Source organism: Nocardia sp. NPDC050412 (genome assembly GCF_044458825.1).
GTDB lineage: Bacteria > Actinomycetota > Actinomycetes > Mycobacteriales > Mycobacteriaceae > Nocardia.
Genome location: NZ_JBITIJ010000002.1, coordinates 1 through 97663 on the forward strand (window position 1 = coordinate 1; position 97663 = coordinate 97663).

Here is a 97663-nt window from a genome sequence, read left to right on the forward strand (position 1 = left end):
GATGCCGGGAAACTGGCCCGTCCGGTTCGGGAACGCGGCATGAGGAAACGGACCCGATGAAATACCGGGCACCGCGCCTCATGCCGACGTTCATCACTCGAGTCGACTGAAGCTAGCTTGGGAGCTCGGCATTGCGGGCTCCGCAGCCCTATGAGCAACGGCCCTGATCGTGAGCAAGTGGATTCGGCTCTGGTTCATTCGCCACGATCCAGCGACCGGTTGCCGGGACCGCGCACAGGACGAGAATCAGCAGGCTCGCGATGATCGGAATGAACAAGAAGTCGAAACCTCTGTTGAAAAGCTGTGCAACGCTCACGATCAGTGTCACCCCTGACGCGAGGATCAACAGGAAACGACCCGTTTTCATGTACGCCAGCAGAAGGAATCCGCCGACGAACCACGCCAGCCCGATGACGAGGGCGACGATCCCCATGACGATCAGTTCTGTGTACCCGCCGATCTCGACTGACGATTCGCTGGCTCGATCGAGTGACGATTCGCGGGCTTGATCTTCGATTGAGACGACCATGTAGAGGATCCACATGATTCCGGCGATTCCGGTGAGTAGACCGAGGGTCAGCGCGGTGATGGCTGCGGTGACGGCGGTCGCGCCGTGTGAGGCCGGCGTCGGTAACTCCGGTTGATCGTGCGGATCTTCCACACCCGTTCCCCTCGTCGTTTCACGCGAACCTACCTCGCCGTGCCGGGAGCTGGCGATGCAGTGTTTCAGGTGTCTTGACCAGCATCACGACATGGCCGTTCGTGTCGGTCGAACCGGCGGCGTTCTCGGGATGGCGAACGACGCTGCAGCGCGATTGCGCAGTGTCGGCGGCGGCCCACAACGGAACCCGTTCATCAGCGGGAACCAACCCTGTGGTTTGCCGCCAGGGCGAGCCGAGGCCCAGAGACGGCCTCGGCGAGTTGATCTTCCGCTGCCTGCGTTCGCCACTTCGACCCGCGCGGGTCGCGGCTGCTGGCGCTTACACGGTAAACGTGCAGTCGGTCCTCGCGGCCCTCCGAACAGAGGTCGAGGCAGCGGGCTCGGCCTCAGCTTGCTGCCGCCAGCACCCGCCATACCTTTCTGGAACGCGAGCGGGCCTGCGGAGCCGCGTATTCGATTCGCTGGCGCGCGTCGTGGGCACTGATCCGCAGCAGATCAGTCAATAGTTCCATGGTGTCCCGATAGCCGGTGTCTGCGGCGAGGCCACGACGCTCGGCTTCGGCGACGGCACCCCCGGCCTCGCTCAAAGCGATGGCGCGAGCGGTGCGGTGCAGCAGAACGACTCCGAGGCGCCGTTCGAGCTGCTGGATGGCTCGCGATAGTGGTGGTTGCGCCATCGCGAGCAGTTGTGCCGCCCGCCCGAAGTGCAACTCCTCGGCGACGGCGACGAAGTATCGCATCTCCCGCGTCTCCATCAGCTCATCGTATCCGGCGCTGACCACGATAAATACCCGTGCGGTATCGCCGCCCACCCGACCGGTCTTGGACGCTGTCCCCGGAGCCACAGCATGATCGGCGCTGTGAGTGAACAGACGATCGCGCTGGTGACCGGCGCGAACAAAGGAATCGGATACGAGATCGCCGCGGGCTTGGGCGCCCTTGGCTGGCGAATCGGTGTGGGCGCGCGGGATCAGCAACGCCGCGACACCGCGGTGGAGAAGCTGCGCGCGGCGGGGACCGATGCGTTCGGTGTGCCGCTGGACGTGACCGACGATACGAGTGTGACCGAGGCGGCCGGTTTTATCGCCGACCACGCCGGAGGTCTGGACGTCCTGGTCAATAACGCGGCAATCGTCGGCGATCATCCACAGACACCCACCACGGTAGATCCCGCGACCCTGCGGACCGTCGTGGAAACCAATGTGATCGGTGTCATTCGCGTTACCAACGCGATGTTGCCGATGCTGCGCGACTCCACATCTCCGCGCATCGTCAACATGTCCAGTAGCGTCGGTTCTCTCACCCTGCAAACCACGCCCGGTCTGCCCAGTACCGAGATCGGTTCTTTTGCCATCACCGCATACATGGCATCGAAGACGTTTCTCAACGCCGTCACGATCCAATACGTCAAAGAGCTGAGCGACACCAATATCTTGATCAACAGCGGTTGCCCGGGTTTCACCGCCACCGACCTCAACGGTTTTCGCGGCGTCCGTACACCGCAACAAGGTGCGACCATCGCGATTCGCCTCGCGACCCTGCCCGACAACGGCCCGACCGGCGGATTCTTCGACGACGCCGGAACAGTGCCCTGGTGACGGGCACACCGGCGGCCACCATTCCCGTTCTCGAAGTCAGCCGCGCGTCGCGCGTCGGAGGAGAAGCACGACAATGACAAAGGCAGTCAGATACGACGAGTTCGGCGGAATCGAGGTCTTGCGGGTCGACGAGATCGACCGCCCTGTGCCCGGGGACGAGCAGGTCCTCGTGCGGGTCAAAGCGGCAGGCATCAACCCCGGTGAGGCCGCCATCCGAACCGGCGCGATGGCTGACATCTTTCCCTCGACCTTTCCGTCCGGGCAGGGCAGCGATCTCGCCGGGGTTGTCGCGGAAGTCGGCGCCGGAGTCGACCGATTCTCGGTCGGCGACGAGGTGATCGGGTTCTCCGAGAAGCGAGCCGCCCAGGCCGAGTTGGTCCTGGTCGACGTCGACAACCTCACACCCAAACCGCGCAACGTCTCATGGGAGGTGGCGGGCGGCCTGTTCGTCGCCGGCGTGACGGCATGGGGGGCAGTACATTCCGTGCAACTCGACAAAGCGGAGACCGTTGTCGTCTCCGCCGCAGCCGGAGGAGTCGGCTCGCTCGCTGTTCAGCTCGCGCGACGTGCCGGAGCCACGGTCATCGGCCTGGCGAGCCAGTACAACCACGAGTGGCTGCAAAGCCACGGTGTGATCCCGGTCGTATACGGTGACCGCGTCATCGACCGGATCAAGGCAGCCGCACCGGGCGCCATCGATGCCTTCATCGACACCCACGGCGGCGGGTACGTCGAACTGGCCCTGGCGCTCGGCGTCGCGGTCGAACGGATCGACACCATCGCCGATTTCGCAGCAGCCGCGAAGTACGGAGTCAAAACCGAACCCGCAACCAACGCCCCGCCGGGTGCCGAGGTCCTCGCCGAATTGGCCGCCCTGATCGCCGACGGGCAACTCGAAGTCCCGATCGCGAACGTCTACCCGTTGGCACAGGTCCGCCAGGCATACACCGAACTCGAACGCCGACACACCCACGGCAAAATCGTGCTCGAGCCGTAACCTGCAGCAACACAATGCAACCCGCTCCCAGGTGCACTGCTGAACCGCAGGATGAATCCCGTCGGGACTGTCCGGTCGGCCACCCTGGGGACCGCGACAACCGGACGACACATCCGATATTCGGCTACTTACCGCGCACTTGCCAACAGCGTGTTATTCGCGTCGGTCAGCCTAGGCCGGAACCGGGCGGTTCCGGTCGGTAGCTAGTAGAACGGCGACGACGCCGAGCATTGTGCCGGTGACCCAGCGTTGTGCCCGCATCCACAGGGGGCGGCCGGTCAGGAAAGCTGCGATTGTGGCGGCTCCCAGCACGATCAAGCCGTTGACCGTCAGTGCGATACCGATCTGCACTGCGCCCAGCAGCAGGCTCTGCAACCAGACTCGCCCCTGTTCTGGGGTCACGAACTGCGGGATCAACGCCATGTAGATGATCGCGATCTTGGGATTGAGCAGGTTGGTGACCAGCCCCATGCTGAAGAGCCTGCGCGTGGAGTCGGCGGGCAGATCGGAGGGCGCGAACACAGAGATGCCGCCGCGCAACGTCTTCCACGCCAAGTACGCCAGATACGCTGCGCCGGCCAGCTTCATGCTCAGATACAACCCCGGCACCACCGCGAAGATCGCGGTAATCCCGACGGTGGCGGCCACGAGATACACGATGAATCCGACGGCCACACCCGATAGCGATACCAGACCCGCTCGCCGTCCCTGCGATATGGTGCGCGACACCAGATACATCATGTTCGGGCCCGGCGTCAGCACCATTCCCAACTCGGTCGCGGCCACTCCCAACACCGCCGTGGTTTCGATCATGCTCTCATCCTGGGGTGCAGTTGGCTATTTGTCGCGAGCCAGTTCCGACGCACTGGAACGGTAAACGTTGCTGTCGCGGACCCCGCCGTTGAAACATCGCGGAATCGGCAGATGCGGACGTTCACGACCACACGCCCAGCGGCTATGAGCGGATATCTGGATGACCTGCGACACGCCAGTTGGTTGGGCTGAATCGTTCGAGGTCGACGCCGGCTCGGGTGATGACTACAACTCGAACCAGATCCGGCCCGCTACACTGACATTCGGACGCGCGAAGACACGGCCGGTTATGGGTTAGTCCCGGCGGCGCTGAGCGTTGAACACCGCATCCAGTAGAGGTGTGACCTGAGCGTCCCTTCCTTACACGTGTGTACGAAGGGACCAGTCATGTCGAAGTTCACTATCATCATTGTCGGCGCTGGGTTGGGCGGGTTGGCCTTGGCGCAGGCGCTGCGCCGCCACGGCGTCGCCGTCTCCGTTTATGAACGCGACCTGGCACTGGACTCACGTCGCCAGGGCTACCGGCTGCACTTGGACAGCGTCGCGTGGGACGCGTTGCACCAACTGTTGCCACCGGTGTTGGTCGACCTGCTCACCGCTACCACCGGCACCCCGAGGCCGCGGTTCACGCTCCTCGATCGCGATCTGAACGAATTGTTCGGTCAGGAATCGGCGGAACCGGCCTTCGCGGTCGATCGCCTGACGCTGCGCGCGATACTCCTGACCGGGATCGAGGACTCGGTCGTGTTCGGGACGCCGGTCACCGGCTACCACACCGCAGGTGACGGTCGGATCGCTGTGCACCTTTCCGATGGAAGCACAGTCCACGGCGACGTGCTCGTCGGCGCTGACGGCATCAATTCCGTTGTCCGCCAGCAGTATCTGCCGAATGCCCGGATCGTCGAGACCGGGGTCTGGCAGATCTACGGTGCGATCCCACTCACCGATGACACCCGAAAGCTGTTCGACGACCGCATGTTCGGGGTCTTCACAATGATCACCGGCGCCGATGGTTCCTTCGTCGGTGTCGCGCCGGTCGAATTTCCCGAGAACCCCGCCGCGGCGGCAGCTCGGCTGACTCCTGGATCGATGTTGGCGTCGGTGTCCGATTACATGACCTGCTCATTCGGGGCCCGCAGCGATTGGTTCGGTCCGGCGGAACAGTCGCTGCGGCATGTGGACGGCGACCAGCTGCACGACATCATCGCCACTGCGGTGCTGACCTGGCATCCCCGGGTTCAGGAAATCATCGCCCACTGTGACCCGATGACCCTGTTCGCCTTGCCGCTACGCAGCAGCGTGCCGATCCCGGCATGGAACACCACGCGCGTCACCCTCCTCGGGGATGCGATCCACGCCATGAGTCCCGCCTCGGGGTCGGGGGCCTGCACTGCGCTGCGCGATGCCGCCGGTCTGGCCTCCGCACTCACCCACGCCGTCGACGGCGATCTGCACGCCGCCCTGCGCGACTACGAACAACACATGGTCGACTACGGATTCACTGCAGTGCGGGCCGGTGCGGCCAACGGGGAACGATTCCTCGACCAGAAACCCCTGCCGCTGCAATAACTGCCCGCCAGCCGAGAACTACTCCCGAACATCCCACCAAGACGAGCTCACCCACACGAAACAGGTCCGGTCATCGGCATAGATGTTCGGCCGCGGTCGCCAGGATCAGACCGCGCGGCAAATCTGGAACATGTTCCCGCGGCGGATCACCTGCTTTCGGTGGTCCCATGACTGGCAACACGGTCGTCGCATAGAGGGGGCAAATGACGGATGGATGCTTTGACGGCTGGGGCTATCGTCGTTAGTTTCGTGTTCGTGGCTGGTGCTCCGAGACTTCCCGGGTTGACGTTGGCAGATGCGGATCGGCTGGTGCAAACCGCATCGGCGGTCGGTGCGGAGCGGGGGTTCCCGCCGCTGACTGTCGCGGTTGTCGACCTGGCCGCAGAGGTGATCGTCCTGCGGCGCAGCGATGGCGCTATGCCTATGACCAGTCGAATCGCTGTGGCCAAGGCGCGAACCGCGCTGTACACACTGCGCGCTTCCGGCACGATCGACCTGCCAGGGGAGATCGTCGATAGCATCCAGCATCTTTATGGCGGTGACTTCGTCCCGTGGGCCGGTGGTGTACTGGTCACCGACGGTGATTTGATCCTCGGTGCCGCGGGCGCATCCGGTGCCCATGCCGTCGAAGACGAAGCGGCGGTACAGACGGCAGTGCGGCGGTGGCAGGAGAACCGTTCGGCCGGGTAGCTCCGCGCGATTCCAATGCGCTGTTCGCCGCCGAGCGGCCCATTGATGTAGATCTGTTCCGGAGCGATGAGGAGATAGGCCATGAACGTCAATGTGGGCCGGGTCCGATGAGCGGTGAGCCGCTGGTGCTATTGCACGGTGTAGCGATGTCGGCGCGGGTGTGGGATCCGTTGATTCCGCCGCTGTCTGCCCAGTTCGAGCTGCTGGCGCCGACCGCGCTGGGGCATCGGGGTGGGGCGGCGGTGTCGCGGCGTCCGGCGCGGATCACCGACTTTGTCGACGAGGTCGAACGACTGCTCGATGAAAAAGGTTGGGCGACAGCACATCTGGCCGGAAACTCGCTCGGCGGGTGGACGGCCATCGAGTTGGCGCGCCGGGGTCGTGCTCGTACGGTCTGTGCGCTCTCACCGGCCGGATTCTGGGATGCGGGCGGCAACGGACACGCCGATTCCTCCGCGACCATCGCGCGCAATGTCACCTTCGCACGCCTGACCCGGCCGCTCGCGCCGCTGACACTGCGGTCATCGCTGGTGCGGCGGTTGGCGTTGCGGGTGATCGCCGAACACGGTGACCGCCTCGAATCATCGGCTGCCCATGGGATTGTCGCGGATCTTCTCGGCTGCACGGTCACCGATGATCTGCTCGGTACCAAGGATGCGATCGCGGATTTCGAGCGACTACCTTGCCCGATCACGGTGGCTTGGTCGCAGGCCGACCGGATCTTTCCGGTAGCGGTCAATGGCGAGATCGCCAAGCAGCGCCTACCGGATGCCACGTTCGAGGTGCTGCCCGGTGTCGGGCATGTCCCGATGATCGACGACCCTGAGTTGGTCCTGCGCACCATCCTGACCGGCACCGGTGCTTCGCCAGGTCAGGCCGGGGTTTCCGGCACGAACTGAGCATCCGCTGCACCTCGCCGGGCGCTTTCGCCGCACGGCGGTAGTGACGAGTGCCGGAAAATTCGATCTCGTGAGCTCGAATCTCTCACCGGAAGTTCATGATCGTTCCCCCCGGTGGCAGATGGTCGCTTGTCCAGACATACTCGACGCTTGACATGACAACGTCGGTGAAAGGTGTCCGGGCATGACCATCGGCCCGCTGACTGCACTGGTACTGCTCGCCGCCGGCCTGCTCTTCGTGACGGCGCTCGGCCTCGGAGTGTGGAAATGGTTGGCGATGGTCGGCGCACCCGATGGCCGGGCGCACCCGTACGTCGATATCGCGCACCGCTCGGCCCTGCTCTATTCGTTCGCGACCGCGATGATCGCGATCTTCGTGGAACTATCCGACTGGCCCGCCGCCGTCAACGCGACCGCGGCCACTGTGCTGATCCTGATGTTCGTCATCACCATCGCCAACTACATCAACCACGGTATCCGCCGCGACACCGACAACCAGATGCACAATCCGCCGCCGGCCATGCGCTGGGTACTGGTCGCACTGATCCTCGGCGAAATCGGCGGATTCTGTGTCCTGCTAACAGGATTCGCCGCCGCGCAATTCTTCTAGTCACGCGACCCCGATCGCAGGAAATCGTCGCGGGGTTCGACACACGCTAGGCCATCAGCTTCGCCGCCAGCGACTACCTTTGCCCCAGCGGAACTCTCGGGCGTGTTCTGCATGGACACCACGGTGAGCGCGCCCGCCGCTCGCCGCACCCGATCCTCGTTGTCATCATCGAGCACCACCTTCGCCAGCGCGCCCGCGATGAATCGCGTCCGCCAGGCACCTCTGGTGTCAAGTGGTGCTCGGCGCGTCGAATACTTGTGCCGCAACCAATTTTGCGGCACAAGGCCAACTACTACGTGGTGGTCTGCCGCCTCGGCAGCTTCCAGCCCGGTCGCGGGAAGTGGCAGGTGTAGCCGTCCGGATAGCGCAGCAGGTAGTCCTGGTGCTCGGGCTCGGCCTCCCAGAACTCGCCGGCCGGGGTCACCTCGGTGACCACCTTGCCGGGCCACAGGCCCGAATCCTCGACATCGACGATGGTCTCGAGCGCGACGCTCTTCTGCTCGTCATCGAGATAGAAGATCGCCGAACGGTAGCTGGCACCGATGTCGTTGCCTTGGCGGTCCTTCGTCGTCGGGTCGTGGATCTGGAAGAAGAACTCCAGCAGCGCCCGGTAGTCGGTCTGCGCCGGGTCGTAGATGATCTCGACGGCCTCGGCATGGCCCGGGTGATTGCGATAGGTGGGGTGGTCGTTCTGCCCGCCGGAGTAGCCGACTCGCGTCGAAATCACTCCCGGCTGCTTACGGATCAAATCCTGCATGCCCCAGAAGCAGCCGCCGGCCAGAATCGCCTTTCGCGTGTCGCTCATGACTCCGCCTCGCTGGTGCTCGGCTCCGTCACGACCGACAGGTCGGCTGTGCTGATTGTTCGCTCGCTCATGCGTCCTCCTTAGTGAACAAACTCTTGTACCGACCGTAACCTTCCGCCTCGAGGTCATCGAGGCGGATGAACCGCAGGGCCGCCGAGTTGATGCAATACCGCAGGCCTCCCGCCGCGCGCGGTCCGTCGGTGAACACATGCCCCAGATGGCTGTCACCGTGCGCCGAACGCACCTCGGTGCGGATCATCAGATGACTGAAATCCCGCTTTTCGAGCACGTTCTCGCCCTCGATCGGCTTGGTGAAACTCGGCCATCCCGAACCGCTGTCGAACTTGTCGACCGAGGCGAACAACGGTTCACCGGACACCACGTCCACATAGATACCTGGCTCGTGATTGTCCCAGTATTCGCCCGTGAACGCCCGCTCGGTCCCGTTCTCCTGGGTGACGTGGTACTGCTCGGGCGACAGCGCGTCCACCGCGGCGGGGTTCCGGTTGTATTCCTTTGCCACCTGACCTCCTCATATCGGCCCCACGTACAACCCGCGGTCCGATCCGGAAAGTCCCCGCCGACCAGCGCGTCACACTTCCGTCATTATTGCGTGGCCAGAACTCGTGCAACGTGGGTGCGAAGTCGAAAATTCACCGGTTCGTGCGGAAGGCATCGCGGAGCCAAGGCGCCCGGCGGTGGTGCGGGCGGAACCGGTCGGCCCAGCGCGGGTTCGATTCGTCGCGGCGGTAGGCAGCGAGCTGGCCCGCCATCGCAAAATGTAGGTGGGTGGCCTTGCCGATCACCTCGCCATCGGTGGCCAGGGCCTCCGGCCTGGGCAATTGCACATAGAGTTCGGGTAGGCGGCGCTCGCCGTAGACCTTGCTGTGGCCGATCGCGGCCAGCAGCAGCGCCACCAACGCGCGGGTGCGCGACCAGCGCAGGTCGGCGCGCAGCCAGCGGACATCCAGTAGTCCGGCGTCGAGCCGGTCGCGGAAGGCGGGTACGGCGCCGTGCGGGTGGTAGGGGCCGTTGCCGATGAACAGGAACCACACTCGCTGCCAGCGATCGTCGAGATAGATCTCGATCGGTTCGGACCGGTGCAGGGTGACCAACAGCGCGGCAGCGAAGGCGGGCCATTTGCCCCAGCGCGCCTGCCACTTCTCGCGCAGCCGCACCAGGTCAGGATAGGCGCCGATGCTGGCGGTATTGATCAAATGCCTGGTGTGCGAACCGGTTTCGTCACCGTACTCGACGCGCGCGATATCGACCGCGACCGCCTCACCCGCACCGGTGGCATCGATCACTTCGATCAGGTCGTAGACGCCGAGATCACGGGCGAAATGGTTGAGCGTGCCGGTGGGGATGACGGCTAGTGGCAACTCGTGCCGCAGCGCCACCGCGGCCGCGGCCGCCACGGTGCCGTCGCCACCGGCGATGCCCAACGCCAGCACCCGCCCGGCGCGTTCGGCGAGCGCCCGTTCGAGTTGTTCGGCGGCATCCAGGTCGGGTTCGGTGCGCAGAACGGTGGCGGCGGGCAGGGCCGCGATGATATCGGCGGTGGGATCGTAGTTCGGATCGCCGGAAACCGGATTCACCAACACCAAAAGCCCCTCGCCCGCCTCTAGTGCGGGCGCCTCACGGACCAGCCTGGCTTGTGCCTCGTCCGATTCACGCACGGGCCACCAGCGTCGGGTGGCCAATGCGATACCGGAACCCACGGCCGCTCCGACGAGCACATCCGAGCTCCAGTGCACGCCGGTGTGCACCCGCGAGTACGCGACGGTGGCTGCCAGCGGGGCGACAACGAGTGCGGTGCGCGGACTTTCGAGCGCGACCGCGGTGGCGAATGCCGCCGCGCAGGCGCTGTGCCCGGAGGGGAAGGAGGAGGATTTCGGGGCGGGCGTCAGCCGCCGGTATGCGGGCAATAGTTCGGCGGCCGGTCGGCGTCGCGCAATGAGCGTCTTGAGGCCGAGGTTGACGGCCAGGCTCGCGCCCCCCACCGACACGACTCCGCGCAGCGCGGCCCGCCGCGGTGTGCCTTGGCGGGTGGCGAGCAGCGCGGCGCTGGCCAGCCACAGCGCACTGAAATTGGCACTCTTGGTGAGCCGAAGCAGGCCGCTGTCGACCATCGAGGCCGGCAACTCGGCGACCGCGCTGCCGACCGCCCGATCGAATCGTCCGACCCTGTAGAACTTTCGGCGTACCCAGCTACTCACCCGCTCGACCTTACCGATCGCTGCGGACAACCTGGTGCGGCTCGTGGCCCAGGGCAGTGCGAAGCAGGTCATAGGTCAATAGGGTTGACCTATGACGAGCAACCCGTTCTTCGAGCCAAGTGCGCTGCCGTATGAGCTTCCTCCGTTCGCCGAGATCGGTACGGAGCACTATTTGCCTGCGTTCGAGCGAGGGATGGCGGAGCAATTGGCAGAGGTTGCCGCCATCAGCTCGAGCGGGGAGGAGCCGAGTTTCGCGAATACCATTGCGGCCTTGGAGCGTTCGGGGGCCGTGCTGATCCGGGTCTCGAATGTGTTCTTCAATATCACGGGGTCCGATTCCAGCGAGACCACCGATGCGATCGAGGCCGAGGTATCGCCGAAGCTGGCAGCGCATCGGGACGCGATCTATTTGGATACCCAACTCTTTGCACGGGTCGAGGCGCTCTATGGGCGCGGGGCGGAATTGGGCTTGGATCCCGAGGAAGCGCGGCTGTTGGAGCAATATCACATTCGGTTCGTGCGGGCGGGGGCTCGATTGGATACGGCGGGGCAAGCGCGGTTGCGTGAGTTGAATGCGGAACTCGCTGCGGCGGCTACGGAATTCGGTCAGAACATTTTGGCGCAGACCAATGGTGCGACGGTGGTCGTCGAGTCGGCAGCGGAATTGGCGGGGCTGGGGCCGGCCGCCGTGACCGCGGCCGCGGAGAACGCTCGGGCGATGGGGCGCGAGGGCGCGTGGGCGCTTCGGCTGCAGAATGTTTCGAATCAACCCGTGCTGGCGGAACTTGCCGACCGGGATCTGCGGCAGCGCGTGATGGCGGCTTCACTGGGCCGCGGGTTGGGTGACAACGGTGCGCTCGCCGTGCGGATCGCCGCATTGCGAGCGGAACGGGCCGCGCTGCTCGGCTATTCGGATCATGCGGCCTATACAGTCGAGGATCAGACCGCCAAAACCCCTGCGGCAGTGGAGGAGATGCTAGAGCGATTGGTTGCACCAGCGGTGGCCAATGCGCAGCGGGAGGCGGCCGAGTTGGCGCAAGCCATGGGTGGGCAGGAGCTGCGCTCCTGGGATTGGCAGTTCTGGTCGGAAAAGGTTCGGGCCGAACGGTTTTCGGTGGACGCGGAGGCGTTGCGTCCCTATTTCGAGCTCGAGCGGGTGTTGCGCGACGGGGTGTTCTTCGCTGCAGAGCAGGTGTACGGGATCACCTTCCAGGAGCGCAAGGATCTGGTCGGATACCACCCGGAGGTGCGAATCTTCGAGGTATTCGACGCCGACGGCAGTGCGCTCGGACTGTTCCTCGGTGACTTCTTCGCGCGACCGTCGAAGCGCGGCGGGGCGTGGATGAACGCATTGGTCAGCCAGTCACGGCTTTTGGGGAAGCGGCCGGTGGTGGTCAACAACCTCAATATCGTGAAGCCGCCCGCGGGCGAACCTGCCCTGCTCACCTGGGACAACGTGCGCACCCTCTTCCACGAGTTCGGGCACGCGCTGCACGGACTGTTCTCGGATGTGACGTATCCGTTCTTCTCAGGCACCAAAGTACCGCGGGATTTCGTCGAATTCCCATCCCAGGTGAACGAGATGTGGATGTCGCGACCGCACGTACTCGCCAACTACGCCAGGCATATCGAGACCGGTGAGCCGATGCCCACCGAACTGGTCGAGCGGATGGCCGAGGCCGCGCGTTTCGGTACCGGCTTCAAGACCGTCGAATACCTCGGCGCGACACTGCTGGACTGGGCGTGGCACCGCGTACCCGCACCCGAGGCGCTGGCCGACACCGATGCCGAGGCGTTCGAAGAGGAAGCTTTGCGCAAGGCCGGTCTGGCCATCGACGCGATTCCGCCGCGCTACCGAACCGGCTACTTCGCCCACATCTTCTCCGGCGGTTACGCGGCGGGCTACTACTCCTACATCTGGAGCGAGGTGCTGGACGCGGACACCGTCGAATGGTTCGACGAGGGCGACGGGTCCATCCGCGAGAAGGGCGAGACCTTCCGTCGCGAACTGCTTTCCCGCGGTGGCTCGGTCGACCCGCTCGCGGCCTTCGAATCCTTCCGCGGCCGCGCCCCCGAAATCGAACCGCTGCTGGTCCGGCGGGGTCTGTTGAACTGATCCCGGACACTGGAACCGGCTGTGGCGCAGCCGGTTCCAGCGCGGGATCGCTACCCGAACAAGCCGCCGAGCACGCCGCCGCTTTGTCCGGCCTCCTGACCGCCACCGGTGCCGCCGATGAAACCGCCCGGTGGCAGTTCCGAGGGCTGCACGATGACGAAGCCGCGCCCGGTGAACGACAGCGTCAGGCCCTCTCCGGTGCTGCGGCCGATGAGTCGGCCGAGGCCGAAGGAGTCGTTCCGTTTGATGCCGGTGGACAGGCTCGACGACCAGGCCACCGCGGCCTGCGGATCGGCGTAGGTCGGTTGGTCGACATTGAGGACGACGGGCGAGCCGTGCGTGGTGATGGCGATGCGACCGCGCCCGCTGAACACGCAGTTGAAGAAACCCGCGTTACTGGCGAAACCGGCTGCACCCTGGACCCTTTGGATGTTGTAGGACAGCGATGTATCGAAGGCGAGCACATTCGAGCCGTTGATGGTGAGGCCATCGGTGCCGTCGAGGTCGACGGTGTGCACATCGGCGGCGGAATCGGCGAGGAACAGGTCGCCGCGACCGGACACCTGCATCAGGGGCACCCCCTCGCCGGTCAGCCGCTGCTGGATCGCACGGCCTATTCCGCCCGAACCGAGCGCCTTGAACTGCAGGTCGCCCTGGTAGGCGACCATCGAGCCGGCCCGCGCCATGGTCTCGCCATTGACGGCGACCTTGATCATCTTGCCGCCCTGCTTCTGGATGCCGATGCCGTTGACCTCGGCGTGGCTCGGATTGAACAGTTCGCTCTGCATCGGCAGCGCTCCTTGCTGGGGTGCAATCGGTGGTGGCGGCGGCACGGCGCCGGACGGGGGATAGGCCGGCGGAACCGGAGCCTGATAGTGCGGTTGGGCTGGATATTGCGGCGCCGCCGGGGGCACCGGAGCGTGGTACTGCGGCTGGGCTGGGTATTGCGGCGGTACCGGAGCGGGCGGCACCGGGGCCTGCGGCTGGTACTGCGGCTGAGCCGGAGCGGCTGTCGACGCTGTTTCGGGTTCGTCGTCGATATTCACACCGAATGCCGTCGCGATTCCGGCCAGACCGTTGTCATAACCCTGCCCGACCGCGCGCACCTTCCACGCACCGCCGCGCCGGTAGATCTCCACGCACACAACGGCCGTCTCGGTGCTGAGCCCGGTCATCGGGAAGGTCAGCGTTGCGGCATCGGATCCGATCGTCGCGGTCAGCGAACTCGCGCCCGCGAAGGTCGGCGGCCCACTGCCGTCGAGGCTGGCCGTGACCACGACCTTGTCGACATCGGCGGGCAGCGCGGAGGTCTGCACATCGACCATATCGCCGGTACCGCGGCCGTGCCGATAGGTGACACCGGGTCCGGCCGGTTGATTGAAGAAGACGAAGTCGGCATCGGAGCGGACCCTGCCGTCGGCGCCGAGCAGCAGCGCCGATACATCGACCGGCGCTGCGCAGGTGACGGTCACGATCATCCGGTCGCCGGGCGCGGGGCGATTCTCCCCGCGTGCGAGTGCGGTCACGGCGGACCGCCCCGGTCGATATGTCCGAGTGGCATGCGATTCACGGGATCAAGTGTGTCGCGAGTCCCGTCCGATTGCCACCACCCGCGATAGATCCGGCCACGGCGGCCTGCGCAGCACCGCGAGCGTGGCGATGACCGCGGCCAGCAGACCGATCAATTCACCCATCAGCGCGATCCGCGTCGCATCGACGGCGGGTGTCCAGCTGACCTCGCCTTCATGGACCACGTACGCACCAACCGGACGCGCGCTGTGCAGCAGGCCGCCGGTCCTGGCGACGGTGATGATCGTGGTGCCGTCGGATGTTTCGTACGGTTGCCCGTAGATAAGCGAATCATCCACTGTGCGTAGTGAATTCAATTGGCTTCGAAGCATTGATTCCTCCCCTCGATGCGGAACCGGCGGTGGCGCGGCCCTCTTGGAGTATCGGCGGCACCACCAAATGTGGCAAGGCTGCCCTGCGGCGGGGTGTGGTACGAAGTTGCGGGATTTGGCGGTGAGAGGCGAGTGGGTTGTCGGCGAGGCTTTTGCGGTGGTCGGTGCTGGTTGTGGTCGGTGCGGCGCTGATCACCGTGCCGGGGGCACAGGTCGATCCGGAATACCGGTTCTATCACCAGAGACTGCACTGGCACGCTTGCGGTCTCGAGGATCTGGACAAGGCCGGGGCCGAATGCGCGGATGTGCTGGTGCCGCTCGATTATTTGCGACCCTCCGATCGCACGCTGAAGATCGCGATATCGCGAGTTCGGGCCAGCGGTCCGGATCAGCGTCATGGTGTTCTGCTGGCCAATCCGGGTGGGCCGGGTGCATCGGGACTGGACACCGTGGATCTGCTCGGCGACGTGCTCACCCCGCAGGTGCGGGCCCGTTTCGATTTGATCGGTATGGATCCGCGTGGTGTCGGCGACTCCGGGCGCACGCCGCGCTGCGGATGGCCGGTCGGCGAAATGATCCATTCGGCGGGTGTGGATGCGCAAGGCTTCGCGCGTGAAACCGCACTGGCGGCGGATATGGCAGCGGGCTGTCTGGCCGATGATCCGGTGAAGGTGCGCCAGCTCACCACCCGCAATACCGCTCGCGATATGGATGTCATTCGAGTGGCGCTGGGCGAACCGAAGCTCAGCTATTACGGCGTCTCCTACGGCACATATCTCGGTGCGGTATTCACCCAGATGTTCCCGGACCGCAGCGACAGGATGGTGTTCGACAGCGCGATCGATCCGGATCGATATTGGACCGGCCTCGTTCAGGATTGGGGTGCCTCGGACGAGCAGGCGATCGATGAATGGTCGAATTGGGCTGCGGGACAGGATGATAAGTATCACTTCGGTTCGTCCCCGACCGACGTGCGGGCATGGTTGACAGAGCTGATCGTCGCAGTGGCACGGCAACCGATCGTGATCGAAGACTTCCCGATCAACGATCACTGGCTTCCCTTTCTCCTACACAACCTGGTGACCGACTTCCGGCGCAACCAAGTGCTGGCCGAAACGCTACGAGAGATCGCCGATGCGGCGGGCGGCCCACCCGTGGCCGCGCGGGCGCCACGCTTGCAAATCGTCTTGCAGGCCTTGCGATCCGAGGAGAACTCCGTCCTCGCCCAGATCGCCTGCGGCGATGCCGCGGCACCGACGGATTCGGCATGGTATGCGGGCAATATCGAAGCCAGCCGTGCCACCCAGCCCATATTCGGTCCGCTGGCCAACAACATCCAGCCGTGCGCATTCTGGCCCAGACCCGTCGAACCCGCCACCACCGTCCGGAATTCGGTTCCGGTGCTCATCCTGCAGGCGACCGGTGATGCCCGAACCCCGTACACCCACGGCATCCGACTACATCAGCACCTGTCCGCATCCCGTTTGGTCACACTGCAGGACATCCGCATCCACATGACCTTCCGGCCGGATCTGAGCGCCTGCGTCAACAACGCGATCAATACCTACTACGCCGATGGCACCCTGCCCGCCGCCGACATCACCTGCCACGCGGACCAGTAGGTCAACCGGGAACCACTGCCCATGAGTGATACCGCGACGCCGCATTCCACAGGAAGAAACTGTTCGTCCCCGCCGCGGCCGCGGCATCGATCTGCGCTTTGACCTCGGCATCCCCGTAGTTCACTCCAAGGCTGAAATCCTGCAGCCACGGAATGACTTTCGCGCCGGTGCCTTTGGTCTGTTCGAAGAAGTCGGCCAGCGACCGGAAAATAATGTCGTACGGCTGGGCATTGGGGTTGGTGACGCCATACTCACCCGCATTCCAGTGCGACGGGTACAGCATCGGAGCGACATAGTCGACGTACCGGGCGATCTGTCGTATGTCTTGTGCGATCTCATCCGGCCGCGTCGCAGCGATGCCGAACACCGCGGCACTGAGATTCGCGCCTTTGTCGCGCACCGGATCCCGGCTCTCGTGCAGGAACTCGGCGATGGAATCACTCGGCGTAACGGTCAGCCCCGGAAACTGCATCTGCGACAGCGCACCATCGGGCCGTCGGACATAGTCGTACATGATTCCGTCGAAGCCGAGTTCGGCCGCCTCGGTGGCGAGATCGATGTTGTACTTGCGGATTTCGGGATTGGCGAAATTGGTGAATGCGATCGCACCGTACTTGCTGGCGTACGGCTGACCGGAGGGATTCTGGATGACCCAGTCCGAATGTCCTTCGCGCCAGGCCCATCCGGCCATAGTCGGATCGCGGAAGGCCACGATCCGCCCGACCACCCGCAGATTCATATCGTGCAGTTGTCGCAGTGCGGCGCGCACGTCGTAGATATCGGCGGCCGCGCCCGCCTGCCGTGCCAGCGGCACTTGCGAGTCGTAGCCGATAACCCCGTCCTCATCCTTGATATCGAGTTGAACGGTGTCGATGCGTCCCTCGCGGGCCATATCCAGAATGGGATCGCGTAAGCCCTCGTATGCCCACCCGTACGCCGTGATGTGCACGGCCTTGACCCGGGGCATATCGACCGAGGTCGTAATCGCCTGCGTCGCCCTATTTCCCGCCGCGTCGACCGCGGTCACCTCCTCGCCGACCGGTGTGCGCGGCAGCGTGATCTCGAAGGTGCCGTCCGCGGCGGGGGTGACCGACTGTGTGCCGACGGAGACGTGTACCGCACCGGATTCCTTGCCGCGCAACGTGATCTGCTGACGATACGATCCGGGCCCGCCCGGCTGGGTCACCTCGAGTTTCGGCGCCTCGGTATCGACGGTAAAGGTCGCGGTAACGCCCGGACCGGCGCTGAATAGGCCGACGATTCCCCCGCGTGGGATCTCGGCGGTGAACTTGTGCTTGCCATCGGCGAGCTGACCGGGCCGGTACACCACCGAATCGCCCTCGACCGTGCCGGTCACCGTCTTGCCGTCGAGTTCGAGCCGCATATCGTTCGGGTTGTGGCCTTCGGCGTCGACGCGCAATGCCAGACCGGTCAGCGTGCTTGCCCCGACGACTCCATCCGGTAATCCGGCCAGCGCCAACCCCGCGGGTTCGGACCGATTGGCGCCGATGATCACGGATGCGATGAGGATTGATAAAGCTGCGATAACCGCCATTGCCGCCAGCCGCCACCGCCCGGTGATCCGGACCGATTTGTTCAACGCGCACACCAACTTTCATTTGTAGCTATTGCCTAACTATCTACCTCGGACAGCGCTGCCGGGCGTGGTTATACCGATTCGCAACCGAGATTCCTTGGCGCCGCGTACCGTTCGATCGGTGGTGCGGTGCTCGGCTATCGGAACTCGGGTTGTCCTGTCGGCCTTGATATTCGCGACAGGCACCGCGTGCGGTGCGGCGGCGGATCCGGTCCCGGCGGCCATCGAAAAGGTTCCGGTGGCCACATCGACGCCTGACCCGATTGCAGTGCGAGCCAACGAACTCGGACTCGTCCCCATCCTGATGTACCACCAGGTAACACCGAGTCCGGTGGGCGAATACGACCAGACTCCGGAGAAGTTCCGCGCCGAACTCGAGCGGTTGTACCGCGAGAACTACCGACCGGTGACCGCTGGCGATTACATCTGCGGCCATATCGACATCCCCGCAGGCACCCACCCGGTGGTGCTTACCTTCGACGACTCCACCATCACCCAACTTCGGTTCACCGAGGACGCTGAGGTGTTCCCGGATACCGCGATCGGGATACTCGAGGAGTTCGGAGCGCGCAATCCGGACTTCCGGCCCACCGCGACGTTCTATGTCAATAACGAGCCGTTCGCCGGTGACAGGCGCGCACTGCCCTGGCTGGCCGCGCACGGATACGAAATCGGCGCGCACACCGCGAGCCACGCCAACCTCGGTCGCCTGGATAGCATCGGCGTACAGCGTGAGCTGGTCGAGAACCTGCGCGCGATCGTGACCGCGGCGCCTGGTAATCGTGTGCGCACGATGGCCTTACCGCTCGGCATCTTTCCGGCCGATCGTGTACTCGCCACCGCAGGAAGCTGGGACGGTACGAACTACGCGTTCGAGGCCGTGTTGCTGGTCGGCGCCGAGCCCGCACCCTCCCCATTCGGACAGGTCGATCCCGCTGGTGTGCCGCGCATCCGGTCGGGGAAGCGTGAGGTCGACTTCGCCTCCGCCTACTGGCTCGACCGCCTCGATCGACATCCCGACCAGCGCTACACCTCCGACGGCAATCCGAACAAGATCTCGGCCCCCAAACTGCTTGCCGACGAACTGAATCCGCGCTGGCGTGGCCAGTTCAACCCCTATTGACAAGCAAAGATCCAAGTATGCCAAGAGTTTGCGGCGCCGGACCCGGGAGACAGTGGTCAACTCACGGCCGCTGAGGTGTTGGATGTCGGGATGATCCGACCAGGCCGTTTCGCCCTGAGCGGCCGTATGTATATTAGCGAGCGCAACTAGTTACGGGTGATCGGCGTGTGGGGGCAGATCGCTTGTGGCGCAGTGTGCCAACTGCTCGACCGGCTCGACTCAGGTTTCGAGACACTTCCACCACGGATAGCCGATCAGAACTAGGGCTCAAATTATGACGAATTCGACGACCCAGGCCCCGGCAACGTCGCCGGACCTGGATGCCGGTGAGGGTGCGTCACTGTCACACCGGCAGATCCTCACCATCCTGTCCGGACTGCTGCTCGGCATGTTCCTCGCCGCGCTGGATCAGAACATCGTGAGCGTCGCGATCGTGCGGATCGCCAACAGCCTGGACGGATTCGACGAACAAGCCTGGGCGACCACGGCGTATCTGATCACCGCGACGATCACCACGCCGCTGTACGGCAAGCTCGCCGATATCTACGGCCGAAAGCCGTTCTACCTCACCGCGATCGGACTGTTCGTCATCGGTTCGGTGGCCTGCACCTTCGCCACCTCGATGTACGAACTCGCCGGATTCCGCGCCTTTCAGGGCCTTGGTGCGGGCGGGTTGATGTCGTTGGCGTTCACCATCATCGGCGATATCGTGCCGGCCCGGGAGCGGGTGCGCTACCAGGGCTATTTCATGATGGTCTTCGGTACGGCGACCGTGCTCGGCCCGGTGCTCGGCGGCTTCTTCTCGAATTATGATCAGCTCTGGGGTCTCGAGGGTTGGCGCTGGGTCTTCCTGGTCAATGTGCCGATCGGCGTGCTCGCGCTCGGCGTGGTCGCCAAGGTGCTCAATGCGCCGCATCAGCGCCAGGATCACCGCATCGACTGGTTCGGCGCGGTCGCATTGACGACCTGTGTGGTGCCGCTGCTGATCGTCGCCGAACAGGGCCGGGACTGGGGCTGGAGTTCGCAGCGCGCGCTCATCTGCTATGGGATCGGTGCGGGCGGACTGCTGCTGTTCCTGCTCGTCGAGTTCCTGATGAAGGATGCGGCGCTGATTCCGCTACGACTGTTCAAGAATTCGACCTTCAGCGTGACCATCGCGGGTGGGTTCATTGTCGGTATCGCGATGTTCGGCGCGATCGTCATGGTGCCGCAGTACTTCCAAGTGGTGCGCGGATATTCGCCGACCAAATCGGGTCTGCTGATGCTGCCGCTGGTACTGGGGATCATGTTCGGTTCGCAGCTGGCCGGGCTGACCACCAAATTGACCGGCCGTTACAAGATCCTGCCGGTGATCGGGACATTCATAATCGCCGTCGGCGCGGCGCTCTACGGGCAGGTGCATTACGACAGTCCGCTATGGCAGCCGCTGGTCTACGGCGGCGTCATCGGATTCGGGCTCGGTTGCTGCATGCAGACCCTGATCATCGCGGCACAGAATGCCGGTCCGCGTTCTGATATGGGTGTTTCGACCGCATCGGCGACCTTCTTCCGGCAGATGGGCGGCACGCTCGGTGTCGCGGTGTTCCTCACCATCCTGTTCAACCTCTTGCCGCACCGGATCATCGACGCCTTCGGTGGTGCGCTGCCCGCCGGATTCGACGCCGCTCAGTTGAGCACCATGCAGAGCAATACCAGCGGAATCGCGGCGCTGCCGGATGAGCTCAGGGTGCCGATCCTGATCGGGTTCACCGATGCGATGCACGGCGTCTTCTATGTCGCAGCGGGAGTTGCGCTGCTGGCGTGCTTGGTGCTGATGTTCATGAAAGAGATTCCGCTGCAGGACAATCCGGCTCCCGTCGTGGAGTCGGTGACCCTGGAATCCAGCTGGGAGGAGGCGCAGGTCTGGGAGGGTGCCGCGAAGGTGCTCTCCGAACCCGAACCGGTGCTGGCGGGCGCGGTCAGCCGAGTCTCGGTGAATCACGACGGCAATGGTGTGTATGTGGCCGCCGTTGTGCCGCAGTCGCATTCGGGCCTCGACTACGAAGGCACGTCGATCGGCGGGCGGATCGGACGCGAGGATGGCAGACCGGTGCCCGGCACGGTGCTGACCCTGATCGACCAACGGGGACACCAGGTTTCGCGCGCGACCGGGGATGCCGACGGCGGCTACCGCATCGAGGCACCGGCCGCGGGCAATTATGTCTTGATCGCGTCGGCGACCGGACACCGGCCGGAGGCGGTCAGCGTGGCCATCGGACAGCGACCACAGCTGCTCGACCTGACCCTCACCGGCTCCGGCGAATTGTCCGGAGTGGTCCGCTCGGCCGGTCGCGGCACCCCGCTACCGGGTGCCACCGTCACACTCACCGATATCCACGGCGAGGTCGTCGGTGCCGCCATTACCGCTGGTGACGGCGCGTACATCTGCCACGGCGTCGTCTCCGGCACCTACACCCTGGTGGCCGTCGCCGAACATATGCGCCCCAGCGCCACCACCCTCACCATCCCCGACAGCGGCCTCCTGCATCACGACATCGATATGGCATCGATGGCCGTGCTGGCCGGATCCGCCTGGGCCGACGGCGACCGGGCCGTTTCGGACATCCAGATCACCGTCCTCGACGCAGCCGGCGACCTCACCGCCACCGCCCGCACCGATGCCAACGGCCGCTACCTGGTAACCGACCTCCCGGAAGGCCACTACACGGTGATAGCCCGCGGCTACCCACCCGTCACCACCCGAGTAACAGTCTCCGGCGGCGAAGTAAACCACGACGTCCGGCTCGGCTACGAACCCGCCGAAGCCTCCGACCCCCGATGACGCTGGAACGGTCTATTCGACGTGCGGTAGCACCTCCGCGGCAATGCGCTCCATTTGAGCGCCCTCGTCGAACAACGGGTTGATCAGGATCGTTTCGGCTCCGGCGTCGGCCACTGCGCGCAGGCCCTGGATGCAGTCCTTGGGTGTGCCGTGTACGGCGACGGGCAGCAGGGTTGCGCCGAATTCGCCGTAGAAGTCGATCAGAGCGGTGCCCATGCGCTGTTCGGCCCGCGCCGGATCATCGTCGACCGCTATGTAGACGCGTTTGGCGATGCGGAAATCCGATGGGTCGCCGGAGTTTTCGGCCAAGGTCCCGCGCACGTACCGGACCTGCTGGGCGAATTCGGCCGTCCTACTCGAACCAGCACCGAAGAATCCGTTGCCGTGCCGCACCGCCCGCCGCAATGCCGCGGGTGTGCTGCCACCGAACCACAGTGGCGGATGAGGCTTCTGGAACGGCTTCGGCTCCATGGTGGCGCCGGTCAGCTGCCAGAACTCGCCCTCGATATCGATTCGCGGCTGCGTCCACAGCGCCTTCATGACGCGCAGGCCCTCATTGAAACGGGTCACCAGATTGTCGGCGGGGTCGACATCGAAGGCGGAGAACATCCGGTTGCGTCCGCCGATCCCGACGCCGATCTCCAGTCGGCCACGCGTGAGCTGATCGAGCGTGCTGATGCGTTTGGCGAGGTGCACCGGATTGTGCAGCGGCGTGACGAACACCGCGCATCCGAAGCGCAGCCGCTCATTGCATGCGGCCGCGTAGGTCAACAACTCGATCGGACTCAGATTGGGCGCGGAACCGAGCAGCTGTTCGGTCGTCCAGGCGCTCTCGAAGCCGAGCGCTTCGGCTCGATCCAGGTAGGCCCGCAGATTTTCCGGTTGGAACGATCCGTCGGGAATGAGCTGCGGAACCGAAATGGCGTATCGCATCGTCGGACCTTATCTCGCGGGGTCGATCCAGTCGTTCCGGTGATCTCGAGCCATACCTGAACATGCTGGTAACTCGACTGTAACCGCCCGCCGAGCGGCAGCGCTGCCCGCACGGTTAGATTATCCGAAAGCCGTTATCCCAGAAAGGAAAACAACCCCGTGGGGCCGTTCTGCAGAGCCGTCTTCCTGGACGCCGATCACAAGCTGATCGGGTATCTGGAACCCAAGGTCCGATTCCTGAAACGCGCCTGGATCGGCGACGACTTCGTCCAGGGTGTGGAGCGCCTCCTGACGGTGCCGACACGCGTGGTGTGGGCCGGACCGCAGGTGGGTGAGCAGGCCAGCCTCTACGCCAAGGCCGCCTCCGTCGCCCCTCTGGTCGCGCCCCAGCACGGCTTCATCGGCCGCTACATCCTCAATCACGACAAACGCACCTATGTGGACAAGGCGACGGTCCGGCACGGCGACGACCGCCACCGCATCCACCCGCTGCCGATGCTCACCGCCGAAGGCGCGGATTGCGCCGACGGCCACGTCGCATTGGTCGGCACCTGGTCCGGAGATCGCATCTCGATGAGCGCCACCGTGCCCGCCGGCTTCGAACTACTGAAGTACGACATCGTGCCGAACTAACCCATGCGTATCAGAGTCGCGGATCGAAGACCAGCCGAAATCCGGTGAGCCCGTGCTCATCACCGGTGGCCCAGAACTCCCGTCCCGGCAATTCGTTCTGTGGCAGCCCGGCTTGTTCGGCGATATCGGCCGCCGGTATCCACATTGGCGAATGTGCCGGATGCCATGGTGTCTGCACCTGCGCCCGATCGCCGAACAACAGGATCACCCGCACCCGCACTGGTTCCGGATCCATAGTTACATGATGCGCGCTCGCAACGGCTTTGCCGAAGTCGCGTGCATCAATCGAAACGTACTTCCCACCGTTTGATGCCATTGAGCCATCCGGAGCGCAGATACTCCGGTTCGGCGACCTGACTCAATTCGGGCATGGTGTCGGCAATGGCATTGAACATCAGATCGATCTCGAGTCGGGCCAGGTTCGCGCCGAGGCAGTAGTGCGTGCCCGCGCCGCCGAAGCCGACGTGTGGATTGGGGTCGCGCAGGATATCGAAGGTGAACGGATTCTCGAAGGCGTCCTCGTCGAAATTGGCCGAGCTGTAGAACAATCCGACGCGCTGGCCCTTGCGGATCAACTGTCCGCCGAGCTCGACATCGCGCATCGCCGTCCGCTGAAATACCGATACGGGGGTGGCCCAGCGCACGATCTCATCCGGCGCGGTGCGCGGGCGCTGCTGCTTGTAGAGCTCCCACTGGTCCGGATTGTCGACGAAGGCCTTCATGCCGTGGGTGATCGAATTGCGGGTGGTCTCATTGCCCGCCACCGACAGCAGGATCACGAAGAACGCGAACTCGTCCGAACCCAGATGCTCACCGTCGATATCGGCATTGACCAGCTGCGTCACGATATCGTCGGCCGGGCAGCCGCGCCGCTGCTCGGCCATGGTCCAGGCGTAGCCGCTCAATTCCAGCTGTGCGGTCTGCGCATCGCTGGCGTACTCCGGATCGTCGGCGCCGATCATCTGATTGGACCAGTGGAACAGCTTCTTGCGATCCTGCTGCGGCACCCCGAGTAGTTCGGCAATGGCCTGCAGCGGCAATTCACAGGCGACCTGCTCCACGAAATCACCGCTACCCGACTTCTTGGCCTCGTGCACAATTCGGGCCGCGCGCTCGGTGAGCGCCGCCCGCAGACCCTCCACCGCGCGCGGTGTGAAGCCCTTGGACACGATGCGACGATTCTTCGTGTGGGCCGGCGGATCCATATTGAGCAGAATCAGCCGCTGCATATCGATCTGTTCGCGGGTGATGGTGGACTGAAACCGGATGATCGCGCTGTTCGCGGAGGAGGAGAAGATCTCTGGATGTTTCGAGATCTCCCTGATGTCTTCGAGCTTCGTGACCGCCCAATAGCCGCCGTCATCGAAGCCGCTGGACCGGTCGGACTGGGCACACCACCAGACCGGTGCGGTTCGGCGCAGCTCCGCGAATTCTTCGGTGGGTCTGCGTTTCGCCCACAGGTCCGGGTCGGTGAAATCGAATCCGGCGGGAATCGACGGCGTGGCCATGGCCACCTCCCAGAGATGGAACACGTTCTACAACCGATTGAAGCACAATGTGCCGCTCGGAGATGGTGAAATGCCTATGCGTCGGCGGGTTCGGTGTCAGTGCTCGAGCTTGCGTAAGAGCCGGTGCAGCGTGTGCAGGTCGTCGGGGGGCAGGGCGGCGACAGCGGCCGGTGCGGGGTCGGGGGTTGCCATCGCCTGTGCGAGTACGGCACGGCCGGCGGTGGTGATGGAGACCTGTTTGCGGCGGCGGTTGGTTGGATCGATCTCGCGCACGACGAGGCCGAGTTCATCGAGGTTATTGACCGCGACCGTGGTCGCGGGTGCGTCCATGCCGGTGGCCTGCGCGATCTGGTTGAGTGTGAGCGGGCCGGGGCGCAGGCGGCGTAGAATACGAATTCGACTGAACGGCAAGCCCGTTCGCTCGGCGACCGCCCGCTTCCACGAGTCACGGGTATCCATCACCAGGTGGGTGAGCTGGGCCCACACATCGTCGGCGGTGGGTACGTCATCCGGCATGTGCGGGGACCTTCTCTTCCAGTATCGGGGCGACGCGATCGCGGGACCGCGCGGCCCAGCGGGTGTTCGCGACTATGCCGAGTATGGCGATCCCGGCCGTGAAAACCGCAATCAGCCACCACAGACCGGCGCCGGTCAGCGCGCCGCACAGTGCGACACCCATGCTCACGCCGACCTGTCTGCTTGTCGAGGCGACCGCGGACGCGGCGCCCGCGCGATCCAGCGGCATCCCGCTGACCGCCGCAGTGGTGATCGGCGCATTGACCATGCCGAATCCGATTCCGAAGATCGCGAAGATGATGACAAGTTGCCAGATCGGAGTTGTCGCATCGAGTCGGGTGAGCAGCGCGGCGGCGATGGTCATCGCGATGCCCGCCGCGAGCAGTGAAGGCCTGGTGCCATAGCGACCGACCAGACGCCCCGACAGCGGCGAGAAGATGAGTGTCGCGACCGCCATGGCCAGATACAGCGCCCCGGTGTGCACCGCCGAATAACCGCGCAACTCTTGCAGATACAGCGAGCAGGTGAACAGGAATGCGCCGAGCGCGACGAAGGCGAAGATCGCGGTCACCGTCGCCGAGGCGAACGGCACACTGCGGAAGAAGCGCAGATCGATGAATGGATCCGAGCGCCGCGATTCCTGCCACAGGAAGGCTGCGAGGGCAAGTGCCGACACCGCGAATGCGATCGGCAACCGCTCGATCAACCCGAAGACCGCCGTGAACAGGAACGCGATGGCCAGCAACTGCCCGATCGGGTCGAGTCCGCGCACTATGGCCGACTTCGATTCCGGCACATACAAAGTCGTCAGGACCAGCGCGAGTACACAGATCGGCAGATTGATCCAGAACACCGACTGCCACCCCAGCGCATCGATCAGCACACCGCCGACCATCGGACCCAGCGCCATCGAAATGCCGACCACCGCACCCCAAATGCCCACCGCGCGAGCACGTTCCACTTTTCCGGTGAAAACCTGCGTAATGATCGACATCGCAACCGGATTCAGCATCGACCCACCGATCGCCTGCAAAAACCGTGCCCCGATCAGGGTTTCGATGTTGGGTGCGAGGCTGCATGCCAGCGAGCCGAGTGCGAACACCGTCAATCCGATCCGAAACACCCGCCGCCGCCCGAACCGGTCCGCCGTCGCGCCCGCGAGCATCAGCAGACTCGCCATCGTGAGCGTGTAGATATCAACGATCCACTGCAGCCGAGCCAGCGGCGCACCCAGATCCGCCCGAATCGCGGGCACCGCTACATTCACGATCGTCGAATCCATCGACACGATCAACAGACTCAGGCAACACGTCGCCAACACCACCAACTTCTGCCGTGGCGTCAACTCTTCAACAGTTGTATTCACACAATGATTGTGTAATTACAACTGTTCCGAGTGCAAGGGGTTCCAGGGTGTGAGCCGCGCAACATGCCCGCTTATGCGCGGGACTGACGTTCAGTTGCCAGTGTGGGTCGGGATGCCGAGAACGGCGAGGAAGGCGGTCGCCGCGGGCGTGCTGCCGACGCGGCTCCAGATGACGTACTCGACACGGGCCGGTGCGTCGGTGACCTCAATGGTGACAACGCCGGTGAGCTGCGGCGCGTAGGCGGCGGGAAGCATGGCCACGGCGAGGCCCGGTCCGACGAGTCGGGCGATGTAGTCGGCGCTGGTGACTTCGAAGGCGACGTCACGGTCGAGACCGGCGGCTGCGAAGGCCTGGTCGGATTGGATGCGCCCGGCTGTCCCGGCTGGGAGGTCCACGAAAACCTCGGATGCAAGTCTGTGCAGGTTGACCAGCGTTTCGCTAGCGAGGGGATGATCCGGCGCGACTACGGCGACGAGTCGGTCTCGCGCGAGTTCGTGAACGGCGACGCCCTGGGGTCGTGCCGTGGTCGGCAGGCCGAGGAAGGCCACGTCGATGGCGCCGTCGGTGACCTGGTCGACGAGGTCGTCGCTAGCGCCGACCCGCAGGTCGATGCGCACCTGGGGATACTTCCGACGGAAGTCGCGCAGCGCGCCCGGAATATCGACCGCGGCGACGGTCGGTATCAGGCCGACGGAGAGCCGTCCGCGTATCTCACCGACTGCCGCGGCGACCTCGGCGGCCGCGCGCTCGGCGGCGTCCAGACACTGACGGGCGGCGGGGAGGAAAGCCGCGCCCGCCGGAGTCAGTCGGACTCGGCGACTGGTTCGCTCGAAGAGTCGTGCGCCGAGTTCTCGTTCCAGACGCGCGATCTGGTGACTGAGAGCGGACTGGACGACCAGGCATCGCTCGGCGGCCCGGGTGAAGTTGCTGGTCTCGGCGACCGCGATGACGTAGCGCATCTGCTGGAGCTCCATAGATCAATCTTGAATCGAGATTGATCCGTTGACAAACATGTGTTGGACTCATAGATTGCGGCGAGTGAGACTGCACGTGTGAAAAGTTCAGTAGCACAGGGGGTTTCCGGTGCTTCGAAGGGAAACCTGCCTCGCGCCGCCCTGACGGCGCTCGCGCCTTTGGCGTGGGGCACGACCTATGTCGTCACCACCGAACTTCTCCCGCAAGGACATCCACTGTTCGCGGGACTCTTGCGTGCGCTGCCCGCCGGCCTCATCGCATTCGCGGTCACCCGGACGGTGCCGCGCGGTGCCTGGTGGAGGAAGGCAGCGGTGCTCGGAGTGCTGAATATCGGGCTGTTCTTCCCGCTGCTGTTCGTCGCGGCCGAACGCCTGCCCGGCGGCGTCGCCGCGACGTTGGCGGCAGCTCAGCCGCTCATCGTGGCGATTCTGGCTGTGACTGTTTTGCACGAGAGCCCGTCGGCTTGGCGGATCGGCTGGGGTGCGATGGGGGTCGGCGGCGTCGGCCTGGTGGTGATCGGGCCGAATGCGGCCCTCGATGTCCTGGGGATTGCGGCGGGTCTCGGCTGCGCGGCCACGATGGCGCTGGGCGTGACCCTCACGAAACGGTGGGGACGCCCTGCCGAAGTAAGTCCCACCGCCTTCGCCGGTTGGCAACTCACCGCAGGCGGCCTGTTCCTGGTGCCCGTCACCCTCCTCTTCGAGGGTGCACCTCCCGCGATCGACCCGCCTGCCGTCCTCGGCTACCTCTGGCTGGGACTGATCGGGGGCCTGATCGCCTACATCCTGTGGTTGCGCGGCATCACCGCATTGCCCGTCAACTCGGTCTCGATTCTCTCCCTGTTCTCGCCACTGGTCGCCGCCGTACTCGGTGCGGTCCTGCTGGGCCAGACACTCGGCCCGATCCAGCTCATCGGGTTCGGGCTCTCCCTCGCCGCCATAGTCGCGGGACAACTTCCCGTTCCCACCCGCGCCGTACTGGAAAGGACATATCGATGAAGATCGCCGTTGTCGGAGCCGCAGGCATGGTCGGTTCGCGCGTCGTCAACGAAGCCGCAAGCCGAGGTCACGACCTCATCGCGGTATTTCGGAAAGAGTGGCCGACCACGCTGCCCGCCGGGGTGACCGCCGTCGCGCATGACGCCGACCAGATGAGCAGACTGTTCAGTGGCACCGACGCGATCGTGGTGGCTACTCGTCCGGCTCCGGGGCAGGAAAACACCGTCGCCGCGACCACGAAGCCGCTGCTCGACGCGGCCGTGGCAGTCGATGCGCGCATCCTCGTTGTCGGGGGCGCCGCACCGCTGCAAATCCCGGGACATCCCGATCGGCTCGTCATCGACAGCCCGGAGTACGTTCCGCCCGCAATCCGTCCCATCGCCGCCGCCAGCCTCGCGCAACTGGAAGCCTGCCGAACACACCCGGCCAACTGGATCTATCTCAGTCCACCCGCCCTCCTCGAACCCGGACATCGCACCGGAAAGTACCGACGTGGCACCACCACCCTCGTGACCGATGCCGAAGGCGTAGCCCGAATCTCGGTCGAAGACCTCGCTGTGGCAATCCTCGACGAACTCGAAACCCCATGCGATACCCAACATTTCACCGTCGGGTACTGAGGCGAATCCGCGGCATCTTCGCCGCGCTCGCCTGCCTCGGTGTCGCCGTGCCGCTACCCGCGGATCAGGCGGCGGCAGACGGCGCGTTCCACACCACGATCGTCCTGCCCGCCGGATTTCGACCAGAAGGTATCGCGATCGGGGCACTGCCGGTCGCCTACCTCGGTTCGCAGGTAGACGGCTCGATATACCGCGTCAGCCTGATGACCGGACAGGGCGCCATCCTGAGCCCCGGGCACGGTTCACCGTCGCTCGGGCTCCGGCTCGACCACCGCGGTCGGCTGTTCGTCGCCGGTGGCACCGCTGGCGATGCGCGTGTCGTAGATAACCGGACGGGCGTGGTGTCGGCGAGCTACCGATTCGGCACGCCGCCGGACACGTTCGTCAACGATGTGGTGCTCACCTCGACCGGCGCGTGGTTCACCGACTCGCGCGCCCCGGCGCTGTACCACCTACCGGTCGGCCGCGACGGTGCGTTACCACCGCCCGAGGCGGTGGTGCGCCTCCCACTGAGCGGCGACATCGATTATGTGCCGGGAGCCTTCAACGCCAACGGAATCGTTCGCACCCCCGACGGCACGGGGCTGATCATTGTTCAGTCGGTGACCGGCCAACTGTTCCGCGTCGACCCCTCGACGGGGGTGACACGCCAGATCGACCTGGGCGCCGAGACCGTACCCGACGGGGACGGACTGCTTTTGTGCGGGAGCAGGCTCTTGGTTGTCCAGAACCGGCGCAACGCGATCGCCGTGATCACGCTCAACGCGGCGGGCACGACCGGTTCGATAGAGCAGCGCGTGACCGATCCGCGCTTCGACACACCGACAACCATCGCTGCGTTCGGCAATCGCTTGTATCTGCCGAACGCTCGCTTCACCACACCGCAGTCTCCGACTACGCCCTACAGCGCCGTCGCGGTCGCCCGGCCGCTGTAGAGCCTGCGCTCGATCCGAACGTGCCGCGATCCGGTCCGACGAAATCTACGACCGGTATCGGCGAACGGCTCGAAGCCGGCCGCCGATACCTGATCCGCAGGCCGGTTATTTGCCGTCCGGGCCGAGATGCCGGGCGAAGAAGCGTCCCGCGCTATCGACCTCGAACCTGGGTACTGCGGCGTGTCCACCTGCGTTGGCGTGCAAGGTCTTTTCTTTCGAGGCGAAGGCGTCGAAAAGCGCTAGACCGGATTGGCGGTCGATGTGCTCGTCGTCCCACTGGAGCAGGAATTCGATCGGGATGGTGATCTGGGCTGCGGCCTCGGTCAAGTATTCGTGCCCGAGGCAACCGAAGACAGCGGCGGTGATCCTTGGTTCGACGGCGGTCAATGGCACGCCGATGCCGGTGCCCTGCATGATGCCCCAGAAGCCGATCGGCGCTTCGGTGCCGATTTCCGGCAGTTTCTGGAGGGCGTCGATTGTTGCCTGCCATTCCGGTACAGCACGCTCCGCCAGGGCGAGGTGGAGCTGCACCACGATCGCGGCGATTGGCTCGCCCGCCGCCTGAGCCTGCCGCAGGGCGGTTACGTGCTGCTCGTCGGTCGCTGTGCGGGGCCGGTCGCCGTGTCCGGGTGCGTCGAGGGCGGCGACATGGAAGCCGCAGCTGGTTACGTAGTGGCGGGCGCGGCCCAGGATGCCCGGTGCTCGCTTGTGTTGGCCGCCGCCGTGCGCCATCAGGATCAGCGGTGCGTGGTCGGGGCCGGACGCGGGGGAGAAGAGTAAGCCGGGGACCTCACCCAGCGTGAAGTCGCGTTCGATGACACCGTTCGACGATGTCTGCGAGGTGAAATGCATAGGGTTTGTTGCCTTTCGGGATTGCCTCAGAGGCACTCCCGGCGACAGCTACCTCAATCGCCCTACCGTGAACCGAAGGGGAGTACCCACATGGATACAGCGTTCATGGGTCTCACCTCCTCGCGCGATGTCACGGTCTCCGGCACGCTATCAGCCCGGAGGCCGTCGCGCCCAACCATTTCCTATAAGGATGACCCATTTCGTATAAGGATGACTCAGCGCAGCTCGTCGATCGCACCGATGCTGACGATTCCCATTACGCTGCTTACCAATTCGGCGTCGATGCCGACCAGCTTGCTCGCCGCCCTCACTACGCGGCGAGGGCGAGGCGCGCGCCCGCGACCTTGCCGGTGCCGCTGGCGCGCGCCATCAGGCGGGTGATGGCCTCGGCGACCTCGGTGGGCTGCTCGAGGATCACCGAGTGACCGGCGCCGTCGACCAGGACGAAATCCGAGTACTCGACGGCGGCGGCCATCGCGATGGAATGCGACGGCGGCGTCATCAGGTCGGCATTACCGCACAGCACCAATGTCGGGATCTTCGACAAGACCGCGAGGGCATCGGTCTGGTCGAAGGCCATGAAGGCGCTCAGGAAGCTCGCCATCGTTACGATCGGCGTCTCGTTGTGCATCGCGCTGGCGAGGGTGAGGACCCGCGTACTCACCTTGCGATCGCCGAATTCGGCGGTACGGATGATCGGGGCGAAGACCTTGCAGGCCATGAGTTTCGCGTGATGCATGAGGCCCGGAGCACGTCGGACGGCCGCCTGGAATGCGGAAACGGCCGGGTTGCGCAGCAGACGGCCGAAACCGGCGTCGGCGAGTCCGCTCGCGGCGGTCGCTATGAGGGCGACGCCGGTAATGCGCGTGCCGATCTCGAGCGGGTTCTGGCTGGCGTAGGTGAGCACCGTCATGCCGCCCATCGAATGGCCGACGAGGACGACCGGCCCGGTGGGGGCGACCGCGTCGAGGACGTCGCGCAGGTCATTGCCGAGTTGCTCGAGGTGGTAGGTCCGCCGGGACGCGGCGGCGGAATCGCCGTGGCCGCGGTGGTCGTAGCAGACGATCCGCGCACCCGGGTACTGGCGCAGCAGCGCGTGGCGGACGTAGGTCCACGACGCGGTGCGCAGGCAGTGTCCGTGTAGCAGGACGACGGTGAGCTCGGCATCTTGCGGGCCGTACTCGCGAACCGCGAGTTCCACGCCGTCCTCGGTCGAGACCGTGGCACGACGTTCCGCCGAGGTGGCGATGGTGCTGGTGATCGACATGGAGTGCTCCGGTTCGGTTGCGGTGACTTGATTAACTGTCCGCCGCATCGGCCGCCGATATCAGGTCCCCGAGTGCTGAGCTCGTTCCCCCAAGGTGGACCGGATCACCACCAAGGTGTTACCGGTCGGTGCGCCACCGCGCTGTCGCCCGTCCGATCTCGGTTGCCGGAGGTTCGTGGTAGAGCCATTCCCGGGCGATCCGGTGCCAATTGTTCGTCGTCCCCAATTGGCCCAATACGGCGAGGGTGAACAGGTCTGCTCGCCGCGAGAAGACATGCTCCGGCGGGAGCCACTGCTGTCGCATACCGCGGAACTCCGCGGCCCTGGGGTCGACCGCGAGAATCACTGCGCCGGTGGCGAGTTCGGGTGTGACCGTGATTTCCTCATCGGTCAGATGCCAGCCCGCGGCCGCCCACACATACTCCAGGCATTCGGCTGCCGTGACATCCGATTCCGGGTCGATAATGCCGCGGTCCACCCACGCCTCATAAAGGTCCTGAGCCCGATTTTCACCGGCGGCCTGCAGACACGCACGCTCGAGTTCGACATGCACCGGATCCATATTGTTGTATAGTCCGAAATCCACGAAGCCGACGCGACCGTCCGCGGCGAGCATGATATTGCCGGGATGTGGATCTCCGCAGAATTCGAAATCCGAAAACAGCGAACCGACATAGAAGCGATAGATCAGCTCGCCGATCCCATCGCGTTCGGTCGCAGGCAGGTCCCGGATCTGCTGGAACGACTTCCCGTCGACGAACTCCGTCACCAAAACGTGGTGCCCGCAGAGCTCTTCGACACTGTCCGGAACCGTGATGAACGGATGGTCCCGGTAGCGTGCGGCGACTCGATGCTGGGTCCGTGCTTCGCGCACGTAGTCGAGTTCACTGCCGATATTGCGGGCGATTTCGTCCAGCACATCGCTGTCCGCCGCGCTCGGTAGAATGGATTTCCAGAGTCTGCTGATCATAGCCAGATTGCGCATATCCGCCTCGACGGCCTCGTCCACGCCCGGGTATTTGACCTTTACCGCGACTGTGCGTCCATCGTGCAACTTCGCGCGATAAACCTGGCCGATCGAAGCCGCGGCGATCGCCGTCTCGTCGAATTCGGCGAATGCCCGCGCCAATGGTCCGAGATCGTCCTCGAGCACCTGCCGCATTGCCGGAAACGGGAATGCGGGCGCTTGATCGCGTAGCTCGGCGAGCTTATCGCGAAACATCTCACGGTGCGATTCCGGCAGCAGATCGACATCCAATACCGACAGCATCTGTCCGAACTTCATCGCTGCGCCCTTCATGGCGCCGAGCACGGTGACGAGTTGCTGTGCGGTGCGCAGTGTGGACCGTTCGGCGAGCAACTGCCGGGCCTGTTCGGTTCGACCGATCATCGACAGGCGGGTGCCGACTTCCCGGATGGCCTGTCCCGCAACCAATCGGCCCACCCGGCCGCCCCGCGCGAGACGACTCTTCGGCACCCGACCGGCCACTATCGCACCTCCATCGGCAACGCTTGTACAGCTGGACTCACCACATTCCACCCCATTGCGGCGTCATCGGATCAGGAATTCGTGGCATGAAATTGGCGCGGCCATTAAACTGAGCCACGCTCATCTTCTCAGGACAGTTCGGCAGGAGCGTGCGATGCCATCGAAAACCGTTGGGCAGCGCCGTCGTCCGACACAGGAACGCGCCAAGGCGACCCGAGAACACGTACTCGACACCGCCGCAGAGCTTTTCGGGGAGCGCGGTATCGCCAACACCTCGACGAACCGGATCGCGGCCGAGGCCGGGGTGAGCATCGGCACTGTCTATCGGTACTTCGCCGACCGCTCGGTCATCGTCGAAGAGCTGCTGCGGCGCCTGCTCGAAAACGTCGAAAGGCGCTTTACCGAGCGGATATTCGGGCTGTCGGACAAGCCGATCCTGGAGATGATCACGGGCATCCTGGAAGTCATCACCGACGAACTGGTGGTCAACGCCCGGCTGGTGCGGGCGCTGGTGGCCGGGGTCCAGTTCTACAGCAGCGGTATCCCCGAATTCGAGCCGCGGCTGCGGCTGCTGGTCAAGCTGCTGGTGATCCAGCTGCTCGGCCCCGGTGACGATCACGAGTACGACGTGATGACATTCGTGCTGATCAACACCGGTTTTGCCGCAGTGCTCCGTGCGTCGGCGCTGGAGGTCGACAGCCAGGAACGCAAAGAGGCGATCGAGATGACCGCGCGGATGATGACGGCCATGGCCGAGGCCGAGATCAAGGCCAAGGCGGCCTGACGTCGCCCTCGGCGGCTGTAAAAGTGAGTACCTCCCCAACTATTGGTGCGTGAGCGCTCCTCGGCGTCGATCGAGAATCAGCATTTTGCCTGATAGTCAACGGTATCTGCGGCCGTTGCAGATTGTTCAAAGAGGAGTAGAAGGTGAGCTACCGCTCGGCTTAACGTTTCCTGATACAGCAGACAGCCGGTAACAGCAAAGTTCTCGGCGCGGCAGTTGTTCACCCTGGTCGTAGCGACCGCGTGACTACGGTGACAAGGAGGTCATACGTGACGACCGAGAGTCTCGTCCGGCCCGAACGCAACGGGCTGGATCGGCCGATTTCGCCATCCGCACGCGATATCGACAGGTTGACCCGCGAGGTGATGGCACATCTCGCGGAGTCGGACGAACAGTGCGGCGCACTGCCGGGACAAACGCTGGTTCGCGATGTGAAGGCCGTGGTCCGGATCTGCCTCGGATGGTTGATCCACTGCGTTAACGGACATGTGCTGCCGACGAGCACCGACCGGCTGGCGATTGCGGCCGCCGGATGTACCCGGGAGGGGATCCCGGTCGATACCGTTCTGCATGCCGTTCACGAGGGCTTCAAAGTGGGGATGGATCTGATCTTCGCTCGTACGGGTCCGGCGGATGTCGTCGGCGTTGTCACGGGCACCGCCAGGGTGCTGGAGCTTTCGAAACTGATTACCGCCACCGTCAGCAAGGCCTACGTTCTCGAGCACAAAGCCGTCGCCGCCGCGCATCAGACCGCCGCGCAAAGCCTGACCTCGGCATTGCTCGCCGGTCATCTCGATTCCGCGGCGGCGCGGGAGAGCGGATTACCGATCGCCGAGGAGTACTCGGTGCTCGCCGTCGCGATTCCGGCGCATCCCGATGAGCGTCATCCGCGGCTCGACGGGCAGGTCGTCGCACGCCGTAAGCTCCGCCGCCTGCAGGCCGCACTCGCGACCATCTTCGGAGGCCATGCATTGTCACTGTTATCCGTAGACGGTGGAACGATTCTGCTCCCGTCGACCGTGCGGACCGATCCCGATCTCGACGACCTGGTGCAACGGATGTCCTCGGCCACGCAGGTGCCGCTCACCGTCGCCGTTGTCACCACCCGACCGGACGAGGTGCCCGCCGCCGCGCGTCATGCCCACGAACTCCTCGACACCGTGCAACAACTCGAATTGGCGCCCGGCGTATACAGATTCACCGAACTGGCACTGCAGTACCAACTGACTCGACCCGGAATAGGTCGCGATGCTCTCGCCACCCGACTCACCCCACTGAACGAATATCCGGACCTATTGGAAACCCTGCAGATCTATATCGACACCGGCCTGAGCCGAACGCGCGCGGCTCGCCAACTATGCGTCCATCCGAACACCGTCGACTACCGACTCCGCCGAATAGCCCATCTCACCGGCTGCGACCCAGCCGAACCCAGCGGACTCTGGTACCTGCGCTCTGCCATCGTCGCCCGCAAGGGCCACCCCGCACACCGTCCGACACGATCAACGGCCTGTTAGCCTTCGGCCTATGAAGTGGGGCGGGGAGACGACGATGAGGCTCGACGAGCATTGGGACCAGATCCGGGAAATCGTGGCTCGGGGGCGACGCTCTACCGGACACTTCGCAATCGCGTCGGTCGATACCGAGGGCATGCCGAATGTCACACCGGTGGGGACCGTTTTCCTTCGTGCGGACTGCACCGGCTTCTACTTCGACCAGTACACCAGTGCACTGGCGGCCAACCTCGAGGCGAATCCGCGAGTGTGTCTGATGGCGGTCGACAGTGGATCGTTCTTCTGGTTCCGCTCGCTGCTGCTCGGACGATTCAGTGCTGCACCTGGAGTGCGGTTGTACGGCACGGTCGGCCCCAGACGGCCTGCGACCGCCGCCGAACTCGATCAGGTTCGGCGGCGGGTTCGTCCGATGCGGTTGCTGCGTGGTGGCAGGCTGCTGTGGTCCGATTTCAGTCACGTTCGTGATATCGCTTTCACGGACTTCCGGCTGGTGCGGTACCCGGTGATGATGTCGCGTCTGTGACAAGAAGATTCCGCAGAGCGAGGTCCTACGCCCGACGATCGGATCCACGTCGGGACAGCAGCGACTGCAGCACGACGAGCACGCCGCAGATGAGCACGAGCACGCCGATCACCCTCAGTCCGGCGTCCGCGCCCGAAACGAACGCTGCGACAACATCATTGGTGTGCCCGGATGCGAGAGCTCGCGCTACGGTGTGCGGATCGTGGTCGGCGCGGATGTCCGGCGGTAGTGCGGCGACGAATCGTGCGGTGAGCACCGTGCCGATGACCGCGACGCCGAGTGCGCTGCCGAACTCGCGGGTGGTGGCCTGCAATCCGGCTGCGACCCCGGCCTGCTCCGGCGGCAGCGACCCGGCGATCGCGCCGGACAATGTCGGAAGTGCGAGCGCCACTCCGACTCCCATCACTACGAGCCACGCGGCATATGCGATATACGGTGTCTGCGCATCGCTCGTGGACAGGCCGAGCAGTCCGCCTCCGACGAATACGAATGCGAGCGCGGCGGTGGCGTCGAGCCCGATTCGCGGTGAGAGTCGTCCGACATGTTTCGCGCCGAGGATGATCGGGACGGTGAGCGGAATGATCCCGAGGCCGGTCCGCAGCACGCCGAATCCCTTGCCGTACTGCAGGAATGATGCGTTGATGTAGAACAGCGCGAACATGCCGAAGAACACAGCCGTCATGCCGAGGCAGGCGCTGCGCAGGGCCGGGAGACGGAACAACCGCGGATCCAGCAGCGGATGTTCGACTTTCAGCTCGACTATCGTCCATACGGCGAACAGTGCTGCGGCACAGGCGAATCCGGAGAGGACGAGCGCACTGTACCAGCCCGACTCCGGACCTTGGACGATGCCGAGTAGCAGCGCGACCGACGCGCCGACGAGCAATACGGCCCCGAGCGGGTCGAGACGGCGGTCATGGCGCGGCGACACGGGCGCGATCCATCCCACAAGCACAGCGAGCAGCAGCGCGATCGGCACGGCGGCGGCGAACAACCAACGCCACGAGCCGCCCGAAAGGATCACCCCGCCACCGACATTGCCGACAACTCCACCGATGCCGGTCATCGACGCCCAGACCGCGATTGTCGCGCTGTTGCGCTCGGCGGGAACAGCGTGCAGCAGGACGGCAAGTGTGTTGGGCAGGACGGCAGCAGCACCGATACCCGTGACCGCACGCCCGGCGAGCAGCAGTGCCACATTCGGTGCCGCCGCCGAGATGAGCGCGCCCACCGCGAACAGCCCCAGTCCGCTGAGCAGAATCCCCTTGCGCCCGAAGCGATCTCCCGCCGCTCCGCCGGGTATCACCAGACAGGCGAAAACGATCACATAGGTGTCGACGATCCAGACCAGCGCGGACGCGGAGGGGTGCAGTGCGCTGGCGGCGAGCATCGGGACGGCGAGATTGATCGCGGCGACCATACCGACGACGAGCACGACGCAGGCGCAGACGACCGCGAGCAGTCCGCGCTGCGAGGCCGGACGCGATGGCAGGGCCGTAGCCTGATCCAGGACATTGAATTGCATGGCCACGACGGTATGGACGTGGGTGGTCTGTGTGCCACGCAACTTTCATAACTAATTATTGCGTATGATGCAACTGTGGTAGAGCAGCTCGATCTGAATCTCCTGCGCGTATTCGACGCCCTGCTCCAGGACGGCAGCGTCACGGGGGCGTCCGAGCGCCTACATCTGTCCATCCCGGCGACCAGCCGGGCCTTGGGACGGTTACGGCGGGCGATGGGCGATCCGATCCTGGTGCGTGCTGGTCGTGGGATGGCTCCGACACCGTTCGCGCTGCGCACCGCGCCACGGGTGCGGTCCCTGCTCGACGAAGCATCAGCACTGATCAGCGCCGATCGCCAGATCACGGTCGCAGAATTGCAGCGCACCTTCACAATTCGCATCAACGACGGTGTGGCCGCGACCCTGGCGGCAGTGGCGGTCGATGCCACCGCGGCAGTCGCCCCCGGCGTGACATTGCGCTTCGTCGCCGAGGGCAGCGAGAGCATCGAGGCGCTGCGTGATGGCTCGGTCGATCTGGATATCGGCGCGGGCGACATCGTCGCTCCCGACCTTCGGTCAGCTGTGCTGTATCGCGAACGAATAGTGGGCATCGTCCGTGCCGACAGCCCACTGGGCCGCCGCCCGACATTGCGGCAACTGTGCCGCCATCCCCACGTCTCGGCCTCCCGGCGCGGTCACGCTCGCGGGCCGCTCGACGATGCACTCGACGCTGCGGGCTTGCAACGCCACGTCGCTGCCGTCGTGCCCACTTCCGCTGTTGCCGCGCTCCTGGTCGCGTCCGGTCGGTATGTCGGGCTCGTCCCACAGCGTCTCGCCGAACAGTACGGCCAATCCCTCGGCCTTCGCGCGTTTCCGATCCCGGCACCCCTCCGGGAGGTCGAAGTGCGACTGCTCTGGCACGCACGCCTCGACGCCGATCCGGCGCAGCGCTGGCTGCGCGACACGATCCGCGACGCGCTCCGTCCGCCGGCCGAAGCTTTGGCTCCCATCGATTGATCAGTTTCGAAGAAGCCCCGTGCGGGACCGGCTCCATAGCATTGGAAACGTCCCCAAAGCGAGACGATCACGGAGGAAAAGACAATGAAGCAAGCGCAGAAGCCCACCAAGGCGACCACCGCGAAGAGCCGGGCCTCGGTCGGATTCTCCGAAGAAGAGCGGGCCGCGATGAAGGAGCACGCCCAGGAGTTGAAGACCGCCGCGCGCCGCGGCTCGCGGGCGGCCAAAGCGGACGGGGAAGCCGACGTGATCGCCAAGATCGCCGAGATGGCGGAACCGGATCGCACCATGGCCGAACGGATCCATGCCATTGTCAAGGCCAACGCACCAGCTCTTACACCGAAACTCTGGTACGGTATGCCCGCATATGCCATGGGCGGCAAGGTCGTCTGTTTCTTCCAAACCGCCGAGAAATTCAAGTCGCGGTACGCGACGTTCGGCTTCAACGACATCGCGAACCTCGATGAAGGCACCATGTGGCCGACCGCCTTCGCGCTGACGAAGTTGACGGCCGAGGATGAGGAACGGCTCGGCGCGCTCATTGAGAAGGCGGTCAGCTGAGGCGAGAGCGATAGTCAGTCACGCAAACTATGATGATCTTTCCGATCGGTAGGAGGTGTGCGGGTGGGTGCAGCACGGTCTGGGAATCATTGGGGTTGGTTGCGCAAGATCGGCGCTGTGCTGGCAGCCGCCGTTCTGCTGTCATCGATCGGTGCGGCGCAAGCCGGCGCCACACCGAAACTGCGCACCCCCGCGGGTGGTTACGAGGACCTGTTCGTGCCGTCGAGCATGGGACCGATCAAGGTCCAGGTGCAGTGGGCGGCCCGAGGCGGGAGCGCGGCCGTCTACGTGCTCGACGGTCTGCGCGCGCCCGCCGATCACAGTCAGTGGGTCAGCGATACCGACGCGCTACGCCAATTCGCAGGCGACAACGTCACTTTGGTGTTCCCGGTTGGCGGTCGCTCGAGCTTCTACACCGACTGGTACCGACCCAGCAGTACCAATGGTCAGCAGACGACGTACAAATGGGAAACATTCCTCACCCGGGAGTTGCCCGCATACCTGGCGGGGTACGGCGTTTCGCGAACCAACAACGCGATCGTCGGTGCCTCTATGGGCGGCAATGCCGCACTGATAATGGCGGGCCAGCATCGCGACCAATTCAAGTTCGCCGGATCATTTTCCGGCTTCGTGCACCCGACTTTTCCGCTCTGGAACGAAGCGATGCGCGCCGCCATGTGGGACGAGGGCAACTTCAATGTGGACGATATGTGGGGTCTGGCCGGTGACCCCGCCTGGAGCCGTAACGATGCCACCGTCCAGGCGGAATCGCTGCGCGGGCTGCCGGTCTACATCTGGACCGGCAATGGCCAGCCCGGTCCGCTCGACCTGCCGTACGGAATCGGCAACACGATGAACGGGATGGCTCTCGAAGCGATGACGTTGACCTCCGCCCAGATGCTGCGTGATCGAATGGCCGAGCTCGGCATTGCCGCGCGATTCGACGTCGTCAACGGCACGCACACCTGGCCCTATTGGCAGCAAGCGCTCGCGTCGGCGCGTCCGATGATTCTCGATGCCCTCGGCGCGCACTGAACTCAGGATTGGAAGATCGCCGATGTCACGGCCACATCGGCGTAGCTGTAATACCAGCCGTTCCACGTATCGGCGACAATCACCTGGATCGCATGGCCACGCGCCGGACCGTCGGTGATCAACCACAGGCCATTGCCGTACCCGGTCGCCGGGCTGATGCTGCCATCCGACCATGAGAACTGGGCCGAACTGGGCGTACCGGGCGCGTTCCACGGAATGGTCACGTCGAACTGTCCGGAATCGATACCCGGGAGCAACGAGCTGACGCATCCCCGCAGCGTGGCTGTACGCCGGATGTTCTGCCCCGCGCTACCGGTGCCGGGCACCAACCGGCCGGTCATCGAACTGCCCTGCCGACAACCACCGCTGCCGGCGCTCGGCGGGTCGGCCTGTACCTGCGGCCCACCCAGCACCGGCAGGGCGCACAGCACGGCCGCTACCAGCACGCTTCGACGAACAGACACCGCAGCACCTCCCTACGACGGGACAGTAATTCACGCGGCCGGTCGAGCTGGACGCCGATGAACATGCAACGCGAACCACTGCTGACTCGATCGGCAGTTTAGCCGTCACCAGGCCCCTGAACCTGATGGGTCACCCTGGCGGGATGGCGTGGCGTCCAGGACATCCGCGACGATGCCGACCACAAGTAGCCGCGCCGTAGCCGGCGGCAGCTCCATCAAGTCGTCTCCTGCAAGCCTCAGTGGACCAGGGCGGCGCGGTTTCGTGCGTACGCGATGACATCTTCCGCGTATGGGGACGCATCTCGTTCCGCGAAATGCATTCGGAGCCGGTCGAATGCGTCCTCCAGTTGTGGTCCCGGTCCCCGATCAGCGAGCAGGACAACGATCGCCTCCCAGGTGCCGGTGTGCGGTTCAGGGTGGGCGAGCAGCTCGTCGAGGTATCGATCCGGCTCCACCAGCCGTAATGCGTGGCGCGCGTAAGCGTGTACGCGCCGGGGGAGTTCGGTGCGGATGGTATCGATATCGGTTTGCAGCACATGACCGGGTTGTTCCGGGTCGAGCCCTATCGACCACGATGCGGTCAGTTCGTCGGGCAGGGTGTGGGTATTGATCAGGTCGGGGCCGGTGGCCTCTTCCAGTGGTGTGGGCGGCAGGCCCAGCTGTGCGTTGCGCCAATTGCGGTATTCCCACCAGGCGGTTGGGGTGGCACTCAGCTCCAAGCCGAATCCGAGCACCTGCTGTCCACTGGTCCACGTGCGGGAAACTCGGGTGCGGCCGACGGCGGCGACACCGCCTGGCTCGACCCGTATCCACCTGGGGTCAGAGCCATGAAAACCATACGGTTGCAACAGTTTTCCTGTTTCACGCAACAGGCGGCGCAGCGCCGACTCAGGTCTGACCATGCTCGCAGATTAACGGCGTGCTCCGACAGATCGCCGCCCACGGGGCAATGCCGACTTCCACATCGCCACCTCCTGGCCGGATGCCGATCACCGACTGGTCTTAGATTGATGTGACGCACGTCACGTTGTATCCATGTCATATTTCGGCGGTCCGCGGTGTCTTGTGGGCATGACTGAACACGACACGCTCCACAAGGTCGTCGTCATCGGCGGCGGTTACGCCGGGACACTCGCGGCCAACCATCTGCGGATGCGCACCGATGTCGACATCACGCTGGTAAATCCCCGCCCGAAGTTCGTCGATCGGGTTCGGCTGCACCAGTTCGCGGCCGGCACCGGCGACGCGACGATCGACTACGCCACGTTGCTCGGAACGGGCATCGAGTTGGTTGTCGACAGCGCCACGGGCATCGACACCGCTGCCCGCACAGTGCGACTGGCGTCGGGGCGCATGCTGGACTACGACTATGTCATCTACGCAGTCGGCAGCACCGCTGCGATACCGTCGGTGTCCGGCGCGGCCGAATTCGCTTTCCCCATCGCCGAATTCGAGTCCGCGCAGCGGCTGCGCGCCAAGCTGGACGAGTTGCCCCTCGATGCCGCCGTCACCGTGGTCGGCGGTGGACCGACCGGCATCGAGACGGCCGCCGAACTGGCCGCACAAGGACGCACGGTCACGCTGGCGTGTGGCGCAACGCTGATGCCGTCACTGAGTGCGCCGGGTCGCCGATATGTCGCCAAGTGGTTGTCGCGGCACGGCGTCGCCGTGCTCGAGGGCGATGTGGTGACCGAGGTCCGGCCGGATGCGGTCGTCTTCGCCGATGGTGGGGTGCGTCCGAGCGCACTCACCATCTGGACCACGGGATTCGGCGTGCCACAGTTGGCGGCCGCGAGCGGGCTGCGGACCGACGCGCTCGGCCGCCTGCTCACCGACGAAACGCTGACCAGCATCGACGACGACCGGATCATGGCGACCGGCGATGCCGCCGCACCGTCGGGCCAGCCGCTGCGGATGAGCTGCCAGGGCGCTGGGCCGCTCGGGGCGCAGGCCGCCGATACGGTATTGAGTCACATCGCGGGGACCGAACCCGCGGCAATCGACCTGGCCCTCACGGGGGCGTGCGTCAGCCTCGGTCGTCGCGTCGGCATCCGACAACTCGCCCGCAAAGACGACACCGCGGTGAACCTCTACATCGGCGGCCGCATGGGTGCGCGGATCAAGGAGATGACCTGCAAGGTCGCGGTGTGGAAGATCCGCCGTGAGGCCCGCAAGCCGGGTTCCCTGATCTGGCCCAAGGGCGGCCCGCGTCCCGAGCAGCCGACCTCCGCTGCGCCGGCGGTCACGTCCTCGTGACGACCGACGAGCACGCCGAGCGGTTCACCGTGCTGCGGCCGCTGCTGTTCACGATCGCCTACGAAATCCTCGGCTCGGCAACCGAATCCGATGACGTGCTGCAGGACAGTTATCTGCGGTGGGCCGAGGTGGACCTCGTGACGGTGCGCGACACCAAGTCGTATCTGGCGCAGTTGGTGACCCGTCAGGCCCTCAACGCCGTGCGGGCCGGCGCACGCCGTCGCGAGGACTACATCGGCCCGTGGCTGCCCGAGCCGCTGCTGCTCGATGAGCACGACGCGTCGGCCGACGTGGTGCTCGCCGAATCGGTGTCGATGGCGATGCTCGTGCTACTGGAAACACTCACTCCCGACGAGCGTGCCGTGTTCGTGCTGCGCGAGGTATTCGGCTTCGACTACGACGACATCGCAGCAGCGGTGGGCAAATCCGTGATGACGGTGCGCCAGGTCGCCCATCGCGCCCGGTCACACGTGCAGGCTCGGCGTAAACGCTTCGTGCCAGTCGACGCGGCGAAAATCGCAGAGATCACCGAGCAGTTCATGACAGCGGCGTCCACCGGTGACACGCAGGGGCTGCTCTCATTACTCGCTCCGGACGCCACCTGGACCGCCGACAGTGGCGGTAAGGCCGTCGCGACGCGGCGGCCGGTCGTGGGCGCGCAGAAGGTAGCCCGATGCCTCGTGGAACTGTTCCACAAGGCGAGCAGGACGCCGAACCTGGGCATCGAAATGCTCAACTGCAACCACACGCCCGCGATGGCCGTCTACCGCGACGACTACCTGGAAGGTGTCTTCCTGATGGAGATCGTCGACGGCAAGATCACCAACTTCTACGCCATCCGTAACCCGGACAAACTCGTTACGGTGGCGGTTCCGCGTCGGATCAGCCGATAGAGGTTCGAAAGCGGTTGACGGTAACAATTTTCGATACCGGCCGTCGCCGTCGAGCCCACACTATTCGGCGGGCGCGGATACCGAGTGACATTGGCTGCCAACTGATCTGCTGGTTCCGCTGACACGATCGGCGGGATTATGGTGTGTTCGAGCCGGTTTGGTGGTGCTCGGGTTTCCGTGTGTCGAAGGCTTGGGCGACGGCGAGGCTGTCTTCGTAGACGTGGTGGCGGGTGATGAGGCCGTTTTCGATGGTGAGGTGTAGCGCGAAACGGGAGCGGTAGGCGCGGCCGGTGGGTCGGGCAGTTTGGCGTATTTCACCGAGTACCACTGCATCTGGGCCGTCGACCAGAATGCGTTCGATCACGGTGCCGGCCTCTTCGGGCACGTGGTGGTGAGCGAGTTGGCGGTAATGCGCGGCCGCGTCGGCGCGGGTGGCGCGGTGGCGGATCCATGGGGTGGCGGGTCGGTCGTGCTCATTGTCCGGCCAATTGAGTTTCCAGTCGCTGACCGGGGCGTAGAGCGCGGCGGTGGCGTCCGGATCGCCCGCACCGATCCGGCGCAGCAATTCCTCGACGACGGTGCGGGTGTTGATCGTCCCGAGTTCGTTCATGGCTGCCACCATGCCCGCGCCGCTGCGCCGCGTCGATTACCTCCGACGTAATACCGTTCACCTGGCGTGCAGGCGTGACCGTCGGCGTGTGCATCGAGGCTCTTGCGAGCCCAAACGCGTTGCGGACCAAACGATCAGCGGCCGCTAAGTTGTCGTATTCGGCTTACCGCCGTCGGTGGGCTCGGTCGTCGGAGCGTTGACGAGGTCCGCGACCCGCGGGCTCGGCGGGGGTATTCCGGTCGGCGCGTGAGCGGTCGCGGGCGTCCTTCCACAGGCTGTAGATCGCCACCACCGGCTTTGCCAGCGTCCACTCACCGAACCGATAATCCGCGCCCCGCACCAGACGCGCCCCCAGCTCCGGGCGCTGCTGGGCAAGGTATTGTCGCGCCTTCTCGGCATGGAGGGGAATCGATACGATTTTGATCCGGTCGATGTCCTCCAGGTACGGGATCGCGAAACCGATGTTCTCCCATGTGGTCCGGCTCTGATCTTCCAAGACGAGCTCGCCGCGGTACCCGCAGGTCTCGGTGGCGTATCGAGCCATCAGTGCAGCCTCGGTTCGCGGACCCGCGCACGCCCCTCCACAGAGCACGAGACGAGTGCTGACCGCGGGGTCGATGGATCGCAGACCGGCCCGCACCCGCCACCGGTTCATGAGGTTCGCGCGTGTGCCCGCATTGCGATAGCCCAGGACAACGATGGCCTCGGAAGTGCCCGGGGCCGATCCCACGAGCCTGTGGGAAGCGCGCCAGTTCTCCCACTCGCCCCAGAGCAGCAAGAGCACGAGACCGGTCGTCGAAAGCCAAGTCCGTTTCCGCATGAGATTCAGCCAAGCACAAGCCTTTCGAAAGGCCGGTTCGCGACATGGCTTTTCACCGATATCTCGGCTGCATCCCCGAGGCGCGGTTCAGCGGCACATCTCGACCGCGTCGGCCTTGTTGTCCGCGCTGGATGGCAGGGTGCCGCGAGCGTTGTTCGGAACGGATGCGAGCAACTGCCAGTTTTCGCCCGTCCAGTTGTACACCGCGACGGTTACGCCGGTGCGGTTCCAGTACGAGGTCAGACGGTCGCCGACACCGCCATTGCCGATGTCGTGCAGAAAACAGTCCGCGCCATACTGAAAGAGCATCTCGCCCGTGCCATTCGCACCGTCCCAGCCGCAGAACTTTCCGCCCGGGCAGTCGTAGCTCGGTGTCGCCGATGCCGGAGCGGCCGAGATCATCGCGCCACCCGCGACTGTGCCGAGTGTCAGAGCGGCCGCGGCGAGCGGGACCAGACGGCGAACGGCGTTGGCGCGGTAGGTGATTTTCATGGTGGTGTCCTTCGTGAGAATCGGTGTCGGCCTTCTGACGGCTTGACACCAACTCTGTGCGGACTCACCAACGACCGACCAACGACGGACTAATCGGGCAGATCAGCGGGCTCACCACCAACTCGGACCGAGCCGATATTCCTGCTGTACACGGATTCAGACGTACCGGCGCGATTGCGTATCAACCGTTGGCTCACAGCGACGTCGCAGGATGTCCTGAGGTACTTCTACAATCCCGGCGTGACGCTTACCCTTGCCGACCTGGTCGGCTACATCGATCGCGATCTCGACACCGATCTGGCGCGGTGGTTTCCCGCCGCCGCACCCGTCCAGGTTCCCGAGCAGACCCGGCCGGTGGCACCGTTTCTCGCGCGCCTGGCTCCCGCGGACTCTGCGGCGCTGGCCGCGTTCGACCGCCGTGTGCGCTCAGGCATGCTGCCGCAGTTCTTGGACATCTTCGATTGGTCCTACGGATTCGATTTCGCCGGAAACGACTGCGGCATCGTTGATTCGGACTACACGACCGAGTTGACCGACGACGATGTGTACTCGATCGGTGCGGACGGCGGCGGCAATCTGTATGTCGTACTCACCAATGGTCAAGTGGCCGTGTGGTTCCACGAGGAAGAAGTGCTCGAAGGCGGCACCCGCTTCGACAATCTCGACGTCTTCCTCTGGTCGTTTGTGCGCTACCGCGCGGTACGCGCCGGGAAGCTCGCGCTCGCGGACGTTGAGCCGGACTTCCTGGCGCTCGGCCAGGACGGCGCGCTCGAGCCGCACCTCGGTCTGCTGGGTCTCATGAAGTAGGACGCCCTCAGGAGCACACGGCCAGGTCGTCGGTGAGGGATACCGAAGTGAGGATCAACCGCTGGGGCCGGGAAACCGGGATACGCACTTCGCAAGACGCAGGGAGGGGAACTCCCTTCCATATTCAACGTATAGCGCACCCGGGGGCTTGCGGCAAGACCCCCGTCGTACCGCAGAATCACTGACCGAAGCCAGAACCTGCGGAAATGGGGTTACGAAATGCGCGTATTGCTGTCGACGTATGGGTGATCCCCGAGACCCGGGGACGAGCGACCGCCGTGGCCGACCGACACGATCCGCACCGACGGGGCGAAGTGGCCGCGACGCTGCTGCTCGACGCGCTCAGTCGAGAAACCGTGTCCGTGTGAACCCATAGAGCCAGGAAAGCAAGGGGCATATGACGACTCAGTGGTACGAAACCGAATTGCGGTCCGAGCGAAGCTATGTGGCCGAGCTCTACACGCGGCTCGACGCCGAACGCGCGCGAGTGAAGGGCAAGTACACCGCCGCACTGCGCGGAACCGGCGGGACACCCATGGAACGAGATTTCGAGGTGCGCGCGCTGGCCAAGGAGGCCAAGCGGCTGGATGTGGCCGACAACGGTCTGTGTTTCGGCCGGTTGGACACAGTTTCGGGCGAACATTCCTACATCGGCCGGATCGGCATTTTCGACGACGAGAACGAGTACGAGCCGCTGTTGCTCGATTGGCGGGCACCGGCGTCGCGCGCGTTCTATGTCGCGACCGCCGCGACACCGGAGAACATGCGCCGCCGCCGACAGTTCCACACGCGCGGGCGTCGAGTGGTCGATTTCACCGATGAAGTGCTCGGCCGCCCGAGTGATGGCGAGCGCGGCGACGCGGCCTTGCTCGCGGCAGTGAATGCGCCGCGAGGTTCGGGCATGCGCGACATCGTGGCGACGATCCAGGCCGAACAGGACCAGATCATCCGCCTCGATCACCCCGGGGTGCTGGTGATCGAGGGTGGCCCGGGCACCGGCAAAACCGTGGTCGCGCTGCACCGCGTCGCGTACTTGCTCTACACCCAGCGGGAGCGGATGGAACGCCACGGTGTGCTCGTCGTCGGACCGAATCCGGCATTTCTCAACCACATCGGCCGCGTTCTGCCGTCGCTGGGCGAGACGAACGTCGTGTTCATGACCACTGGCGATCTGATGCCAGGGTTTCGCGTCACCGCCGAAGACACGCCGGATGCCGCGCGGCTCAAAGGCTCGCTGAAGATCCTGGACGTGCTCGCGGCGGCGATCGCCGATCGGCAGCGGGTGCCGGAGCATTCGGTGCAGATCGAACTGAAAGACGTCACGGTGCGGATCGACACCGAGACCGCGGAGTGGGCAAGGGAGGAGGCACGCGCGAGCGGGCTGCCGCACAACGAGGCCCGCGCGGTATTCAGCGAGATCGTCACGTATGTGCTCACCGAACGGGCGATAGCCCGGATCGGCCGCGGCTGGTTGACCCGGAAGGACCGCGAAGCATGGGAGAACCTACGGACGGACCTGGTCGCCGAGCTCGCCGACACCGACCAGTTCACCGCCGCGCTAGACGAACTCTGGCCGATACTGACGCCGGAAATAATACTGGCACAGCTGTATTCGTCTCCTGAACGGTTGCGTGCCGCCGGTGCCGACCGGGCGCTGTGGCGCGCCGATGGCGAGACCTGGACGGTGTCGGACGTTCCGCTGCTCGACGAACTGGTCGACCTGCTCGGCCGCGACAAGGCGGCCGATGAGGCTGCCGCGCGAGCCGCTGAGCGGGAACGCAAGGCCGAGGCCGAGTACGCCGCTGGCGTGTTCGACACTCTCATCACGCGCGAAGACCTTAACGACGACATCGGCCTGCTCGCCCAGGACATGCTCTACGCCGAGGACCTTGCCGAGCGCTTCCTCGAGCGCGACACCCGCGAACTCGTCGAACGCGCTGCCGCGGACCGGGATTGGACTTATCGACACGTCGTGGTCGACGAAGCCCAAGAACTGTCCGAAATGGACTGGCGGGTGTTGATGCGGCGCTGCCCGGGCCGATCCTTCACAGTGGTAGGCGATCTCGCGCAGCGTCGGTCGGTGGCCGGTGCGATCTCGTGGGACACGATCTTCGAGTCGTACGTGCCCGGCCGCTGGGTCTACCGGTCGCTATCGGTGAACTACCGCACACCGGCGGAGATCATGACCGTCGCCGCCGCATTGCTCGCCGAGTTCGCACCCGGGGTGCAGGCGCCGGAGTCGGTCCGCGCGTGCGGTGTACAGCCCTGGTCCAGGCAGGTTACCGAGGATGAATTGCCCACTGCCGTCGCGGAATTCGTACGCGACGAAGCCGATCGCGAAGGCACCAGCATCGTGATCGGCCCGGCGGGTGTGCCGGGCACGGTGCCCGCGTCGGAGACGAAGGGGCTGGAATTCGACGCGGTCCTGGTCGTGGAGCCGGAGCGGATCCTCGCCGAGGGCCCGCGCGGCGCTGCCGAACTCTACGTCGCCCTGACCCGTGCCACCCAACGCCTCGGCGTGCTGCACCAGGGTCCATTGCCGCAGGCGCTCACTGGACTAGGCGCACCCGCTCCGGCCGGTGATCGAAGTTGGACGTAGCCATTTCGCGTGCGATCCCGGACCCGAGACCGGGGCCCGCGGTCGACGGTTGTGACAGCGGACCGATGTGCGCTCGTCGGCATACGTGGACGACGAATGATGCTGGCTGCCAACCGATCTGCGGATAGGCGAGCCAGACCACCGGCATTCACAGGTGTTGTCGATCACTGTCCGAAGGAGTAACGAAGATCATCAGGATCGGAGTGCCCGCACTGTACTCGACATAATGCACGGAAACGTCGCCGACTATGCACTCCATATCGACACCCTAGCCGGCTGGAAACGACAGCAGCGCGCGGAATCGACCCGCGGGTGGGCTGCCGATTGCAAGAATCGGGCCCATGTCTTCTGGTGTGGTTTCGACGTTGGTGACGGGTCTGATGCCCTTGCTGGGCGCTGGTCTCGGTGCATCGGCAACGCTTCTGGTGCAACGGAATTCGGCGCGCGAGGCGAAGTTCAAGTTTCGCGCTGAAAGTCGCCTCGCGCATCGGGAAGAACTGAAGTCCGCCATACTCGACTACTTCGAGACGGCGCAGCGACTACAGGGAGAGCTCGATGTCCGAGAGCGAGGCGGCGCTCCGGACGACATGAAGCGCATGATCGAGAGCGTCTGGCTAGCAGAGAAGCGGGTCGAGCTCATCTGCTCAGATGCCTTGCGGGACCGTATGGTCGCCCATGCTCGGGGGCTGCACGACGCTGTGCGCGACCCTGTGGCCCACCCTGATTGGTGGGCACATTGTCGGCCACTTCAATCCGACTTGATATCGCAAGCAAAAGCAGAGCTCGCGCGCAATCACGATTGGTGACCCGACTCGAGACCAACTCGTACTATTCCGCGAGGTTCATTCTGCTGGGCAGAGGGCTACGGGCAGCCCGCCATCGGGCACGTGGCTACGTCGAATGATGCTTGCTGCATGGAATCCGGGAGCACCGACCGGCGTTTGCGGACGGTGCGTCACGGCGTCGCTACGGAGACCTCGGCCGAGGGTTCGTCCGCGGCTGAGCTCGGGCGCGCGGCCTCATTGCGGGGCCGGGTGGAGCCGACGACGACCGTGATCACCAGGATGAATGCGAGTAGTGCGCAGCCGGTCCGGGTGAAATGGAACAGTTCCCAACGCCGCAGGATGTCGGCATAGTCGCTGGGCGGGGTCCCCACGGCCCACTGCTTGATCTGCTGGTTGATCGGTACGTTCCCGAAGCGGGTCACCAGGAAGGAGAGGAATGTCAGCGCCGAGGCGCCCGCCGCGACCCACCGCGGCCACGACTTCGACAGCACCGCCAAGACCAGCGTGCTCAGCACGGCGAGCCCCATCAGCGACTGCATCACTGGCCCGTTGACCCGCATCAGCGCGGTATGAAAGGTGAACCGAACATCAAGGGGCACTTCGCGAAACGCGTACAGCACATTCACCGCGCCATACCCGAATGCCCCGGCGAGCAGGCCTGGGAACAGCAGTGCCCCGGCCCGAACGGATTTCGACAACATTGGAGCTCCCATCTCATATCGCAACATCGAGTTGCGATATCGTCAGCATGCCCGCTGTACGCCGATATCGCAACAAGGAGTTGCAATGACTGCACCCCTCGGACGTGGACCGAAGGTTCGCTCCGCCGTGCTCGCCGCGACCGTCGAGGAGCTGAGCGAGCACGGGTACGCCGCGTTCACCGTCGAGAACGTCGCCCTGCGTGCCGGTGTGCACAAGACCACCGTCTACCGGCGGTGGGCCGATCGGGATGCCCTGATCGCCGATGCGCTGGCCGAGAGCGTCGAAGCGGAAATCCCTATCCCCGAGACGGGCTCGATAGAGGACGACCTTCGCGCGTTGGCCCGCGGTCTGGTCGCGTGGATCGGCAGCCCGTCCGGCCGGGCGGTCCTCGCTGTCATGCTCTCCAATGCAGCGCCACCCGACCGGACGCGCCATGCCTTCCGCGACCGCATCCGCAAGGCGCTGCCCGTCGCGACGCGTGCGGTCGAACGCGGCGAACTCCCCGCTGGCACAAACCCCGTCGAACTGATCAAAACGCTTGTGGCGCCGATATATTTCCGTGTGCTGATTACCCGTGAGCCGGTGAACGACAGCACCGCCGACGCGGCCGCCGCAGTCGCGCTGACCGCGGCGCGCGCCGGTCTGTTCGGCTGAGCCCGGTCGAAGAAATCGGTTGTCGGAATGGTGGCGGCCGAGCAGGATGCCGCGCATGGTTGCGTCGCGTTCCGCTGTGCTGCGCTGGCAGTTCGAACTGGTCTGGTCGCTGTTCGAGTTTCATCTCGAGCGACTGGAACCGGACGACTTCCTCTGGGAGCCAGCAAATTTGACATGGAGGATGTGCCAGGACGAGACCGGTATGTGGGTGCCGGACTGGGCGGACTCCGAGCCTGATCCGATCCCCGTTCCCACCATCGGTTGGATCAGCTGGCACATCGGATGGTGGTGGAGCGTGACGATCGACCACATGCGCGGACACACCCCTCCGGACCGTACCGAGATCATCTGGCCTGGACCCGGACCCGCGAGCATTGACTGGCTGCACAACCTGCGCCAGGACTGGCTGCAGGTCCTCGACCGATCCGATCTAGACGCGCCAACCGCATTTCCATGGCAGAACGACCCCGACAAATCCGTGGCTCACACCATCGCATGGGTGAACGCCGAACTGATGAAGAATGCCACCGAGATCGGACAGTTGCGACTACTGCGGGCGGCTAGCGGTCACCGCCCGTAATGGCTGATGCGGATCCTTGGAATCTTCTCCGGGCGTGTCGGGCGTCAGTAGTACGGCGCGTAGCCTTCGACGCGGACGAGGACATATACGAGGCACCACTGGACGCACTCATCCACGCGCACATGCGATCCCATCCGTTGCTACGACATTACGCAGACACTCGGGACCTGACACCGCTGAGCATGGACGAGGTCGCCGACGACCGCTGGTGGAAAGGAGAGGGGTATCGCGCCGGTAAGGACGCCATCGGTATCGACCGCCAACTCGCTTTGCCGCTGTCCGCGCGGCCGGGCCGAATCCGAAGTGTCATCATGAGCCGCAGCGGTGTGGGATTCAGCGATCGCGACCTCGAATACGCCGTGCTCGCCAGATCACTGCTCGACACCGTCGAAGCCAACGAGACAGTTGTCATCGGCCGCACGCCACCGGGGGACCCCGCCGAACACAAAATCACCCCACGCGAGCTGGCAGTCCTGACCCTGCTGTGCGAAGGGCTGACCGCTCGTGCCATCGGCACCAGACTCGCGATCACCCAAGCGACCGTGTCCAAGCACACCGAGAACATCTACCGCAAGCTCGGCGTGCGCGACCGCGTCTCGGCATTGCGCAAAGCGCACAGTCTCGGCCTCGTCCCACCCCGCCGGTTCGCGGAATCCGAGTAGCTCTAAGGAACACCCTGGGCGCTGTCGAAGTTCAGGCGCACCTGCGGGGCGAATATCTCGGCGTCCATCGAATAGCTGTGCAGGAGTAGCACGGTGGGCCCGGAACCGCCATGGCGAAGCCGGCCGGTTTACCACTAACTACCTATCGCCCTGGGCCCTGCCGCACATGCCACACAAACTGCACTCGTACCAGCGCTTTCGCCGGTCGGGATCGCCGACAGGATTAGGTATCGGCGATGCATCGGTAGGCAATCGGGCCGACAGCGGTGGAACGCGCCCGGCCGCGCCCACGCGGGTCGTCCATCAGATCGAGGCAATCCGTAATCGGGCCGCGTCCGCGGAAAACCCCTTCGGGCCCGGCCATTTGGACCAGCACGGCTCCGAGCAGCAGCAGTACTGCGCCAGCCAATGCGTCCGGCCCAGTGACTGGTAGACGCGGCTGGGGCGGCAGCGATGCGCCACGGCCTGGACCCCTGCTCGGGTGGCGCGCACCGTAAGCAGCGGCAACCCAGCCGTCCGCAGGGCTACGTGAGCGGATGACCCGGGCAGACGAGTCCAGCGGGGTCTGCCCTCCTGCACTGATCGGCCAGCCATTCCTTTACCGGTACGGGTGTGCTCCCGGTGCTGGTGTATTCGGTAGCTCCGGTGGATCGCGAGAGCACGGTACCGTCAACGATGTTGTTCACCGACGCCTTCGCCACCATGTCACCGCCCAGAGAGTGTGCACTGTGCCAAGGACAAGGAGGACGACGATGCTGTCCAGGTTGGTCGTCATCGGGTGTTCGGGGCCGAGTCGGGTCACGGCGCGGGAGATGAGTGTCACGTCGGCGGGTATGGTGAACGCCGCCATCGAGGCCAGGCAGAGCGTCGTGCCGAATACCAGGAAAGCGCTGTAGACGCGCGCTGCGCGACGTTCGTGTTCAGGCAGGTAATGGCTCGGGTCCTGCAGAGCCTGCCCGCGCCCGGTAATGGCGCCCCACAGCCGATTCCCGCTGTAGCGCGCATACGCCTTGCCGTCGCCGAACAGGTCGCGGCAGCCAGTAAGGTCTTGCAGGATGAAATAGACGTCTGTACGCATGAACACCAAGAACTGGAACGGCAGCGCCAGCAACGCCAGCACCATAACCGCGGCCAGGATCTTATGCGTTGTTGTGGTCTCGACGGTCACCGTCAGCAGCAAGACCGCTGTCGCGGCGACCGAGAGATTCACCGCCATGCCAGCCGAATAGGCTGTCAGTCGATGCCGGCGCGAGGCGATTTCGATCCCGCTGATATCGGTCTCGGCCACCAGAAGTTGAAGCCGCGTGCCCAGCTGGATCCGAGCGTGGACGCCCGTGGCCCGTGCGGTGACAAAGTGCGCAAGCTCATGGACGAAGACCAACGACCACCCGCCGACGAAGCCGACTGCCAGCACGAGACTGCCCCGCGGGCTCCAGAGCAGGTCCTGGAAGCTTGGCAGCAGGTCGGGCCGCACGGCGAGTGCCAGCACTGCCGCCAGCATCAAGCTGCCGAACAACACCGGCAGAACCGGGCTGAGCGCGAATCGGACGTGTTCGGGGCGCACTCGGGGAAAGGACGCCGGCTGCGGCATCTCGGATGGCACGGGGTGGTGGTCGATCTCGGCCACGAAGCCCAGCGCGATCAGTTCTCGGACGAAAGACAGGACATCGAACTCGCAGCCCTCTTCGTCGGCCAGACGTACCTCCGCCTGCTCGACGGTGAGCCCCGCACCGAGCAGGTCGATCGCGACCGCGCCCGCCCTCGGAAGCGCCACGAACTGGCGGGTCTCGAACCGGCCCACGATCCATTCCCCATGATCCGGGCGGATCGCCAAGTCGTACAGGCGGATCTGGCTCGCCGGCAGGATGTCGGCCACGGGCCGTTCGGTCACCGAGTATCCCCGCAGGAAGGGCAGTCCGGTCGGCGTGGGTATCGCTTCAGGGCCGATAGACCCGGTACAGCGAGGTTCACGCCGTACTGAAAGCCTGGCTCGACCGGCGGCGCGCCGGTCAGCACGGCGAGTGCGAAGTGGGTGAGCAGGTTGCCCGTGATAGCGGCGGACACGACGTTGGCGGGCTGCCAGGGCAGTCGCGGCCCGAGGCTGTCCAAAGGCACGTCCGGGGGGAGGCGCATATCGGCCTGCTCGATTTCCTGATCGTGCAGACACTCCCAGCATGGGCCCTTACCGGGGACATAGGCGCCGGCCGAGGTGATGGGGCCGTGATAGCCGCCGGTCACCCAAGGAATGCCCGCAGCCAGGCAGGCACGGTTCGCCCATCTGCGGATCGCGCGCGGCTGGTCGGCGCAGAGGGCGACGAGGTCGTATCCGGGCCGGAGCAGGTCGGCAATGTCGGCCGGTCCGTCGACCTGCCGCCGTTCGCCCGTGACCTCCACATCGGAGTTGAGGGCGCGCAGATGCGCCATCGCGGCGTCGACCTTGGACTTCCCGATGTCATCCTCGCGGTAGAGGACCTGCCGGTTGAGATTGGACAGTTCAACGGTGTCGGAGTCGACGCAGTGCAGATATCCGACGCCTGAGGCGACGAGCCCTTGCGCGACAGCTCCGCCGGTGCCGCCGACGCCGATCAGGAGAACCCGGGATCGGCTCAATTCGATCTGGATGTCCCAGGGGCTCGAGCGGGGTGTCTGGTCGAGCCAGTGGAACAACGCCATGCCGCGCGAGTAGCGTTCCAGCTCACGCTCGGACAGCTGAGCCGGAACGGGTACGCCGGCGTCCTCGACGAATCCGGCGTCGAGGAGTTGCTGCATAGCATCGGCTACGTCAGCATCCGGCACATCCCCATGGCTGGACTTCACCACGGCCAGCACCCCCTGGGGTGACCGGGTTCCGTCCAGCGCCCCGACCAGGACCCAGACCCAACCGTCCGGATCTTCGATCTCCGCACCGACGCCATGGACCGTCGCGCCGATCCTGACATTGCCGTCCACGGTGACATACGGGACATGCTCCGGTTTGACCCGCGGACGCACCATGCCCGAGGCGCGTATTGTGCCGTCCATCAAGGGGACTCCCGATATCGGGCTCGCTCGCCGAGGTGCGGCATCGCCCGCTGGCCAACCAGGCAGGGTGCACCTCCACGCGACTCTCCGGATGGAAGGCGCACCCTGCGGTGACGCCTACGCGCCCGACGCCGAGGTACTGCCGGTCGTTTCCTTCTTGTCCAAGCGCCGGATCTTGATCACGACGCGATCCTGGATGGTCGGCTGAGCGGGTGCCTTGTTTTTGGACTTTTTCATGAACTCAATTCCTCGCCATCAAATAAGTGCACAATATCGATGTCCACTATTCATGTGCACATCGATCAGGTGCACATCGTTTACGTGTACAACGTTGAGGTACGTAGCGCCGTACTGTCAAGCCCTGCTTGTGCGGTCGGTCTGGAATCTGGTGAGCCACTGCGAGTCTCGGCCTAGCACGACAGTTGTATTTTGTTGTGCTGCAAGAGAGTTGATTTGGGGTAGTTTGTCTCGGGTGCTGGATGATGTTGTGGCCGAGGATCTTTCGGCTTGGCGAGCCGGTTTCGATGGGGTGTTCGCACGGGTAGCGGGGGTGTTCTATCGGGCAGAGCCGCGGCGGTGGGCGCGGCTATCCGACGGGGTTGCTGGCGCCGGCGGAGCGCAAGAATTCCTGGCAGCTGGCCGACGCCGCCAGCGTGGTGGAGCCGGACGGTTTGCAGCATTTCCTGAACCGGTCACGCTGGAGTGCTGTGCCCCCAAGGGGGCACGGTCGTGACCTCTTAGTTGGGCGTGCGACTGGTGAAATCGAAGGAGCCGCTGTCGATGCCCCAGGAGATGATTCGTTCGGGATGGATCCGAATGATCGAGCGTTCCTGGGGAGGGAACGGCGGCTCCTGGTCGTCGAGCGCCTCGGCCGTGCCGCGCACTTCGATGCCGCGAATAACGTACGGGTCCAACGAGACCTGCTGGTCGACGACGAACGAGACCCGACTGCCTGCCTCGACGTTGCGGTACTTACGGCTGTTGCGCATGCGCATACCGCCGATGTCGATGGTGCCGTCGGCGTTCACCCGATAGCTGGTCGGGTTGTTCTGCACGACGCCGTCGGGCGATACCGTGGCCAGCCGCCCGATCCCGGCCTCCGCGAGGAACTGCTGCTCATTCGTAGTGAAAGTCACCGATGAAGCGTAGTTGGAAGCCTCGGCAGCGCCCTCACCTCTTCCCAGAAGTGGTTCATGTCGGGCATTCCCGGTCAGATCGCGGATCAGGACGTCGAATGTGGGTGCGTCTGGCCAACTCGGTTTGGTGATCCCGACGCGGGTCCAACCCCAGCTTCGATACGCTCGGTAGGCGCGGTCGTTCTCCGGTTCGACCAAGAGGGTTGCGCGTTGCTCGGGTCGGTTGTTCAGCAGCTCGTCGTGCAGGGCTCGGGCCAGGCCTTGCCCGGTGTGGTTCGTGCACACCATGATTTCGGATAGTGCGAAGGTGCGGGTGCCGTCTTCGGTGGTGAAGGCGTCGCGGTCGGTGATGGTGCTGTCTGGCCGAAAGTTCTTCCACCATGCCGCATTTGGGCCGAGCGTCCATCCCCATGTTTGTCCGGCTGGTTTCCCGTCCCGGTATGCGATGACCATAGCGAATGCGTGGGCGCGGGTGGGTGAGGTGTAAGTGTCGAAGCGATGCATGAACTGCTCCGGCGAGTCGAACGGGTCGCCGGATGCGATCGCATCCACGTAGGACCGGCTATAGATGTCGGCCACGGTTGCGCGGAGCTCGCGGGCCTGTGCGGCATCGAGGTGCTGGAATACGACTGCGTCGGGCCATTTCATGCGTTGATCGCTGTCTGCGTGAGAGCGTCGAATCGCTGACCGAACTCCGCGCCAATGGACAAAGTGGCTGTTGCGCGCCGGACGGGTACGAGGACCTTGACGGTGCGCGGTGACGAAACCGCATTGCCCAGATGCTGTATCACAGGCATCGCTTCAGCCAGGGCACCCGGGAAGTCCCCGGTCGCAGCCCGCGCCGACGCCAGCCATGCCCGCGCGTTTACTGAATTCCGAACGGACGCTTGGTCACTAACGGCAGCCTCCAGCAAGTCCACCGCCTTTGCGAGGTTGCCAACCCGTCCATATCCGCGCGCTTCGTGGCCGCGTACCTCGGCATGGCCGACGAACCGCAGCCAAGCCGGACATTCTTCGATGGGCTCGTGCTCCACAGCCTGGTCTACCTCACGCCACGCGGTTGCGATGGCACGACCGAACGCGTTGCGATCCCCGAGCAGACCCACAGCCTGCGCCTGCCGGATTGCGATCAAGGCGTGGATCCGTCCAGGAGGTCTGCCCCGCATAAGATCTCGCGCTCGATCGACCAGCTTCAACGCATGGTGTGGGCTTGCCTGTCCCATTTGGGTGAGCGCGATCGATTGATTCGCGGCATATAAGCATGTGTGCGCGGTCAGATCGGGATCATCTGCCTGACTGGCCAGCGCCATCGCATCGGAGAAGCAGCGCCGTGCGAGCGGGTGCATGTCCGCATCGAATGCCAGCCACCCGGTCATTACGGCGAGTTCGCCAGTCGCACTAGCGAATGCGTCGCCCGCCGCCGAATCGAACCCGCATGTTTCCAACTGGTGCTTGGCGCGGGCGAGTCCCTCCACGGCGCAGCTCACCAGCGGTGCCCCACCAGCTCGCTGATCCTCACAGACCAGTTGGTCCACGCGGTCGAGCAGACGCCGCGCATCGGACATGCCGATTCGCTCCCTGTTGAGATCCCACGAGTCCAGGACCATAGCGGCACCGGTTGCCGCAGCTAACTTGCTGAACTCCCGCCGTTTCACGTCACCATCGACTTCCCACGCATAGACACCGAGCGAGCCGCCAGGCCGATCAGACAAGGCGTCGGCCTCATACACGCCAGGATGCACCGAAACTGCCGAACGCGCTTCGGTGACGGCCGCCCAAAATCGTGCGGCCTGGTCGTCGTTCAGTCGCACGAGTTCGCTGTCGAGGTCCTGTGCGGACTTGCCGCGCACTGGACGGTTGTCGAGCGAACGCTCCCATTTCCGCACGGTCACCGGCTGGTAGCCGAGTTGCTCCGCGAACGCTTCCTGCGTGAGTCGCAGAGCGGCAATGCGAAGAGCCTTGACTTCAACACCCGTCCAATTGGTAACGATCATGGCCACCCCTGTTCGCGTCCACAACGCTCGGTATCGAAAGCGTATTACTTGTGTGCGGTTTCGTGGCTGGGATCGAAGTGGCCGGTCGGCGACGCTTTAGGGGCACCCGGGTGTCGGGTGCCTGATCTACAGCTACGGGGAGGGATCACGGTGAATTCGAAACTGCCGCACCGATATCCGTTTGTCGGGCCGCCTGCTGCGTACAGCGGCGCTACGGCCGATGTCGTCGAGCGTTTTGCGGATGCCATCCGCGAGTGGGCTGGGCACAAGGAGCGCCGAGGTACCGAGTCCACGCCAGCCGCACACCGTGAGGGCGCATGATGCGACGAGATCGGTTGCGTACCACGCAGACTCAGGATGGTTGCAAGGTTGCGGTGTGGCGGTTGGTCGAATGTTCGGCTCGGGTCTTGCGTGTCGAGTTCACTTCCGAGTCGTTCGCCGCGTATTGCTTGCCGTCGCGCGCGCCGCTGACGGGGGTGCAACACGGAACGGTCGTGTTCGATCCGTATACCGATTTGGCGGCCGCGCGGGATTTGCTGCCCAAGCACGGTGATCTGTGGGACGCGCTTCGAGACGACTACTGGGCGGCGCTCATGAACTGCAAGGACCTGCCGAATCCATTGGAGGCGTAGGCAGATGTCCGAGAGTTCTCGCGATGAGATCGCTGCGTCGGTGCGCGCGTTGCTGGCTGCTTTTCACGAAGAAACGCATTTCAAGCTCGACCTTGCGCCAGCCGACAGTTTGCCGATCTACGAGCGCGCAGCCGATGGCTGGCTGTGTCGAGTCGGTGAGGACGGCTGGCTCCTGGATGCCGACAAGAGCGACACGATCGGGGACGAGTCGACCAGCGTTCGCAACGCAGAAGCCTGATCGAGCGTTCAACCGTCGTCCGTGCCGCGCCGTGCTGCGTTCGCGATAAACTGGTCTTTTCAACACACGTGACACGGCAGTTGGACACCAGGGAGACCCCAGCCCTGCTCGCTGAACGATGCACGTCAGATCAGACGCTCACAGCTTCCGGTCCTTGATCCAGAACATGCCACGGCCTGATTCCGCAGGCGCGCGCACCTCGCGTGGTTCGATCCGGTCGAGCCGGTATCCGAGTCGGCGGGGTACTGCCGCGCTGCGAATATTGGCTTCGTCACAGTGGATTTCGATATGGCCGATACCAGGTAGGGATGACGCGATTCGCGTCAGTGCGGCGGCGGAGCGCGTGATCACTCCGCGGCCGGTATGCGCGATATGGCACCAGTACCCGATTTCCAGCGTGTGCGGCCCGACGCGGTCGTGGATTCCGATCGCACCGAGTAAGGTCCCCTCGGCGTCGAAGATGCCGTAGTTGCAGCTTCCGTGGGGGCTTGGCCAGCTAGTCGCCATCGTGTCGCCGAAGGCACGATGCTGCTCGAGTGTCATGGGTTCAGCGAGCCAGTCCATCCATGGATGGAGGTGGTCGAAGGAGACGGCGACCGCCTCGAAGCGCAGCATCAGATCCTCGGGCTGCCAACGGCGCAGCAGCAGGTCACCCAGGTCGATCTGCTGAGGCGGCGCAATTCCGGACGCAAGCGCGGCTGGTTGCTCGGTGCCCATCCTGGGATGTTGGCAGCTGATCCGATCTGAGGCAACGCAATAACGGGTTGGTCGGGATTCCCCGGATCGGTAATGCACGCCAGGAGCCTGTTGCGCCGCGACTTACCTGGCGAACCGCAACTCGCCACCTTTCCGCGGAATGGTCAGGCGCCTAGTTCTTCGGCGAGGAACCGACCTGTTTGACGTAGCGGTGAGCAGGAACCGATACGGGCCCATCGGGCCCAGGGGCCTGGTGGCTGAACAGTCCCTCATCGACCCACCCGTTGCGCGTGTAGAAAGCGCGGGCTCGGGTGTTGCCCGGAACTACCGCCAGCCAGGCGCGGGAATGACCGCCAGCACGTATGCGCGCCTCGGCGGCGCCGAGCAAGGAGGCGGCGATTCCGGTTCCGCGGTGGTGGCGGGATAGATAGACCTGGTCGACTTCGTCGTCGAGGGTCATGACGAAACCGGCTACCTGGTCGGCGATGATCGCGACAACGGTGTCGTCGATTCGCTCGGCGGCGCGTACGCCGAACGATTCCTGGGGCCGGACGGCGATGAGTTCGTCGGGGACATTGCCGAGGTGGGCATCGCGCCAGCCTTCGTACCAGATGGCCGCGATGGATTCGGCGTCCTCGGGCCGGGCGAGGCGCAGGTGCGGGGGATCGGTCATCAACGCAATGTAGCCCGGCGAGGGTTGACATGAACCCTGGTTGAGGTTGAAGGCTGGGGGTATGAATCGACCGGCTGAATTCTGGAATGCTGCCTATGACAACGGGTCCGCGCCGTGGGTGATCGGGGAGCCGCAGCCCGCGGTGCTCGAACTGATCGAGCGGGGGTGGATTCGGGGTGCGGTGCTCGATGTTGGGTGTGGTGCCGGTGAGCACACCATTCGGTTGACCGAGCTCGGTTATGACGTGCTCGGACTGGATCTGGCACCGAGTGCGATCGCTTATGCCAGAGAAAATGCACGCGAGCGGGGGGTTGCCGCGCGCTTCGAGGTGGCCGATGCGCTGGGTCTCGGGGATGAGCCCCGCTATGACACCATCCTCGACAGTGCGCTCTTCCATGTTTTCGCTCACGACAACGGCGATCCGACCGATTATCTGCGCAGCCTGCACCGGGTCCTGAAGCCCGGCGGGTATCTCCACATCCTCGCGCTCTCCGACGCCGAACCCGGCTTCGGCCCGCGCATCAGCCGCTCCGCGATCACCGACGCGTTCGGTGCGGGCTGGGAGTTGGAGGAACTGGAGGTCGCACGCTATCGGGGACGCGTCAGCGAGGCGGTCGTCGAGGCGGAGGAACTCGGTCTCACGCCGGGCAGCATTGTCGACGAGGCCGCCTGGCTCGCCCGCGTGCGCCATTCCTAGCGCTGTGCAAACACCGACCCTGGTGGACTGTGCATCGGGTCGCGGCACTGCCTGCCGTGATCCGATCGCCAATGGAAAGGGTCATTTGTCATGACATACACCCGTACCGGATTCGTGCGAACAGCTGTTGCGCTCGGCGGTCTGCTGGCGGCGGGGGCGCTACTGGTTCCCGGAACCGCTTCGGCGCAACCGGGCATCGGCGGCGGACTGATCGAGACGACATGCAGCTTCGCGCAGGTGGATGCGGCCATTCATGCCGAGGCGCCCAAGCTCGCCGAACGCCTGGACAGCCATCCCGATCGCAAGGCGAAGCTGCAGGAATTCCTCGGCCTGCCGGTCGAGCAGCGCAAGCAGCGCGCCCAGCAGTGGCTCGATAACCACCCGAACGCGCGGACCAAGATCGAGGAGAAGCGCAACTCGCCCGAGGGCCAGCAGAAGATCGACAAGCTGCGGCAGATCGCGAACACCTGCCACAACTACTGAGTTGAACGCGGGCGGCGCTATCCGGCGTCGCCCGTTCGGTTCTCGATGGTGACCGTGACAGTGAGTCCGCCTTCGGCCCGCGCGGTCGCCCGGACTTCGCCGCCGTGCGCGTGCGCGACCGATCGCACGATCGACAGCCCCAGCCCCGCGCCCCGGCTGTTCGGTGCATGCGCCGTTTCGGGTTCCCGTTCGCCGGAGGCGAGTCTGCGGAACGGTTCGAAGAGTCCGTCGACTTCGAAGGCAGGCACTACCGGGCCGGTATTCTCCACGACGAGTTGCGCATTGCTGCCTGTGCTAACCGAACTGATTGAAACCCAACCGTTTTCGGCGATGTTATAGCGAATCGCATTGTCCACCAAGTTCTGTGCCAGACGTTCCAGTAGTACCGGATCGCCCGAGACCCGAGCCGACGCTATATCGGTGCGGATCTCGATACCGGCCCGGTCGGCGGCATCGCCCGCGACAGCGACCACCCGACGGACCACCTCGGCCAGATCGACCCGACTGCGCTCGATGAGGCGCTGCTCACTGCTCGCGAGCACCAACAATCCGTCGATGAGTCGCTCGTGCCGGCTATTGACCTCCAAAAGCGTTGCTCCGAGCCGACGCGTCGATTCGGGTGCCTCGGGATCGTCCAGCGCCACCTCGATCAACGTGCGATTGATGGTCAACGGTGTGCGCAGTTCATGTGAGGCATTGGCGACGAAGCGGCGCTGACCGTCGAAGGCGCGATCCAATCGCTCCAGCATGGCGTCGAAAGTGTCTGCGAGATCCTTGATTTCGTCATCGGGTCCGGTCAGCGCGATCCGCTCGTGCAGGCTGCGATCGGCCACCCGTCGCGCGGTCGCGGTTATCTGCTGTAGCGGATGCAGGGCTCGCCCGGCCAGCAGCCAACCCAGTCCGCCCGCGACGATCCCGATCGCACCGAGGGAGACCAGCGACCAAACGAGCATCGACTCCAAGGTGTCGCGGCGCTCCTTGGCGGCCTGCGCGGTCAGTGCCGCGTACAACTCCTCGGTGACGATCGGCCGGTTCCGCTTGGCCAGGTACTCGCGCACGAGGATCTGGGCACCCATGCCGTGTCGCCGATCCAGCGACCGATCGAGATAGAAATACATCAGCGCAACCAGAATCGCCCCCGCGATGAAGAACGCGCCCGCGTACAGCAGGGTGAGCCGGAGCCGAATGGTGCGGCCCCTCATCGGATGCGATACCCAACGCCCGCCTCGGTCTCGATCACCGGCGGACCGCCCAGCTTCCGCCGCACCATCATGATCGTGTATCGCACCACCCCCGTGAACGGATCGATGTTCTCGTCCCATGCCTTCTCCAATAACTGCTCGGCCGACACCACCCCGCCATCGGCACGCAATAGTTCGTCCAGTACCGCGAACTCCTTGCGCGACAACGAAACCGGCTGCCCGTCGCGGGTGACGGTCAGCCGATGCGGGTCGAGCCGAATCCCGGCCCGCTCCAGCACCAATGGTGTCGCGGGCCGCGCGCGCCGCCCCAGCGCCTGAATTCGTGCCACCAATTCGGAGAATGCGAACGGTTTGGTCAGATAGTCGTCGGCACCGAGTCCGAGCCCCGCGACCCGCTCGGCCACCGCGGCGGCAGCCGTCAGCATCAGGATCCTGGCATCGCTGCCCGCCTCGGTGAGCGAGGTGCAGACGGTATCCCCGGATACATTCGGTAGATCGCGATCCAACACGATCACGTCATAGTCGTTCACCGCGACTCGTTCGAGCGCATCCGCGCCGTCGTGCACCACATCGACCGCCATCGCACGCCGCCGCAGCCCGTGGGCTATCGCATCGGCCAGCAACCGTTCGTCCTCGACCACCAGTACCCGCATTCGACCATCGTGCCTGTTGTCGCTGTTAGGGCGCTGTTAGTGCGACAGAACCCGCGTCGAGTTGGCGATTTCGGCGCATCCGGCGATGCGGAGTGATTCAATCTGCTCGGTGTGCGCTCTGTAGTAGCTGATAGCAGTGAAAGGAGTTCAGATGACAATGTCGGTCGCCGACCGCATATTCTTTCGCGTCAACCGATTCCACAGGGAACGGGTCGCGATCGCATGGGGCGGACGGCATATTCTGCACGGTCGTGAACCGAGGCCGGGTGACGTCGTGCTGACCAGCAACGACTATCTCGCGCTCGCCCACGAGCCGCATATCGTCGGCGCGATGTGCGCGGCATTGCAGTATGCGAGCGGGGGAGCGCCGCCGTCGGGCGTCTTCCTACACGGTTCCGACCATCCGCAGATCGCGCTGGAAAAGACACTTGCCGAACATATGCGGGCGGCGGGCGGAGTTCTGTGTCAGTCGGGCTGGGATGCGAATGCCGGATTGATGCAGTCGATCGCCGATGCGCATACGCCGGTCTATGTCGATCACATTGCGCACATGTCGCTCTGGCATGGCGCGAAAACCGCTGGTGCGCCGGTATATTCGTTCCGACACAATTTTCCGGGCCATCTGCGCGACGAGATCCGCAAAAACGGACCCGGCATCATCGCGGTGGATTCGATCTATGGCACCAACGGGAGCCGCTGTCCGCTCACCCAGATCTGTGATGTCGCCGACGAAACCGGCAGCGTGCTGGTGGTCGATGAATCGCATTCGCTCGGCACCGACGGGCCCTACGGTGCGGGCATGGTGGTCGCGCTCGGCCTCGCCGACCGGGTGCCGTTCCGGATCGCCAGCCTCGCAACGGCTTTCGCGGGCCGTGCGGGATTCGTCGCCGCGAACAATATCGATTTCGTCGACTACTTCAAGATGGAATCCGATCCCGCCGTCTTCTCCGCGACACTGTTGCCGCACGATATCGCCGGTCTGGCCGCGACGCTCGAGGTGATTCGCATCGACGATTGGCGGCGGGTCCGGCTGCGCGAGATATCCGCTGTCGTGCGGCGCGCGCTGTTGGCGTTGGAATTCGATCTGGAGGGTTCGGCCAGCCATATCGTCGCGCTGCAGACCGGTTCGGATGAGCGCACCATCGCGATCCGCGACTTCCTGGAGGCTCGCGGCGTTTTCGGTTCGATCCTGTGCTGGCCCGCCACCGCGCCCGAACACGCGCGCATCCGCTTCTCGCTGCACGCGGGGCTCACCGATATGCAGGTGGAGCGACTGATCCAGGTGTGCGCCGAGGTGCGCAACAACTTCGGCGCGATGGCTCCGGTGCGTCACGAAAGGCCGATGCCCGTACCGCCTGCACCGCAACTCGTGCCGACTCGGTGAGCTATCAGGCGGCCGTCGCACGCGGAAGGATCACCGTGAAGGTCGCGCCGTTGCCCGGCTCGCTGTCCACGCTCACCCGGCCACCGTGCGCCGCCACCAGAGCCTGCACGATCGATAGCCCCAAACCTGTTCCGCCACTGGCCCGGGTGCGCGAGTCGTCGGTGCGATAGAACCGTTCGAAGACTCGGGCGGCGGCATCCGGCGGCAAACCGGGGCCGGTGTCGATGACGTCGATGCGCACATCATCGGCGGATGGGGTGAGCCGCACGGTGATCGCGGCGGTGGCCGGAGTGTGGGCCAGCGCATTGCCGAGCAGATTGGCCAGCACCTGACGCAATCGCGCCTCGTCGCCGGTCACGTCCATGGTGCCGACGCCCGAACGGACCTCCAGGGTGATCGGGCGTTGCGGTTGCTGCCGTGCCGCCATGGCCTGCGCATTGTGCACCCCATCGCCAGCGAGTGTCAGCAGATCGACTTGACTGCGGTCGAGTGGGCGTCTCGCGTCCAAGCGCGCGAGCATGAGCAGGTCCTCGACCAGCAGGCCCATGCGTTCGGCCTCGGCCTCGATGCGGCCGACCACCATGGACGCATCCGTGCTCGCGCCTTGGCGGTAGAGCTCGGCGAAACCGCGAATGGTGGTGAGCGGGGTGCGCAATTCGTGGCTGGCGTCGGCGATGAACTGGCGCATCCGGCGTTCGGAGCGTCGGGCGTCTTCTTCGGAGGCCTCGGTGGCGGCGACGCCGTGCTGAATCTGTGCGAGCATCGCGTTCAATGACCGCGCCAACCGGTCGACCTCGGTATCGACACCACGTACCGGAACGCGCCGGTGTAGGTCGCCGCCCGCGATCGCCGCCGCGGTCTTCTCGACGTTGCGCAGCGGCCGCAGGCTGCGTCGCACGACGAAATATCCGACCACACCCAGCGCGATCAGCGCGGCCGCTCCGGTGCCGAGTTCGAAGTAGATCAATCGCGATACCGTCTCCTGGTTATCGGTGAGCGGCAGCGCGATGGTCGTCGAGCCGTACTGGTTGCTGGTGGTCAGGGCACGCCACCGCACCTCGGAGCCGTCGGTCGAGCCGACGGTCGTGGGGACCGATGCCGATCGCCCATTGGTATCCGGCGTGGTGCCGATGCTGGCGACGGTGACCGAGGTGCCCGGATAGATCTGTCCCTCGGGGCCTTTGTGCAACTCGTAGAAGCGGCGTGGTTGATCGGTGAACAGTCGCGGTGTCGGCGCCTGCGGCAGGTCGGCCGGAACCCATACCGTCGCACCGTCATTCGTGAGGACCTGCTTCATCTCGCGTGGCTGGGCCCACGAGCGTGCGGCATCGTAGAGCTGCTCGTCGGTGCGCGCGGTCAGTGACCGGCTCAAAGCGGAGGTCACCGCGAAACCTGTGGAAACCAGCACCATGGCCGCCAGAAAGACCAGGGCGACAACAAGTCCCACCCGCAGCGGGATGGCCGAGACCCGCCGCGCGAGTGATCGGCGCAGTCTCATATCCGACTCGGCTGCGGTGCGCGCAGCACATAGCCGACGCTGCGCAGGGTGTGGATGAGCTTCGGTTCGGTCGTATCGACCTTGCGCCGAAGATACGACACATACGACTCGACCACCCCCGCATCACCGCCGAAGTCATAGCGCCACACGTGATCCAGGATCTTCGCCTTGCTGAGCACCTTGCCCGAATTCACCATGAAATACCGCAGCAGCGTGAACTCGGTGGGTGACAATGCCACCGGTACACCCGCTTTCCAGACTTCGTGACTGTCTTCGTCGAGTTCGATATCGCCCACCGTGATGCGGGAAGACGGGTCCACGACGGCATCCTGGCCCGACCGCCGCAGGATCGCACGCAACCGGGCGATCACCTCTTCGAGGCTGAACGGTTTGGTGACGTAATTGTCGGCGCCGAGGGTCAGCCCGGTGAGTTTGTCGTCGACATCGTCGCGAGCGGACAGGAACAGCACGGGCGCATCGACCCCGTCCGCGCGCAGCCGCCGCAACAGCCCGAAACCGTCCATGCCCGGCATCATCACGTCCACGATCAGCGCGGCCGGCCGGAACCGGCGTGCCTTGTCGAGCCCGTCCGTCCCGCTGATCGCGGTGACCACCTCGAACCCCTGGAATCGCAGACTGACCGCAAGGAGCTCGACAATCATCGGCTCATCGTCGACGACGAGAATGCGCGCCTCCGGCTCTGCTCTGCTCATTCCATAAGCGTGACGGGCCGAGCAAGGCCGCAGCTCGAGACAAGCTGGGTGTTGGCTGTGAGCGTGGCGCAGCTGGGCCTACTGTTCCGCTCATATCTCTGTTTGCTAAACTATGAAATCAATGTATTGCTGTCGATACTCGCATCGGACCGGAGGATGGTTCACCAAGTGCCGGGATTGAGCAGGCCGCTCTATCAGATGAAGGCCGACTTCTTCAAAACACTCGGACATCCAGTGCGGATCCGGGTGTTGGAGTTGCTCAGTGAGCGCGAGCATGCGGTGTCGGAGATGCTGCCCGAGGTCGGGGTCGAGGCGGCGAACCTGTCGCAGCAGTTGTCCGTCCTACGCCGCGCCGGGTTGGTGACGGCGCGGCGTGAGGGCCTTTCCGTGACGTACGCGCTGACATCGCCGCGGGTCAAAGAACTGCTGGTCGCGGCTCGTGCCATTCTGACCGGGGTGGTCGCCGGTCAGGCCGAATTACTGGAGAACCCGACTGAGAGCGCGCCGACCGGCGTACACACCTGATCCGAAGTCAGCGCGAACTCGATGGCTAACCCGTGACCGCTGATTGCATATTTTCTAAACTAGATACCTAGATAGTTTCCGAGGAGAGTCACGTGACCGATCGCTCCGCGTCCACCACCCTGGCCCCGCAGGCCCCGACTCGGCATCCGGGCATCATCGCCTGGGTGCAGGAGATCGCCGAGCTGACCGCGCCGGATCGCATCATGTGGTGCGACGGTTCGCGGCAGGAATGGGACCGCCTGACCGCGGAGCTGGTCGACAAGGGCACCTTCGTGCGCCTCGATCGCAAGCCGAATTCGTTCTGGTGCGCGTCGGATCCCGAGGACGTCGCGCGGGTGGAAGACCGCACCTTCATCTGCTCGCAGGAGCAGTCGGATGCGGGCCCGACGAACAATTGGGTGGACCCTGTCGACATGCGCACGGTGATGACCGAACACTACCGCGGCGCGATGTCCGGCCGGACCATGTATGTAATCGCCTACTGCATGGGTCCTTTGGCTGCGGAGGAACCGAAATACGGTGTGCAGATCACGGATTCGGCGTATGTCGCGGCCTCGATGCAGATCATGACCCGCTCCGGCGAGCCGGTGTGGAAATCCCTCTCCGAAGACGCCGAATTCGTCAGATGCCTGCACTCCGTCGGTGCACCGCTGACGCCGGGCCAGCCGGATGTGCCATGGCCGTGCGATAAGACGAAGTACATTGCGCACTTCCCGGAATCGCGCACCGTCTGGAGCTACGGCTCGGGCTACGGCGGCAATGCGCTGCTGGGCAAGAAGTGCTTCGCGCTGCGGATCGCCTCGGTGCTCGGTCGCGATGAGGGGTGGCTCGCTGAGCATATGCTGATCCTGAAACTCACCTCGCCACAAGACAAGACGCACTACATCGCGGCAGCGTTCCCGTCCTCGTGCGGTAAGACCAATCTCGCGATGCTCGAACCGGCGCTGCCCGGCTGGAAGGCCGAAACCGTCGGCGACGATATCGCCTGGATGCGGTTCGGTGCGGACGGTCGCCTGTACGCGGTGAACCCGGAGGCCGGATTCTTCGGCGTCGCACCGGGAACCGGTGTCAAGACCAACCCCAATGCGATCGCCACCATCGATGGTGGCAACTCGATCTTCACCAATACCGCGCTGACCGACGACCGTGACGTGTGGTGGGAGGGCGCGACCGACCAGCCGCCCGCGCACCTCACCGACTGGCGTGGCAAGAGCTGGACACCCGAGTCGGGTACCCCTGCGGCACATCCGAATTCGCGTTATTGCACCCCGATCGAGCAGTGTCCGTCGGTGGCCCCGGAGTGGAACGACCCTACGGGCGTGCCGATTTCGGCGATCTTCTTCGGCGGGCGCCGCGCCAACACGGTGCCGCTGATCGCCGAATCCTTCGACTGGGCCCACGGTGTATTCGTCGCGTCGACGTTGTCGTCGGAGACCACCGCGGCGGCGACGGGCAAGGTCGGTGTGGTCCGACGTGATCCGATGGCGATGCTGCCGTTCCTCGGCTACCACGTCGGGGACTATTTCGCGCACTGGCTGGCGCTCGGCGCTGGCGCGGATGCCACGAAACTGCCGAAGATCTTCCAGGTCAACTGGTTCCGGCGAACCGCCGACGGCAAATTCCTGTGGCCGGGATTCGGTGATAACGCACGGGTGTTGAAGTGGGCGCTGGAACGCATCGAAGGTAGCATCGAGGCGCAATGGACTCCGATCGGTCATGTGCCGACCGCCGACTCGCTCGACCTCACCGGCCTCGACGAGGACTACCGGGGGCTGATCGGTTCGGCGTTGGCGGTCGATACCGAGGAATGGGTGGCCGAGACACGGTTGATCGATGAGTGGTACGCCACCATCGGAGGCAACCGCCTTCCCGAGGTATTACGCGAGCAACTGGCCGCGCTGAAGCTACGCCTACTCGGCAACCGCTGACCGTGCGGGCGCTGCTGCCGACCTGGTCGGAATGGCGACCCGCGTTCCGCGCGCCCGGCGCGGACCTGTTGGCGGGGTTGATCGTGGCGTTGGTGGCTTTGCCGCTGGCACTGGGCTTCGGCATCAGCTCCGGGCTCGGTGCGGCGGCCGGTCTGGCCACGGCCATCGTCGCCGGCGCACTGGCCGCGGTATTCGGCGGTTCGCGCTTCCAAGTGTCGGGACCGACCGGCGCGATGACCGTCGTGCTGGTTCCGATCGTGCATCAGCACGGGGCGAGCGGGGTACTGACCGTGGGGCTGATGGCGGGCCTCGTCCTGGTTGTGCTCGCAGTGGCCGGTGTGGGACGCGCGGTCCGGTATATGCCTGCTCCCGTGCTCGAGGGGTTCACGGCGGGTATCGCGGTTGTTATTGCCCTGCAACAGTTTCCGGCTGCCCTGAGGATTACGCACGCCGAGGGCGACAAGGTGTGGCAGTCGGCCCTCGACGCGGTCTGTCGTTTCATCGAGGACCCGAGTGTGGTGACCCCGGTGACCGCGCTGGTGGTGGCCGCGGTCGTGCTGACCGGCGGTCGCTATCTGCCGAAACTGCCGTTCGCGCTGGTCGCGGTGGCCGCGGCCACCGTGACTGCCGAGCTGTTCGATTTGGATCTCGCGCGGATCGGGACCATTCCGCCCGGATTGCCCGCGCCGTCGGTCGGATTCGTGCACTTCGATCAGCTCGGGTCGTTGCTCGCGCCCGCGTTGGCGGTGGCCGCGCTGGCCGCACTGGAGTCGCTGTTGTCGGCGACTGCGGCCGACTCCATGTGCGTCGGTACCAGGCACAACCCGGATCGCGAACTGTTCGGGCAGGGTCTGGCGAATATCGCGGCGCCACTGTTCGGTGGTGTGCCCGCGACCGGTGCCATTGCCCGCACCGCCGTTAATGTCCGCTCTGGCGGCCGTACTCGGCTGGCCGCGCTGACGCACGCGGCATTGCTCGCCGCGATCATCTACCTTGCCGCGCCACTGGTCGCCGATATCCCGCTGGCCGCGCTTGCCGGTGTGCTGCTGGCGACCACGGTGCGGATGGTGGAGACGGCCTCGCTGCTGGCGATAGCCCGTGCGTCGCGCGGTGACGCGATCATCATGGCGCTCACCTTCGGGGTCACTGTGGCACTCGACCTGGTCACGGCCGTCGCGGTTGGTGTCGCGTTCGCGATCGTGCTCGCCTTGCGTTCGGTTGCGCGCGAGGCGCGGCTCGAGCAGGTGCCGCTCGATGAAAACGACTACTTCGCCGAGGAACACGAGTTGCTGCGCGAGCACATTGTCGCCTATCGCATCGACGGTCCGCTGTTCTTCGCGGCCGCGCATCGCTTTTTGTTGGAGCTGGCCGAGGTCGCCGATGTCAAGGTGGTGATCCTGCGCATGTCGAAGGTGACGGCGCTGGATACGACGGGTGCGTTGGTGCTCAAAGACGCCATCGCCAAACTCGAGCACCGCCATATCAAGGTGCTGCTTTCCGGCCTGCGTGCCGACCACCGGCGGCGACTGACCGCCATCGGTGCGCTCCCTGCCGATAGCGAGCACAGCCTCTTCGCCAACACTCGCGAGGCGATTGATCATGCCCGCCGCTACATGCCGGTTGCCAAAGACTTCAGTGCCGGGCAGTCTGGGGCGAATACCCGCACCCACAGGTGATTACGGGGCAGCGCGGTCCTCGGCAATGTTCGGATGGAAAATGCGTTCGGCCGCGTTGCGCAGGGTGGTGCTGCTGTCCGGATCCTCGACATGCAGCGCGAAGACCAACTCGCCGGTATTCGCGAGCAGCCAGCCCTGCCCGCCAGCGGTGGTGACATATCCGCCGCCGCCGATCAGGGCGCGGAGCTGGTCGACCACCGCGGCGGGCAGCGGGCTCGACTCGGCGGAAGTTGCGGGGCGGCCGATTTCGATCATGGGTGGGGTGATGTGTCCATTGGCGATGGCGGCGGTGAAGATCGCCATACCGTAGGGGCTGGCCTGGATCTCGCTCGCCCGGCCGCCGCGTCGGACCTCTTCGGTGCCCGGAGTCGGGATTCGCGAACTCACCTTGTCCAGACCCGTCAGCTCGAAGTCGACGCCGAGTCCGAGCATGCGGGCGGCCTGGCCGATCTCGTCGAGGGATACGTTCTGTGGCGGTTTGTGCGCGATGGTGGCCGCGGCCGTACGCAGTAGTTCAGTCGTGCCGCCGATCGGGGCGAGCCCGGCGAAGGCCACCGGTTCGTTCGTGCTGGCCGCATTGTTCTCGGCCGCGGCGACAATGGCTCCGGTCGCGGGGCGGATCGCGACGACGGCCGCCGGATTCCCCAGATAATTGACCGCATCCTGGGCGGCGCGTTGCCAGTACGGATCCAGGGTGGCGGGCACATCCGGCGCCGGTGTGCCCTGCTGTCCCGCGATATTGGCGACCGGAAGTCCGTCGGGGCCGGATAGCTGAACCGCCCAGCCCGCAGTTCTGTCCCGATTCTGCTGCCACACCGTGCGCAGCGCGTCGAGCATGGGGGATTGGATGCGGCGGTCGGCGGAGATCAGCCGTGGCTGCGGCTGCACCACCACCCCGGGAATCGGCGTGATGTCCGGTTCGAGAACCGCGAAGTCGTCCTGCCGCAGATTCACAGCGACGACCGGTTGACCTTTGGCAGCGGCGAGTTGCGCGCGCAAGGACTCTCCGGTGATAAGCGGGGCGACCGGTGCGATGGCCTTCGCCAGCGCGTCGGTGGTGGCGATCAGATCGGTGATGCGCGCGGGATCGAGCCGGACCACAGCGATGATCTGCTCGCTCATCAACGTTTGTCCGAGACTGTCCTTCACCACGGGCGGCGGCGTTGGGTAGGCCTTTACCAGGTGGACCTTGCGGGTGTTGTCCAGTTGCGGCATAGCGATCGTGGGTTCCCAGGAGATGCGCCAGCCGGTCGCCAACTTTCGTACCGTGCCCTGCGCGTCATATGTCCAGCTTCGATCGGGTCCGAATGTCCACGCGCCCTGCAGGGCGAAGATGCCCTCCCCGGTATCCAATGCGATGAATTGCGACAGACGGAAGTCCGGAGCACCGGGGCCGAGCCCTTCGAATATCTGTCGCAGCGATGCGGCGGCATTGACTGGTTGGGAGGTCAATTTCGCGGCGTTATCCGCATCCCGCTTGTTCAGCAGCGCGGTGAACTCTTCGACCGCGACCCTCGCGTCATCGGGATACTCCTCGAACGAACAGGCACAGCCGCTCAGTGCCACTGCGAGAATCAGTGCGCCGAGTGCGGCCGACCAACGTGCGCGACTCATGTGCGGCCCGACGCCATGACCCGGGGAAATGCTCATCGGGATCCTCGATTCTCGAGTTCAACCGCGATTGATGGTCGTCAGCATCCGCAGGCGCAGCGCAATGGACTTCGAGGCTAGCCCGCGCATTCGGCAGTCATCCATTCGATAAATCGGATAGCCGCCGAATTGCGATGGACTCGAGATGTGGCCTTATGTTGGCTCCCCGCAACAAAGTTCGAGCCGACCGGGGGACCTCGGCCGATGGTCGAGGTCCCCGTCCGATCACGCCTGCGGCGGTGGGCTGAAGACGCCGAAGTCGTTTCCGGAGGTGTCGCGGATGTGCGCGAAGACGAGACCGTCCTTGCCGGTGACCGGTGGGACCGACACCTTTCCGCCCAGCTTTTCGGCGGCTGTGACCGTGGCCGCCACATCCTGTACGAGTACGAAGAAGGTCGCGTGATTGGCCGAGGCGTCGGGGGTGTGCGAGATCCCGCCGCTGGGTGCCTCGCTCGCGGGGTAGCTGACCAAGTCGTAGCCGTCGGCATTCGGGTCCGCGGCGAAGCTCCAGCCGAACAGTTCGCCGTAGAACTTCTCGACCTCTTGCGGTTTATCGCTGCCGACCTGGAACCAGGCCACCGTATTGAAAGGGGGAGTGCTCACCGTGTCTTCTCCTCGCGATCGGGTATCTGTGCCTTGCCCGATCACGATCACCTGGCGCGGCGACAACCCCCTGTCGGTGTTTACCGCTGATTTCGTATCACAGCGCGACGGTGCGCAGTTCGAGGTCTTTCGGTATATCGGTTGGGGTGAGCGGGCGCGGCGACATCGGTGTATCGGTTATGGTCACCGCGCGGATGCGATCCAGCCGGAAGCACCGCGACTCCGCACGCAACCGGCACCACGCGATGAGATACCAGCCGTGCGATCCATTGAGGAATGCCGTCGGCTCGACCTCCCGCTCGCTGACCGCGCCGAAGCGGTCCGAATAGCTGATGCGCAGCACCCGTCCCGTCTCGATCGACTGGCCGATGACCGACGGAATCGCTGGGACGGGTTGCGCATCAACCGGGTCCAGTAGTCGAACGCGCGCCGCGAGGTCGCGGGCGGCGGCCGCATTGCGCTCCGACATCACTCCCAGAATCTTGCGCAATGCGCTGCGCCCGGCTTGATCGAAGGGTGTCGCCTCGCGGCGTGCCAAGGCCACGGCGAGTGCGACCGCCTCGGCCGCCGTGAAGTTGAGCGGCGGCAGCGACATGCTCTTCTCCAACGCGTACCCACCGCGCCTGCCGACATCCGCGTAGATCGGAATGCTCGCCTGCTGTAATGCCGCGATATCGCGTTCGATCGTCCGAACGCTCACTTCATAACGCTGCGCCAACTCTCGCGCGGTCCGCATCCGCGGCGCCACCGCGCGCAACTCCTCGACGATCGCATACAGCCGATCCGTACGGTTCACGCCGCCACGCTAGCGTCGACCACCGACAGCCACCGCGAACCGAATTGCCCTGGCGGAATTCGGGTATCGGCTGAGGGTGTCGCATAGCCAGTGAACGCCTCGCACGGTGGCCTGTGCGCGGGGGATCACTGGGTATGCGACCGCTCGTGTCAGCGGCCGGGGGAGACCAGCCTCGGTTCGTGTAGGTCGAAGTATTCGACTTCGCCCATGAGTTGGCTTTCCTCCTCGAACAGGGCGCGTAGATCGTCTGGAATCTCCAGCTTTTCGTGGGCGCGGGCCTCGGCTTCGGAGGTGAAGTAGACGGCCTCGACGTAACCGTCGCTGCCATATGTCGCCAAGGTGCCGCCGAGAATTTCGGGGCGCAGTTCGTGGATGCGCTCGGTGCCTTCGGCGAGCAGTTCGCGCATGCGCCGTGGATTGCGGGTGTGGCCCTCCATGACCTGGACGAACCCGGCCTGATCCGAGCCACCGCCCAGCCACTGTGTCACCTCGGGGCAATCCATGAACTGCACCGGTCCGTCGAAGCACTGCTCGGTCTCGGCCCACCACTTGCCCTGCTCCGGACGCTGGTTGTTGCGCCGCGCCGCTTCTTCGGATTCGAACCTCGCCAATGCGATGAACGTCCCGTCATTGCACAACCCGCTCGTCGTCCCGAGATAGCCGACGGCTCCCGGCTGCAAATCCTCGATCCACCGATCCATACACCGACGCAGCCGATCGGCGTCGGCAACCTTTCCTTGAATAACTTGGATGAACATCGAGTCCTCCTAGTGCGGAGGGGATCACTCCGCTCTATAGCGAGGCTGACGCGTCGTGGTCCACCGAGGATGCTCGGACCGCTCGGCCCGCGAACGCGGCCACCGCACAGCTAATGGTTCGCCGTGGTGCAGCCATACGCAAGACCGGTGCGAATCAGCGTGCTCAGGCGCAGTTGGTCAGGAAGGTTTCGACCAACTGATTGACGACCTCCGGGATCTCGGCGGCGGCAAGGTGCGCGGCATCCTCGATAACCGCCAGCTCCGCGCCGGGAATCGACCGAGCCATGGTTTCGAGTTCGGGCACCGGAAAGGTGCGATCTTCGCGGCCGCCGACGACCAGCGTGCGGCAGGTGATCGCGGCGAAGCGGTCGCGTTGATCCGGTCGCTCGATCACTACGGATCGGACGGCGTGCGCAACCGATTTCGGGTCATTGCGGCGGGCGGTTTCCAGGACCCGGCGCACGACATCGGGACGCGTGGCTTCGGTGGTCGGTCCAAGGAAGGCGCGCACTACCGAACGGGTGATCGGCGGGCGGATGCCACGCAGGATTCGGATGAGGACCAGCAGCGCCGCGTACTGCAGTCGCTGGCCGGTCGGGGCCGGTGAGGCCGTGCCGTTCATCAAGATGGCGGATCGGACGCGGTCGGGAAATTCGGCGGCGAAGGTGCCGCCGATCATCGCGCCCCAGGAGTTTCCGATGAAGTGTGTCCGTGGCAGTTCGAGGTGGTCGAGGATGTCGACCACACAGCCCGCGCAGTCGTCGAAGGTGAAGCCGCGGGTGAGTGGAGTGGATTTTCCGTGGCCGGGTGGGTCCACCGCAATGGTCTGGTAGTTCTCGGCGAAGTGGGCGACCTGAGCGTCCCAGAGAGCGGCGTCCATCAGCAGGCTCGGCCACATCATGAGCGGATCGCCGTGCCCGGTTGTGACGACGTGCAGGGTGCCGAGCCGAGTCGGGATGTATAGATCAGTGCTGTCCATGGGTTCCTTCAGCGGAGGGCGAGGGCGAGAAAGAAGTCGACGCGGTCTTCGAGGCGGGACAGATCGCGGCCCGTGAGTTCTTCGATGCGTTGGATACGGTAGCGCAAGGTATTCACGTGAACATGAAGTAGCTCAGCGCATTTGGTCCACGAGCCGGAGACCTGGAGGAAGGTTTCCAAGGTGTGCACGAGATCGGCGCGGTTTTCCTGGTCGTAGCTGCTCAACGGGTCGAGCAGGCGCAGGCGGAACATACGCCGGACTTCGTCGGGAACGCTGGCCAGCAGGAGCATATGGGTGGCCAGTTCGTCGTGGCCGACGACGCTGGTGGGGGCGGGGCGGTCGGCGGCCAGGCGGCGGGCGTAGCGGGCTTCTTCGACAGCACCGCGCAGGCCTTCGCCGTCGACGATGCCGCTGACCCCGATCGATAGGTGAGCGCCGTGTAGTCCGGGCTCCAAAGCGGTTACCGCGCGGTGGATTTCGCTGATTGCCGTGCCGTCCGCGGGAATCAGAGCGATGGCTTCGCCATCAACTACACCTGCGGCAGGCCTTTTGCCGTAGAGGATTTCGCGCAGTAGAACGCGTAATTCCCCGGGGCGCAAGGCATCTGCGCCAGCTGCGACCGCGATATAGGTTTCCGCCGGACCGAGACCGGTCAGTTCCAGGCGGGAAATGATCTCGGCGGGTTTGGCATCGGAGACGATCAGTTCGATGAGTTCTTGGGCGAGCCGGCCCTCGGCGCTCTGGCGATCGTCGAGTCGGGCGCGCTCGAGCGACACCACGGCGGCGAGTTCGCCGGTCAGGGCGCGACGTTCCTCCGGCCAGTCCTTGAAGTCGCCTTCGAAGACCAGCAACCAGTCGGCGGCGCGGGAGGTGCTGTGCTCGTCGACGGCGAACAGCGAGTAGCGCGCCTTGTTCTGGACCAGCACGTGGGGGAGGCGGCGGGCATTCAGGAAGGCGGCCGTGGCCTCGACCGGCGGGGGTGCGGCGGGTCCGGCCACCACTCGTCCGGTGGACGCGACGACCCAGCAGCGCATGCCGAGATCGCGTTCGATCAGCTCCAGCACCGAGCCAAGTCCGGTACCCGAGACGAGCTGGCGGTGGCGGTCGAGGATGGCGGTCAGATCGGCGGCGCGTCCGGTGGACAGATTGCGGGTCAATGTCTCGGTGACCTGGGCGAATGCGATGTCCTCCCGGACACGGAACAGCGGTATCCGATGCCGCTGACAGGCCTCGACGACATCGGGCGGCGCGCCACCGTAACGGGCGTCGCCGGCGGCGAGTCCGGCGACGCCGGCCTGGGCCAGCGCCCGCACGAAGGTTTCGCTGTCCGCTGGGGCAAGCCGCCACTGCAGCCCGGTCAGTACCAGTTCGCCGCCGGAGAGGTAACGACTCGGATCGAGCATGTCGGTGGTCACTACCCAGCGCACGAAGCGGTCGAGCTCTTCTTCGCCGGTGACGAGCTCGAGACCGAGATCCATGGTCAGAAGTGATCTAAGTCGCACAGTTGCCGAGGCTAACAGCCCAGCTCGTGCCCACCCGGCGACGCTTTGGATATTCACACAAACGAGCCCGTGTGAACTGTCCCACACTTCGGATTTCTGGTTCCTAGCAGCGCGGATGTGCGGCGGGTGTACTTACTCCCAGCACATAACAAGCTCGATGGGAGATCGGATGTCCGGTGAGATCGGATGGCTCAACTCGCTGCCTCCGGACCAGGCCGAGGCGGAACTGCTGACCTGCTGCGCCTCACACGTCTGGGCACGGAAGGTGGCGGCGCACCGGCCCTATGTGGACAGCACGAGCCTGATGGCCGCCGCGGTCGCCGGGGTAGGTGAGCTGAGTTGGCCCGATATCGAGGAGGCGCTTTCCACGCATCCACGCATCGGCGACCGGGCGAAGGCGGGCACACACGAGCGCGAGGCGAAATGGTCCGCCGGTGAGCAGTCCGGCACGGCGAGCGCCGACCAGCAGACACTCGATGACATCGCCGCCGGCAACCTGGCCTATGAGCAGCGGTTCGGACACGTCTTCCTGATCCGCGCCGCAGGCCGCTGCGCCGAGCAGATCCGCGCCGAACTGCGCAGGCGCTTGGCGAATACCGCCGAAGGTGAACGCATCACGACCCAACGCGAACTCGCCGATATCACCCGGCTGCGACTCCGAAAGCTGTTGGAGGACAGGTGAGTCTGTCCACCCATGTGCTGGATGCGGCGAGCGGTCGTCCGGCGGCGGGGCTGCCGGTGCGGCTCGAGAAGGCGGACGGCACCGTGCTCGCCGAGCGCCGCACCGACGACGACGGGCGCATCAAGGATTTGCCCGCACCCGAATTCGGTATCCACCGTTTGATTTTCGAAACCGGTGACCTCAGTCCGTTCTACCCGACGGTGACCATCGACTTCCGCGTCACCGACCCAGCCGAGCACTACCACGTGCCACTGCTGCTCAGTCCCTATTCCTACTCGACCTACCGAGGTAGCTGAACCATGTCGATCAAGCTCGGGCCGAATAGATACGGCAAAGCGGAAAACCGGGTCGTCCGGGTGCGGAAAACCGGTGGTGTCCACGAGATCCGGGATCTGAACGTCGGTGTGGCGTTATCCGGTGATATGGACGAGGTCCACCTGACCGGTGACAACGCGACGGTCCTGCCGACCGACACCCAGAAGAACACGGTATTCGCCTTCGCCAAGGAATACGGCATCACCTCGCCGGAAGCGTTCGGTCTTTTGCTGGCACGGCATTTCGTAGATTCCCAGCCGCCCATCCACCACGCGCGCGTCTCCCTACAGGAGTACGCCTGGGAGCGCATCGTGGTCGGACCCGGCGACAAGCAGTATTCGTTCGTACGCTCCGGCCAGGAGACGCGCACCTCGCGGGTGCATTACGACGGCGAAAATGCCTGGGTGGTTTCGGGTTTGACGGGTCTGGTGGTACTCAACTCCACCGGTTCGGAATTCCACGGCTACATCAAGGACAAGTACACGACGCTGCAGGAGGCCTACGACCGCGTACTGGCCACCGAGGTCAATGCGCAGTGGCGTTTCGCGACTGAGCCCGGAGACTGGGACAAGGCCTATCGCGAGGTTCGCGGTGCGCTGCTCGAGGCATTCGCCGACACCTACAGCTACTCGCTGCAGCAGACGCTCTATGCCATGGGCGACCGTGTGATCAGCGCGGTCCCGGAGGTCTGCGAGGTCCGGCTGTCGCTGCCCAATAGGCACCACTTCGTCGTGGATCTGTCCGGATTCGGACTGGAGAACGACAACGAGGTGTTCTTCGCCGCCGACCGCCCCTACGGCCTGATCGAGGGCACTGTACTCACCGAGGACGCTCCCGCGCCCGGACCGGCTTGGGAGTGACGATGGATTTCCTACAACCCGATACCTGGGCCGAGGCGCTGGAGCTGAAGGCTGCCAATCCGGAGGCCGAACCCATCCAGGGCGGCACCGATGTCATGGTCGAGATGAACTTCGACCACGGCCGGCCCGCGGCACTGCTCGATCTCAACCGCTGTCGCGATCTGTTCGATTACTCGACCGAGCCCGACGGCTGGATCCGAATCGGCGCGGGTGTCCCGTATGTGCGCATCATCAACCGGCTCAACCAGCAGCTGCCCGGCCTGGCGCAGGCCTCGCGCACGGTCGGTTCGCCGCAGATCCGCAATCGCGGCACCGTCGGCGGCAATCTCGGCGGTGCCTCCCCTGCCGGTGACGCCCACCCCGCACTGCTGGCGGGCAATGCGGTGATCGAGGTGGAGTCGACCGCGCGCGGCACTCGCCTGATCCCGATCGATGACTTCTACGTGTGGGTGAAGCAGAACGCCCTGGAGCCCGACGAGCTGATCCGCGCCATCCGGATCGCGCCCGCGACCGGGCCCCAGTACTTTTCCAAGGTCGGCACGCGCAATGCCATGGTCATCGCGGTCTGCGCATTCTCGATCGCATTGCACCCCGATACCCGCACGGTCGGAACCGGCATCGGATCCGCCGGACCGACGCCGCTGCGCGCGACACCGGCCGAGCAGCTCCTCGCCGATGCGCTGGACTGGGATGACCCGGCCTTGTTGCCATTCGAGCTCGTCCGGGAATTCGGTGAGCTGGTCTCGGCCGCCGCCAAGCCGATTGATGACGTTCGAGGCACCGCGGAATACCGCAAACACGCTCTGACGGTGCTGGCCCGCCGCACCCTGTCCTGGGCGTGGACGGACTACCTAGCAGAAAGAAGGAGGGCAGCCTGATGCGTGTGACCTTCGACGTGAACGGCTCGCAAGAGACCGTCGATGATGTGTGGGAAGGCGAGAGCCTCCTATATATGCTGCGCGAGCGCATGGGCCTGCCCGGCTCCAAGAACGCCTGTGAGCAAGGTGAATGTGGTTCGTGCACAGTCTATTTGGACGGCACTCCGGTGTGTTCCTGCCTGGTTGCCGCAGGCCAGGTGCAGGATCGCTCGGTGCGCACCGTCGAGGGCCTGGCCAACGGCGCGAGACTGGATCCGATGCAGGAGGCTTTCGTCGAGGCCGGTGCGGTTCAATGCGGTTTCTGCACACCGGGTCTCATCGTGCAGGCGCACGATCTCATAGAACGCAATCCCGATCCCTCCGATGTGGAGATCCGCGAGGCGCTCGCCGGAAATCTCTGCCGCTGCACGGGATACGAGAAGATCCTCGACGCGGTGCGCCTGGCCGCGGCACGTAAGGCGGGCCAATGAGTACAGCATCGTGTAGCGATTCCGTGCGGGGTGGCGGTCGGCAGACTGTCATCGAGAACGCCTATATCGCGCCGGTCGTCGGTGTCGAGATCGCGTCCGGATACGTAGTCATCTCCGATGGCCGCATCGAAGCCCTCGGCGCGGGACCGGCACCGATCGTCCCGGGTGCCGAAAAGATCGACGGTACAGGCTGTTTGGTGACACCGGGCCTGGTCAACACCCACCACCATCTCTACCAGTGGGCGAGCCAGGGCCTGTTCCAGGATTCAACGCTGTTCGAATGGCTGACCGGTCTCTATCGCACCTGGGCGCGCATGGACGCCGACGTCGTCTACGGCGCCGCCGCCGCCGGGCTGGGTTGGCTGGCACTGACCGGCTGCACCACCAGCAGCGACCACCACTACATCTTCCCGAAGGGGCGCGGCGATCTCTTCGAGGCCGAGGTACGCGCGGCGAGTGAGATCGGCCTGCGCTTCCACCCGTGCCGCGGTTCCATGGACCGCGGGCAGAAGGACGGTGGTCTGCCGCCGGACGAGGTGGTCGAGAGCCGCGACGAAATCCTATCGCACACTGCGGAAGTCATCGATAAGTACCACGATCCGTCGTTCGACTCGATGCTGCGGGTCGCCGTCGCACCGTGCTCGCCGTTCTCGGTGAGCGAGGGTCTGATGATCGATTCCGCGACGCTGGCGCGCGCCAAAGGTGTTCGGCTGCATACCCATCTCGCCGAAACGCTCGACGAGGAAGAGCACTGCATCGAACAGATGGGCTGCACGCCGGTCGAATACATGGAAAAGCTGGGCTGGCTCGGCGAGGACGTCTGGTTCGCGCACGCGGTGCATCTGCACGATGCCGATATCCGGCGTTTCGCCGAAACCGGCAGCGGCTCGGCACATTGTCCCAGCTCCAACGCCCGACTCGGTGCGGGTATCGCCCGCGTCAGCGATCTGGTGGCCGCCGGTGCGCCGGTCGGTCTCGGCGTGGACGGCGCGGCGTCGAGTGAGCTGACCTCCATGGCGGGCGAAATGCGTCAGGCCATGCTGTTCCAGCGCGCGGTCAACGGCCCGACCGCTTTCACCGCGCGCCAGGCGCTCGAGATCGGCACCTTGGGCGGCGCCCGTAATCTCGGCCGCCACAACGAGATCGGGAGTATCGAACCCGACAAGCTCGCCGACCTCGCCATCTGGCGGGTCGACGGTTTCCGCTCGGCGATCGAGGATCCGGTCTGCTCCTTGGTTTTCGGACCGACACCGCCACTGGCCCGGCTGTTCGTCGGCGGGCGCACCGTCGTGCAGAACGACGAATTGCGCACCGTCGCACAGGATGTCGTCGGCGGGGCTGGTGTCGCGGCCCGGCAACGGCTAATGCGACAGGAGGCATGATGACTGTCCCACGGATGACTCGCTTTCCGAAAGAGGTTGCCGCACCCGGTAAGGGCGGCATCGGCGAGAGCCCGCTGCGCCCCGATGGCACACTGAAGGTCAAAGGCGAGTTCGCTTATGCCTCCGATCTCTGGATGGACGGCATGCTCTGGGGTGCGACGCTGCGCAGCCCGCATCCGCGCGGGATCATCCGCAGTATCAATATCGCGCCAGCACTGGTCATGACCGGTGTGCACGCCGTACTCACCCATGAGGATGTGCCCGGCCGCAAGATGTACGGCCTCGACCACACCTGGGACCAGCCGGTCCTCGCCATCGGCGAGGTGCGCCACCAGGGTGAGCCCATCGCCCTGGTCGCCGCCGACCACCCCGAGATCGCTCGGCGCGCCCTCGACGCCATCGAAATCGACTGGGAGGTATTGGAGCCCATCACCGATCCGATGGCGGTGCTCTCCGCCCCGAAACGGCTCGCGGTGCAGGAGCGCGGCGGTATCGCCCGGCATCAGCCGGTGCGAGTCGGCGATATCACCGTGGGCCGCGCACTGGCCACCGTGGTGATCACCGAGGAATTCGAGGTCGGCATTCAGGACCAGGCATTCCTCGGCCCCGAATCCGGCCTGGTGATTCCGGCGGAAGACGGCGGGCTCGACTTCTACGTCGCCACGCAGTGGATGCACAATGATCTGTCCCAGATCGGGCCTTGCCTCGGCCTCGCCGACGACCAGATCCGCATGACCATGGCCGGTGTCGGCGGAGCCTTCGGTGGCCGCGAGGACCTGTCCATGCAGATCCACGCGGGCATGCTGGCCATGCACACCGGCAAGCCCGTCAAGATGATGTACAACCGCGAGGAGTCGTTCTTCGGGCACGTGCACCGGCACCCGGCGAAGATGCTCTACGAATATGGTGCCAATAATGACGGAAAGCTCACCTACGCAAAGGTTCTCATCGTCCTCGACGGTGGCGCGTACACCTCGGCGACGCTGAATGTCACCGGTAACGCGTCCTCGCTCGCGGTGGGGCCGTATGAGATTCCGCATATCGAGATCGACGCGTACGGCGTCTACACCAATAACCCGCCGTGCGGTGCGATGCGCGGATTCGGTGCGGTGCAGGCCTGTTTCGCACACGAGTCGATGATGGACAAGGTCGCCGAGGCGCTGGATCTCGATCCGGTGCACGTGCGCCAGATCAATGCGGTGTCGCAGGGTTCGAAGCTGGCGACCGGTCAGGTGCTGCACGCGCCGACGCCGATGGCCGAAATGCTCGGGCAGCTGCGGGACATGCCGATGCCCCCCGAGCTGGACGCCTCGGATATCCGGAACCTGCCCGGCGGCGCATCGCAGACGACGCACGGCGAAGGTGTGGTGCGTGGTGTCGGTTACGGCGTCGGCATCAAGAACATCTGCTTCTCCGAGGCCTTCGACGACTACTCGACGGCTCGGGTGCGGCTGGAAGTCATTGCCGGAGAACCGGTTGCGCTGGTGCACACCGCGGCCGCCGAGGTCGGTCAGGGACTGGTGACGGTCGAGGCGCAGATCGCGCGCACCGAACTCGGTATCGAGCGGGTCACCATTCACCCGGCTGACAACCAGGTCGGCGACTCGGGTTCGTCGTCCGCCTCCCGGCAGACCTATATGACCGGTGGCGCGGTGAAGGCGGCTTGTGAAGCCGTGCGCCAGCGCGTACTCGCCTTGGCCCAGGCCGAGTTCGGCGCCTCGTCGGGACTGCGACTGGTCGGCGGCAAGGTGGTTTCGCGCACGGGGGAGGTGCTCGCGGCGATCGTCGATGTCCTGGATGAGGGGGTTATCGAAGAGACCCGCGAGTACCACCACCGGCCGACGACGGGCATGGATTCCGTTACGGGACAAGGCAATAGCCACACCCAGCTGGCTCTCTGCGTACACCGCGCGGTGGTGGACGTGGATACAGACCTCGGCCTGGTCAAGGTCGTCTCCCTGGACGCGGTCCAGGACGTTGGCAAGATCATGAACCGCCTGTCCCTGGAGGGCCAGATCCACGGCGGCTCCGTACAGGGGCTCGGGCTGGCGGTCATGGAGGAAATCCAGGTAAAAGGCGGTAAGGTGCGCAATCCGTCCTTCACCGACTATCTGATCCCGACGATTCTCGATACGCCGTCACAGCGGCTGGAGATTCTCGAAAATGCCGATCCGCACGCCCCCTACGGGCTGCGCGGCGCCGGAGAGCCGCCCACGCTCTCCTCTACCCCCGCGATCACCGCGGCGATCCGTGACGCCTGCCGATCGCGGGGTGGAAACGTGCACATCAACCGAGTGCCGGTGCGACCGGAAGACATCATCCGGAGCAGTTGATCAACAGGGGCAGCCGGTTCCAGTGGACCGGACAGACTCCACAACAGCAGTACCCGAACCATGCGGTCCGGCCGGTCCGAAAGGACAGCGGCCGGACCGTAGGTCGGCTACGCCCCGAGGAGGGCACGCCAATGACCCAGATTCAGACCAAGCCCAGCACACCAGAGCCGGTAGCAGGAAGGTCTGCGCTCGACCGGTACTTCCGGCTGAGCGAACGCCGAACCACCGTCTCCCGTGAAATCCGTGGCGGTGTCACCACTTTCGTCGCCATGGCCTACGTCATCCTCTTGGTGCCGTTGATTCTCGGCGGCGTCGCGGATGTCAACGGTGACAAGCTGAGCATCGCCCAACTCACCACGGCCACTGCGTTTTCCGCGGGACTCAGCACCATTCTGATGGGCGTCGCGGGCAATGTGCCGCTGGCGCTCGCCGCCGGGCTCGGTGTGGTCCCGGTGGTCGCCTTCCAGGCGGCACCGCATATGACTTGGCCGCAGACCATGGGTTTGGTCGTGCTGATGGGCGTGATCATCGTGGTGCTGGCCGCGACCGGACTGCGGACGATGATCATCAATGCCATCCCGCTCGGTCTCAAGAATGCGATCGGCGTCGGGATCGGCATGTTCATCGCGATGATCGGACTGGTCTCGGCCGGGGTGGTCGGGCATGGCGCGCAGACCGGTCCGCCGGTCACCCTCGGCGCCGATGGTCATCTATCCGGTTGGCCCGTAGTGGTTTTCGCGGTCGGGCTGCTGGTGATGCTGGCGCTGTTCATCCGCAAGGTGCCCGGTGCGATTCTGATCAGCATCGCCATCTCGACGGTGCTCGCCATTATCGTCAACGCACTGGCGAAGATCGACCCGCAGACCTGGGGGCCGGTAGTGCCGGAGCAGCCGAAGGGATTCTTCGCCGCACCCGATTTCGGGTTGGCCCTGAATATCGACATCTTCGGCGGATTCGCCGAGGCGGGCGGGCTGGTCGCGGGGGTCGTGCTGTTCACCCTGGTGCTGACCGGGTTCTTCGACGCCATGGGCACAGTTTTCGGCGTCTGCGACGAGGCCGGACTGCTCGATGAGCAGGGCACCATGCCGGGCATCGGCAAGGTGCTGACCATCGACGGCATCTCCCAGGTCATCGGCGGCATCAGCGGTGGCGCCGGGAACACCGTGTACGTCGAATCCGCGACGGGTGTCGGTGAGGGCGCCCGCACCGGACTGACCAGCGTGGTGACCGGTGGACTGTTCTGCCTCGCAGTATTTTTCACCCCCCTGGCGGCTGTGGTGCCGATCCAGGCCGCCGCACCGGCGCTGGTGATCGTCGGTGCGCTGATGATGACCCAGGCCCGCAAGATCGATTGGAACGATCTCGAGGTGGCGGTGCCCGCCTTCCTGACCATCGTGCTGATGCCGTTCACCTACTCCATCACCAACGGTGTCGGCGCGGGCCTGATCACGTACGTGGTGATCAAGCTGGCCCGCGGCAAATTCCGTGAAATCCATTGGCTGATCGGGGTGGTGAGCCTGGTGTTCGCCGGTTACTTCGGCATCTCGGCCATCGAACTACTCCTGGGCGGATAGCACCATGCGCGACCTCACGGCAGAACTGCGGAAATGGCATGCGGTGCGGAAGGATTACGCCGTGGCCACCGTCATCGGCGTCACGGGAAGTGCCCCTCGGCCGCCCGGCGCGGCGCTGGCGGTCGACGCCGACGGCAATGTCATCGGAAGCATTTCCGGTGGCTGTGTCGAGGGGGCGGTCTACGAACTCTGCCGTGCGGTCCTGCGCACCGGACAACCGGTGCGCGAAATCTTCGGATACAGCGACGATGACGCCTTCGCGGTCGGACTGACCTGCGGAGGCGAACTCGAGGTCTTCGTCCAGCGGATCACCGCGGTCGAACGTGTCGCCATCGAGGCGATCCTGCGCACCGACGAGGCGGTGACACTGGTAAGGGATCTGAAAACCGGTGCGGCCATGGCGATCGGGTCCTGGTGGACCGTCGGCGCCGCCTTCGACGAGGTAGTCGTGGCCGAGGCCATCGCGATGCTCGATACCGGCGCCACCGGTGTGCGCGAGATCGGCTGTGGTGCAGGCGAAGCCGCCGTCTTCGTGGAATCGTATGTACCGCCGCCGCGCATGATCGTCTTCGGCGCAATAGATTTCGCGGCCGCCGTAACCAGGATCGGCCGCTTTCTCGGATATCACGTCACCGTCTGCGATGCCCGCCCGGTATTCGCCACGCGCGCGCGTTTTCCGGACGCCGACGAGATCGTCGTGCAGTGGCCGGACCGGTATCTCGCACGCACACAGGTTGATTCGCGCACGGTGCTGTGTGTGCTCACCCATGATGCCAAATTCGATATTCCGTTATTAGAGGTTGCGCTGCGGCTGCCGGTGGCCTACGTGGGCGCGATGGGGTCCCGTCGCACCCACGGGGACCGCATGGCCGGGCTGCGGGCCGCCGGTATGACGGAATCGCAACTGGCCCGATTGCATTCACCGATCGGGCTGGATCTCGGCGCGCGGACCGCGGAGGAGACGGCGGTATCCATCGCCGCCGAGATCGTCGCGGTGCGCCGCGGCGGCTCGGCCCAACCGCTGACCGCCACCGGCGGACCGATCCACCGGGACCTGCTTCCGGTCTGGTGAGCCGCGCACGCCGCCGTACACCCGGTACGCGGGGCGCGCGCGGTTTCGGCACCGAGTCTGCGGCTGGAGCATCCTACGAAATCGACTTCGGGATATCCGATCGGCTTCGGGCTAATCGCCGCTATTCCGACACTGCGGTCGGCCCACATAATTGACGAAATTGCGAACAAAGGATTCACCGAATGCCGTTGATATTTCTGAATGGCTCCGCCATGCGCGGCGGACCGCTCAATCATCTGCTCGACGGCGCGCCTTTCGCCGGTGCAGCGAAAACGGCGCCGCGCTACCGTTTCTATTCGGTCGGCGATCGGTTCCCGGGCCTGGATCCCGTCGCCGACGGCGGCGATTCGATCTCCGGTGAACTCTTCGACATCTCCATGGAAGTGCTGCGACGGCGGCTGCTGCCTGCCGAACCACCCGAACTCGAACTCGGCGCGATCGAACTCGCCGACGGCCGTTCGGTGTTGTCGATGCTGCTGCGCCGCGCGCCGACCTCGTATCCGGAGTTGATCGATATCACCGCCATCGGCAGCTGGCAGCAATACCGTCAAGGAGCTGAATGAATAATCAGGCCGGGGGCGTCGCCTTCCCGAAATTCGATGTCAATTGTTCGATCCTGTTCACCGATCTCCCGTTGCTGGAACGCCCCGCCGCGGCAAAGCAGGCCGGATTCGACGCAGTCGAATTCTGGTGGCCGTTCGGCGAGGATCCGACGCCGGGCGATAAGGAGATCGATGTGTTCGTGCGCGCGATCCACGATGCCGGTGTGGAATTGGTCGGTCTGAACTTCATCGACCTGATCCCGCTGGGCGGGCGTGGTCTGGTCTCGGTTCCGAGTGAGGTCACCCGGTTCCGGGACAATATCGATGTCGCCGTCGGTATCGCCGAGGAGACCGGCTGCCGCGCGCTGAATGCCCTCTACGGCAATCGCGTCGGGGGCGAGAGCCCGCAGAAGCAGGACGAACTCGCACTGGAGAACTTGAGCCTGGCCGCGCAGGCGGCCGATGCGATCGGCGCAACCGTTCTGCTGGAGGCACTGAATGCCTTTGAGTCGCCGCACTATCCGATAGTGAGTGCCGCACACGCCGGGCAGGTCATCGAGCAGACCGGTGAACCCAATGTGCGGTTCCTTTGCGACCTGTACCACCTAGCCCGCATGGGCGAGGGCCTGCACTCCGTGATCCGCACGCATGCGGCGCAGCTGGGCCACGTCCAGATCGCCGACAATCCGGGCCGCGGCCGTCCCGGCACCGGCGAACTCGATTTCGCCGCGCTCTTCGAAACCCTGGCCGAGATCGGCTACGACGGCTGGATCGGCCTCGAATACAAAGACCCCGAGCTGGATTGGAAGTGGATGGCATGAGCGAGCGTAGCGAGCGAATCAAAGACACAGCGCCCCTTGGGCACGGCGAAGCCGTGAACAAGATCGGTTTTGTCGGCCTGGGGATCATGGGCAGCCCGATGGCGGGTCACCTCGTCGCCGCCGGGCACGAGGTGACCGGTTACGACATCGGACCCACCGGACTCGAAAAGCTGAAGGCGGCGGGCGGTTCGGCAGCATCCGGTGTCGCGGAAGCGGTGCGGGAGAAGGACATCGTCATCACGATGCTGCCGCAGGACGAGCATGTCGAGGCGGTCTTCGCCGATGTGCTGGTGCACGCCGCGCCCGGCACGCTGTACATCGACTTCTCCACCATCACGCCCAAGACCGCTCGCTGGACCGCCGAGAAGGGCGCAGAGAAGGGCCTGCGGGTGCTCGACGCTCCGGTCTCCGGCGGTGAGCCGGGCGCGATCAATGCCGCGCTGTCGATCATGGTCGGCGGTAACGAGGCCGACTTCGCCGCGGCCACACCGATTTTCGAGGCGGTCGGCAAGACCTTCGCGCTGGTCGGTCCGAACGGTGCAGGTCAGGTGGTCAAGGCCGCTAACCAGCTCGTCGTTGGTGGCACCTACGCGCTGGTGGCCGAGGCGATCCTGCTGATGGAAAACCTGGGCGCGGATGCCGAGAAGGGCCTCGATGTGCTGGCGGGCGGGCTCGCGGGCAGCAAGATCCTCGACCTCAAGCGCGCCTCCATACTGAAGCGGGACTTCAAGCCCGGCTTCCGAATCGACCTGCACCACAAGGATATGGGCATCATCCTGCAGGCCGCCCGCGACGCCGAGGTGTCGATCCCGATGGGTGCGCTGACCGCGCAGTTGATCGCCGCAGCCCGCGCGATGGGTCACGGCTCACTGGACCACTCGGGTCTGCTGAAGGTGACCGAGGCGCTCTCGGGCCGGGAGAGCTGACCATGACACGCATGCGCGCGGTGGATGCTGCCGTTCTGATTCTCGAAAAGGAAAGTGCGACACAGGCATTCGGTCTGCCAGGTGCCGCGATCAACCCCTTCTACAGCGCGATGCGCGCACACGGCGGTATCAAACATGTGCTTGCCCGCCACGTCGAGGCCGCCTCGCATATGGCCGAGGGGTACACCCGGGCGACGGCGGGCAATATCGGTGTCTGCATCGGCACCTCGGGGCCTGCGGGTACCGATATGATCACCGGCCTGTATTCCGCCAGCGCGGATTCGATACCGATCCTGTGCATCACCGGTCAGGCGCCGGTGGCCAAGCTGCACAAGGAGGACTTCCAGGCGGTCGATATCGCCGCCATTGCCGCACCGGTGAGCAAGTGGGCGGTGACTGTGCTCGAGCCAGCACAGGTACCGGGGACCTTCCAGAAAGCCTTCCAGTTGATGCGGGAGGGGCGGCCGGGGCCGGTCCTGATCGATCTGCCGATCGATGTGCAGCTCGCCGAAATCGAGTTCGATATCGAGACCTACCAGCCGCTCGAGGTGCACCGCCCGGCCGCGACGCGGGCACAGGCGGTCAAGGCCATCGAGATGTTGAACGCGGCGCAGCGGCCGCTGATCGTCGCGGGCGGCGGCATCGTGAATGCCGATGCCGCGGCGGCGCTGATCGAATTCGCCGAACTCACCGGTGTTCCGGTGGTGCCGACGCTGATGGGCTGGGGCACGATTCCCGACGATCACGCGCTGCACGCGGGCATGGTCGGACTGCAGACCTCGCACCGGTACGGCAATGCCACCCTGCTCGAATCCGATTTCGTGCTCGGCATCGGAAACCGTTGGGCCAACCGGCATACCGGCGGTGTGGAGACCTACACCAAGGATCGCACCTTCGTGCACGTCGATATCGAGCCGACCCAGATCGGTCGCGTATTCGCACCGGATTACGGCATCACCTCCGATGCGGGTGCCGCACTGCGCGTCTTCGTCGAGGTCGCGCGCGAACTCGACGCGGCCGGGGAGTTGCCCGATCGCAATGTGTGGGCCGAGCAGTGCCGCAACCGGAAACGGGTGGGCCTGCGCAAGACGCACTTCGACGATAAACCGATCAAGCCGCAGCGCGTATACGAGGAGATGAACAAGGCGTTCGGGCCCGATGCGCGCTACGTCAGCACTATCGGTCTGTCGCAGATCCAGGCGGCGCAGCTGCTGCACGTCTACCGGCCGCGGCACTGGATCAATGCGGGGCAGGCCGGACCGCTGGGCTGGACGGTACCCGCGGCCATCGGTGTCGCGACGGCCGATCCGAATGCCACCGTGGTCGCGCTCTCGGGTGACTACGACTTCCAATTCCTCATCGAGGAATTGGCTGTCGGCGCGCAGTTCAATATCCCGTACATCCATGTGGTGGTGAACAATTCGTATCTGGGCCTGATCCGTCAGGCGCAGCGCGCGTTCGACATGGACTACTACGTGCAGCTCGCTTTCGACAATATCAACAGCCCGGAGCTCGCCGGCTACGGCGTCGACCACGTCAAGGTCGCGGAAGGCCTGGGCTGCAAGGCGATTCGGGTATTCGATCCGGCGTGGATCGGTTCGGCCCTCGATGAGGCGAAGAAGCTGGTGACCGAATTCCGGGTGCCGGTAATCGTCGAGGTCATCCTCGAACGGGTGACGAATGTTTCGATGGGACTCGAGATCGACAATATCGTCGAATTCGAGGAGCTCGCGCAGTCCGCGGCCGACGTCCCGACCGCGACCGCACGGCTGGACTGAGCCGCCATGACTCGAGTCCTGATCGCGTCCGACAAGTTCAAGGGGTCGCTGACCGCGGCGCAGGTCGGTGCCGCTGTCCGCGCCGGTATCCACCGCCTCCGGCCCGGTGCCGAGGTGTCGGTGGTGCCGATCGCGGATGGCGGGGACGGCACCGTCGCCGCCGCATTGGCCGCGGGTTTCGAGGCGGTCCTGGTGACCGCGTCCGGACCCACCGGCGAACCGGTGTGCACGGCGTATGCCCGCCGCGACGATATCGCCGTCGTGGAACTGGCGGACGTATCCGGGCTCGTGCGACTACCAGGCGGAAAGTTCGCACCGACGACGGCCACCAGCCGCGGCGCCGGCGAGGTCATCGCCGCGGCCATCGATGCGGGCTGCCGTCGGGTGGTGCTGGGCATCGGCGGCAGTGCGGGGACCGACGGTGGTGCCGGGCTGCTCGCGGCACTCGGTGCTCGGCTGCTCGATGCCGACGGAGCCGAAATCGGTGACGGCGGTGCGGCATTGGCGGGGCTGCACACGATCGACCTCGCATCTGTGCGGGAACGGCTGGTCGGGGTCGAGATCACCGTCGCGTGCGATGTCGACAATCCGCTCACCGGTCCGCGCGGTGCAGCCGCCGTCTATGGTCCACAAAAGGGTGCCGACGGTAACCAAGTGGCGGAGCTGGATTCGGCGCTCACCCTCTGGGCGGATCGTGTCGCGGTCGCCACCGGCAACGATCTGCGTTATCGCGCGGGTGCCGGTGCGGCGGGCGGGGTCGGGTTCGTGGCCGTCGCGGTGCTCGGTGCTCGGCTGCGTCCCGGAATCGAATTGGTTTTGGAGCTGGTCGGTTTCGCCGAGCGCGTGGCCGATGCGGATCTGGTGGTGACCGGGGAGGGCATGCTCGACGAGCAGACCCTGTACGGCAAGGCGCCGGCTGGTGTCGCTACTGCCGCTGGGTTTGCGGGCGTCCCGGTCGTGGCTGTCTGTGGCCGGAACAGGCTGCCCGCCGAGCGATTGCATGATGCGGGGTTTTCAGCCGCATACGCCCTGGCCGATATCGAACCCGATATCGCGCGCTGCTTCGCGGAGGGGGAGCTGCTGCTCGAGCGGCTGGGTGTGCAGATTGCCGCCGAGCACCTGCCGCCGGATCCCACGGCGGAGCGGCCGTCTGCCGAGCACCTGCCGCCAGATCTCTCGACCGGGCGGCCCTCTGTTGGGCACCAGTCGCCGGAGGTCGCCACGGATCAGGTGTCTCCAGACCACGCCGCCGGGGCGGCCACGGCCGAGTGGCCGTCTGCCGGGCACCTGTCGTCGGAGGCTGCTGTAGCCCAAGAGTCGGCAGGTCACGTCGCTGGGGCGGCCGCCGCGGTGCAGCGATCTGCCAAGCACCAGTCGTCGGAGGCCGCTACGAACCGAGGGTCGGCAAGGCACGCGGCGGGAGCCGCCACGGCCGAGTCGTCGTCTGCCGGGCACCTGTCGTCGGAGTCCGCTACGGGCCGAGGGGCTGCAGGCCACGCCGCTCAGGGTGCCTCTCCGGAGCGGCGTGTAGCGGACCTGGCCGATGACATTGTCGCGGCCACCTACCGAAATAGCGGCGGCGCAAGGACATTCGACGGGAGATTCCGATGATTTCCGATGGAGTTGTGTGATGCGGAAGAGCTCTGAGATTCAGACGATCTCACCGGTTCCCGCGCACCTGGACCTGGTGATCCGTGCGGAGCGGATCATCGGGACGACGGGGGAGACCGGCGGCTCGATCGGCGTGCGCGACGGCCGGATCGTGGCGATCGAGCCGCCGGACTCCACCCTGATCGCTGAAACGGTCGTCGAACTGGCCGCCGACGAGGTGCTGCTGCCTGGCATTGTGGATGCGCACGTGCACGTCAACGATCCCGGCCGTACCGAATGGGAGGGTTTCCCGAGCGCGACGAAGGCGGCCGCGGCGGGCGGTGTCACCACCATTATCGATATGCCGCTCAACAGCATTCCGCCGACCTGCGATCTCGCCGCGCTAGAGGTGAAACGCGAGACCGCGCGGGATCGGGTGTACGTCGATGTCGGATTCTGGGGCGGAGCGATTCCTGGAAATGTGGCAGATCTGCGCTGGCTGCAAGACGCCGGTGTCTTCGGTTTCAAATGCTTTCTGCTGAACTCCGGCGTCGACGAATTCCCGGCACTGGACGCCGGCCAGCTGGAACTGGCCATGCGGGAAATCCGCTCGTTCGACGGCTTGCTCATCGTGCACGCCGAGGACGCGCACGCTGTCGAACACGCGCCGATCCCACAGGGGGACAAGTACTCCGGCTTCCTGCGTTCGCGCCCGCGCGGTGCGGAGAATCTGGCCGTCGCTCGGGTAATCGAACTGGCCAGGTGGACGGGCTGCCGCGTGCACATTCTGCACGTGTCGAGTTCGGATGTACTGCCGATGATCGCGTCGGCCCGCCGCGACGGCGTCCGGATCACCGCCGAGACGTGTCCGCACTACCTGTCGTTCGCGTCGGAGGAGATTCCGGACGGTGCGACACAATTCAAATGCTGTCCGCCGATCCGCGAGAGCGGCAATCGTGAATTGCTCTGGGAAGGGTTGCGCGATGGCACCATCGATATGGTGGTCTCGGACCACTCGCCATCGACCGCCGACCTGAAGTGCTTCGACACCGGTGACTTCGCCAGAGCGTGGGGTGGCATTTCCTCACTGCAGCTCGGACTTTCGGCTGTGTGGACCGAAGCGCGACTGCGCGGATTCACTCTGGTCGATATCGCGCATTGGATGAGCCGAGCGCCCGCCGAACACGCGGGCCTGCGCCGCAAGGGCGCGATCGAGGTGGGCTACGACGCGGATTTCTGTGTCTTCGCCCCCGGTGACGCCTTCGTCGTCGACGTACATCGCCTGCATCACAAGAACGCCGTCACCCCGTACGCGGCCCGCCCGCTCGCTGGCGCGGTCCGCAGTACCTGGTTGCGCGGCAATCGAATCGATATCGATAACGAGCCGCAGGGGCGGCTCCTGGCCCGAGGAGAAGTATGACCGATCAATCCGCCCCCGCCTTCACCCGACTGCCCGATCTCGCCTCCCGCGCGCTGGCGGGCAGTGTGGTCTACGCCAATGACGAGTTGTTCGCCGAGCGGGAGAATCTGATCCGGCCCGGCCGTGCGGTTTTCAGCACCGAGGACTTCGGCCACAAGGGCAAGACCTACGACGGCTGGGAAACGCGTCGTCGTCGTGAGACCGGCAATGACTACGCGGTCGTCCGGCTCGGTGTGCCGGGCCGGGTGCACGGTGTCGTCATCGATACCTCCTGGTTCATCGGCAATTACCCGCCCTTCGCCTCGGTCGAGGCGACGAGTGTGGAGGGGCAGCCGTCCCCGGCCGAACTGCAGCGGGCCGAATGGGTGACATTGGTCGCGAAGTCGGATATCGCGGGCAATACCGACAACTTCTTCGAGGTCACCGACGACCGCCGCTTCACCCACATCCGGCTCTCGATCTACCCCGACGGTGGCGTGGCCCGCTTCCGTGTCCATGGAACGCCGCTGCCCGATCCCCGTTTTCTCAGTGGCACCGTCGATCTCGCCGCCCTGGAACACGGCGGTGACGTGGTCGACTGCTCCAATATGTTCTTTTCCGCCCCGACCAATATCCTGCTGCCCGGCCGGTCGCGGCAGATGGACGAGGGGTGGGAGGGTGCGCGTCGCCGCGATGCGGGCAATGATCACCTCACGGTGCGGCTGGGTGCGCGCGGGGCGATTCGGCGGGTGGAAATCGATACCTCGAATTATGTCGGCAATGCGCCGGGTTGGGCGGTGCTGCGTGGTGCGGATGCCGATTCCGGCGCGGACCTGAATGATCCGTCGTCGTGGACCGAATTGGTGCCGCGCACGCGGTTGCAGCCGGATGCGCGTCATTTCTTCCGGACGGGAGTCGGTGCGCCGGTCACCCACGTCCGGCTCGATGTGTACCCCGACGGCGGTGTGGCCCGGTTGCGGGTCCACGGCGAGATCGATCCCGAGACCTTGGTCGGCAACACCCTCGCCTGGCTCGCGGCTCTGCCCGAAGCACACGCACTTCAGGTACTCATCAGCGATGGGGGGCTGTCGCGTGACCAAGCACGGAAGCTGCTGGCGGAACGTCCCTTTGCCAGCCCCGATGCGGTGCCGTCGGCCGTGATCGACGCGTTGCTCGCGTTGTAGTCGCTGGTCGGGCGGACGATCGGAGCCCCCATCGATTGTCCGCCCGACCGGCTCGGCCCGCGTCCGAAAACCGCTGGCACATATCGACCGACTGATTTAGGTTCGGCCCCATGGTGCGTGCCAATGGGTCGGTCGAGCGGCAAGCCATTGTCGCCGCCGCCGTGACGGTGGTCCTGTGGGCTTCGGCGTTCGTCTTCATCCGCAGTGCGGGACACGATTTTTCACCGGGTGCGCTGGCGCTCGGGCGATTGCTCGCCGCATCGATCACGCTGGTGACAGTGCTGGTCATCCGCGGCGCGGGCCTGCCGCCACGGCCCGCGTGGCCGGGCATAGTGATTTCCGGGGTGCTGTGGTTCGGCGTCTACATGGTGGCGTTGAACTGGGGTGAGCGGAATGTCGATGCGGGGACCGCGGCGATGGTCGTCGGCATCGGTCCGGTGCTGATCGCGGTGCTCGGCGGATTGGTCCTGCGGGAAGGATTTCCGGCCCGGCTGATGGTCGGGCTGGTCGTGTCGTTCGCCGGAACCATCGTCGTCGGGCTATCGACCTCCGATGGCGGCGGCGCGGCGATGCTCGGTGTTGTGCTGTGCCTACTCGCGGCTATCGTCTGGGCCGCATCGACCGTCGCACAGAAGCCGGCACTCGCGAGCGCATCCGCATTGCAGGTGGTCACTTTCGGCTCGGTCATCGGAACCGTCGCGTGCCTGCCGTTCTCCTGGCAATTGGTCACCGAGGCCGCCGATGCACCGCTGTCGTCGACGCTGAGCTTGGTGTACCTGGGCGTTTTCCCCACAGCTTTGGCCTTCACTACCTGGGCCTACGCACTCGCCCGCACGACAGCCGGGAAAATGGGCGTGACGACCTACGCGGTCCCGGCGCTCGTCGTGCTGATGTCGTGGATCGCGCTGGACGAGGTGCCCGGCGCATTTACCATCCTCGGCGGTGTCCTTTGCCTGACTGGTGTCGCCGTTACTCGGTCCCGGTCGCGTGTTACTGCGTCCGTTGATCCGGAGCCCGTCGAACC

Annotated in this window: 94 protein-coding genes and 1 pseudogene; 54 read left to right on the forward strand and 41 right to left on the reverse strand. The window is 65.1% G+C overall.

Annotated elements, in window-relative coordinates; genetic code table 11:
* Nucleotides 1-148: 148 nt before the first annotated feature.
* Nucleotides 149-661: a hypothetical protein gene (locus ACIBI6_RS04105; protein WP_396955273.1), complete on the reverse strand. Its 513-nt coding sequence runs from the start codon at nucleotides 659-661 to the stop codon at nucleotides 149-151.
* A 386-nt stretch (nucleotides 662-1047) separates the two neighbouring features.
* Nucleotides 1048-1506, reverse strand: a complete 459-nt coding sequence (locus ACIBI6_RS04110; RefSeq protein WP_396955274.1) for a LysR family transcriptional regulator — start codon at nucleotides 1504-1506, stop codon at nucleotides 1048-1050.
* 15 nt (nucleotides 1507-1521) lie between these two features.
* Here ACIBI6_RS04110 and ACIBI6_RS04115 point away from each other — a divergent pair, with 15 nt between their 5' ends.
* Both ACIBI6_RS04115 and ACIBI6_RS04120 read left to right on the forward strand, forming a co-directional pair.
* The gene (locus ACIBI6_RS04115; protein WP_396955275.1) at nucleotides 1522-2259 is read left to right on the forward strand and encodes an SDR family oxidoreductase; all 738 of its coding nucleotides are present in this window, start codon (nucleotides 1522-1524) and stop codon (nucleotides 2257-2259) included.
* A gap of 73 nt (nucleotides 2260-2332) precedes the next feature.
* Nucleotides 2333-3256, forward strand: a complete 924-nt coding sequence (locus tag ACIBI6_RS04120; RefSeq protein ID WP_396955276.1) for an NADP-dependent oxidoreductase — start codon at nucleotides 2333-2335, stop codon at nucleotides 3254-3256.
* Between the two features lie 171 nt (nucleotides 3257-3427).
* Here the strand turns inward: ACIBI6_RS04120 and ACIBI6_RS04125 are convergent, their stop codons facing one another.
* A complete protein-coding gene (locus tag ACIBI6_RS04125) occupies nucleotides 3428-4069 on the reverse strand; it encodes a LysE family translocator (protein ID WP_396955277.1) in 642 nt (213 codons plus the stop codon).
* Nucleotides 4070-4456: 387 nt separating this feature from the next.
* Here ACIBI6_RS04125 and ACIBI6_RS04130 point away from each other — a divergent pair, with 387 nt between their 5' ends.
* From ACIBI6_RS04130 to ACIBI6_RS04145, 4 genes are all read left to right on the forward strand, one after another.
* Nucleotides 4457-5638 carry an FAD-dependent oxidoreductase gene (locus ACIBI6_RS04130; protein ID WP_396955278.1) on the forward strand — a complete coding sequence of 394 codons (1182 nt, stop codon included), beginning with the start codon at nucleotides 4457-4459 and terminating at the stop codon, nucleotides 5636-5638.
* Nucleotides 5639-5920: 282 nt separating this feature from the next.
* Nucleotides 5921-6328, forward strand: coding sequence for a heme-binding protein (locus ACIBI6_RS04135; RefSeq protein WP_396955279.1), 408 nt, complete (start codon nucleotides 5921-5923; stop codon nucleotides 6326-6328).
* The gene (locus ACIBI6_RS04140; protein WP_396955280.1) at nucleotides 6301-7227 is read left to right on the forward strand and encodes an alpha/beta fold hydrolase; all 927 of its coding nucleotides are present in this window, start codon (nucleotides 6301-6303) and stop codon (nucleotides 7225-7227) included. Before ACIBI6_RS04135 ends, ACIBI6_RS04140 begins: the two co-directional genes overlap by 28 nt.
* Before the next feature lie 184 nt (nucleotides 7228-7411).
* On the forward strand, nucleotides 7412-7837 hold the full coding sequence (locus ACIBI6_RS04145; RefSeq protein WP_364349995.1) for a hypothetical protein: 426 nt from the start codon (nucleotides 7412-7414) through the stop codon (nucleotides 7835-7837).
* Between the two features lie 292 nt (nucleotides 7838-8129).
* Here ACIBI6_RS04145 and msrA read toward each other — a convergent pair whose 3' ends face one another.
* The 3 genes from msrA to ACIBI6_RS04160 form a co-directional block, all read right to left on the reverse strand.
* On the reverse strand, nucleotides 8130-8642 hold the full coding sequence (gene msrA, locus ACIBI6_RS04150; protein ID WP_364349998.1) for a peptide-methionine (S)-S-oxide reductase MsrA: 513 nt from the start codon (nucleotides 8640-8642) through the stop codon (nucleotides 8130-8132).
* A gap of 67 nt (nucleotides 8643-8709) precedes the next feature.
* A complete protein-coding gene (gene msrB, locus ACIBI6_RS04155; RefSeq protein ID WP_364350001.1) occupies nucleotides 8710-9165 on the reverse strand; it encodes a peptide-methionine (R)-S-oxide reductase MsrB in 456 nt (151 codons plus the stop codon).
* 130 nt (nucleotides 9166-9295) lie between these two features.
* The gene (locus tag ACIBI6_RS04160; protein ID WP_396955281.1) at nucleotides 9296-10861 is read right to left on the reverse strand and encodes a bifunctional phosphatase PAP2/diacylglycerol kinase family protein; all 1566 of its coding nucleotides are present in this window, start codon (nucleotides 10859-10861) and stop codon (nucleotides 9296-9298) included.
* A 91-nt stretch (nucleotides 10862-10952) separates the two neighbouring features.
* On the opposite strand from ACIBI6_RS04160, the gene ACIBI6_RS04165 reads away from it, so the two are divergent.
* Nucleotides 10953-12977, forward strand: coding sequence for a M3 family metallopeptidase (locus ACIBI6_RS04165; protein WP_396955282.1), 2025 nt, complete (start codon nucleotides 10953-10955; stop codon nucleotides 12975-12977).
* 50 nt (nucleotides 12978-13027) lie between these two features.
* Here the strand turns inward: ACIBI6_RS04165 and ACIBI6_RS04170 are convergent, their stop codons facing one another.
* Complete coding sequence (locus ACIBI6_RS04170) at nucleotides 13028-14455, reverse strand: AIM24 family protein (RefSeq protein WP_396955600.1); 1428 nt, start codon at nucleotides 14453-14455, stop codon at nucleotides 13028-13030.
* Nucleotides 14456-14551: 96 nt separating this feature from the next.
* Nucleotides 14552-14845 (reverse strand): hypothetical protein, encoded by a 294-nt coding sequence (locus tag ACIBI6_RS04175; protein WP_396955283.1) that lies wholly within the window; start codon nucleotides 14843-14845, stop codon nucleotides 14552-14554.
* 170 nt (nucleotides 14846-15015) lie between these two features.
* Between ACIBI6_RS04175 and ACIBI6_RS04180 the strand changes: the two genes are divergently transcribed.
* Nucleotides 15016-16500 carry an alpha/beta fold hydrolase gene (locus ACIBI6_RS04180; protein ID WP_396955284.1) on the forward strand — a complete coding sequence of 495 codons (1485 nt, stop codon included), beginning with the start codon at nucleotides 15016-15018 and terminating at the stop codon, nucleotides 16498-16500.
* Between the two features lies 1 nt (nucleotide 16501).
* On the opposite strand, the gene ACIBI6_RS04185 is transcribed toward ACIBI6_RS04180, so the two are convergent.
* Nucleotides 16502-18100: a putative glycoside hydrolase gene (locus ACIBI6_RS04185; protein ID WP_396955285.1), complete on the reverse strand. Its 1599-nt coding sequence runs from the start codon at nucleotides 18098-18100 to the stop codon at nucleotides 16502-16504.
* A gap of 163 nt (nucleotides 18101-18263) precedes the next feature.
* Between ACIBI6_RS04185 and ACIBI6_RS04190 the strand changes: the two genes are divergently transcribed.
* Nucleotides 18264-19220 (forward strand): polysaccharide deacetylase family protein, encoded by a 957-nt coding sequence (locus tag ACIBI6_RS04190; RefSeq protein ID WP_396955286.1) that lies wholly within the window; start codon nucleotides 18264-18266, stop codon nucleotides 19218-19220.
* 274 nt (nucleotides 19221-19494) lie between these two features.
* On the forward strand, nucleotides 19495-22041 hold the full coding sequence (locus ACIBI6_RS04195) for an MFS transporter (protein ID WP_364350025.1): 2547 nt from the start codon (nucleotides 19495-19497) through the stop codon (nucleotides 22039-22041).
* A gap of 12 nt (nucleotides 22042-22053) precedes the next feature.
* Here ACIBI6_RS04195 and ACIBI6_RS04200 read toward each other — a convergent pair whose 3' ends face one another.
* A complete protein-coding gene (locus ACIBI6_RS04200; RefSeq protein WP_364350028.1) occupies nucleotides 22054-22974 on the reverse strand; it encodes an LLM class flavin-dependent oxidoreductase in 921 nt (306 codons plus the stop codon).
* Nucleotides 22975-23133: 159 nt separating this feature from the next.
* Here ACIBI6_RS04200 and ACIBI6_RS04205 point away from each other — a divergent pair, with 159 nt between their 5' ends.
* Nucleotides 23134-23607, forward strand: coding sequence for a hypothetical protein (locus tag ACIBI6_RS04205; RefSeq protein ID WP_364350031.1), 474 nt, complete (start codon nucleotides 23134-23136; stop codon nucleotides 23605-23607).
* 10 nt (nucleotides 23608-23617) lie between these two features.
* Here the strand turns inward: ACIBI6_RS04205 and ACIBI6_RS04210 are convergent, their stop codons facing one another.
* The 5 genes from ACIBI6_RS04210 to ACIBI6_RS04230 form a co-directional block, all read right to left on the reverse strand.
* The gene (locus tag ACIBI6_RS04210; RefSeq protein WP_157110482.1) at nucleotides 23618-23842 is read right to left on the reverse strand and encodes a hypothetical protein; all 225 of its coding nucleotides are present in this window, start codon (nucleotides 23840-23842) and stop codon (nucleotides 23618-23620) included.
* 46 nt (nucleotides 23843-23888) lie between these two features.
* The gene (locus ACIBI6_RS04215; protein ID WP_364350035.1) at nucleotides 23889-25115 is read right to left on the reverse strand and encodes a cytochrome P450; all 1227 of its coding nucleotides are present in this window, start codon (nucleotides 25113-25115) and stop codon (nucleotides 23889-23891) included.
* Nucleotides 25116-25211: 96 nt separating this feature from the next.
* Complete coding sequence (locus ACIBI6_RS04220) at nucleotides 25212-25631, reverse strand: MarR family winged helix-turn-helix transcriptional regulator (RefSeq protein ID WP_364350038.1); 420 nt, start codon at nucleotides 25629-25631, stop codon at nucleotides 25212-25214.
* A complete protein-coding gene (locus ACIBI6_RS04225) occupies nucleotides 25621-26997 on the reverse strand; it encodes an MFS transporter (RefSeq protein WP_364350041.1) in 1377 nt (458 codons plus the stop codon). Before ACIBI6_RS04225 ends, ACIBI6_RS04220 begins: the two co-directional genes overlap by 11 nt.
* Nucleotides 26998-27087: 90 nt before the next feature.
* Entirely contained in the window at nucleotides 27088-27972 is an 885-nt protein-coding gene (locus tag ACIBI6_RS04230) for a LysR family transcriptional regulator (RefSeq protein ID WP_364350044.1), read from the reverse strand.
* Nucleotides 27973-28050: 78 nt separating this feature from the next.
* Here ACIBI6_RS04230 and ACIBI6_RS04235 point away from each other — a divergent pair, with 78 nt between their 5' ends.
* The 3 genes from ACIBI6_RS04235 to ACIBI6_RS04245 are packed head-to-tail and all read left to right on the forward strand — an operon-like array spanning nucleotide 28051 to nucleotide 30526.
* Nucleotides 28051-28971, forward strand: coding sequence for an EamA family transporter (locus tag ACIBI6_RS04235; protein WP_364350047.1), 921 nt, complete (start codon nucleotides 28051-28053; stop codon nucleotides 28969-28971).
* Nucleotides 28968-29591, forward strand: a complete 624-nt coding sequence (locus tag ACIBI6_RS04240) for an NAD(P)H-binding protein (RefSeq protein ID WP_364350050.1) — start codon at nucleotides 28968-28970, stop codon at nucleotides 29589-29591. The genes ACIBI6_RS04235 and ACIBI6_RS04240 overlap by 4 nt, the downstream gene beginning before the upstream one ends.
* Complete coding sequence (locus ACIBI6_RS04245) at nucleotides 29558-30526, forward strand: superoxide dismutase (protein WP_364350053.1); 969 nt, start codon at nucleotides 29558-29560, stop codon at nucleotides 30524-30526. Before ACIBI6_RS04240 ends, ACIBI6_RS04245 begins: the two co-directional genes overlap by 34 nt.
* Nucleotides 30527-30631: 105 nt before the next feature.
* On the opposite strand, the gene ACIBI6_RS04250 is transcribed toward ACIBI6_RS04245, so the two are convergent.
* The 3 genes from ACIBI6_RS04250 to ACIBI6_RS04260 all read right to left on the reverse strand — a co-directional run bounded on the left by ACIBI6_RS04250 (nucleotide 30632) and on the right by ACIBI6_RS04260 (nucleotide 34134).
* A complete protein-coding gene (locus ACIBI6_RS04250) occupies nucleotides 30632-31378 on the reverse strand; it encodes an alpha/beta hydrolase (protein ID WP_364350056.1) in 747 nt (248 codons plus the stop codon).
* 310 nt (nucleotides 31379-31688) lie between these two features.
* Entirely contained in the window at nucleotides 31689-32645 is a 957-nt protein-coding gene (locus ACIBI6_RS04255) for an alpha/beta hydrolase (protein ID WP_364350059.1), read from the reverse strand.
* 118 nt (nucleotides 32646-32763) lie between these two features.
* Complete coding sequence (locus tag ACIBI6_RS04260; RefSeq protein WP_396955287.1) at nucleotides 32764-34134, reverse strand: ABC1 kinase family protein; 1371 nt, start codon at nucleotides 34132-34134, stop codon at nucleotides 32764-32766.
* A gap of 55 nt (nucleotides 34135-34189) precedes the next feature.
* On the opposite strand from ACIBI6_RS04260, the gene ACIBI6_RS04265 reads away from it, so the two are divergent.
* The 3 genes from ACIBI6_RS04265 (at nucleotide 34190) to ACIBI6_RS04275 (ending at nucleotide 36955) form a co-directional block, all read left to right on the forward strand.
* Nucleotides 34190-34918 carry a TetR/AcrR family transcriptional regulator gene (locus ACIBI6_RS04265; RefSeq protein ID WP_396955288.1) on the forward strand — a complete coding sequence of 243 codons (729 nt, stop codon included), beginning with the start codon at nucleotides 34190-34192 and terminating at the stop codon, nucleotides 34916-34918.
* Between the two features lie 269 nt (nucleotides 34919-35187).
* Nucleotides 35188-36435 carry a helix-turn-helix domain-containing protein gene (locus tag ACIBI6_RS04270; RefSeq protein ID WP_364350068.1) on the forward strand — a complete coding sequence of 416 codons (1248 nt, stop codon included), beginning with the start codon at nucleotides 35188-35190 and terminating at the stop codon, nucleotides 36433-36435.
* A 10-nt stretch (nucleotides 36436-36445) separates the two neighbouring features.
* Nucleotides 36446-36955, forward strand: coding sequence for a pyridoxamine 5'-phosphate oxidase family protein (locus ACIBI6_RS04275; RefSeq protein ID WP_364350071.1), 510 nt, complete (start codon nucleotides 36446-36448; stop codon nucleotides 36953-36955).
* Nucleotides 36956-36980: 25 nt separating this feature from the next.
* Here the strand turns inward: ACIBI6_RS04275 and ACIBI6_RS04280 are convergent, their stop codons facing one another.
* Entirely contained in the window at nucleotides 36981-38480 is a 1500-nt protein-coding gene (locus ACIBI6_RS04280) for an MFS transporter (RefSeq protein ID WP_364350075.1), read from the reverse strand.
* Between the two features lie 75 nt (nucleotides 38481-38555).
* On the opposite strand from ACIBI6_RS04280, the gene ACIBI6_RS04285 reads away from it, so the two are divergent.
* The 3 genes from ACIBI6_RS04285 to ACIBI6_RS04295 all read left to right on the forward strand — a co-directional run bounded on the left by ACIBI6_RS04285 (nucleotide 38556) and on the right by ACIBI6_RS04295 (nucleotide 41072).
* Nucleotides 38556-39476, forward strand: a complete 921-nt coding sequence (locus ACIBI6_RS04285; protein WP_396955289.1) for a LysR family transcriptional regulator — start codon at nucleotides 38556-38558, stop codon at nucleotides 39474-39476.
* 84 nt (nucleotides 39477-39560) lie between these two features.
* Entirely contained in the window at nucleotides 39561-40037 is a 477-nt protein-coding gene (locus ACIBI6_RS04290; RefSeq protein ID WP_364350081.1) for a DUF1801 domain-containing protein, read from the forward strand.
* Between the two features lie 63 nt (nucleotides 40038-40100).
* Nucleotides 40101-41072 carry an alpha/beta hydrolase family protein gene (locus tag ACIBI6_RS04295; RefSeq protein WP_364350084.1) on the forward strand — a complete coding sequence of 324 codons (972 nt, stop codon included), beginning with the start codon at nucleotides 40101-40103 and terminating at the stop codon, nucleotides 41070-41072.
* Between the two features lie 2 nt (nucleotides 41073-41074).
* Here ACIBI6_RS04295 and ACIBI6_RS04300 read toward each other — a convergent pair whose 3' ends face one another.
* Both ACIBI6_RS04300 and ACIBI6_RS04305 read right to left on the reverse strand, forming a co-directional pair.
* A complete protein-coding gene (locus ACIBI6_RS04300) occupies nucleotides 41075-41536 on the reverse strand; it encodes a hypothetical protein (RefSeq protein WP_364350087.1) in 462 nt (153 codons plus the stop codon).
* A 236-nt stretch (nucleotides 41537-41772) separates the two neighbouring features.
* Entirely contained in the window at nucleotides 41773-42438 is a 666-nt protein-coding gene (locus ACIBI6_RS04305) for a hypothetical protein (protein ID WP_364350090.1), read from the reverse strand.
* A 169-nt stretch (nucleotides 42439-42607) separates the two neighbouring features.
* On the opposite strand from ACIBI6_RS04305, the gene ACIBI6_RS04310 reads away from it, so the two are divergent.
* The gene (locus ACIBI6_RS04310; protein WP_364350093.1) at nucleotides 42608-43792 is read left to right on the forward strand and encodes an FAD-dependent oxidoreductase; all 1185 of its coding nucleotides are present in this window, start codon (nucleotides 42608-42610) and stop codon (nucleotides 43790-43792) included.
* Entirely contained in the window at nucleotides 43789-44685 is an 897-nt protein-coding gene (gene sigJ / locus ACIBI6_RS04315; protein WP_364350096.1) for an RNA polymerase sigma factor SigJ, read from the forward strand. The genes ACIBI6_RS04310 and sigJ overlap by 4 nt, the downstream gene beginning before the upstream one ends.
* 136 nt (nucleotides 44686-44821) lie before the next feature.
* On the opposite strand, the gene ACIBI6_RS04320 is transcribed toward sigJ, so the two are convergent.
* The 3 genes from ACIBI6_RS04320 to ACIBI6_RS04330 all read right to left on the reverse strand — a co-directional run bounded on the left by ACIBI6_RS04320 (nucleotide 44822) and on the right by ACIBI6_RS04330 (nucleotide 46607).
* Nucleotides 44822-45295, reverse strand: coding sequence for a nuclear transport factor 2 family protein (locus ACIBI6_RS04320; protein WP_396955290.1), 474 nt, complete (start codon nucleotides 45293-45295; stop codon nucleotides 44822-44824).
* A gap of 163 nt (nucleotides 45296-45458) precedes the next feature.
* Nucleotides 45459-46115 carry a YdcF family protein gene (locus tag ACIBI6_RS04325; protein ID WP_364350102.1) on the reverse strand — a complete coding sequence of 219 codons (657 nt, stop codon included), beginning with the start codon at nucleotides 46113-46115 and terminating at the stop codon, nucleotides 45459-45461.
* An 87-nt stretch (nucleotides 46116-46202) separates the two neighbouring features.
* The gene (locus tag ACIBI6_RS04330) at nucleotides 46203-46607 is read right to left on the reverse strand and encodes a peptidase inhibitor family I36 protein (RefSeq protein WP_364350105.1); all 405 of its coding nucleotides are present in this window, start codon (nucleotides 46605-46607) and stop codon (nucleotides 46203-46205) included.
* A gap of 240 nt (nucleotides 46608-46847) precedes the next feature.
* On the opposite strand from ACIBI6_RS04330, the gene ACIBI6_RS04335 reads away from it, so the two are divergent.
* The 3 genes from ACIBI6_RS04335 to ACIBI6_RS04345 all read left to right on the forward strand — a co-directional run bounded on the left by ACIBI6_RS04335 (nucleotide 46848) and on the right by ACIBI6_RS04345 (nucleotide 50819).
* Nucleotides 46848-47414 (forward strand): hypothetical protein, encoded by a 567-nt coding sequence (locus ACIBI6_RS04335; RefSeq protein WP_364350108.1) that lies wholly within the window; start codon nucleotides 46848-46850, stop codon nucleotides 47412-47414.
* Nucleotides 47415-47811: 397 nt separating this feature from the next.
* Nucleotides 47812-50013, forward strand: a complete 2202-nt coding sequence (helR, locus tag ACIBI6_RS04340; protein ID WP_364350111.1) for an RNA polymerase recycling motor ATPase HelR — start codon at nucleotides 47812-47814, stop codon at nucleotides 50011-50013.
* Nucleotides 50014-50354: 341 nt separating this feature from the next.
* Entirely contained in the window at nucleotides 50355-50819 is a 465-nt protein-coding gene (locus tag ACIBI6_RS04345; RefSeq protein WP_364350114.1) for a hypothetical protein, read from the forward strand.
* A gap of 149 nt (nucleotides 50820-50968) precedes the next feature.
* Here ACIBI6_RS04345 and ACIBI6_RS04350 read toward each other — a convergent pair whose 3' ends face one another.
* Nucleotides 50969-51499 (reverse strand): DUF1772 domain-containing protein, encoded by a 531-nt coding sequence (locus ACIBI6_RS04350; protein WP_364350117.1) that lies wholly within the window; start codon nucleotides 51497-51499, stop codon nucleotides 50969-50971.
* A gap of 85 nt (nucleotides 51500-51584) precedes the next feature.
* On the opposite strand from ACIBI6_RS04350, the gene ACIBI6_RS04355 reads away from it, so the two are divergent.
* The 3 genes from ACIBI6_RS04355 (at nucleotide 51585) to ACIBI6_RS04365 (ending at nucleotide 53396) form a co-directional block, all read left to right on the forward strand.
* Complete coding sequence (locus tag ACIBI6_RS04355; RefSeq protein ID WP_364350120.1) at nucleotides 51585-52154, forward strand: TetR/AcrR family transcriptional regulator; 570 nt, start codon at nucleotides 51585-51587, stop codon at nucleotides 52152-52154.
* Between the two features lie 55 nt (nucleotides 52155-52209).
* Complete coding sequence (locus ACIBI6_RS04360) at nucleotides 52210-52734, forward strand: DinB family protein (protein ID WP_364350123.1); 525 nt, start codon at nucleotides 52210-52212, stop codon at nucleotides 52732-52734.
* Nucleotides 52735-52916: 182 nt separating this feature from the next.
* Nucleotides 52917-53396 (forward strand): response regulator transcription factor, encoded by a 480-nt coding sequence (locus ACIBI6_RS04365; protein WP_396955291.1) that lies wholly within the window; start codon nucleotides 52917-52919, stop codon nucleotides 53394-53396.
* Nucleotides 53397-54078: 682 nt separating this feature from the next.
* On the opposite strand, the gene ACIBI6_RS04370 is transcribed toward ACIBI6_RS04365, so the two are convergent.
* Complete coding sequence (locus ACIBI6_RS04370) at nucleotides 54079-55287, reverse strand: hypothetical protein (protein ID WP_396955292.1); 1209 nt, start codon at nucleotides 55285-55287, stop codon at nucleotides 54079-54081.
* Nucleotides 55284-56417, reverse strand: a complete 1134-nt coding sequence (locus ACIBI6_RS04375) for a ThiF family adenylyltransferase (protein WP_364350135.1) — start codon at nucleotides 56415-56417, stop codon at nucleotides 55284-55286. The genes ACIBI6_RS04370 and ACIBI6_RS04375 overlap by 4 nt, the downstream gene beginning before the upstream one ends.
* A 544-nt stretch (nucleotides 56418-56961) precedes the next feature.
* On the opposite strand from ACIBI6_RS04375, the pseudogene ACIBI6_RS04380 reads away from it, so the two are divergent.
* Nucleotides 56962-57124 (forward strand): annotated as a pseudogene (locus ACIBI6_RS04380) (transposase); the annotation flags it as partial.
* A gap of 30 nt (nucleotides 57125-57154) precedes the next feature.
* Here ACIBI6_RS04380 and ACIBI6_RS04385 read toward each other — a convergent pair.
* Entirely contained in the window at nucleotides 57155-58201 is a 1047-nt protein-coding gene (locus tag ACIBI6_RS04385; RefSeq protein ID WP_364354605.1) for a PPOX class F420-dependent oxidoreductase, read from the reverse strand.
* On the reverse strand, nucleotides 58198-59547 hold the full coding sequence (locus ACIBI6_RS04390; RefSeq protein ID WP_364354608.1) for a hypothetical protein: 1350 nt from the start codon (nucleotides 59545-59547) through the stop codon (nucleotides 58198-58200). The genes ACIBI6_RS04385 and ACIBI6_RS04390 overlap by 4 nt, the downstream gene beginning before the upstream one ends.
* A 317-nt stretch (nucleotides 59548-59864) precedes the next feature.
* Here ACIBI6_RS04390 and ACIBI6_RS04395 point away from each other — a divergent pair, with 317 nt between their 5' ends.
* Both ACIBI6_RS04395 and ACIBI6_RS04400 read left to right on the forward strand, forming a co-directional pair.
* Nucleotides 59865-60179, forward strand: coding sequence for a hypothetical protein (locus ACIBI6_RS04395; RefSeq protein ID WP_396955294.1), 315 nt, complete (start codon nucleotides 59865-59867; stop codon nucleotides 60177-60179).
* 40 nt (nucleotides 60180-60219) lie between these two features.
* The gene (locus tag ACIBI6_RS04400; RefSeq protein WP_364354614.1) at nucleotides 60220-60417 is read left to right on the forward strand and encodes a hypothetical protein; all 198 of its coding nucleotides are present in this window, start codon (nucleotides 60220-60222) and stop codon (nucleotides 60415-60417) included.
* 138 nt (nucleotides 60418-60555) lie between these two features.
* Here the strand turns inward: ACIBI6_RS04400 and ACIBI6_RS04405 are convergent, their stop codons facing one another.
* The gene (locus ACIBI6_RS04405) at nucleotides 60556-61134 is read right to left on the reverse strand and encodes a GNAT family N-acetyltransferase (protein ID WP_364354617.1); all 579 of its coding nucleotides are present in this window, start codon (nucleotides 61132-61134) and stop codon (nucleotides 60556-60558) included.
* A gap of 151 nt (nucleotides 61135-61285) precedes the next feature.
* A complete protein-coding gene (locus tag ACIBI6_RS04410; RefSeq protein ID WP_364354620.1) occupies nucleotides 61286-61786 on the reverse strand; it encodes a GNAT family N-acetyltransferase in 501 nt (166 codons plus the stop codon).
* Nucleotides 61787-61847: 61 nt separating this feature from the next.
* Between ACIBI6_RS04410 and ACIBI6_RS04415 the strand changes: the two genes are divergently transcribed.
* Nucleotides 61848-62483, forward strand: a complete 636-nt coding sequence (locus ACIBI6_RS04415) for a class I SAM-dependent methyltransferase (RefSeq protein WP_396955295.1) — start codon at nucleotides 61848-61850, stop codon at nucleotides 62481-62483.
* Nucleotides 62484-62573: 90 nt separating this feature from the next.
* Complete coding sequence (locus tag ACIBI6_RS04420; protein WP_396955296.1) at nucleotides 62574-62966, forward strand: hemophore-related protein; 393 nt, start codon at nucleotides 62574-62576, stop codon at nucleotides 62964-62966.
* 17 nt (nucleotides 62967-62983) lie between these two features.
* On the opposite strand, the gene ACIBI6_RS04425 is transcribed toward ACIBI6_RS04420, so the two are convergent.
* Together ACIBI6_RS04425 and ACIBI6_RS04430 are read right to left on the reverse strand one after the other, a co-directional pair.
* Complete coding sequence (locus ACIBI6_RS04425; protein WP_396955297.1) at nucleotides 62984-64168, reverse strand: sensor histidine kinase; 1185 nt, start codon at nucleotides 64166-64168, stop codon at nucleotides 62984-62986.
* A complete protein-coding gene (locus ACIBI6_RS04430; RefSeq protein WP_396955298.1) occupies nucleotides 64165-64821 on the reverse strand; it encodes a response regulator transcription factor in 657 nt (218 codons plus the stop codon). Before ACIBI6_RS04430 ends, ACIBI6_RS04425 begins: the two co-directional genes overlap by 4 nt.
* A gap of 151 nt (nucleotides 64822-64972) precedes the next feature.
* Between ACIBI6_RS04430 and cqsA the strand changes: the two genes are divergently transcribed.
* The gene (cqsA, locus tag ACIBI6_RS04435) at nucleotides 64973-66205 is read left to right on the forward strand and encodes an alpha-hydroxyketone-type quorum-sensing autoinducer synthase (protein ID WP_364354634.1); all 1233 of its coding nucleotides are present in this window, start codon (nucleotides 64973-64975) and stop codon (nucleotides 66203-66205) included.
* Between the two features lie 4 nt (nucleotides 66206-66209).
* Here the strand turns inward: cqsA and ACIBI6_RS04440 are convergent, their stop codons facing one another.
* Complete coding sequence (locus tag ACIBI6_RS04440) at nucleotides 66210-67703, reverse strand: HAMP domain-containing sensor histidine kinase (protein ID WP_364354637.1); 1494 nt, start codon at nucleotides 67701-67703, stop codon at nucleotides 66210-66212.
* Complete coding sequence (locus tag ACIBI6_RS04445; protein ID WP_396955299.1) at nucleotides 67700-68416, reverse strand: response regulator transcription factor; 717 nt, start codon at nucleotides 68414-68416, stop codon at nucleotides 67700-67702. Before ACIBI6_RS04445 ends, ACIBI6_RS04440 begins: the two co-directional genes overlap by 4 nt.
* A 156-nt stretch (nucleotides 68417-68572) precedes the next feature.
* Here ACIBI6_RS04445 and ACIBI6_RS04450 point away from each other — a divergent pair, with 156 nt between their 5' ends.
* From ACIBI6_RS04450 to ACIBI6_RS04460, 3 genes are all read left to right on the forward strand, one after another.
* Nucleotides 68573-68941: a metalloregulator ArsR/SmtB family transcription factor gene (locus tag ACIBI6_RS04450; RefSeq protein WP_364354643.1), complete on the forward strand. Its 369-nt coding sequence runs from the start codon at nucleotides 68573-68575 to the stop codon at nucleotides 68939-68941.
* A gap of 92 nt (nucleotides 68942-69033) precedes the next feature.
* Nucleotides 69034-70869: a phosphoenolpyruvate carboxykinase (GTP) gene (locus ACIBI6_RS04455; RefSeq protein ID WP_396955300.1), complete on the forward strand. Its 1836-nt coding sequence runs from the start codon at nucleotides 69034-69036 to the stop codon at nucleotides 70867-70869.
* A gap of 2 nt (nucleotides 70870-70871) precedes the next feature.
* Nucleotides 70872-72545 carry a SulP family inorganic anion transporter gene (locus ACIBI6_RS04460; protein ID WP_364354649.1) on the forward strand — a complete coding sequence of 558 codons (1674 nt, stop codon included), beginning with the start codon at nucleotides 70872-70874 and terminating at the stop codon, nucleotides 72543-72545.
* Here ACIBI6_RS04460 and ACIBI6_RS04465 read toward each other — a convergent pair whose 3' ends face one another.
* The 6 genes from ACIBI6_RS04465 to ACIBI6_RS04490 form a co-directional block, all read right to left on the reverse strand.
* On the reverse strand, nucleotides 72546-74195 hold the full coding sequence (locus ACIBI6_RS04465) for an NTF2-like N-terminal transpeptidase domain-containing protein (RefSeq protein WP_364354652.1): 1650 nt from the start codon (nucleotides 74193-74195) through the stop codon (nucleotides 72546-72548).
* Between the two features lie 225 nt (nucleotides 74196-74420).
* A complete protein-coding gene (locus ACIBI6_RS04470; protein WP_364354655.1) occupies nucleotides 74421-74798 on the reverse strand; it encodes a VOC family protein in 378 nt (125 codons plus the stop codon).
* A gap of 97 nt (nucleotides 74799-74895) precedes the next feature.
* On the reverse strand, nucleotides 74896-75594 hold the full coding sequence (locus ACIBI6_RS04475) for a WYL domain-containing protein (protein WP_364354658.1): 699 nt from the start codon (nucleotides 75592-75594) through the stop codon (nucleotides 74896-74898).
* 149 nt (nucleotides 75595-75743) lie between these two features.
* Nucleotides 75744-76352 carry a hypothetical protein gene (locus tag ACIBI6_RS04480; RefSeq protein WP_364354661.1) on the reverse strand — a complete coding sequence of 203 codons (609 nt, stop codon included), beginning with the start codon at nucleotides 76350-76352 and terminating at the stop codon, nucleotides 75744-75746.
* Between the two features lie 163 nt (nucleotides 76353-76515).
* The gene (locus tag ACIBI6_RS04485) at nucleotides 76516-77331 is read right to left on the reverse strand and encodes an alpha/beta fold hydrolase (protein WP_396955301.1); all 816 of its coding nucleotides are present in this window, start codon (nucleotides 77329-77331) and stop codon (nucleotides 76516-76518) included.
* 8 nt (nucleotides 77332-77339) lie between these two features.
* Complete coding sequence (locus ACIBI6_RS04490; RefSeq protein ID WP_396955302.1) at nucleotides 77340-78809, reverse strand: PucR family transcriptional regulator; 1470 nt, start codon at nucleotides 78807-78809, stop codon at nucleotides 77340-77342.
* 193 nt (nucleotides 78810-79002) lie between these two features.
* Here ACIBI6_RS04490 and uraD point away from each other — a divergent pair, with 193 nt between their 5' ends.
* The 17 genes from uraD to ACIBI6_RS04575 form a co-directional block, all read left to right on the forward strand.
* A complete protein-coding gene (gene uraD, locus ACIBI6_RS04495) occupies nucleotides 79003-79515 on the forward strand; it encodes a 2-oxo-4-hydroxy-4-carboxy-5-ureidoimidazoline decarboxylase (protein WP_364354670.1) in 513 nt (170 codons plus the stop codon).
* Entirely contained in the window at nucleotides 79512-79811 is a 300-nt protein-coding gene (uraH, locus tag ACIBI6_RS04500) for a hydroxyisourate hydrolase (protein WP_364354673.1), read from the forward strand. Before uraD ends, uraH begins: the two co-directional genes overlap by 4 nt.
* A gap of 3 nt (nucleotides 79812-79814) precedes the next feature.
* A complete protein-coding gene (gene pucL, locus ACIBI6_RS04505) occupies nucleotides 79815-80690 on the forward strand; it encodes a factor-independent urate hydroxylase (RefSeq protein ID WP_364354676.1) in 876 nt (291 codons plus the stop codon).
* A 2-nt stretch (nucleotides 80691-80692) separates the two neighbouring features.
* Nucleotides 80693-81568, forward strand: a complete 876-nt coding sequence (locus ACIBI6_RS04510; protein WP_364354679.1) for an FAD binding domain-containing protein — start codon at nucleotides 80693-80695, stop codon at nucleotides 81566-81568.
* Nucleotides 81568-82038 (forward strand): (2Fe-2S)-binding protein, encoded by a 471-nt coding sequence (locus ACIBI6_RS04515; protein WP_364354682.1) that lies wholly within the window; start codon nucleotides 81568-81570, stop codon nucleotides 82036-82038. Before ACIBI6_RS04510 ends, ACIBI6_RS04515 begins: the two co-directional genes overlap by 1 nt.
* Nucleotides 82035-83420, forward strand: a complete 1386-nt coding sequence (locus ACIBI6_RS04520) for an 8-oxoguanine deaminase (protein ID WP_396955303.1) — start codon at nucleotides 82035-82037, stop codon at nucleotides 83418-83420. The genes ACIBI6_RS04515 and ACIBI6_RS04520 overlap by 4 nt, the downstream gene beginning before the upstream one ends.
* 14 nt (nucleotides 83421-83434) lie before the next feature.
* Entirely contained in the window at nucleotides 83435-85753 is a 2319-nt protein-coding gene (locus ACIBI6_RS04525; protein WP_396955304.1) for a xanthine dehydrogenase family protein molybdopterin-binding subunit, read from the forward strand.
* A 131-nt stretch (nucleotides 85754-85884) separates the two neighbouring features.
* Entirely contained in the window at nucleotides 85885-87327 is a 1443-nt protein-coding gene (locus ACIBI6_RS04530) for an NCS2 family permease (RefSeq protein ID WP_396955305.1), read from the forward strand.
* 4 nt (nucleotides 87328-87331) lie between these two features.
* Nucleotides 87332-88399, forward strand: coding sequence for an XdhC family protein (locus ACIBI6_RS04535; protein ID WP_396955306.1), 1068 nt, complete (start codon nucleotides 87332-87334; stop codon nucleotides 88397-88399).
* A 182-nt stretch (nucleotides 88400-88581) separates the two neighbouring features.
* Nucleotides 88582-88962, forward strand: coding sequence for a gamma-glutamylcyclotransferase (locus tag ACIBI6_RS04540; RefSeq protein WP_364354697.1), 381 nt, complete (start codon nucleotides 88582-88584; stop codon nucleotides 88960-88962).
* Complete coding sequence (locus ACIBI6_RS04545) at nucleotides 88959-89762, forward strand: hydroxypyruvate isomerase family protein (RefSeq protein WP_396955307.1); 804 nt, start codon at nucleotides 88959-88961, stop codon at nucleotides 89760-89762. Before ACIBI6_RS04540 ends, ACIBI6_RS04545 begins: the two co-directional genes overlap by 4 nt.
* 53 nt (nucleotides 89763-89815) lie before the next feature.
* On the forward strand, nucleotides 89816-90688 hold the full coding sequence (locus tag ACIBI6_RS04550; RefSeq protein WP_396955601.1) for an NAD(P)-dependent oxidoreductase: 873 nt from the start codon (nucleotides 89816-89818) through the stop codon (nucleotides 90686-90688).
* Nucleotides 90689-90690: 2 nt separating this feature from the next.
* Nucleotides 90691-92466: a glyoxylate carboligase gene (gene gcl / locus ACIBI6_RS04555; RefSeq protein ID WP_396955308.1), complete on the forward strand. Its 1776-nt coding sequence runs from the start codon at nucleotides 90691-90693 to the stop codon at nucleotides 92464-92466.
* Between the two features lie 6 nt (nucleotides 92467-92472).
* On the forward strand, nucleotides 92473-94077 hold the full coding sequence (locus ACIBI6_RS04560) for a glycerate kinase (RefSeq protein WP_396955309.1): 1605 nt from the start codon (nucleotides 92473-92475) through the stop codon (nucleotides 94075-94077).
* A 19-nt stretch (nucleotides 94078-94096) separates the two neighbouring features.
* Nucleotides 94097-95476 carry an allantoinase AllB gene (gene allB, locus ACIBI6_RS04565; RefSeq protein ID WP_396955310.1) on the forward strand — a complete coding sequence of 460 codons (1380 nt, stop codon included), beginning with the start codon at nucleotides 94097-94099 and terminating at the stop codon, nucleotides 95474-95476.
* Entirely contained in the window at nucleotides 95473-96639 is a 1167-nt protein-coding gene (gene alc / locus ACIBI6_RS04570) for an allantoicase (RefSeq protein ID WP_364354712.1), read from the forward strand. The genes allB and alc overlap by 4 nt, the downstream gene beginning before the upstream one ends.
* Nucleotides 96640-96749: 110 nt before the next feature.
* Nucleotides 96750-97663: DMT family transporter (locus ACIBI6_RS04575; protein WP_396955311.1), on the forward strand; the 914-nt coding region annotated here is incomplete at its 3' end.

What these genes read in the sequence shown, in the direction of transcription:
- ACIBI6_RS04120 (WP_396955276.1), top strand. Translation starts at nt 2,333, where the DNA reads ATGACAAAGGCAGTCAGATACGACGAGTTCGGCGGAATCGAGGTCTTG.
- ACIBI6_RS04125 (WP_396955277.1), bottom strand. Translation starts at nt 4,069, where the DNA reads ATGATCGAAACCACGGCGGTGTTGGGAGTGGCCGCGACCGAGTTGGGA.
- ACIBI6_RS04130 (WP_396955278.1), top strand. Translation starts at nt 4,457, where the DNA reads ATGTCGAAGTTCACTATCATCATTGTCGGCGCTGGGTTGGGCGGGTTG.
- ACIBI6_RS04145 (WP_364349995.1), top strand. Translation starts at nt 7,412, where the DNA reads ATGACCATCGGCCCGCTGACTGCACTGGTACTGCTCGCCGCCGGCCTG.
- msrA (WP_364349998.1), bottom strand. Translation starts at nt 8,642, where the DNA reads ATGAGCGACACGCGAAAGGCGATTCTGGCCGGCGGCTGCTTCTGGGGC.
- ACIBI6_RS04165 (WP_396955282.1), top strand. Translation starts at nt 10,953, where the DNA reads ATGACGAGCAACCCGTTCTTCGAGCCAAGTGCGCTGCCGTATGAGCTT.
- ACIBI6_RS04170 (WP_396955600.1), bottom strand. Translation starts at nt 14,455, where the DNA reads ATGATCGTGACCGTCACCTGCGCAGCGCCGGTCGATGTATCGGCGCTG.
- ACIBI6_RS04195 (WP_364350025.1), top strand. Translation starts at nt 19,495, where the DNA reads ATGACGAATTCGACGACCCAGGCCCCGGCAACGTCGCCGGACCTGGAT.
- ACIBI6_RS04200 (WP_364350028.1), bottom strand. Translation starts at nt 22,974, where the DNA reads ATGCGATACGCCATTTCGGTTCCGCAGCTCATTCCCGACGGATCGTTC.
- ACIBI6_RS04210 (WP_157110482.1), bottom strand. Translation starts at nt 23,842, where the DNA reads ATGGATCCGGAACCAGTGCGGGTGCGGGTGATCCTGTTGTTCGGCGAT.
- ACIBI6_RS04215 (WP_364350035.1), bottom strand. Translation starts at nt 25,115, where the DNA reads ATGGCCACGCCGTCGATTCCCGCCGGATTCGATTTCACCGACCCGGAC.
- ACIBI6_RS04220 (WP_364350038.1), bottom strand. Translation starts at nt 25,631, where the DNA reads ATGCCGGATGACGTACCCACCGCCGACGATGTGTGGGCCCAGCTCACC.
- ACIBI6_RS04230 (WP_364350044.1), bottom strand. Translation starts at nt 27,972, where the DNA reads ATGGAGCTCCAGCAGATGCGCTACGTCATCGCGGTCGCCGAGACCAGC.
- ACIBI6_RS04240 (WP_364350050.1), top strand. Translation starts at nt 28,968, where the DNA reads ATGAAGATCGCCGTTGTCGGAGCCGCAGGCATGGTCGGTTCGCGCGTC.
- ACIBI6_RS04245 (WP_364350053.1), top strand. Translation starts at nt 29,558, where the DNA reads ATGCGATACCCAACATTTCACCGTCGGGTACTGAGGCGAATCCGCGGC.
- ACIBI6_RS04250 (WP_364350056.1), bottom strand. Translation starts at nt 31,378, where the DNA reads ATGCATTTCACCTCGCAGACATCGTCGAACGGTGTCATCGAACGCGAC.
- ACIBI6_RS04255 (WP_364350059.1), bottom strand. Translation starts at nt 32,645, where the DNA reads ATGTCGATCACCAGCACCATCGCCACCTCGGCGGAACGTCGTGCCACG.
- ACIBI6_RS04275 (WP_364350071.1), top strand. Translation starts at nt 36,446, where the DNA reads ATGAAGTGGGGCGGGGAGACGACGATGAGGCTCGACGAGCATTGGGAC.
- ACIBI6_RS04280 (WP_364350075.1), bottom strand. Translation starts at nt 38,480, where the DNA reads ATGCAATTCAATGTCCTGGATCAGGCTACGGCCCTGCCATCGCGTCCG.
- ACIBI6_RS04290 (WP_364350081.1), top strand. Translation starts at nt 39,561, where the DNA reads ATGAAGCAAGCGCAGAAGCCCACCAAGGCGACCACCGCGAAGAGCCGG.
- ACIBI6_RS04305 (WP_364350090.1), bottom strand. Translation starts at nt 42,438, where the DNA reads ATGGTCAGACCTGAGTCGGCGCTGCGCCGCCTGTTGCGTGAAACAGGA.
- ACIBI6_RS04310 (WP_364350093.1), top strand. Translation starts at nt 42,608, where the DNA reads ATGACTGAACACGACACGCTCCACAAGGTCGTCGTCATCGGCGGCGGT.
- ACIBI6_RS04320 (WP_396955290.1), bottom strand. Translation starts at nt 45,295, where the DNA reads ATGAACGAACTCGGGACGATCAACACCCGCACCGTCGTCGAGGAATTG.
- ACIBI6_RS04325 (WP_364350102.1), bottom strand. Translation starts at nt 46,115, where the DNA reads ATGCGGAAACGGACTTGGCTTTCGACGACCGGTCTCGTGCTCTTGCTG.
- ACIBI6_RS04330 (WP_364350105.1), bottom strand. Translation starts at nt 46,607, where the DNA reads ATGAAAATCACCTACCGCGCCAACGCCGTTCGCCGTCTGGTCCCGCTC.
- helR (WP_364350111.1), top strand. Translation starts at nt 47,812, where the DNA reads ATGACGACTCAGTGGTACGAAACCGAATTGCGGTCCGAGCGAAGCTAT.
- ACIBI6_RS04345 (WP_364350114.1), top strand. Translation starts at nt 50,355, where the DNA reads ATGTCTTCTGGTGTGGTTTCGACGTTGGTGACGGGTCTGATGCCCTTG.
- ACIBI6_RS04350 (WP_364350117.1), bottom strand. Translation starts at nt 51,499, where the DNA reads ATGTTGTCGAAATCCGTTCGGGCCGGGGCACTGCTGTTCCCAGGCCTG.
- ACIBI6_RS04355 (WP_364350120.1), top strand. Translation starts at nt 51,585, where the DNA reads ATGACTGCACCCCTCGGACGTGGACCGAAGGTTCGCTCCGCCGTGCTC.
- ACIBI6_RS04360 (WP_364350123.1), top strand. Translation starts at nt 52,210, where the DNA reads ATGGTTGCGTCGCGTTCCGCTGTGCTGCGCTGGCAGTTCGAACTGGTC.
- ACIBI6_RS04365 (WP_396955291.1), top strand. Translation starts at nt 52,917, where the DNA reads ATGGACGAGGTCGCCGACGACCGCTGGTGGAAAGGAGAGGGGTATCGC.
- ACIBI6_RS04375 (WP_364350135.1), bottom strand. Translation starts at nt 56,417, where the DNA reads ATGGACGGCACAATACGCGCCTCGGGCATGGTGCGTCCGCGGGTCAAA.
- ACIBI6_RS04385 (WP_364354605.1), bottom strand. Translation starts at nt 58,201, where the DNA reads ATGAAATGGCCCGACGCAGTCGTATTCCAGCACCTCGATGCCGCACAG.
- ACIBI6_RS04390 (WP_364354608.1), bottom strand. Translation starts at nt 59,547, where the DNA reads ATGATCGTTACCAATTGGACGGGTGTTGAAGTCAAGGCTCTTCGCATT.
- ACIBI6_RS04395 (WP_396955294.1), top strand. Translation starts at nt 59,865, where the DNA reads ATGATGCGACGAGATCGGTTGCGTACCACGCAGACTCAGGATGGTTGC.
- ACIBI6_RS04405 (WP_364354617.1), bottom strand. Translation starts at nt 61,134, where the DNA reads ATGGGCACCGAGCAACCAGCCGCGCTTGCGTCCGGAATTGCGCCGCCT.
- ACIBI6_RS04410 (WP_364354620.1), bottom strand. Translation starts at nt 61,786, where the DNA reads ATGACCGATCCCCCGCACCTGCGCCTCGCCCGGCCCGAGGACGCCGAA.
- ACIBI6_RS04415 (WP_396955295.1), top strand. Translation starts at nt 61,848, where the DNA reads ATGAATCGACCGGCTGAATTCTGGAATGCTGCCTATGACAACGGGTCC.
- ACIBI6_RS04420 (WP_396955296.1), top strand. Translation starts at nt 62,574, where the DNA reads ATGACATACACCCGTACCGGATTCGTGCGAACAGCTGTTGCGCTCGGC.
- ACIBI6_RS04425 (WP_396955297.1), bottom strand. Translation starts at nt 64,168, where the DNA reads ATGAGGGGCCGCACCATTCGGCTCCGGCTCACCCTGCTGTACGCGGGC.
- ACIBI6_RS04430 (WP_396955298.1), bottom strand. Translation starts at nt 64,821, where the DNA reads ATGCGGGTACTGGTGGTCGAGGACGAACGGTTGCTGGCCGATGCGATA.
- cqsA (WP_364354634.1), top strand. Translation starts at nt 64,973, where the DNA reads ATGACAATGTCGGTCGCCGACCGCATATTCTTTCGCGTCAACCGATTC.
- ACIBI6_RS04440 (WP_364354637.1), bottom strand. Translation starts at nt 67,703, where the DNA reads ATGAGACTGCGCCGATCACTCGCGCGGCGGGTCTCGGCCATCCCGCTG.
- ACIBI6_RS04445 (WP_396955299.1), bottom strand. Translation starts at nt 68,416, where the DNA reads ATGAGCAGAGCAGAGCCGGAGGCGCGCATTCTCGTCGTCGACGATGAG.
- ACIBI6_RS04450 (WP_364354643.1), top strand. Translation starts at nt 68,573, where the DNA reads ATGGTTCACCAAGTGCCGGGATTGAGCAGGCCGCTCTATCAGATGAAG.
- ACIBI6_RS04465 (WP_364354652.1), bottom strand. Translation starts at nt 74,195, where the DNA reads ATGAGCATTTCCCCGGGTCATGGCGTCGGGCCGCACATGAGTCGCGCA.
- ACIBI6_RS04480 (WP_364354661.1), bottom strand. Translation starts at nt 76,352, where the DNA reads ATGTTCATCCAAGTTATTCAAGGAAAGGTTGCCGACGCCGATCGGCTG.
- ACIBI6_RS04485 (WP_396955301.1), bottom strand. Translation starts at nt 77,331, where the DNA reads ATGGACAGCACTGATCTATACATCCCGACTCGGCTCGGCACCCTGCAC.
- ACIBI6_RS04490 (WP_396955302.1), bottom strand. Translation starts at nt 78,809, where the DNA reads ATGGATCTCGGTCTCGAGCTCGTCACCGGCGAAGAAGAGCTCGACCGC.
- uraD (WP_364354670.1), top strand. Translation starts at nt 79,003, where the DNA reads ATGTCCGGTGAGATCGGATGGCTCAACTCGCTGCCTCCGGACCAGGCC.
- pucL (WP_364354676.1), top strand. Translation starts at nt 79,815, where the DNA reads ATGTCGATCAAGCTCGGGCCGAATAGATACGGCAAAGCGGAAAACCGG.
- ACIBI6_RS04510 (WP_364354679.1), top strand. Translation starts at nt 80,693, where the DNA reads ATGGATTTCCTACAACCCGATACCTGGGCCGAGGCGCTGGAGCTGAAG.
- ACIBI6_RS04515 (WP_364354682.1), top strand. Translation starts at nt 81,568, where the DNA reads ATGCGTGTGACCTTCGACGTGAACGGCTCGCAAGAGACCGTCGATGAT.
- ACIBI6_RS04520 (WP_396955303.1), top strand. Translation starts at nt 82,035, where the DNA reads ATGAGTACAGCATCGTGTAGCGATTCCGTGCGGGGTGGCGGTCGGCAG.
- ACIBI6_RS04525 (WP_396955304.1), top strand. Translation starts at nt 83,435, where the DNA reads ATGACTCGCTTTCCGAAAGAGGTTGCCGCACCCGGTAAGGGCGGCATC.
- ACIBI6_RS04530 (WP_396955305.1), top strand. Translation starts at nt 85,885, where the DNA reads ATGACCCAGATTCAGACCAAGCCCAGCACACCAGAGCCGGTAGCAGGA.
- ACIBI6_RS04535 (WP_396955306.1), top strand. Translation starts at nt 87,332, where the DNA reads ATGCGCGACCTCACGGCAGAACTGCGGAAATGGCATGCGGTGCGGAAG.
- ACIBI6_RS04540 (WP_364354697.1), top strand. Translation starts at nt 88,582, where the DNA reads ATGCCGTTGATATTTCTGAATGGCTCCGCCATGCGCGGCGGACCGCTC.
- ACIBI6_RS04545 (WP_396955307.1), top strand. Translation starts at nt 88,959, where the DNA reads ATGAATAATCAGGCCGGGGGCGTCGCCTTCCCGAAATTCGATGTCAAT.
- gcl (WP_396955308.1), top strand. Translation starts at nt 90,691, where the DNA reads ATGACACGCATGCGCGCGGTGGATGCTGCCGTTCTGATTCTCGAAAAG.
- ACIBI6_RS04560 (WP_396955309.1), top strand. Translation starts at nt 92,473, where the DNA reads ATGACTCGAGTCCTGATCGCGTCCGACAAGTTCAAGGGGTCGCTGACC.
- allB (WP_396955310.1), top strand. Translation starts at nt 94,097, where the DNA reads ATGCGGAAGAGCTCTGAGATTCAGACGATCTCACCGGTTCCCGCGCAC.
- alc (WP_364354712.1), top strand. Translation starts at nt 95,473, where the DNA reads ATGACCGATCAATCCGCCCCCGCCTTCACCCGACTGCCCGATCTCGCC.